The organism is Betaproteobacteria bacterium (genome assembly GCA_016720065.1).
GTDB lineage: Bacteria > Pseudomonadota > Gammaproteobacteria > Burkholderiales > Rhodocyclaceae > SSSZ01.
In genome coordinates, this window is the sequence record JADJXY010000002.1 from 1,386,211 (window position 1) to 1,498,480 (window position 112,270).

112 protein-coding genes and 5 pseudogenes (1 of these 117 cut by a window edge) are annotated in these 112,270 nt (G+C 61.9%); 50 read left to right on the forward strand and 67 right to left on the reverse strand.

Features of this window, described 5'->3' with window-relative positions; translation table 11 throughout:
- Positions 1-1,015: the 5' portion of a class I poly(R)-hydroxyalkanoic acid synthase gene (gene phaC / locus IPM73_09590; protein ID MBK8918282.1), read on the reverse strand. It extends 722 nt beyond the left edge of the window; 1,015 of the gene's 1,737 nt are visible here — the first part of the coding sequence; its start codon is at positions 1,013-1,015; its stop codon lies beyond the left edge, outside the window.
- Between the two features lie 119 nt (positions 1,016-1,134).
- Here phaC and IPM73_09595 point away from each other — a divergent pair, with 119 nt between their 5' ends.
- Complete coding sequence (locus IPM73_09595; protein MBK8918283.1) at positions 1,135-1,353, forward strand: hypothetical protein; 219 nt, start codon at positions 1,135-1,137, stop codon at positions 1,351-1,353.
- Here the strand turns inward: IPM73_09595 and IPM73_09600 are convergent.
- From IPM73_09600 to rluD, 3 genes are read right to left on the reverse strand one after another with little or no spacing between them, the layout of a single operon-like run.
- Positions 1,294-2,064, reverse strand: a complete 771-nt coding sequence (locus IPM73_09600; protein MBK8918284.1) for a ZIP family metal transporter — start codon at positions 2,062-2,064, stop codon at positions 1,294-1,296. The genes IPM73_09595 and IPM73_09600 overlap by 60 nt on opposite strands.
- A 29-nt stretch (positions 2,065-2,093) precedes the next feature.
- Positions 2,094-2,834: a peptidoglycan editing factor PgeF gene (gene pgeF, locus IPM73_09605; protein MBK8918285.1), complete on the reverse strand. Its 741-nt coding sequence runs from the start codon at positions 2,832-2,834 to the stop codon at positions 2,094-2,096.
- Positions 2,824-3,780 carry a 23S rRNA pseudouridine(1911/1915/1917) synthase RluD gene (rluD, locus tag IPM73_09610; GenBank protein ID MBK8918286.1) on the reverse strand — a complete coding sequence of 319 codons (957 nt, stop codon included), beginning with the start codon at positions 3,778-3,780 and terminating at the stop codon, positions 2,824-2,826. Before rluD ends, pgeF begins: the two co-directional genes overlap by 11 nt.
- Before the next feature lies 1 nt (position 3,781).
- Here rluD and IPM73_09615 point away from each other — a divergent pair, with 1 nt between their 5' ends.
- Complete coding sequence (locus IPM73_09615; protein ID MBK8918287.1) at positions 3,782-4,633, forward strand: outer membrane protein assembly factor BamD; 852 nt, start codon at positions 3,782-3,784, stop codon at positions 4,631-4,633.
- A 167-nt stretch (positions 4,634-4,800) separates the two neighbouring features.
- Here the strand turns inward: IPM73_09615 and IPM73_09620 are convergent, their stop codons facing one another.
- Genes IPM73_09620 through rmuC form a run of 3 tightly spaced genes read right to left on the reverse strand, consistent with a single transcriptional unit; the run spans position 4,801 to position 8,940 of the window.
- Positions 4,801-7,170: an HDOD domain-containing protein gene (locus tag IPM73_09620; protein MBK8918288.1), complete on the reverse strand. Its 2,370-nt coding sequence runs from the start codon at positions 7,168-7,170 to the stop codon at positions 4,801-4,803.
- Positions 7,167-7,619: a DUF3293 domain-containing protein gene (locus IPM73_09625; GenBank protein MBK8918289.1), complete on the reverse strand. Its 453-nt coding sequence runs from the start codon at positions 7,617-7,619 to the stop codon at positions 7,167-7,169. Before IPM73_09625 ends, IPM73_09620 begins: the two co-directional genes overlap by 4 nt.
- Positions 7,603-8,940: a DNA recombination protein RmuC gene (rmuC, locus tag IPM73_09630; protein MBK8918290.1), complete on the reverse strand. Its 1,338-nt coding sequence runs from the start codon at positions 8,938-8,940 to the stop codon at positions 7,603-7,605. The genes IPM73_09625 and rmuC overlap by 17 nt, the downstream gene beginning before the upstream one ends.
- Positions 8,941-9,451: 511 nt before the next feature.
- Here rmuC and IPM73_09635 point away from each other — a divergent pair.
- A complete protein-coding gene (locus IPM73_09635; GenBank protein ID MBK8918291.1) occupies positions 9,452-11,248 on the forward strand; it encodes a PAS domain S-box protein in 1,797 nt (598 codons plus the stop codon).
- Positions 11,245-11,889: a response regulator transcription factor gene (locus IPM73_09640; GenBank protein ID MBK8918292.1), complete on the forward strand. Its 645-nt coding sequence runs from the start codon at positions 11,245-11,247 to the stop codon at positions 11,887-11,889. The genes IPM73_09635 and IPM73_09640 overlap by 4 nt, the downstream gene beginning before the upstream one ends.
- 33 nt (positions 11,890-11,922) lie before the next feature.
- Here the strand turns inward: IPM73_09640 and IPM73_09645 are convergent, their stop codons facing one another.
- Positions 11,923-15,054 carry a PAS domain S-box protein gene (locus IPM73_09645; protein ID MBK8918293.1) on the reverse strand — a complete coding sequence of 1,044 codons (3,132 nt, stop codon included), beginning with the start codon at positions 15,052-15,054 and terminating at the stop codon, positions 11,923-11,925.
- A gap of 217 nt (positions 15,055-15,271) precedes the next feature.
- Between IPM73_09645 and IPM73_09650 the strand changes: the two genes are divergently transcribed.
- Genes IPM73_09650 through IPM73_09660 form a run of 3 tightly spaced genes read left to right on the forward strand, consistent with a single transcriptional unit; the run spans position 15,272 to position 17,063 of the window.
- Positions 15,272-15,673 (forward strand): hypothetical protein, encoded by a 402-nt coding sequence (locus tag IPM73_09650; GenBank protein MBK8918294.1) that lies wholly within the window; start codon positions 15,272-15,274, stop codon positions 15,671-15,673.
- Between the two features lie 6 nt (positions 15,674-15,679).
- The gene (locus IPM73_09655; protein MBK8918295.1) at positions 15,680-16,636 is read left to right on the forward strand and encodes a diguanylate cyclase; all 957 of its coding nucleotides are present in this window, start codon (positions 15,680-15,682) and stop codon (positions 16,634-16,636) included.
- A gap of 19 nt (positions 16,637-16,655) precedes the next feature.
- On the forward strand, positions 16,656-17,063 hold the full coding sequence (locus IPM73_09660) for a response regulator (protein MBK8918296.1): 408 nt from the start codon (positions 16,656-16,658) through the stop codon (positions 17,061-17,063).
- On the opposite strand, the gene gloB is transcribed toward IPM73_09660, so the two are convergent.
- On the reverse strand, positions 17,060-17,815 hold the full coding sequence (gene gloB / locus IPM73_09665) for a hydroxyacylglutathione hydrolase (protein MBK8918297.1): 756 nt from the start codon (positions 17,813-17,815) through the stop codon (positions 17,060-17,062). The two genes, IPM73_09660 and gloB, sit on opposite strands and share 4 nt — an antisense overlap.
- A gap of 28 nt (positions 17,816-17,843) precedes the next feature.
- Between gloB and IPM73_09670 the strand changes: the two genes are divergently transcribed.
- From IPM73_09670 to IPM73_09690, 5 genes are all read left to right on the forward strand, one after another.
- Positions 17,844-18,563, forward strand: coding sequence for a methyltransferase domain-containing protein (locus IPM73_09670; protein MBK8918298.1), 720 nt, complete (start codon positions 17,844-17,846; stop codon positions 18,561-18,563).
- A complete protein-coding gene (gene rnhA, locus IPM73_09675) occupies positions 18,469-19,008 on the forward strand; it encodes a ribonuclease HI (protein MBK8918299.1) in 540 nt (179 codons plus the stop codon). The genes IPM73_09670 and rnhA overlap by 95 nt, the downstream gene beginning before the upstream one ends.
- Positions 19,005-19,736 (forward strand): DNA polymerase III subunit epsilon, encoded by a 732-nt coding sequence (gene dnaQ, locus IPM73_09680; GenBank protein MBK8918300.1) that lies wholly within the window; start codon positions 19,005-19,007, stop codon positions 19,734-19,736. Before rnhA ends, dnaQ begins: the two co-directional genes overlap by 4 nt.
- Positions 19,737-19,883: 147 nt before the next feature.
- A complete protein-coding gene (locus tag IPM73_09685) occupies positions 19,884-21,308 on the forward strand; it encodes a coniferyl aldehyde dehydrogenase (GenBank protein ID MBK8918301.1) in 1,425 nt (474 codons plus the stop codon).
- A gap of 15 nt (positions 21,309-21,323) precedes the next feature.
- Positions 21,324-21,980: an RluA family pseudouridine synthase gene (locus IPM73_09690; protein MBK8918302.1), complete on the forward strand. Its 657-nt coding sequence runs from the start codon at positions 21,324-21,326 to the stop codon at positions 21,978-21,980.
- A gap of 638 nt (positions 21,981-22,618) precedes the next feature.
- Here the strand turns inward: IPM73_09690 and IPM73_09695 are convergent.
- From IPM73_09695 to IPM73_09725, 7 genes are all read right to left on the reverse strand, one after another.
- Positions 22,619-23,653 (reverse strand): IS630 family transposase, encoded by a 1,035-nt coding sequence (locus IPM73_09695; protein ID MBK8918303.1) that lies wholly within the window; start codon positions 23,651-23,653, stop codon positions 22,619-22,621.
- 122 nt (positions 23,654-23,775) lie between these two features.
- Entirely contained in the window at positions 23,776-24,459 is a 684-nt protein-coding gene (locus IPM73_09700) for a PEP-CTERM sorting domain-containing protein (GenBank protein MBK8918304.1), read from the reverse strand.
- Between the two features lie 268 nt (positions 24,460-24,727).
- Positions 24,728-25,654 carry an RNA polymerase sigma factor RpoS gene (rpoS, locus tag IPM73_09705; protein MBK8918305.1) on the reverse strand — a complete coding sequence of 309 codons (927 nt, stop codon included), beginning with the start codon at positions 25,652-25,654 and terminating at the stop codon, positions 24,728-24,730.
- Positions 25,651-26,598: a peptidoglycan DD-metalloendopeptidase family protein gene (locus IPM73_09710; GenBank protein ID MBK8918306.1), complete on the reverse strand. Its 948-nt coding sequence runs from the start codon at positions 26,596-26,598 to the stop codon at positions 25,651-25,653. Before IPM73_09710 ends, rpoS begins: the two co-directional genes overlap by 4 nt.
- Positions 26,595-27,254, reverse strand: a complete 660-nt coding sequence (locus tag IPM73_09715) for a protein-L-isoaspartate(D-aspartate) O-methyltransferase (protein ID MBK8918307.1) — start codon at positions 27,252-27,254, stop codon at positions 26,595-26,597. Before IPM73_09715 ends, IPM73_09710 begins: the two co-directional genes overlap by 4 nt.
- On the reverse strand, positions 27,251-27,991 hold the full coding sequence (surE, locus tag IPM73_09720) for a 5'/3'-nucleotidase SurE (protein MBK8918308.1): 741 nt from the start codon (positions 27,989-27,991) through the stop codon (positions 27,251-27,253). Before surE ends, IPM73_09715 begins: the two co-directional genes overlap by 4 nt.
- Before the next feature lie 10 nt (positions 27,992-28,001).
- Entirely contained in the window at positions 28,002-28,316 is a 315-nt protein-coding gene (locus tag IPM73_09725) for an H-NS histone family protein (protein MBK8918309.1), read from the reverse strand.
- Positions 28,317-28,582: 266 nt separating this feature from the next.
- Between IPM73_09725 and IPM73_09730 the strand changes: the two genes are divergently transcribed.
- Together IPM73_09730 and IPM73_09735 are read left to right on the forward strand one after the other, a co-directional pair.
- The gene (locus tag IPM73_09730) at positions 28,583-28,900 is read left to right on the forward strand and encodes a hypothetical protein (GenBank protein ID MBK8918310.1); all 318 of its coding nucleotides are present in this window, start codon (positions 28,583-28,585) and stop codon (positions 28,898-28,900) included.
- 2 nt (positions 28,901-28,902) lie between these two features.
- Positions 28,903-29,451 carry a hypothetical protein gene (locus tag IPM73_09735; protein ID MBK8918311.1) on the forward strand — a complete coding sequence of 183 codons (549 nt, stop codon included), beginning with the start codon at positions 28,903-28,905 and terminating at the stop codon, positions 29,449-29,451.
- Here IPM73_09735 and IPM73_09740 read toward each other — a convergent pair.
- Positions 29,448-29,789, reverse strand: a complete 342-nt coding sequence (locus tag IPM73_09740) for a hypothetical protein (GenBank protein ID MBK8918312.1) — start codon at positions 29,787-29,789, stop codon at positions 29,448-29,450. The genes IPM73_09735 and IPM73_09740 overlap by 4 nt on opposite strands.
- A 304-nt stretch (positions 29,790-30,093) precedes the next feature.
- Between IPM73_09740 and IPM73_09745 the strand changes: the two are divergent.
- Positions 30,094-31,467 (forward strand): annotated as a pseudogene (locus tag IPM73_09745) (tyrosine-type recombinase/integrase).
- On the opposite strand, the gene IPM73_09750 reads toward IPM73_09745, so the two are convergent.
- The 4 genes from IPM73_09750 to IPM73_09765 all read right to left on the reverse strand — a co-directional run bounded on the left by IPM73_09750 (position 31,465) and on the right by IPM73_09765 (position 34,307).
- Positions 31,465-31,989: a hypothetical protein gene (locus tag IPM73_09750; GenBank protein ID MBK8918313.1), complete on the reverse strand. Its 525-nt coding sequence runs from the start codon at positions 31,987-31,989 to the stop codon at positions 31,465-31,467. The pseudogene IPM73_09745 and the gene IPM73_09750 overlap by 3 nt on opposite strands.
- Positions 31,990-32,448: 459 nt before the next feature.
- Positions 32,449-32,943 (reverse strand): hypothetical protein, encoded by a 495-nt coding sequence (locus IPM73_09755; protein MBK8918314.1) that lies wholly within the window; start codon positions 32,941-32,943, stop codon positions 32,449-32,451.
- Between the two features lie 27 nt (positions 32,944-32,970).
- Positions 32,971-33,276, reverse strand: a complete 306-nt coding sequence (locus tag IPM73_09760; GenBank protein ID MBK8918315.1) for a hypothetical protein — start codon at positions 33,274-33,276, stop codon at positions 32,971-32,973.
- Entirely contained in the window at positions 33,276-34,307 is a 1,032-nt protein-coding gene (locus IPM73_09765; GenBank protein ID MBK8918316.1) for a PRTRC system protein D, read from the reverse strand. The genes IPM73_09760 and IPM73_09765 overlap by 1 nt, the downstream gene beginning before the upstream one ends.
- Before the next feature lie 1,175 nt (positions 34,308-35,482).
- Between IPM73_09765 and IPM73_09770 the strand changes: the two genes are divergently transcribed.
- Positions 35,483-36,682 (forward strand): integrase domain-containing protein, encoded by a 1,200-nt coding sequence (locus IPM73_09770; GenBank protein MBK8918317.1) that lies wholly within the window; start codon positions 35,483-35,485, stop codon positions 36,680-36,682.
- Positions 36,683-36,750: 68 nt separating this feature from the next.
- Here the strand turns inward: IPM73_09770 and IPM73_09775 are convergent, their stop codons facing one another.
- The 12 genes from IPM73_09775 to IPM73_09830 all read right to left on the reverse strand — a co-directional run bounded on the left by IPM73_09775 (position 36,751) and on the right by IPM73_09830 (position 45,841).
- A complete protein-coding gene (locus IPM73_09775) occupies positions 36,751-36,963 on the reverse strand; it encodes a hypothetical protein (protein MBK8918318.1) in 213 nt (70 codons plus the stop codon).
- Between the two features lie 101 nt (positions 36,964-37,064).
- Positions 37,065-37,274, reverse strand: coding sequence for a hypothetical protein (locus IPM73_09780; protein MBK8918319.1), 210 nt, complete (start codon positions 37,272-37,274; stop codon positions 37,065-37,067).
- 13 nt (positions 37,275-37,287) lie between these two features.
- A complete protein-coding gene (locus IPM73_09785) occupies positions 37,288-38,115 on the reverse strand; it encodes a PRTRC system ThiF family protein (GenBank protein MBK8918320.1) in 828 nt (275 codons plus the stop codon).
- Entirely contained in the window at positions 38,103-38,804 is a 702-nt protein-coding gene (locus tag IPM73_09790) for a PRTRC system protein A (protein ID MBK8918321.1), read from the reverse strand. Before IPM73_09790 ends, IPM73_09785 begins: the two co-directional genes overlap by 13 nt.
- Positions 38,804-39,544, reverse strand: a complete 741-nt coding sequence (locus IPM73_09795; GenBank protein MBK8918322.1) for a PRTRC system protein B — start codon at positions 39,542-39,544, stop codon at positions 38,804-38,806. The genes IPM73_09790 and IPM73_09795 overlap by 1 nt, the downstream gene beginning before the upstream one ends.
- 17 nt (positions 39,545-39,561) lie before the next feature.
- A complete protein-coding gene (locus tag IPM73_09800) occupies positions 39,562-40,581 on the reverse strand; it encodes a PRTRC system protein F (protein MBK8918323.1) in 1,020 nt (339 codons plus the stop codon).
- On the reverse strand, positions 40,578-41,012 hold the full coding sequence (locus tag IPM73_09805) for a PRTRC system protein C (GenBank protein ID MBK8918324.1): 435 nt from the start codon (positions 41,010-41,012) through the stop codon (positions 40,578-40,580). Before IPM73_09805 ends, IPM73_09800 begins: the two co-directional genes overlap by 4 nt.
- A gap of 89 nt (positions 41,013-41,101) precedes the next feature.
- Positions 41,102-41,581: a PRTRC system protein E gene (locus IPM73_09810; GenBank protein ID MBK8918325.1), complete on the reverse strand. Its 480-nt coding sequence runs from the start codon at positions 41,579-41,581 to the stop codon at positions 41,102-41,104.
- Between the two features lie 77 nt (positions 41,582-41,658).
- Positions 41,659-43,410 carry a PRTRC system ParB family protein gene (locus tag IPM73_09815; GenBank protein ID MBK8918326.1) on the reverse strand — a complete coding sequence of 584 codons (1,752 nt, stop codon included), beginning with the start codon at positions 43,408-43,410 and terminating at the stop codon, positions 41,659-41,661.
- Positions 43,411-43,512: 102 nt separating this feature from the next.
- Positions 43,513-43,758 carry a hypothetical protein gene (locus IPM73_09820; protein ID MBK8918327.1) on the reverse strand — a complete coding sequence of 82 codons (246 nt, stop codon included), beginning with the start codon at positions 43,756-43,758 and terminating at the stop codon, positions 43,513-43,515.
- A gap of 1 nt (position 43,759) precedes the next feature.
- Positions 43,760-44,335, reverse strand: a complete 576-nt coding sequence (locus IPM73_09825; protein ID MBK8918328.1) for a hypothetical protein — start codon at positions 44,333-44,335, stop codon at positions 43,760-43,762.
- A 147-nt stretch (positions 44,336-44,482) separates the two neighbouring features.
- A complete protein-coding gene (locus IPM73_09830; GenBank protein MBK8918329.1) occupies positions 44,483-45,841 on the reverse strand; it encodes a hypothetical protein in 1,359 nt (452 codons plus the stop codon).
- A 526-nt stretch (positions 45,842-46,367) separates the two neighbouring features.
- Between IPM73_09830 and IPM73_09835 the strand changes: the two are divergent.
- The 4 genes and pseudogenes from IPM73_09835 to IPM73_09850 all read left to right on the forward strand — a co-directional run bounded on the left by IPM73_09835 (position 46,368) and on the right by IPM73_09850 (position 53,253).
- Positions 46,368-51,378: pseudogene (locus IPM73_09835) on the forward strand (N-6 DNA methylase).
- Between the two features lie 182 nt (positions 51,379-51,560).
- Positions 51,561-51,848: a hypothetical protein gene (locus IPM73_09840; GenBank protein ID MBK8918330.1), complete on the forward strand. Its 288-nt coding sequence runs from the start codon at positions 51,561-51,563 to the stop codon at positions 51,846-51,848.
- A complete protein-coding gene (locus IPM73_09845) occupies positions 51,845-52,255 on the forward strand; it encodes a hypothetical protein (protein ID MBK8918331.1) in 411 nt (136 codons plus the stop codon). Before IPM73_09840 ends, IPM73_09845 begins: the two co-directional genes overlap by 4 nt.
- 776 nt (positions 52,256-53,031) lie before the next feature.
- Positions 53,032-53,253, forward strand: coding sequence for a hypothetical protein (locus tag IPM73_09850; protein ID MBK8918332.1), 222 nt, complete (start codon positions 53,032-53,034; stop codon positions 53,251-53,253).
- On the opposite strand, the gene IPM73_09855 is transcribed toward IPM73_09850, so the two are convergent.
- On the reverse strand, positions 53,224-53,454 hold the full coding sequence (locus IPM73_09855) for a hypothetical protein (protein MBK8918333.1): 231 nt from the start codon (positions 53,452-53,454) through the stop codon (positions 53,224-53,226). The genes IPM73_09850 and IPM73_09855 overlap by 30 nt on opposite strands.
- A gap of 126 nt (positions 53,455-53,580) precedes the next feature.
- Between IPM73_09855 and IPM73_09860 the strand changes: the two genes are divergently transcribed.
- From IPM73_09860 to IPM73_09870, 3 genes are all read left to right on the forward strand, one after another.
- A complete protein-coding gene (locus tag IPM73_09860; protein MBK8918334.1) occupies positions 53,581-54,081 on the forward strand; it encodes a hypothetical protein in 501 nt (166 codons plus the stop codon).
- Positions 54,082-54,329: 248 nt separating this feature from the next.
- Positions 54,330-54,569, forward strand: coding sequence for a hypothetical protein (locus tag IPM73_09865; GenBank protein ID MBK8918335.1), 240 nt, complete (start codon positions 54,330-54,332; stop codon positions 54,567-54,569).
- Positions 54,570-54,682: 113 nt separating this feature from the next.
- Positions 54,683-55,354, forward strand: coding sequence for a hypothetical protein (locus IPM73_09870; GenBank protein ID MBK8918336.1), 672 nt, complete (start codon positions 54,683-54,685; stop codon positions 55,352-55,354).
- A gap of 205 nt (positions 55,355-55,559) precedes the next feature.
- Here IPM73_09870 and IPM73_09875 read toward each other — a convergent pair whose 3' ends face one another.
- Positions 55,560-56,606 carry an IS481 family transposase gene (locus IPM73_09875; protein MBK8918337.1) on the reverse strand — a complete coding sequence of 349 codons (1,047 nt, stop codon included), beginning with the start codon at positions 56,604-56,606 and terminating at the stop codon, positions 55,560-55,562.
- Positions 56,607-56,900: 294 nt separating this feature from the next.
- Here IPM73_09875 and radC point away from each other — a divergent pair, with 294 nt between their 5' ends.
- The 8 genes from radC to IPM73_09915 all read left to right on the forward strand — a co-directional run bounded on the left by radC (position 56,901) and on the right by IPM73_09915 (position 67,197).
- Entirely contained in the window at positions 56,901-57,482 is a 582-nt protein-coding gene (gene radC / locus IPM73_09880; GenBank protein ID MBK8918338.1) for a DNA repair protein RadC, read from the forward strand.
- 269 nt (positions 57,483-57,751) lie between these two features.
- Positions 57,752-58,060 carry a hypothetical protein gene (locus IPM73_09885; protein MBK8918339.1) on the forward strand — a complete coding sequence of 103 codons (309 nt, stop codon included), beginning with the start codon at positions 57,752-57,754 and terminating at the stop codon, positions 58,058-58,060.
- A 246-nt stretch (positions 58,061-58,306) separates the two neighbouring features.
- Positions 58,307-58,630 (forward strand): transcriptional regulator, encoded by a 324-nt coding sequence (locus IPM73_09890; GenBank protein ID MBK8918340.1) that lies wholly within the window; start codon positions 58,307-58,309, stop codon positions 58,628-58,630.
- 39 nt (positions 58,631-58,669) lie between these two features.
- Positions 58,670-61,054 carry a DEAD/DEAH box helicase family protein gene (locus tag IPM73_09895; protein ID MBK8918341.1) on the forward strand — a complete coding sequence of 795 codons (2,385 nt, stop codon included), beginning with the start codon at positions 58,670-58,672 and terminating at the stop codon, positions 61,052-61,054.
- Positions 61,055-61,069: 15 nt separating this feature from the next.
- Positions 61,070-62,905, forward strand: coding sequence for an SAM-dependent DNA methyltransferase (locus IPM73_09900; GenBank protein MBK8918342.1), 1,836 nt, complete (start codon positions 61,070-61,072; stop codon positions 62,903-62,905).
- Positions 62,902-64,083 (forward strand): DUF1016 family protein, encoded by a 1,182-nt coding sequence (locus tag IPM73_09905; protein MBK8918343.1) that lies wholly within the window; start codon positions 62,902-62,904, stop codon positions 64,081-64,083. Before IPM73_09900 ends, IPM73_09905 begins: the two co-directional genes overlap by 4 nt.
- A complete protein-coding gene (locus tag IPM73_09910; protein MBK8918344.1) occupies positions 64,080-65,273 on the forward strand; it encodes a restriction endonuclease subunit S in 1,194 nt (397 codons plus the stop codon). Before IPM73_09905 ends, IPM73_09910 begins: the two co-directional genes overlap by 4 nt.
- Positions 65,266-67,197: an ATP-binding protein gene (locus IPM73_09915; protein ID MBK8918345.1), complete on the forward strand. Its 1,932-nt coding sequence runs from the start codon at positions 65,266-65,268 to the stop codon at positions 67,195-67,197. Before IPM73_09910 ends, IPM73_09915 begins: the two co-directional genes overlap by 8 nt.
- Before the next feature lie 27 nt (positions 67,198-67,224).
- On the opposite strand, the gene IPM73_09920 is transcribed toward IPM73_09915, so the two are convergent.
- From IPM73_09920 to IPM73_09930, 3 genes are all read right to left on the reverse strand, one after another.
- Positions 67,225-69,681, reverse strand: coding sequence for a DNA repair protein (locus IPM73_09920; GenBank protein ID MBK8918346.1), 2,457 nt, complete (start codon positions 69,679-69,681; stop codon positions 67,225-67,227).
- Positions 69,682-69,747: 66 nt separating this feature from the next.
- A complete protein-coding gene (locus tag IPM73_09925; GenBank protein ID MBK8918347.1) occupies positions 69,748-71,043 on the reverse strand; it encodes a metallophosphatase family protein in 1,296 nt (431 codons plus the stop codon).
- Positions 71,040-72,362, reverse strand: a complete 1,323-nt coding sequence (locus tag IPM73_09930) for a hypothetical protein (GenBank protein ID MBK8918348.1) — start codon at positions 72,360-72,362, stop codon at positions 71,040-71,042. The genes IPM73_09925 and IPM73_09930 overlap by 4 nt, the downstream gene beginning before the upstream one ends.
- Before the next feature lie 138 nt (positions 72,363-72,500).
- Between IPM73_09930 and IPM73_09935 the strand changes: the two genes are divergently transcribed.
- Positions 72,501-72,881 carry an integration host factor subunit beta gene (locus IPM73_09935; GenBank protein ID MBK8918349.1) on the forward strand — a complete coding sequence of 127 codons (381 nt, stop codon included), beginning with the start codon at positions 72,501-72,503 and terminating at the stop codon, positions 72,879-72,881.
- On the opposite strand, the gene IPM73_09940 is transcribed toward IPM73_09935, so the two are convergent.
- From IPM73_09940 to IPM73_09960, 5 genes are all read right to left on the reverse strand, one after another.
- Positions 72,839-74,047, reverse strand: coding sequence for a DUF1173 domain-containing protein (locus IPM73_09940; protein MBK8918350.1), 1,209 nt, complete (start codon positions 74,045-74,047; stop codon positions 72,839-72,841). The genes IPM73_09935 and IPM73_09940 overlap by 43 nt on opposite strands.
- Positions 74,048-74,063: 16 nt before the next feature.
- Positions 74,064-75,017 (reverse strand): site-specific integrase, encoded by a 954-nt coding sequence (locus IPM73_09945; protein ID MBK8918351.1) that lies wholly within the window; start codon positions 75,015-75,017, stop codon positions 74,064-74,066.
- A 238-nt stretch (positions 75,018-75,255) separates the two neighbouring features.
- Positions 75,256-75,531: an AlpA family phage regulatory protein gene (locus tag IPM73_09950; GenBank protein MBK8918352.1), complete on the reverse strand. Its 276-nt coding sequence runs from the start codon at positions 75,529-75,531 to the stop codon at positions 75,256-75,258.
- A gap of 657 nt (positions 75,532-76,188) precedes the next feature.
- Positions 76,189-76,551, reverse strand: coding sequence for a helix-turn-helix transcriptional regulator (locus IPM73_09955; protein ID MBK8918353.1), 363 nt, complete (start codon positions 76,549-76,551; stop codon positions 76,189-76,191).
- A 90-nt stretch (positions 76,552-76,641) separates the two neighbouring features.
- Positions 76,642-77,415 (reverse strand): DUF1845 family protein, encoded by a 774-nt coding sequence (locus tag IPM73_09960; GenBank protein MBK8918354.1) that lies wholly within the window; start codon positions 77,413-77,415, stop codon positions 76,642-76,644.
- Between the two features lie 547 nt (positions 77,416-77,962).
- Here IPM73_09960 and IPM73_09965 point away from each other — a divergent pair.
- The 7 genes and pseudogenes from IPM73_09965 to IPM73_09995 all read left to right on the forward strand — a co-directional run bounded on the left by IPM73_09965 (position 77,963) and on the right by IPM73_09995 (position 84,183).
- The gene (locus IPM73_09965) at positions 77,963-78,541 is read left to right on the forward strand and encodes a hypothetical protein (protein ID MBK8918355.1); all 579 of its coding nucleotides are present in this window, start codon (positions 77,963-77,965) and stop codon (positions 78,539-78,541) included.
- A gap of 61 nt (positions 78,542-78,602) precedes the next feature.
- Entirely contained in the window at positions 78,603-78,860 is a 258-nt protein-coding gene (locus tag IPM73_09970; GenBank protein ID MBK8918356.1) for a hypothetical protein, read from the forward strand.
- 9 nt (positions 78,861-78,869) lie between these two features.
- On the forward strand, positions 78,870-79,187 hold the full coding sequence (locus IPM73_09975) for a hypothetical protein (GenBank protein MBK8918357.1): 318 nt from the start codon (positions 78,870-78,872) through the stop codon (positions 79,185-79,187).
- Positions 79,188-79,256: 69 nt separating this feature from the next.
- Positions 79,257-80,870 carry an ATP-binding protein gene (locus IPM73_09980; GenBank protein MBK8918358.1) on the forward strand — a complete coding sequence of 538 codons (1,614 nt, stop codon included), beginning with the start codon at positions 79,257-79,259 and terminating at the stop codon, positions 80,868-80,870.
- Positions 80,857-81,792 (forward strand): annotated as a pseudogene (locus tag IPM73_09985) (toprim domain-containing protein). Before IPM73_09980 ends, IPM73_09985 begins: the two are co-directional and overlap by 14 nt.
- Positions 81,793-81,906: 114 nt before the next feature.
- A pseudogene (locus tag IPM73_09990) lies at positions 81,907-83,417 on the forward strand (IS21 family transposase).
- The gene (locus tag IPM73_09995; GenBank protein ID MBK8918359.1) at positions 83,407-84,183 is read left to right on the forward strand and encodes an ATP-binding protein; all 777 of its coding nucleotides are present in this window, start codon (positions 83,407-83,409) and stop codon (positions 84,181-84,183) included. Before IPM73_09990 ends, IPM73_09995 begins: the two are co-directional and overlap by 11 nt.
- Before the next feature lie 50 nt (positions 84,184-84,233).
- On the opposite strand, the gene IPM73_10000 is transcribed toward IPM73_09995, so the two are convergent.
- The 18 genes from IPM73_10000 to IPM73_10085 all read right to left on the reverse strand — a co-directional run bounded on the left by IPM73_10000 (position 84,234) and on the right by IPM73_10085 (position 96,601).
- Positions 84,234-84,452, reverse strand: coding sequence for a hypothetical protein (locus IPM73_10000; protein ID MBK8918360.1), 219 nt, complete (start codon positions 84,450-84,452; stop codon positions 84,234-84,236).
- Positions 84,453-84,454: 2 nt separating this feature from the next.
- Complete coding sequence (locus IPM73_10005) at positions 84,455-84,823, reverse strand: cytochrome b5 domain-containing protein (protein MBK8918361.1); 369 nt, start codon at positions 84,821-84,823, stop codon at positions 84,455-84,457.
- Positions 84,820-86,073, reverse strand: a complete 1,254-nt coding sequence (locus IPM73_10010; GenBank protein ID MBK8918362.1) for a ferric reductase-like transmembrane domain-containing protein — start codon at positions 86,071-86,073, stop codon at positions 84,820-84,822. Before IPM73_10010 ends, IPM73_10005 begins: the two co-directional genes overlap by 4 nt.
- A 27-nt stretch (positions 86,074-86,100) precedes the next feature.
- A complete protein-coding gene (locus IPM73_10015) occupies positions 86,101-86,400 on the reverse strand; it encodes a hypothetical protein (GenBank protein ID MBK8918363.1) in 300 nt (99 codons plus the stop codon).
- Positions 86,401-86,433: 33 nt separating this feature from the next.
- Positions 86,434-86,829, reverse strand: coding sequence for a hypothetical protein (locus tag IPM73_10020; GenBank protein ID MBK8918364.1), 396 nt, complete (start codon positions 86,827-86,829; stop codon positions 86,434-86,436).
- A 42-nt stretch (positions 86,830-86,871) separates the two neighbouring features.
- Positions 86,872-87,468 (reverse strand): TraR/DksA C4-type zinc finger protein, encoded by a 597-nt coding sequence (locus tag IPM73_10025; protein ID MBK8918365.1) that lies wholly within the window; start codon positions 87,466-87,468, stop codon positions 86,872-86,874.
- Between the two features lie 151 nt (positions 87,469-87,619).
- The gene (locus IPM73_10030; GenBank protein MBK8918366.1) at positions 87,620-88,561 is read right to left on the reverse strand and encodes a cation transporter; all 942 of its coding nucleotides are present in this window, start codon (positions 88,559-88,561) and stop codon (positions 87,620-87,622) included.
- On the reverse strand, positions 88,561-89,304 hold the full coding sequence (locus IPM73_10035) for a sulfite exporter TauE/SafE family protein (protein ID MBK8918367.1): 744 nt from the start codon (positions 89,302-89,304) through the stop codon (positions 88,561-88,563). The genes IPM73_10030 and IPM73_10035 overlap by 1 nt, the downstream gene beginning before the upstream one ends.
- A 26-nt stretch (positions 89,305-89,330) precedes the next feature.
- Entirely contained in the window at positions 89,331-89,564 is a 234-nt protein-coding gene (locus IPM73_10040) for a DUF2789 domain-containing protein (GenBank protein MBK8918368.1), read from the reverse strand.
- A gap of 11 nt (positions 89,565-89,575) precedes the next feature.
- On the reverse strand, positions 89,576-90,760 hold the full coding sequence (locus IPM73_10045; protein MBK8918369.1) for an acetyl-CoA C-acyltransferase: 1,185 nt from the start codon (positions 90,758-90,760) through the stop codon (positions 89,576-89,578).
- 179 nt (positions 90,761-90,939) lie between these two features.
- On the reverse strand, positions 90,940-91,497 hold the full coding sequence (locus IPM73_10050; GenBank protein ID MBK8918370.1) for a sigma-70 family RNA polymerase sigma factor: 558 nt from the start codon (positions 91,495-91,497) through the stop codon (positions 90,940-90,942).
- A gap of 1 nt (position 91,498) precedes the next feature.
- Positions 91,499-91,909, reverse strand: a complete 411-nt coding sequence (locus tag IPM73_10055; GenBank protein MBK8918371.1) for an OsmC family protein — start codon at positions 91,907-91,909, stop codon at positions 91,499-91,501.
- A gap of 37 nt (positions 91,910-91,946) precedes the next feature.
- Entirely contained in the window at positions 91,947-92,999 is a 1,053-nt protein-coding gene (gene arsB / locus IPM73_10060) for an ACR3 family arsenite efflux transporter (GenBank protein ID MBK8918372.1), read from the reverse strand.
- A 12-nt stretch (positions 93,000-93,011) separates the two neighbouring features.
- Positions 93,012-94,784, reverse strand: coding sequence for an arsenical pump-driving ATPase (gene arsA / locus IPM73_10065; protein MBK8918373.1), 1,773 nt, complete (start codon positions 94,782-94,784; stop codon positions 93,012-93,014).
- A gap of 16 nt (positions 94,785-94,800) precedes the next feature.
- Entirely contained in the window at positions 94,801-95,166 is a 366-nt protein-coding gene (gene arsD, locus IPM73_10070) for an arsenite efflux transporter metallochaperone ArsD (protein ID MBK8918374.1), read from the reverse strand.
- Positions 95,167-95,237: 71 nt separating this feature from the next.
- On the reverse strand, positions 95,238-95,693 hold the full coding sequence (locus IPM73_10075) for an arsenate reductase ArsC (protein ID MBK8918375.1): 456 nt from the start codon (positions 95,691-95,693) through the stop codon (positions 95,238-95,240).
- A 42-nt stretch (positions 95,694-95,735) separates the two neighbouring features.
- Positions 95,736-96,242: an arsenate reductase ArsC gene (locus IPM73_10080; protein ID MBK8918376.1), complete on the reverse strand. Its 507-nt coding sequence runs from the start codon at positions 96,240-96,242 to the stop codon at positions 95,736-95,738.
- Positions 96,243-96,262: 20 nt separating this feature from the next.
- Positions 96,263-96,601, reverse strand: coding sequence for a helix-turn-helix transcriptional regulator (locus IPM73_10085; GenBank protein MBK8918377.1), 339 nt, complete (start codon positions 96,599-96,601; stop codon positions 96,263-96,265).
- A 176-nt stretch (positions 96,602-96,777) separates the two neighbouring features.
- Between IPM73_10085 and IPM73_10090 the strand changes: the two genes are divergently transcribed.
- On the forward strand, positions 96,778-97,011 hold the full coding sequence (locus IPM73_10090; protein MBK8918378.1) for a hypothetical protein: 234 nt from the start codon (positions 96,778-96,780) through the stop codon (positions 97,009-97,011).
- Positions 97,012-97,334: 323 nt separating this feature from the next.
- Here IPM73_10090 and IPM73_10095 read toward each other — a convergent pair whose 3' ends face one another.
- From IPM73_10095 to IPM73_10110, 4 genes are all read right to left on the reverse strand, one after another.
- A complete protein-coding gene (locus IPM73_10095; protein MBK8918379.1) occupies positions 97,335-98,888 on the reverse strand; it encodes a Fic family protein in 1,554 nt (517 codons plus the stop codon).
- A 354-nt stretch (positions 98,889-99,242) separates the two neighbouring features.
- On the reverse strand, positions 99,243-99,497 hold the full coding sequence (locus IPM73_10100) for a helix-turn-helix transcriptional regulator (GenBank protein MBK8918380.1): 255 nt from the start codon (positions 99,495-99,497) through the stop codon (positions 99,243-99,245).
- A gap of 150 nt (positions 99,498-99,647) precedes the next feature.
- On the reverse strand, positions 99,648-101,054 hold the full coding sequence (locus IPM73_10105; GenBank protein ID MBK8918381.1) for a heavy metal sensor histidine kinase: 1,407 nt from the start codon (positions 101,052-101,054) through the stop codon (positions 99,648-99,650).
- The gene (locus IPM73_10110) at positions 101,051-101,728 is read right to left on the reverse strand and encodes a heavy metal response regulator transcription factor (protein ID MBK8918382.1); all 678 of its coding nucleotides are present in this window, start codon (positions 101,726-101,728) and stop codon (positions 101,051-101,053) included. Before IPM73_10110 ends, IPM73_10105 begins: the two co-directional genes overlap by 4 nt.
- Before the next feature lie 177 nt (positions 101,729-101,905).
- Between IPM73_10110 and IPM73_10115 the strand changes: the two genes are divergently transcribed.
- From IPM73_10115 to IPM73_10130, 4 genes are read left to right on the forward strand one after another with little or no spacing between them, the layout of a single operon-like run.
- Positions 101,906-102,181: a hypothetical protein gene (locus IPM73_10115; protein MBK8918383.1), complete on the forward strand. Its 276-nt coding sequence runs from the start codon at positions 101,906-101,908 to the stop codon at positions 102,179-102,181.
- Between the two features lie 3 nt (positions 102,182-102,184).
- Positions 102,185-103,624: a TolC family protein gene (locus tag IPM73_10120; protein ID MBK8918384.1), complete on the forward strand. Its 1,440-nt coding sequence runs from the start codon at positions 102,185-102,187 to the stop codon at positions 103,622-103,624.
- A 16-nt stretch (positions 103,625-103,640) separates the two neighbouring features.
- Complete coding sequence (locus IPM73_10125; protein ID MBK8918385.1) at positions 103,641-105,050, forward strand: copper oxidase; 1,410 nt, start codon at positions 103,641-103,643, stop codon at positions 105,048-105,050.
- Between the two features lie 28 nt (positions 105,051-105,078).
- Positions 105,079-105,579, forward strand: a complete 501-nt coding sequence (locus tag IPM73_10130; protein MBK8918386.1) for a cupredoxin family protein — start codon at positions 105,079-105,081, stop codon at positions 105,577-105,579.
- A gap of 76 nt (positions 105,580-105,655) precedes the next feature.
- Here the strand turns inward: IPM73_10130 and cadR are convergent.
- Together cadR and IPM73_10140 are read right to left on the reverse strand one after the other, a co-directional pair.
- Positions 105,656-106,131 (reverse strand): annotated as a pseudogene (gene cadR / locus IPM73_10135) (Cd(II)/Pb(II)-responsive transcriptional regulator).
- Positions 106,132-106,147: 16 nt separating this feature from the next.
- A complete protein-coding gene (locus tag IPM73_10140; protein ID MBK8918387.1) occupies positions 106,148-106,486 on the reverse strand; it encodes a YnfA family protein in 339 nt (112 codons plus the stop codon).
- An 89-nt stretch (positions 106,487-106,575) separates the two neighbouring features.
- Between IPM73_10140 and IPM73_10145 the strand changes: the two genes are divergently transcribed.
- From IPM73_10145 to IPM73_10170, 6 genes are all read left to right on the forward strand, one after another.
- Positions 106,576-108,795 (forward strand): heavy metal translocating P-type ATPase, encoded by a 2,220-nt coding sequence (locus tag IPM73_10145; protein ID MBK8918388.1) that lies wholly within the window; start codon positions 106,576-106,578, stop codon positions 108,793-108,795.
- Complete coding sequence (locus IPM73_10150) at positions 108,792-109,292, forward strand: lipoprotein signal peptidase (protein ID MBK8918389.1); 501 nt, start codon at positions 108,792-108,794, stop codon at positions 109,290-109,292. The genes IPM73_10145 and IPM73_10150 overlap by 4 nt, the downstream gene beginning before the upstream one ends.
- Positions 109,293-109,312: 20 nt before the next feature.
- Complete coding sequence (locus IPM73_10155) at positions 109,313-109,804, forward strand: protein-disulfide reductase DsbD N-terminal domain-containing protein (GenBank protein MBK8918390.1); 492 nt, start codon at positions 109,313-109,315, stop codon at positions 109,802-109,804.
- A gap of 69 nt (positions 109,805-109,873) precedes the next feature.
- Positions 109,874-110,311: a DUF411 domain-containing protein gene (locus IPM73_10160; protein MBK8918391.1), complete on the forward strand. Its 438-nt coding sequence runs from the start codon at positions 109,874-109,876 to the stop codon at positions 110,309-110,311.
- Positions 110,312-110,469: 158 nt separating this feature from the next.
- The gene (locus tag IPM73_10165; GenBank protein ID MBK8918392.1) at positions 110,470-110,826 is read left to right on the forward strand and encodes a hypothetical protein; all 357 of its coding nucleotides are present in this window, start codon (positions 110,470-110,472) and stop codon (positions 110,824-110,826) included.
- Between the two features lie 134 nt (positions 110,827-110,960).
- Positions 110,961-112,259 (forward strand): TolC family protein, encoded by a 1,299-nt coding sequence (locus IPM73_10170; GenBank protein MBK8918393.1) that lies wholly within the window; start codon positions 110,961-110,963, stop codon positions 112,257-112,259.
- Positions 112,260-112,270 lie beyond the last annotated feature (11 nt).

Here is a 112,270-nt window from a genome sequence, read left to right on the forward strand (position 1 = left end):
GCAGGGTAAGCGAGGCGACGATGTCCTCATCGCGGGAGCGCAGGACGGCCAGGGCCGTGGTCAGGAGGGTACCGCCGACGCAGAAGCCCAGGGCGTTGACCTGGGCGGTACGGCAGATGTCCTTGGCCAGGTGCAGCGCCGTGATGGGACCGTTCTCGATGTAGTCGTCCCAGGTCAGATGGGCCTGCTCTTCCTTGGGATTGCGCCAGGAAACGAGGAAAACCGTGTTGCCCTGCTCGACCATGAAGCGCACCAGGGAATTCTCCGGCTGGAGATCCATGACGTAAAACTTGTTGATGCAGGGCGGCACCACCACCAGGGGGCGGCTGCCCACCTTGGGACTGAGCGGCGCGTACTGGATGAGCTGCATCACCTCGTTCTCGAAGACCACCGCACCGGCACTGGACGCGATGTTGCGGCCCACCTCGAAGACCGATTCATCGGTCATCGAAATGCGCCCCTTCTCCAGGTCGGCGATGAGGTTGTTGATGCCGTTGGTGATGCTCTGGCCCTTGGTCTCCAGGGCGTGCTTGATGAATTCCGGATTGGTGGCGGCGAAATTGGACGGCGCCAGGGCATCGGTAATCTGGCGAGCGAGGAAACGCATCTTGTCGCGGGAGCGGTCACTCTCGGCCGGCAGCACGTCGATCAGGTCGCGCAGATACTTGGTATTGAGGAGATAAGCCTGGTGCAGGTAATCGAAGACCGGGCTCTCCCGCCATTCGGGCGCCGCAAAGCGACGGTCGCCGGGCTCGGGTGCCACCTTGAAGCCTTCATCAGCCGCCGGCGCCGCACCCCGGGCCAGGATGGCCTGCCACAGGCGAGCGTGCTGATCCAGGTAGGCCTTCTGGAGATCAGACATGGCCTTGGGGTCGGCGGGAAGCTTCGCCGCTGTGGGAGCGTCGCCCGCCTGGGCAACGAAATTCATGAACTGCTGCGCTGCGTTCTGGCTCGCCTGCATGAACTGCATGGCCGCACCGAGGAAAGCGTCGTTTTTATTCGATCCCTGCGACATGGGGGCTCTCGCGTCTGAAGCTGAAGACATTTTGGGGGAGTTGAGCCCCGGGATTCTCCATTCCCGCCGGACCCCTGTCAATGCGTGGGTCCCGATATGAGGCGCCCTATAATCGGCCCATGTACATCGTCGCCATCGCCTGGCTCTACGTCACCCTCCTGGTCGCCGCCATGGAACACACCCTGCTGGCGGGGGTGATGGGTTTCTGCTTCTACGGCCTGCTGCCCGTCGCCCTGCTGCTCTGGCTGGGCGGTTTTTCCAGCCGCCGCCGTCGCCGCCTACTCGCCAACCAGGGCCCGAACCCCCGCGATGCTGAGAACACCAAGGGCGATCAGTGAAACCTGCTGCAGGGTGGCCTTCAACTCCGGGCGCCGGTGCAGGCCGGGAATGAGGTCGGCCACCGCGACGTAGAGCATGCTGGCGGCGGCGAGCCCCAGCAATTGCGGAATCCACTCCCGCACGGAGGACAGGGCGAAATAGGCCAGCAGCGCCCCCACCAGGGTGGCCAGACTGGACAGCAGGTTGAAGAGCAAGGCCCGCAGCCGGCTGTAACCCGAGTGGAGAAGAATCAGGTAGTCGCCGACTTCCTGGGGAATTTCGTGGGCGATGATGGCCAGGGCGGTGACGATGCCGAGTTGGGTGCTTTCCAGGAAGGCCGCCGCGATGAGGATGCCGTCCACGAAGTTGTGGAAGGTGTCCCCCACCAGGATGAGCAGGCCTGAACGTCCGTGGTCGTGGTTGGGCGGCCGGGCGTCGTGGGCCTCGCAGTGGTCGTGGTGACAGTGGCGCCAGAGCACCAGTTTTTCCAGGATGAAGAAAGCCAGAATGCCCAGCAGGATGGTCTTCGCCAGGGCATGGACGTCGCCGCCGTGCTCAATGGCGTGGGGCAGGATTTCCAGGAACACAGCCCCCAGGAGCGCCCCGATGGCGTAGGAGATGAGGACGCCGACACTGGCTCCACCAGCCGCCAGGGTCATGGCCGCGGCTGCGCAGACGCTCAGGGCGCCGCCGGCAAAGGTGGCGAGGATGATCCAGGCGAGGGTGCTCAAGGCAGGCGGTCCGGGACGAAAGGCGCGGATTATACGCCCGGCGCGGCGAGCCAGATGAAGCTTCCCTGGCGCCCGGAAACGCCATCACGGCGGTGGGAGAAAAAACGCTCCGGCTGGGCCGCCGTGCACTGTCCGCCGCCGTAGATCGCCTCGACTCCCGCCGCGGCGAGACGCCGCCTCGCCAGGCGCTCCAGATCGGCGAGCCACTTGCCGCCCGGAGCCGGGGCAAAGGCCTCCTGCGCTCCCGCATCGAGGGCCGCAAACGCCTGCCGCACCTCATCCCCCACTTCAAAATGCGCGGCGCCGATGGCGGGGCCGATCCAGGCCAGGCACTCCTCGCCGGGGCGGGCCAGCGCCGCGACACCAGCCTCGATCACTCCGGCGGCGAGACCCCGCCAGCCGGCGTGGACGGCGGCCACCGCGCTTCCGCCGCGCTCACAGAGCAGAATCGGCAGGCAATCGGCCGTCATCACGGCGCACACCAGGCCGGGGCGGAAGGCCACCGCACCGTCAGCCACCACGCCGGGCCGGGCGCTCGCCGCGTCCACCACCCCGGTCCCGTGCACCTGCTTGAGCCACAGGGCGGGCCCCGGCAAGCGGGCCTGGACGCGCTCCCGATTGCGGCGCACCGCCGCGGCATCATCCCCGACGTGGTCCCCCAGGTTGAGGCTGGCGTAAGGTCCGACGCTCACTCCGCCGTCCCGGGTGGTCTGCAAGGCTCGCACCGCGGGGGGCGCCGGCCAGTCCGGAACGATCCAGTCAGGCGCCACGCAGCGTCTCCAGAAGCGCGTTGAAATCCCCGGGCAGGGGACTCTGCCATTCCAGGCGCGCCCCACTGACCGGATGGACCAGTCCCAGGCGAGCCGCGTGCAGGGCCTGGCGCTGGAAGGCCGGCAGTTTCTGCTCCCCCCGGCCATAGACCGGATCCCCCACCAGGGGATGGCCGATGGACGCCATATGGACGCGGATCTGATGCGTGCGCCCGGTTTCCAGGGAACACTCGACCAGGGTGCAGCGGGCAAAGCGTTCCACAACCCGGTAGCGCGTCAGGGCCGGCTTTCCGCCCCGCCCCTCGCTCACCACCGCCATGCGGGTCCGCTGTACGGGATGGCGGCCGATGGGGACCTCGACCTGACCGTCCCGCTCCAGGCGTCCCGCCGCCACCGCCAGATACTGACGCTTGACGCTGCGGGCCTGAAGTTGCCGCACCAGATCGGTCTGGGCGTTGAGGCTGCGGGCCACCACCAGCAGGCCGCTGGTCTCCTTGTCCAGCCGGTGCACGATGCCCGCCCGGGGAACTTCGGCCAGTTCGGGACAGCGGTGCAGCAGGGCATTCATCAGGGTGCCGCTCCAGTTGCCGCTGCCGGGATGGACCACCAGGCCCGCGGGCTTGTCGATCACCAGCAAGGCCTCGTCCTCGAACACCACGGCGAGGGGGATGTCCTCGGGCATGCCGGCCGCCGCCTGGGCATCCACCCCGGGCAGGAGGACCAGAGCCTCGCCGCCTTTCAGACGGCGTTTGCCTTCCGCCTCGATAGCGCCATCCAGCGTCACCCGTCCCTCCCTGATCCAGGCCTGCAGACGGGCCCGGGAGTGTTCGGGCAGGAGTTCGGCCAGAACCTGGTCGAGGCGGCGGCCTGCGGCGGAATCCGGGGCGATCAGGCGGTGAACGGCGATTGGGCTATAATCGCCGCCGTTTTCCACGGAAATATTCATGATGCGCAGTGTAGCCGCATTCACCCCCCCGATCGCCCCCCTGCTCGCCTCCACCTTCGCCCCCCTCCTGCGCCGCCTGTCGGTCGTATTCCTGGCCTGTTTCATCGCCGGCTGCAGCCTTCTGCCCGAGGTCAAGGACGAAACCGCCGGCTGGTCCGCCTCCAAGCTCTACAACGAGGCGCGGGACGCTCAGGCCGATGGGGCCTGGGAAAAGGCCGCCAAGCTCCTGGAAAAACTGGAGGCCCGCTTTCCCTATGGCCGCTATGCGCAGCAGGCCCAGCTCGAACTGGGGTACGTCTACTGGAAGGGTGCCGAACCCCTGGCGGCCATCGCCGCCTGCGACCGCTTCATCAAGCTGCACCCCAATCACCCGGCGGTGGATTATGTGTATTACCTCAAGGGTCTGGTCGGATTCAACGAGGATCAGGGCCTCCTGGGCTATCTGAGCGATCAGGATCCCAGCGAACGGGATCCCAAGTCGGCCAAGGAGTCCTTCGAGGCCCTGAAGGAACTGGTGGCGCGTTTCCCCGACAGCAAATACACGCCGGATGCCATCCAGCGCATGAACTACCTGGTCAATGCCCTGGCCTCCCAGGAAGTCCACGTGGCCCGCTACTACTTCAAGCGCGGTGCCTACATCGCCGCCGCCAATCGTTCCCAGGTCGCCCTGAAATCCTATTCCGGCGCGCCGGCACTCGAAGAAGCCCTCTTCATCATGGTCATTTCCTACGACAAGCTGGGCATGACCGAACTGCGCGACGATGCCGACCGGGTCATGCGCAAGAACTTCCCCAACAGCCGCTATTACAAGGAAGGCCTGGAGCGCAAGACGCCCTGGTACAAGCTCTGGTAGGCCCTAGTAGTCAGTCAGATAGGTTCAGCTATGTTCGGCACGCCCCGCATCCCCGCTCGCGTTGTCGCTCATCCTCGCCATAGCATCGGCTATGGCTGCGGTTCGCTTCGCGCGATCGGGGCGCGGAGACGCGCCTCGGCATCGACGCAAACCTATCTGACTGACTACTAGCCCCCCTGCTTGATGGCCAGGACGGCCTGATTGCGCAGGGTGCGCAACAGAGAAAGCTCCCGGTCCGGCAGCACGATCTGGCCGGCGCGATCCTGATCGGCGTAGATGAGCGCCACCGGCGCCCCCTTGATATTGAGGGGAAAGAGCACGAAGCTCCGGGCGGGAACGGCCTTGCGGTACCACGCCGGGATGCGCGGGGCGATCTTGGGATCGTCGATGTCGCTGATCAGAAGATCCACCCCCTTGGATGTCGCAGCGTGGAAAATGTCCGGCGTGAAGGAGAGGGAAAAGCGGAAGGCCTTGGCCACCTCGTTGGCGTCCGGACCGAAGCCGAAGCGGCCCTGCATGGTGCCCGCGCGGGCATCCTTGATGCACAGGATCACGCGCTTGAAGCCCATGGCGCGGTACATGGTCTCCAGGATGATGCGCAGGATGTCGTTGAGCTTGTAGCCATCGACCAGGGTATTGCTGATGTCCTGGATGCCGGCGGCCAGAATGGCCTGGGCGTCCTCCCCGGCCGGCGCGTCGCCGCCGTTCGCGGCAGCTTCGGCACTGTACAGGCCGCGCTCCCCCAGGATGGTATCGTCGGCCGCCGTGTCGTCCGCTGCCGGCGCTTCGCCCCCGCGGTCGAGGAACTGCCGCATCTGGCGGCCGAAAGCGGTCTGCTGCACTCCCAGGTGCACGATGCGGGCAAACTCCCCCACCTGTTCGATGGAGCGACCCATCGCCTCCTCGACCTCCTTCTTTTCCAGGCCGACCGCAGGACCGAAGCGCCCCAGGGCCTTCTTCAGTTCCCGTTCCCGGGCCTCCGGTCCCGCCTGGGCGATGACCGCGCACAATTCGTTGGCCATGCCCGACAGCACCTGGAGGCGACCCTCCTGGTCGGCCGGCTTCTTCACCGGCCCGGCGGGCAGCTTGCGCATGGAATTGACGATGAGGGGCGGGAAGCCCCACTGCCGGGCGATGGCCAGTCCGAGATCCTCGAAGCCGATGCCGAGAACCCGCAGCGCCGCCTGCTCCTCGCTCAGTTCCCCCTGGCCGGCCAGCAGACGGATTTCGTCGCTTTCGTCGGGAAAGTAATACTGGGACAGCAGGCGCCCCAGGTTGTGGAACAGGGCACAGATGAAGGTCTGCTCCAGGTCCTTCATCTGGGCCGCAGTCCCCAGGTCCCGGGCCAGGATGCCGGCCAGATTGGCACGCAGGAATTCCTCCTTCAGGAGATTGGCGTTGCCCTTGTTCTGCAGATGCTCGAAGAGCAGGACGGTCACGGCGATATTGCGCACCGCCTCGAAGCCCAGGACGATGACCGCCCGGGACACCGTACTGATGTTGCCGCCGCCGGCCGGGCGGAAATAGGCGGAATTGACGAAGCGCAGCAGCTTGTTGGTCAGGGCGAAGTCCTTGAGGATGGAATTGGACAGTTTGCTGATGCTTTCCCGCTCGCTGTTGGCGATCTTGTTGATGGCGCTGACCGACTCCGACAGGGCCGGAAAATCGCTCTTGTGCCGCATGCGGCGCAGGAGGAAGTCCAGGGTGGCCTGCCGCCCCTCGCCCCGGGGCGCCACTTCTTCGCCCGGATCCAGGTAGGCATCCAGCGCCTCGCCGAACTGGGCAGCGCTCTGGTAGCGCAACTCCGCATCCCGGGACAGGGCCTTGTGCACGAGCGCGGCGAGGCGGCCATCGACGCCGCCTTGCGGCAGGCGCAGGTCGGTATCGACGATGCGCCGCAGGACGGCCGGTGTTTCCCCGGCCCCTGCCGCCCGTTCGCCCGTCAGCAGTTCGTACAGGATGAGGCCGGCGGCAAAGACATCGCCCCGCAGCGTGACCTTGTGCTCGGCAATGTACTCGGGCGCCATGTAGGCCGGCGTACCGCTGTACTGATCCTCCCCTTCTCCGTTGCCGGCAAGGCGCGCGGCAATGCCGAAATCCATGACCCGCGGGGTACTGTCCTCGTCCAGCAGGATGTTGGCGGGCTTGAGGTCGCGATGGACGATGCCCTGGCGATGGGCGTGCTCCAGGGCATCGAGCACCGGGCGCAGGAGGCCCACCGCCCGGGCTGGCGGCAGGGCTCCGCTGGCCTTGAGAAAGGCAGCCAGGGTCGTCCCAGGCACATATTCGAACACCAGGTAAGGATCGCCTCCCTGTTCCCCCGCCTCGAAAATGGGCACCAGATTGGGATGGCGCAAGCGCCCCACCGTGCGCGCTTCCTGCAGCAGCGCCGCCGCCTGTCCGGGCGCGGCCCCGGAGAGATGCAGCGTCTTGATGGCCACTTCGCGCTGCAGTTGGGGATCGAATCCCAGATAGACGACGCTCTGGGCCCCGCGTCCCAGTTCCCGCCGCAGCTCGAAACGCCCGATCTTGCTCATCGATCCTCGCTCTCATCGCCGTCCACCGCCGCCGTGATCCACACCAGCCGGGGCACGCCGTCGGCCGCGCCGCACACCAGGGCGTTCTGCCCGAAGCGCGCCGCCAGTCCACGGGCTGCGTCTGCCCGGAGGCCGGTCACGAAGCAGCTCTCCTCCGCCGGCCAGCCGGCATGGTCGGCCACGTTCTCGGCCGTGTAGGGTTCCAGGCCCATTTCCAGCAGGGCGACTTCCAGGGCCGCCTGACGCACCCGGTTTTCCGCCTCGGCCAGTCTTTTTGAGGCCGGGTTGCAGGCCGTCAGCACCGCCCAGTCCGCGGCGCCCTCGCCGGCCAGCCAGGCGGCCAGCGTTCCGTCCGGGGTGCCGATGCGCAGTTCCCGCACGCCGCCGGGCAGGAACACGCGATAGCGGGTCGCCCGGTAGGCGGCGTCGAGTTCACTCCGCGTCGGCATCGAAATCCGCCTCGCCGATGAGGCGTTCGCTTTCCGCCACCGGCAATGCCTCCACTTCCTTCAATTTCCTGGACAGCACGCGGGTGCGGGTTTCCGCCTTGCCGATGCTGCTGCTCGCTTCCTCCAGTTTCTTGCGCGTGTGGGCCAGGGCCTCGCCGAACTTGCCGAACTCGGTCTTCACGGCGCCGAGGATGGCCCAGACTTCCGCCGAACGCTGTTCGATGGCCAGGGTACGGAAACCCATCTGCAAGCTGTTGAGCAGGGCGGCCAGGGTGGTCGGCCCGGCCAGGCTCACCCGCCACTCGCGCTGCAGGGTCTCGCTGAGTCCCGGCCGGCGCAGGGCCTCGGCGTAGAGCCCTTCCACCGGCAGGTAGAGGATGGCGAAGTCGGTGGTATGGGGCGGCGCCACGTATTTTTCCCGGATGCTGCGGGCTTCGGCCTTGAGGCGCCCCTCGATGGCCCGGGCGGCGTCGTCCATGGCCGGGGCGTCGCCCCGCTCCTGCGCGTCCAGGAGGCGCTGCCAGTCCTCGATGGGGAATTTGGCGTCCAGGGGCAGCCAGACCTGGGCGCCATCGTCCTTGCCCGGCAGGCGGATGGCGAAATCGACCCGTTCCGCGCTGCCCGGCCGCGTCGCCACGTTGGCGGAGAACTGATCCGCGGTGAGCAACTGTTCCAGCAGGGCCGCCAGTTGAACCTCGCCCCAGGTACCGCGCGTTTTCACATTGGTCAGCACGCGCTTCAGATCGCCCACCCCCACCGCCAGGGTATGCATCTCCCCCAGGCCGCGATGGACCTGCTCCAGGCGGTCGCTGACCAGCTTGAAGGATTCCCCCAGACGCTGCTCCAGGGTGGCGTGCAGTTTCTCGTCCACCGTCTGGCGCATGGCTTCCAGCTTGGCGGCGTTGTCCGCCTGAAGGGCGGTGAGCCGGCCCTCCACCGCCGCCTTGAGGCGCTCGAAGCGCTCGTCCAGCCCCAGGGAAAAACGGTTGAGCTCCCGGGCAAAGCCTTCCAGACGCTCTCCTTGCAGGGCGCCCAGGCCGGTAAGCTGGGACGAGACGGTCTGGCTCAACTGGGTCGCCGAGCGGGCCTGCTCTTCGCGGTCGCGAAAGGCGGCGTCGGCGTCTTCTCGCCGGGCGCGAGCGAGTTCTTCCCGCAGTTCCCGTTCCAGGCGTTCGAGGGCGCGGGCCTGGGTTTCCAGCGTGGCGGAGAGGGTTTCGGCCAGTTGCGCATCGCGCGCCCCGGCCCGCCGCAGGGTCCAGACCTGGAGCGCAAGCACGCCCAGCACAGCCACCAAGATCGCCAGTTCCACACCCGTTGCCATGTCGCTTCCCCGAACGGGCATGGATCGAAACCATCCCCGGTGTTGCCACGCCCTGCCGCGCCGCCCTCCCCCCCGCCCTGTGCACCGTAGTGCCGCAGGGCGGGACGAACCACGCGCCGCGCCATCCAGGACGATGGGCGCGATTCTGACAGATCGCAACCCGTTGCTCCAGCCGCAAAGGCCCACAGGCCGGGCTTCGGGAATATCGAAGGACCGGCCCCGGGTTGTTCCGATTGGTGCATGCCCGCCGATGGCCGACAATCCGGGCTTCACGAATCAAGGGGGGCGCGTCCTCCAGTCCCGGCCACAGGGCGGGGGGGGCGTGGGTCCGGAACAGGAACCAGGGCCGACAAATGTTGTCTTCACAGTACAGACCCGATCGGATCGGGCGACAGGTTTCAAGATGCAGGAAGGGCATCGCCCAATGTGACCCCGGGTGTGTTTCGTCCTTGGCCCAGCGAGGGGTGAGCCAGGCAGCGCAGCATGGCCGTCGCCGCTCGGAAAGGCTCCTGTGATCGGCCCCCACGGTTTCCTCGACAGTTCTTCGACCCGCTTCGTCGGCGCCCTGGCGCTGCCGGGCCTCGCCATGGCAATCGAGCTCACCTTCTGGGACACGCTGCGCCCCTTTGCCTGGGTGCTCTTTTACCCGGCGGTCTTCGTCGCGGCGCTGATCGGTGGACTCTGGGGCGGTGTGGCGGCCACGCTGCTGGCCACCGCCCTGGCCGGTTTCTATCTGGTCCCCGCTCAGGTGGCGGAGGCGCCCCCCGAAGCGGCGCTGGGCGTCCAGATGGCGATCTTCGCGGCGACCGGCATCCTGTTCAGTGTTTTCTCCCACCGCCTGAGCCAGAAGGAAAGGCTTGCAGAACGCCTCGCCGGCAACCTTCGCCACCGCAGGCTGTTCGAGCAGTCCCGGGCCGGGATCGTCTATCTCGACGGCAAGGGCCGCTACCAGGACGCCAATCCGGCTTTCTGCGCACTGACCGGCTACACCCGGGACGAACTCCTGGGGCTGGATGCCTACCGCGTCGTCGATGGGGCCGATCACGCCCGTCTGCGCGACTACCTGGCCAGTGCCCGGGCGTCCGACGGGCTCACCACCCGCTGGCGCCTGCGCCGCCGGGACGGTCAGCCGGCGGAGGTGGAGGCCATCATCTCCCGCGAGGGCGATGGAAGCACCATGGCCGTGGTCCACGACGTCAGCCAGCGCCTGCATTACGAGCAGAATCTGCACGCGGCCCATACCCTCAGCCAGGCGGTGCTGGACTCGGTTCCCGCCCAGATGGCCGTGATCGACCGCGAGGGGGAGATCGTCGCCACCAACGAATCCTGGCGGGAATTCGCCCTGCACCACTGCGCCGACGCCGGCCAACTGGCGGGGATTTTGGTTGGGGCGAATCTCCTCGACGCCTGCCGGGCGGACCACGACGGCGACAACTGGGTGTATACGGGCATTCTCGAAGTGCTGCACGGGCGCACCGAGCAGTTCCGGGGCGAGTGCCGCTGCGAATCTCCCGCGGGGGACGTCCTGTGGTTCGCCATGACCGTGACGCCCGTCGCCTTCCCGGCCGGCGGCGCGGTGGTGGCCTACCACGATATCAGCGACATCCACCACGCGAAGGACGCCGAGCATCTGGCCCTGTGCCAGGTGAAGACCCTGGCCGCCCGGCAGCTCGTCTTTCAGGAAGAAGAGCGCCTCGCCCTTTCCCGCGAGCTGCACGACCACGTCGGCCAGGACCTGGCCGCCCTGGAACTGGCCCTGGACCAGTGCGCCCGCCACATGGGGTCGGCGCCCAAAGCCCAGGCTGCGCTCTGGGAGGCGCGCCTCACGGTCAAGTCCATCCTGGAAGCGACGCGCGACATCTCCCGCCGCCTGCGTCCGCCCCTGCTGGATGACCTGGGACTGGCCGCGGCCCTGCGCTGGCACATCGACAAGCTGCCGCGCGCCGACGTCGTGGGCATACGCCTGGACGACGGGATCGGCGCCGCCCGCTTCCGTCCGGACGTCGAACTGGCCGCTTTCCGCATCGCCCAGGAGGCCCTGTCCAACGCCCTGCGTCACGCCCGCGCCCAGGAAATCCATGTCTGCCTGGAGTTCGACGCGACCGGCCTCGGCCTGCGCGTCCGCGATGACGGCGTCGGCTTCGTGGCGGAAGAGGCCCTGGAACGCTCCCGCCGCCTCAATTCCCTCGGCCTCCTGGGCATGCGGGAACGGGTCGCCACCGTCGGCGGCCGTTTCCGCATAGAATCCAGACCAGGAGCCGGAACCGAAGTCGCCACCCTTTTTTACGCTCCCCCTACCCTGCAATGACGCCCATCCGCATCCTGGTCGCCGACGACCACAACCTTGTCCGAGCCGGAATCCTGCGCCTTCTGAACGAAGTCGCCGATTTCGAGGTGGTCGCTGATACCGCCGACGGCGCCGAGGCCATCGACCTGGCCTGCCGCCTGCAGCCCGACGTCGCCCTGCTCGACATCGCCATGCCGGGCATCACCGGTTTGCAGGCCCTGGAAAAGATCGTCAGCACCAACCCGGCCATCCGGGTCATCATCCTGACCATGTACGACACCGAGGAGCACGTCATTTCGGCCATGCGCCTGGGGGCCTCCGGTTTCGTGCTGAAAAACGCCGCCCCCCAGGAAATGGAACTGGCCATCCGCGCCGTGCTGGCGGGCGGAACCTGGCTTCCGGCGGCCATTTCCCGTCCGGTGGTGGACGCCTACCTGGAACGGGTGCAGACCTCGGATACCCGGGATGGCCTCACCCCCCGCCAGCGGGAAGTGCTCAAGATGATCGCCGAGGGCATGCGCACCAAGGAAATCGCCTTCAGCCTGGGCGTCAGCGTCAAGACCATCGAGACCTACCGCGCCCAGATCATGAACCGCCTGGGTATAGGCGACATTCCCGGACTGGTGCGTTACGCCATCCGGCGCGGACTTTCGGAACTCTGAGCCTTACGCCGGCTTCAGCCCGGCCAGCAAGCTTCAGTGACTGGGTTCCCGCCGCGCGCTGCGGCGCGATCCGTCCAGCCAGCCCAGCAGGGTCACGAATAGATCCTCCGGTTCCACCGGCTTGGCCAGGTGGTCGTCCATGCCGGCGGCCAGGCAGCGTTCGCGATCCTCGGCAAAGGCATTGGCCGTCAGGGCGACGATGGGCACGCGGCCGCCGGAGGGAAGCTCCCGGATACGCCGCGTCGCTTCAAGGCCGTCCATCTCCGGCATGTACATGTCCATGAGGATCAGGTCGTAGGCAAAACTCTGCGCCATCCTGAGCGCTTCAGCCCCGTTGGGTGCCACGTCGATGCTGAAATCGAGATCCCCCAGGAGGTCCACCAGGACTTCCTGATTGATCTCGTTGTCTTCAGCCAGGAGCACACGGGCGCCGGCGTGCTCCCGGCGCAGGCGGGCCGCTGCAACTTCTCCCGGCGCATCGTCGCCCACCAGGCGCAGCTCAGGCGTCTGCCCGGCGAGGGCGCTGCCGCGCTCGAAGGTGGCGACGAACCAGAAGGTACTCCCCTCCCCCGGGGCGCTGTCGACGCCAAGCTCACCCTCCATCAGCCGTGCCAGCCGCTGGCAGATGGCCAGCCCCAAACCCGTGCCGCCGTAGCGGCGGGTGGTGCTGGAATCCGCTTGCTCGAAGGCCTCGAACAGGCGCACCCGGTCGTCCGGCGCGATGCCGATACCCGTGTCGTTGACGGCGAAGCGCAGGCGCACCCGGTCGCCCCGGTCCTCGACCATGTCGGCCCGGAGCCGGATGCCGCCGGAGGCGGTGAATTTGATGGCGTTGCTGATGAAGTTGCTCAGGATCTGGTTGAGCCGCAGGGCGTCCCCTTGCAGGTTGAAGGGGATGCGCGGATCGATTTCGCGGCTGAAGGTGAGTCCCTTCTCCTCGATGCGCTGTCCGGCGATGGAGTAGAGGCTGGCGAAGACAGCATGCACGCTGAATCCCGCGCGCTCCAGGGTGAGTTTGCCGGCTTCGATCTTGGACAGGTCCAGAATGTCGTTGATGATCGCCAGCAGGTGGGTGGCCGCCCCCTGGATCTTGCCCAGTTGTTCCAGGGCCTTGGGCGATTCGACATCACGCTGCAACAGGTGGGTCAAGCCGATGATGGCACTCATGGGGGTGCGGATTTCGTGGCTCATGTTGGCCACGAAGGCGCTCTTGCTGCGGCTCGCCGCCTCCGCCACCTCCTTGGCGGCCCGCAGTTCCCCGGCCTGGGCGGCGAGGGCGTCGTTGAGCGCCATGACCTGTCTTTCCCGCTCGCGCGATTCACTGATGTCGAAGACGGTCGCCAAGGAATGCCTGAATACGCCATCGGCGTCGAACACAGCCCGGGAATTGAGGATCACCGGCAGGCGGCTCCCGTCCTGCCGCAGGAGGTCATACTCCACGCCACGGACTTCACCCGTGCTTTGCAGCCGGGCGAAGTTCTCCCGCAAAATTTCCCGCTGCTCCGGCGCGACGAGGTCGGCGAAGGCCATGCGGCCCTCGACTTCTTGCCGGGCGTAGCCCAGCCAGGCCAGTTCGGTGTCGTTGATGCGGATGACCTGGCCCGCCGGGTCGAGGGAGTGGTAGCCGCAGGGAGCGTCGTGATAGAGGGCGACGATTTCTGCATTGCAGGCATCCACGGTACGACGGGCCTCGTGCCACTGGCGGGTGCGCTCCTCGACCAGAACTTCGAGATGATTGCGGTAGGCGTCGAGTTCGCTCCCCATGCGCTCCTTCTCGCTGATGTCTTCCTCGATGCCGACGTAGTGGGAAACGCTGCCGTCGGGCAGGCGCAGGGGAGAGATGTGGGCGAAGCAACTGCACAGCGATCCGTCCTGGCAGCGATTGACGAATTTGCCCGACCAGGACTCCCCCCGCAGCAGGGTGGCCCAGAGGTCAGCATGGAGCGCAGGCGGTGTCGACTCGGAGCGCAACAGGGAAACCTTGCGACCCACGGCCTCGGCAGGGGCGTAACCGAACAGTGCGCTGAAGGCCGGATTGACGTAGGTGATGATCCCATCGAGGTCGGTCACCACCACCGGATTGGGGTTCTGGGCCACGACGCGGGCCAGCTTCGCCGCCTGGCGCCCCTGCGCGGCCGCCAGGTTCTCGGCGACCTTCATGCGGCGCAGGACGACGATGCCGACGCCGGCCAACACCAGGAGCGCTAACAATATGCCCGCGGCCCGCTGTTGCCAATCGGCGAGGGCCTCGGCACGAGGGATCCCCGCCACCGCCACCCAGGGGTAGCCTGCCACACGATGGAAAACCTGTACCCGCTCGATGCCGTCGGCGGAGTCCGGCGCGACGACGGTGCCGCGATTCTCGCCGTTCAGCAGACGAAGCAGGACCGGATCGCTTCCTGCCTCTTCCCGCTTTTGCGCAAAGGGGTGGCGGATGACCGACTCGCCGCTGTCGGCGCGCCGCAGATGGACACTGGCCCCCCGGCCAAGCTCGGCCCGGGAGAAGATTCCCTGGACGAAATCCAGATCGAGGGTCAGGCCGACCGTGCCCAGAAAGCGCCCCGCCTCGTCCCGCACGGCCCGCGCCAGCATGACCGTGGGCCGCCCCGTGGTCCGGGCCACGATGACCCCGGAAATGTGCATGGACTGCCCAGGTTCGTCGCGGGAGCGCTGGAAGTAATCCCGGTCCGAGACATCGATATCGGCGACATCGGAGTCCGAGGCGTGACGCAGAACGCCTGCGGCATCGGTAAAGTAGTAGCCGCCCATTTCCTCGAACTTGCGATTGGTGGGAACAATGGCGGCAAGGCGTGCCTTCCATTCGCGGTCGTCGAAGCGTGCCTCGTAGATGGGGCGCGCCGCCGCGGCCAGGTCGTTCAATTCCCCCTCGGCCCGACGCAGGACGGCGTTGACCTGGGATTCCACCAGACCGGCCACGCCCCGCCCTCGCTGAGCGGCATGGTCCAGGGCATCGCGATGGTCTTGCGCCAGGAGAGAGGCCAAGAGCAGGGTGATTGCCCCCAGCAGCCCGGCAAAGACCAGGGCACGCCGACGGGGCGATGCGCCAAGCGTAGGCGCCGGGACAAAAAACCCTCCCTCGGCCGACGCTGCGGTCGTCGCGGAAGTCAGGCCTCCCGCCTGACGGGAGCTGCGGGTATTGGGCATCAATGTCCTCTGTGCCCTGCATATTGCGCCGCAGCAAATGGGAATGCATCGGGGATTTCCCCGAACCAATCCTCCAAATCCACTAGATTCCACAGTGGACACGACGTGAAGGCTTGGTTTGCCTCGATTTCTATCGACTACACCGGCCCAGGGCAGTGATAATCTATGCAAAAGGTCAGAGGTCGGGGTCAAGACCCCGCAATCGGAGAACGCCCACATGTTCAATTGGATAAGCGATGAATCGCGTCGCCTGGCAGAAGCGCTGCGGCACCGCGGAACCTGGTTCTTTATCGCCCTGCTCGCAGTTTTTTCCGGAATCGCCTACACGGTTTTCCGCTACGCCCTGCGCATGGACTTCCTGCTGCGCATCCACCATCTGGCCGGGGCCAGTTGTTCGGCCATGGACAACGGCACCATGCTGACCATCTTCTTTTCCTCCATCTTCTTCGGTCTGGCCCTCCTGGTGGCCTTCGGGGAACTAGCACGCCACTCGGATTTCTCCCGCCGTCACTCCCACGCCGAGGCCCGCTCGGCCGCCCTGCTCTGCGTGGGATGGATCGTCGTCGCCCTGGCCATAGGCGCGACCATGCTGGCCCTGCTGGTGCGTCACTGCGCCTGAGCCGGCATGAAAATCCTGGTCGTCGAAGATACCCGCAGCAATGCCGTCCTGCTGCGCGAAATCCTGCTGCGGCGCGGCGATAACGTCGTCCTGGCGGAAAGCGGCGCCCAGGCCCTCGCCGCTCATTCCAGCGCTGCCCCCGATCTGGTCCTGCTCGACGTCGTTCTACCGGACATGGACGGCTACGCCGTCGCGCGGCAGATTCGCCAGCGCGAGGCGGCCGGCCGCTGGACGCCCATCATTTTCCTTTCCGGCCTGACCTCGGACGCCGACCTGCAGCAGGGCATCGCCGCCGGGGGCGATGACTACCTCTTCAAGCCGGTGAGCGAAGTGGTCCTGGCCGCCAAGGTCGCCGCCATGCAGCGCATCGTGGGCATGCGCGACCAGCTCGTGGAGCTGGCTCGCCAACTGGATGCGGCCAACCGGGAACTGCATCTGCTGTCGACCCGAGACGGGCTCACCGGCATCGGCAACCGGCGCTTTTTCGACGAACTCCTGACTCGGGAGTGGGGCCGCGCCCTGCGCAACGGTGGCGAAGTCGGCCTCCTGCTGTGCGACGTCGATTACTTCAAGCGTTACAACGACACCTACGGCCATCAGGCGGGAGACCAATGCCTGCGCGCGGTGGCCGACGCCCTCGCCGGGGCCATCGGCCGCGCCTCGGACATCGTTGCCCGCTATGGAGGCGAGGAGTTCGTCGTCGTCCTGCCCGATACCAGCCTGGGCGGCGTGCTCTTCGTGGCCGAAAAGCTGCGCCATGGCGTCCATTGCCTGGCCATTCCGCACAGCGCGTCCGACAGGGGAACGGTCAGCATCAGCATCGGCATTGCCTCCACGGTTCCCGCCAAGGGCGATTCGCCCCGGGATCTGGTCGAACGGGCCGACCGGGCCCTCTACCGCGCCAAGCAGGGCGGCCGCGACCGGGTCTGCCGCTACGATCCCAATCTTGACCAGCCGGCCTGAAACGGCCAGACTTCTCCCCATGTCCCGAAAGCGCGCCACCGTCATGATCGTCGACGACAACGACATGATGCGCACCTTGTTGCGCGGCATCCTGCGCGCCGAGAATTACGAAGTCATCGCCGAAGCCCGCCACGGCGCTTCCGCCGTCGAACAGGCCCAGTTGCTCAAACCCCGCATCGTGTGCATGGACGTGGTCATGCCGGAGATGGACGGCCTGGAGGCCCTGCGGGAAATCAAGTCCGCCAATCCGGCCATCGACATCGTGATGATTACCGGCAACGCCTGCGGCGATACGGTGCAGGAAGCCATCCAGAACGGCGCCTCCGGCTTCATCGTCAAACCCTTCAACGCCGCCAAGGTCCTCGACACCCTGGAGCGCGTGCTGGCGGGAAAAACGCTCCGCCCCGCCGAACCCCCCGCCGCTTAAAACGTGTTTTTCCACTCCCGGATGGCGGCAAAGACGGCCACCGGGTCGCAGGCATCCGGCTGGCAGGCCTGGGCGGCGCGCACGACGTCCGGACAGGCACAGCGCAGGAAGGGGTTGGTTTCCCGTTCTTCGGCCAGATCCAGGGGTACGGTCGCGGCGCCCTGGGCCCGCAATACCGCCACCCGGGCCCGACGCCGGGCGATGGCGCCGTTGGCCGGCTCCACGGCGGCGGCAAACTCCAGGTTGGCGGCGGTGTATTCGTGGGCGCAATAAACACGGGTCGCTGCGGGCAATTCCGTGAGGTGTCGCAGCGAAGCCGCCATCTGCGCCGGCGTCCCTTCGAAGAGTCGGCCGCAGCCCGCACCAAACAGGGTGTCGCCCACGAAGGCGGCACCCGCCATGACGTAGGCGAGATGGCCCAGGGTATGACCGGGAACGGCCAACACGTCGAAGCCCTCGTCCAGCACGGTGATGCGCTCGCCCCCGCAAAGCGGCCGGTTGCACCCTGTGATAGACTCCGCCGCAGGGCCGAAGACGGTGGGATGCCAGCGTGCGGCGAGGGCTTCGACGCCCCCCTGGTGGTCCCCGTGGTGGTGGGTGACCAGGATGGCCTCCAGCACGAGTCCACGTCTTCTCAGGTGCTCGGCCACCGGTTCCGCATCGCCGGGATCGACGACCGCCGCCCGCTCGCCCCGCACCAGCAGCCAGATGTAATTGTCCCTGAAGGCGGGAATGAACGAAATTTCAAGCATGCCCGAACTATTGGCCGACACCCGCCGCCTGTCAATTCCGGGTCTCGCGGAATGGCTGGCCAGCCCCCAGGGCCGCTACGTGGCGGCCTGGGAGTCGGCGCGCATCGACGCCGTCGTGGCCGACGTGTTCGGCTTCAATGCCCTGCAGTTGGGCATGCCGGAGTGCGATTTCCTGCGGGCCAACCGCATTCCTCTGCGCCAGAAGGCCGGTGAGGCGGGGGCGGTGGATGTGCTGTGCGAACTCGATGCCCTACCCTTTTCTTCCCACAGCACCGATCTGGTCATCCTGCCCCATGTCCTCGAGTTCCACGCCGAGCCCCACGAAGTGCTGCGTGAGGTGGAGCGCATCCTCATCCCGGAGGGCCAAGTGGTGATCGTCGGATTCAATCCTCTCTCCCTGTGGGGCCTCAAGCGGCGCTATGCCGGGGAGCCGGACCGTTTTCCCTGGAACGGCACCTATCTGTCGCCCCTGCGGCTGCGGGACTGGCTGAAGCTCCTGGGCTTCGAAACCGACCGCGGCGCCTTTGGCTGTTACGTCCCCCCCTTCCGCCAGGCGACCTGGCTGCGGCGCTGGCGCTTCCTGGAACTCGCGGGGGACCGCTGGTGGGGCTTCGGCGGGGGCGTCTACCTGCTGCGGGCAGTGAAGCGCACCCATGGGCTGCGGCTCATCATGCCCAAGTGGAAGAAGACTCCGGCCGCAGCCCGCGCCCTGCGCCCGGTGGCCCAGCGGGAGATCCGCCTTGAGTGAATCCGTCGATATCTTCACCGACGGCGCCTGCCGCGGCAATCCCGGCCCCGGCGGCTGGGGGGCCATCCTGCGCCTGGGCGGGCGGGAAAAGGAACTCTGGGGCGGCGACCCGGCTACCACCAACAACCGCATGGAACTGACCGCGGTCATCCGCGCCCTGGAGGCGCTGAAACGCCCCGTGAGCGCCCGGGTGCATACCGATTCCCAGTACGTCATCAACGGCATCCGCACCTGGATTCACGGCTGGAAGCGCAACGGCTGGCGTACCACCGACAAGAAGCCGGTCAAGAACGCCGAATTGTGGCAGGCCCTGGAAGGCCTGACCGCGGGCCACACCCTGGAGTGGATCTGGGTGAAGGGCCACGCCGGCCATCCCGAAAACGAACGCGCCGACGCCCTGGCCAATCGGGGCATCGACGAACTCCCGAGGAAGGGGCAAACATGAGGCAAATCGTCCTCGATACCGAAACCACCGGCCTGGACCCTCGCCAGGGGCACCGCATCATTGAAATCGCCTGCCTGGAGATGGTCAATCGCCGCCTCACCGGCCGGCATCTGCACAAGTACGTGAACCCGGAACGAGATATCGACGCCGGGGCCGCGGCAGTCCATGGCATCACCCTCGACTTCCTGGCCGACAAGCCGCGCTTCGCCGACGTGGTGGACGAATTCCTGGAATTCATCACCGGCGCTGAGCTGGTGATCCACAACGCACCCTTCGACGTGGGCTTTCTCAACGCCGAACTCGACCTCCTGGGGCGGGTTCCGGTGGAAACCCTGTGCGCCGGGGTACGCGACACCCTGCGCCTGGCCAAGGACCTGCACCCAGGCAAGCGCAACAGTCTGGACGCCCTCTGCGAACGCTACGCCATCGACAATTCGGAGCGCACCCTGCACGGCGCCCTGCTCGATACGGAACTGCTGGCCGAAGTCTATCTGGCCATGACCCGCGGCCAGGACAGCCTCATCGTCGACAGCGATGACCCAGGCGAAGGCCGCGGTGCCGGGGCCGCCACCCGGCTGCGTCCCCGCGCGCCCCTGCTGGTGCGGCAGGCCAACGACGCAGAACTGGCGGACCACGCGCGCGTCCTGGCCACCATCGACAAGGAAACCAAGGGACAGTGCCTGTGGCTGAAGGCAGAGGCACCACAAGGCGCCGCGGACGCTACCTGAGCGCTCCGCTTCCCCTGCACCGCAAACGATGGGCATGACCGCCATGGCCCTTCCCCCCTCCCCCGCACCTGCCCCCGCCTTCCGGGCGCGGGCGGATTCTTGAGGCCCTGCGCCTCCCGCCACTTCCTCGACTCCAATCCGATCGCGATGCAGGACGACGCGCCGCTCACCACCCCCGCAGCCCTGACCGCGGCCTTCGCCCGCATCAAGGCTGGCGCCCGGGCCGAACCCAGTCCGTCCCGGGCCGTCCGCCACCGGCGGCTGGACGCCCTTTTCGCCCTGGTCCATGACCACCGCGAGGAATTCGCCAGCGCCATCACGCAAGACTTCGGCGCTCGACCGGCCCGGGAAACCCTTCTCCTGGAAGTCTTTCCCACCCTGGAAGCGCTGCGCCATGCCCGCCGCCATGTCGCCCGCTGGATGAAGCCGCGGCGGCGCCCCGTCTCCCCGTGGTTCCTGCCCGGCAGCGCCGAGACCCGGCCCCAGCCCCTGGGCTGCATCGGCGTCGTGGCCCCCTGGAACTACCCCCTCTATCTCACCGCGGCTCCACTGGCTTCCATCCTCGCCGCGGGAAATCGGGCCCTGCTCAAGTTTTCCGAAACCTCGCCGGCCACTGCCGCCCTGTTCGCCCGCCTGCTTCCCCGCTACTTCGAGTGCGACGAACTCGCCGTCGTGGGCGGAGAACTTGACCTCGCCCGCGCCTTCACCGCCCTGCCCTTCGACCACCTCCTGTTCACCGGTTCCGCTGCCGTCGGCAGACAGGTGATGGCCGCGGCGGCAGCCCATCTCACCCCGGTGACCCTGGAACTGGGCGGAAAGTCCCCCGCCCTCATCGCCCCGGGCTACCCCCTCGCCCACGCCGCCGCCCGCATCGTGATGGGCAAGTGCGTCAATGCGGGCCAGACCTGTATCGCACCGGACTACGTCCTGCTGCCCGCGGGGAGCGAAGAAGCGTTCCTGGCAGCCGCCCGCCGCGAGGTCCAGGCCGCCTACCCCAATTTCGCCACCAACCCGGACTATGGGGCCATTGTCAACGACCGCCATTTCCACCGCCTCGTTGGCGCCCTGGAAGAGGCCCGCGCCGCCGGCGCCCGGGTCGAACCCCTCATCCCGGGAGCGCAGCCCGATCCGGCGACCCGCCGCTTCCCCCCCACGGCGCTGCTGGGCGTTCCTGAGAATCTCTCGCTGATGCGGGAGGAAATCTTCGGCCCGCTGCTGCCCCTGGTTTCCTATCGCACCCTGGACGAGGCCGTCGCCTATATCGCCGCCCGGGACGCCCCCCTGGCCCTCTACCTGTTCGACCGGGACCGGCGTCGAGCCGACGCGGTCCTGGACGCCACCCGGGCCGGCGGCGTCACGGTCAACGACACCCTGCTGCATATCGCCCAGGACACCCTGCCCTTCGGCGGCGTCGGCGCCAGCGGCATGGGGCAGCTTCATGGTCAGGCGGGATTCCTGACCTTTTCCAAGGAGAAACCGGTTTTCCGCCAATCCCGCGTAAATGGCATGGCCCTGCTGAAGCCCCCCTACGGGCGCCGCTTCGACGCGCTGCTGCGCGTGCTCTTGCGCTGAGCCCCCGCACCCACCATGAATCCGGTTGCCGCCACCGTTTACCACCCTCCCCCGGACGATGGCGCCCCGCTCGTCTACCTTGACCACGACCTGGCGATTGCGGTAAAGCCCAGCGGCCTCCTGTCGGCCCCTGGCCGCGGCGCCGACAAGGCCGATTGCCTGATCGCGCGGCTGCACCGACTCCACCCCGAACTCCTGCTGGTCCACCGTCTGGACATGGACACCTCGGGGCTTCTCATCCTGGCCCGCCACCCCCAGGCCCAACGGGAACTCTCACGCCTCTTCCGGGAGAGGCAGGTGCACAAGCGCTACGAGGCGGTGGTCAGCGGGCGGGTGGCCGCGGACCAGGGCGAAATCGACCTCCCCCTGATCTGCGACTGGCCGCGGCGACCGCGGCAAAAAGTGGATATCGCAACGGGCAAGCCTTCACAGACACGCTTTCGCGTGCTCCGCCGCTACGCCGCCCCTCCCACCACGCGGCTCGAACTGGAGCCCGTCACCGGCCGTTCCCATCAACTCCGTGTGCATTGCCTCGCCCTCGGCCACCCCATCGTCGGCGACCCCCTCTACGGCACGGCCGCTGCGCGCCTGCTGCTGCATGCCAGTCGCCTGGCCTTCCCGCACCCCTGCAGCGGCGGCGCGCTGGACTTCGAGAGCACACCGCCGTTCTGATCACCTTGACCTTGAGCTAGACAGCGGGGCGATGGCCACGTCGGCCAAGCAAATCTCGTAGCGGGCGCGTAGCACCTCTTGCTGTAGACCAAGGGCAGCAGGCGATTGATGAGGTGCGTCGCTTCCAGAAGTTTGATGAATTTCTGCGCTGTCGGACGCTTGACCTTCAGATTGGCGCAGAGGTCGACCATGTCGAGCAGTTCATGCAGCACAGATGGGATGGCATCGTCCCCATCGTCTTTCCCCTGCCTTCGGCCCTGCGGGTCCATCGCCGCGTCGTGGCCGGCCTCAGGCCCGGCGGTGTCTTTCTGCGAGAAGCCTACCGGCCGGAGTAGGCGCACTACGGCAGGGGCGGGGCAAGGATACGACACCATGCGGACGCTGGATTCGCTACGTCAGGAACCGGCGGGGCTAACCTTACTGCACCCGGCGGCGGTCGAGCGGGATATTTTGGATGCCCCTACAGTACGGGCCTGGGCACCGTGGTGCGGGCGGTCGCGGCCAATCCGGACCAACCTGAGGCGCAACGCAATTGCCTCAATCAAAGAGAACTGGGACCAGAAGGGCCCAAGGAACACCTGACCATTCTGCTCGGAGCAATGCGAGAGGACCGGTTACTAACCTTTGCATAAACAATGTCATTCAGCGGCATATTGGCACTCGGGCTGGCGAAAGAAGGATTTCACCAACCCGGGCAACTTCTGGATTCGGCGCAGGGCCCCGAGGGCCAACCGCTTCATCTCGTCTTTGGACTGCACCAGTTGCCGGGCGACCTGGCGTTTCACGTGTGCCCAGACCTGCTCGTCAGGATTGATCTGGGGCGAGTACGGCGGCAGGTAGAACAGCTTGAGCCTGCCGTTCTGGGCCTCGACGAAGGTCTTGATCAGTTTCGCCTTGTGGATCGGATGACCATCTACGATCAGGAACACCGGCTTTTCAGCCCCGATCAGCAGGCGCTTGAGGAATTCCCGGAAGACTTCGGCATTGACCGTGCCGTCGTGCAGCATGAAGCGGAATTCGCCTTGCGGACTGACGGCCGAGATCATGTTCAGGGAGAAGCGGCGCCCGGTCACTTCCACCGCCGGGGTCTCGCCTACCGGCGCCCAGGTCGTCCCCGTGTGGTAGTCGGAACGGATGCCCGATTCATCGGCAAAGTAGATCGTCGCTCCGGCGGCCTTGGCTTCGGCACGGATCGCCGGGTAGATTTCCGCTTCCCAGGCCCGCACCAGGGTCGCATCCTGCTGCCATGCTTGGTAGAGCGGCTTCTGGGCCGAGAAGCCCAACAGCTTCATGATGCGGCTGACCGAGGCCAGCGAGAGCTTCTTGCCGAATTCGCGTTCGATCAGCGCGGCGATCAGCGACAGCGTCCACAGACCAAAGGCAAACTTGAATTGCAGCGGGGTATGGTCTTTCACCGCCTGGGCCAGCCAGCGCATTTCATCCGCGCTTACCTTCGGCGGGCGCCCCGGAATCGGCTTGGACAACAGCGCGTTCTGCCCACCGTTGGCAAAATCGGCCAGCCAGCGAAAGACACTGCGCACATTGACGCCGTAGGCGGCGGCAACGCTGTTCACGTCCTGCCCCTCACGGATGGCCTTGATCGCCTGTTGCCGCATCACCGGCAGGGCGGCTCGGCCGTGCTTACGACCGTCGGTAGTTCTTTTGCATTTCATTAGCATATTTTATCATGTTTGTGACAATGCTTTCTGAAAAGTTAGTAAGTCCAAAGAACGCCAAATAAAGAGCCGGCCACCCTGATGGTGGCCGACCCGATTCAACCAACCCGCCCAAGCGCTCAGCGGCGGCGCAAGGCTCCAAGCCCCAAGAGGGCGGCGCTCAGGAGAGCCAGGGTCGCGGGTTCGGGCACATGAGTAGGATCACCAAACCCCGCAATCCGGATCAGGTCGAGTTCCGGCGAACCGGTGACACTGATGGCATCAACACTTGCGCCCAGGGCAATGCCGAAGTCGGAAAGGTCTACGGAGGTGACGAAAAGCTCACAACTGAAGGGACCGCCGCCGCCATAGAAATAATTGCAAGCCACCCCACTATCCACCCCCAGGCCTGCGCCGTAGCCGACGGTGGCCGAGAAGGTGGCCCCACCATCCGAAGACACGGCAAGATTGATCACGTCGCTCAAGCTGAAGCGGGCAGTGACCACACCGAAATCAGCCCCGGCGCCATTGACGATTGCCGAGTTGTAACCGATGGTGTAGAGGGGGGTGGCGCCGAGGCCGATATTGGCAATGCCGGTATTGAAATTGGCACCTGTGAGGAAACCTGGGTTGCCGGGATTGACGTTGATCGTATTGAGCCAGTTGCTGGCGGAGAAACTGCCACCGTCGCTTTCGAGCAGGCTATTGCCGAATTGCGCACTATTGAAGTTGAAGCCCCCGAGGAGCATATCCGCTTGTGCCGCAGGGGAAGCGAGGGCAGCGAGGGTTGCCGCAAGGGCGAGCGTCTTGAACCGAGTCTCCATTACAAGCTCCTTTGGTTTTGAGGGCGGCGCACACGAACCACCCTCTTCTGTTGGAGCGTCAGCACCAGCAAAATACATGCAAGAAAAATATATTCCCGAAACATCATAGAATTAAGGGCAAGCGCCGCCCCGATGACAAGGCGCGATGTAAAAAATTCCGACACCCCTCCGAAGCACGCTGGCGCCGAAAAACGCGAAGGATACCTCGCCAACCCCGGCGCCGCGCGGGCGAAGCACCGAACCCGCAAACAGGCAGCCCGTGCAGGCGCTAGATCAGGCTGTCCTTTTCGATCCCGCCGCGCTTGATGATGCGGCGCAGGCGGTCGAGGCCTTCCATCTGGATTTGCCGTACCCTTTCCCGGGTCAATCCCAGGTCCGAGGCGATGACGTCCAGGGTTGCGGTTTCCACGCCCTTCAGCCCGTAGCGGCGTTCGATGACCGAGCGCTGCCTGTCGCTCAACTGGGCGAGCCAGAGATCGATGAGTTCGCCCAGTTCGCTGGACTGCAACAGGGATTCCGGGTCCGCGCTGGATTCGTCGGCGATGACGTCGGCAACGGTGTGGTTGGGGTCGATCTCCAGCGGGGCGTCCAGGGAGGCGATGTGCTCGTTGAGGGAAAGCACGCGGCGCACGTCGTCCACCGGCCGGTCGATGAGGGCGGCGATGCGGTCTATGGAGGTTTCCCGGGCTTCGGCCGCTTCCAGATGGCGGATGGCCCGCAGGACGACGTTGATTTCCTTGACCACGTGCACCGGCAGACGAATGGTGCGAGATTGGTTCATGATCGCCCGCTCGATGCTTTGCCGGATCCACCAGGTGGCGTAGGTGGAGAAGCGGAATCCACGCTCGGGATCGAACTTTTCCAGGGCGTGGATGAGTCCCAGGTTACCTTCTTCGATGAGGTCCAGCAGCGGTATGCCGCGGTTGAGGTAGTGCTTGGCAATGTTGACCACCAGCCGCAGGTTGTGCTCGATCATTTTCTGCCGGGCGGCGAAATCGCCCTGGCGCACCAGGCGGGTGGTGGCGAGCTCCTGCTCCGGGGTGAGGAGAGGCTTGGCGCCGATTTCGTTGAGGTAGAGCTGGGTGACGTCTTCGAGGAGCTCGATTTCGGGCGTCACGGGCTCGGGCTCGGGCAGCAGGGTCTCGGCCTCTTCCTCGGAAAACTCTTCTTCGAATTCTTCGTTTTCTTCGCTCATCGCTTGGGCAGCACCTGGGTCGGGTCCACCGGTTTCCCCTGCTTGCGGACCTCGAAATGCAGCTTGACCGTTTCGCTGTCGGTATTGCCCATTTCGGCAATCTTCTGGCCCTTGCTCACCTGCTGTTTTTCTTCAACCAGGAGCTTCCGGTTGTGGGCGTACACCGAGTTGAAGCCGTTCTTGTGCCCGATGATGACCAGCAGCCCATAGCCCTTGATGGCCGATCCGGCATAAAGCACCTTGCCATCGGCTGCCGCCAGGACCGCATCACCGGCCTTGCCGGAAAAATCGAGTCCCTTGGCGTTGGTTTCGCCGTATCCCGCCGCGACCTTGCCGGCCGTGGGCCAAGCCCAGACGACGTCGTCCGGTCCCGCAAGCACTTCGGGCTTGGGGTCTGGCTTGGCCTCGGGGCGGGATTCCGGCGTCGGCTTGGGGTCGGCCGGCTTCGCTTCCCCCTTGGCCGCGTCCCCGGCGCTCAGGCGGGCATGTGCCTCGTCCGAATAGGGTTCCTTGCCGACCTTGGGTTCCCGAACCACGCCATCCACCGGCGCCGCCGCCACGGGAGCAGTGGAGGGTTTGTCGAGGGGTCTGGCCTCGACGACGGCGCCGCCGCCGACGGGGCGAGCAACCACGGCCCCGCCATCGGGGGCGCTGGGGGGGGCCACCCGCAATACCTGACCTTCCTTGAGGGAAGCAGGGTTGGTGATGTTGTTCCAGGCGGCGACGTCACGATAATCCTGACCGTGTTCGAGGGCGATGCGGTAGAGCGTCTCTCCCCGTTTCACCGTGGTCCAGCCCGGCCCGCTGGGCACCGCCGCCGCAGCGGGGGGCGTCGCGGAGGCCCGGGATTGGGCGGTGGCCGAGCGATCGACGCTGGGCGCCGGCGCCTGGGTGAGGCAACCGGCAAGGGCAAGCGCCACAGGCAGAACGAGCAGGCGAGTCATTGGATTCCGCAAAGCAAGGGTACGAAGCGGACCGCATCCAGGCGCGTCTCGACGAAGCCCTGGGAGGTCCGCTCTATGAAGGAAAGATACTGTTCACCGGCGCCCACTGGCAAGATCATTCGTCCGCCGACGGCGAGTTGTTCCAGAAGGGGCTGCGGAATGCGCGGGCTGGCCGCGGCGACGATGATGCTGTCGAAGGGTGCCGCCTCCGGCAATCCGAGCTGGCCGTCGGCGTGTTTCAGGCGAACGTTGAATTGCTGGAGCTGCCGCATGTGGGCCTTGGCCTTTTCCAGGAGCGGCCCCAGGCGCTCCACGGCGTACACTTCCTTGGTCAGTGCTCCGAGCACCGCCGCCTGGTAACCGCAACCGGCACCCACCTCCAGCGTCTTTCCCAGGCTCGGGCGGCCATTGAGCAGAACCTCGATCATGCGGGCCACCACGTAAGGCTGCGAAATGGTCTGGCCCATGCCCAGCGGCAGCGCCGTATCTTCGTAGGCCCGCGAGGCAAGCGCCTCCTCGACGAAGATGTGGCGGGGCACCGCAGCCATCGCCGCGAGGACCGCTTCGTTGCGGATGCCCTGCTCCCGCAGACGTTCGATCATCCGCGACCGGGTACGCTGGGAGGTCATGCCGATGCCGGAGAGACCGCCGTTCATCGCATCCAGTCACGCACCAGCGGAAGCTGGCTCACATGGGTGAGGTCGATCTGCAAGGGCGTCACGGAAACCGAACCGGCCTCGACCGCATGGAAGTCGGTGCCCGGTCCCGCGTCCTGGGCCGCGCCTGCTGCCCCGACCCAATAGACCGTCTCCTGACGGGGTGACTGCATGCGAACCACGGGTTCGGCCTTGTGCCGCTTGCCCAGGCGGGTGACGGCAAACCCTGCGAGTTCTTCGTAGGGCAGATCGGGAACATTGACGTTGAGCAGCAGAGGGTCGCGTACGGGATTGCGCAGGTAGCGCTCGACGAGTTCCCGCGCCACCCGGCCGGCGGTTGCAAAATGAGCGCCCGAGAAGCTGGTCAGGGAGACCGCCACGGACGGAATACCGAGCAGAAAACCTTCGGTCGCCGCCGCTACGGTACCGGAGTAGAGGGTATCGTCGCCCATGTTGGCACCCTGGTTGATCCCCGACACGATCATGTCGGGCAGGGTAGCGAGAAGCCCGGTCACCGCCAGATGAACACAATCCGTCGGCGTTCCATTGACGTAATAAAAACCGTTCGACGCCTGCTTGAGCGTCAGGGGGCGATCCAGGGTCAGGGAATTACTGGCCCCACTGCGATTGCGCTCAGGCGCGACGACGATGACTTCCGCCACCGGCGCAAGAGCCTCGACAAGCGCCTCGATTCCGGGAGCGTAATAACCATCGTCGTTACTGACCAATATGCGCATTCAAATCCCGTCAAATCACCAAGGATTCAATTTTGCCGCCGCCATTCAACCAGGCTTCGACCCATTTCGGCTTCCGGCCACGGCCCGTCCAGGCCAGGCTGGAATCCTTGGGATGCCGATACTTGACCGGTACGACCCCCCGGCTGCGAGAGGGCTTGGATTCCCCTCCGACCAGTTCTTCCAGGGAGAAACCCCGGGATTTGGCAAAAGCTTTGGTTTCTTCCAGAGCCTTGGCTCTCTCGCGCCCTTCTCGCTTTTTCAATTCGGCGGGAATTTTTTGCAGCAGATCGCGCAATTGCTTGTCGGAAAATTTAGAGAATTCCATGATTACCTCCGTGGTTGAATCGGAGGCAATTTAAGTTTTCCGCCAATTCTTTTCAAGCCTCAATAATCCCGGGGTAAATCAAGTACACCCGGAAATCACGCGAAATGCCGATGCCACCATGGTTTCGGCCTTTTGTCCGCGGCCGTCATTCTAGCATTGTCATCCGCTGCCTCCCCGAAACGTTATCCTTTGGTACGCCCTCGTAACAACTTGCAACAGCGCGGCGGCGGCCTGTCTGCTATCGTAAATCGCCGTTCCATCCAGCCATGAACCCAACCCGTCCCGCCCTCGCCTTCCTTGCCTGCACCCTGCTGGCCGGTAGCGCCTGGGCGGACCGCCGTCACCACAGCCATTTCGGCTTCTATGTGGGGGTACCCTGGGTCTATCCGGCGCCTTACTACTACTACGAACCCGCACCCCGGGTCATCGTCCTGCCTCCCTCGCCGCCTCCGGTGTATATCGAACAGGTACCGGCACCCGCCGCCAGTTCCTGGTATTACTGCGATGCGGCCCGCGCCTATTACCCTTACGTCCGGGAATGTCCTGGCGGCTGGATTCCCGTCTCCCCTGCCCCTCCCCGTTGATCATGATGACCTCGCGTACCCTTGTCGCCACCCTGTGCGGCACCGCCCTTCTGGCAGCCTGTGCCAGTCTGCCCAGCGGCCCCAGCGTTCTCGTATTGCCGGGAACCGGCCGAACCTTCGAGCAATTCCGCGTCGATGAAGTGGAGTGCCGCGATTACGCCTTCAATCAGGTTGGGGGTAAAACGGCCGAGGAAGCCGCCAACGAGTCCACCGCCAAGAGTGCGGCTCTGGGAACGGCCATTGGCGCCCTGGCCGGTGCCGCTCTGGGGGGCCGCCACGGCGCGGCTTTCGGCGCAGGATCAGGCCTTCTGATCGGCGCCGCGGCGGGGTCGGGCGGCGGCTATCGTTCGTCCTACGCCACCCAGCGCCAGTACGACAACGCCTACGTCCAGTGCATGTACGCCCGCGGTCATCGGGTTCCCGTACCGGCAGGCATGGCACCGACAACGGCCGGCGGCACCACGGCAGCCGCCCCCACCACTGCTCCCTCGTCCAATCCTCCCCCGCCTCCCCCCGGCAGCCCGCCGCCGCCGCCCCCGGGCGTCCGCTAGCGCTTCCCCAGGGCGGTCGCCTCCGCCCACAGTGCCCGGCCAAAGGCCTTCCAGGCCGGTCCTCCATGACTGAGAAAGCCTTCCTGGGCGCTTTCCTGAAGAGTGCGCAGCATGATGGCCGCCAGGCCGAACAGGTCGACCTTGGCCCGCTGGAGTGGATCGGGGTGCTCACTCATTGCCATCTCCCGCGCCTCTTCGGCGGCGTGGAGGAGGGCTTCACGGGCCAGAAGCCGCACCTGTACGTCGTCCGTCCAATCGATGCCCAGGATGACCCCCTTGCGCTCGATCTCCAGTTCGATGGCCCGCGTGGCCTCGTCGTAATTCTCGAATCCGCTCACTTCAATTCCTGTTCCGGTATTCCAAAGGAAAAAGGGGATCAGCATCTCTGCTGATCCCCCTTGTTCTTTGGTCGGGGCGGCGGGATTCGAACTCGCGACCCCTTGCACCCCATCAGGGTAAAAGCGCATCCCAGAGCATCCAACGACATCCCAGAAACCATCTCAACACATTGTTTTGTATGTAGAAAAACACCTTTACCATTCCAGCATCGTCCCATACAATCCAACCACATCCGGCAAAGTTGTGGGGGGAAATGTGGGGGGAATTTTACCCCACTGACCTCCCCCCGGCAAGGAGGCAAGCATGGGTAAGCTGACCGTCAAGGAACTTGAGGCACTTGGCAACAAGGACCACGACAAAAAACTTCGTGAAGATGGCGGCCTGATTGGGTCGGTGCGTTGCGGCGCCAGCGGGGTGTCGGTCTACTTCGATTGGCGCTATCGCTTCGACGGCAAGGTGAAGCAAATCGCTGTCGGTGCTTGGCCCAAACTATCTCTCGCATCGATCCGCTCCGAACGAGACCGGCTGAAAGTAGAGGTTGACGGTGGATCCGATCCAACAGAACGCCGCAAAGCGGAACGACTCAAGGTCAAAGTCGACCAGTTAGAAGAAGTAGAAAAACAACAGAAGAGGCTTGACGAAATTGTCGCCCAGCAGGCTAGGCTCACCGTCCAAGGGCTATTCGAGCACTGGGCCGAGGTCGATCTGATACGTCGCAAAGATGGGGGTAAAGAAGTCCGGCGGATGTTCGAGAAAGATGTGCTACCGAAGCTGGGCACCCTCCTCGTCGCGGATGTCAAGAAAGGGCACATTACGCTGGTCACGGATCCTCTGTTAGCAAGAGGCGTGAACCGGATGGCCAAACTTGTATTTTCTTTAGTTCGGCAGATGTTCCGGTTTGCAGTTGATCGAGACTATATCGAAGCCGACCCAACCGCCAGTATCCGAAAGGTCAAGATTGGCGGCCCGGACACTGAACGTGAACGCGTTCTGAGCCGAGCCGAAATTCAAACACTGTTCCACCAATTGCCCACCGCAAGACTAATGCCGCAAACAGAGGCTGCAGTTTGGATCGTCCTTGCAACACTCTGCCGAATCGGGGAGTTATCGAGCGCGAAATGGTCTGACATTGACCTTGACAACCAACGCTGGCGAATTCCTGAAACCAAGAATGGCAAACCTCACGAAGTCTATTTGTCTGACTTTGCTGTTGCGCACTTCCGGAAAGTGAAAGCACTTAACAACACCGATATTGCTTGGGTTTATCCGGGTCGAAATGGTAAAAAGGCACTCTCCAGCAAGTCGATCACCAAGCAGCTAGGGGATAGGCAACGCAGTAGCGAGCCAATGAAACGGCGCAGCAAATCTACCTCTGCCTTGACACTACCAGGGGGAAAATGGGGACCTCATGACTTGAGGAGAACTGGCGCCACAATCATGACTCAGCTACATGTGCTACCCGATGTCGTCGAGCATTGTCTGAATCATATCGAAGAGAATCGTACGAAGCGCGTTTATCAACGGCATACTTACGATCGTGAAATGCAGGCTGCCTGGAAGATCCTTGGTAAGCATTTGACTCGACTGACGGCACTCAATATGACCAATGCTGCAGCCTCAGACGTCAAGAACACACCTCCCAAGAAAGCACCGGCAGCTCGCAAGAAAGCCGCCTCAAAGCCCGCTAATCAACGGCACCTCCACGCACCGTCGCCGGAAACCGCACCCACTGCACAAATGAACTGAGCGCGAACATCGGGGGGTTGCTTTTCCGATCAGAATCGCTTCCCTCCGTTGGATCAACGCTTTCACCTCGACAACATCGAGCAATCCGACTCGGTGAGCAACGCGGCGGCCCGATGGTCCTTGCACGATCACATAGGCATGCAAGGCCACCTGCCTTCCTGTCTCCGCCATAACAGCCACCCGCTGCGCCGAAAGTTCGATCACGTCGGCGAGGGATACACAGTCACGCTGCCGATTTTTCAGCTCGATAAGGATAATGATCCCAGCAGGATCACGGTATCCACGGTCGACCTTAGCCGTCAGGGTTATTGGACCACGAGCCCGGAATAGCTGCTCTGCATAGACAAGCGTCGCTCGTCGCAACTCCCGCGGTAACCAAGCTTGATCCCTTTGGCGTTTCAAGCGATGAAGCACCCAGATAAGCAAGAGGATCAACATGGCACCAGCAATCATCTGTTCAATCATTGCCTACCCTCCGCCGGTATAGCCTTGCCGCTATCTTGACCACGGGACGAAGCAAAGCGCGCATCAGCCGAATCAGCCACGGATGCGCCGCGAGCATCCGGCAAACGGCTGGTGCCGCGCGGTAGTAGGTAAGGATCATGCCTCGGCCAAGCATTGAGGGAGGCAGCACCAGCTCACGAAATGCTCGCAGCACCGAGAACCCATACCCTTCGTCATAGACCGGTTGGGCAATGAAGCACGGCCCCTTGCCTCCGGGCTGCGTCTGCCGTTCCAGATAGAAGCGCCGATGCTCTCGGCCCCCTCGAGCCATGTCCTTTCGTTGTTGGACTGAGTACCGCCGACCATAGCGATGCTCGAATAGCACTAGGCGCTCGCAGACCCCCATCTGGGCAAGCGACGAGGCGCTGACACGCTGGCACCGGCCGGATCGTGGCCGGCTATTGGCGCTCACGAAATGCTCCCCTGCCGGGTCCGCATTGCCTGCCAGAGGCAATACTCCCGGTCGATCATGTAATCAATCCGCGCCGCAGTGAAACGTCGGCTTGCCTCGGGAATTCTGTGCGTCACCAACCAGTAAAGCAGCACGAAGCACAGCGAGGCTGGCAGGGCCACCCATCCCAAGACGACCGCGGAGGACCCAATGGTCGCCGAGATTAGCAGCAGGTCACCTGTGCCAGGCCACCGGCGTCTCCCTTCGCCAACTAAATTCGCCCCCTCGCCCGTCGTGTGGTCGATGAGAGCCAACACGCGGCCCGGTCGCGGGCCTACGACCACCACGCTCACCTCGTCCTCAAGCCTCATTGAACCAAGCGGCTGATCCAATGCGAGATCGGCCACTTGCCCCCCATCCTGTCTGACTCGCAGCAGATAGCCGCTGCCTGCGTGATCGCGCAATATGTCGTCCACCCAGCCGTGGATAGCCAGGAAGTCTTTCTGATCCATAGATATATCCTTAGTCGCACGGCTCGCTCAACGATCGGCGATCGGTTCGCCGAACACCTCCGAGGCGAACGGCATGGCGATCGCTGGCACTGCCGGCAACTCTGCGGCGGGACCACTTACATCGGCCACCTGAACCAAGCGCGGCACCATGCCACCGCCGGCGAGGCTCAACTGACCAATCACCCCTTCGCGCGCCAGCAACCGCAACCGGTTGATCCGTTTCGTCCCCTTCTTGAAGCGGATCAGGTCGTCGTACAACTGCGGGTCATCCACTCGGTCCAACTCGAACAGCAAGCGGATCGTCTCGTGCTCTGGCGTCTTCTTCTCGCTCATCACGCAGCCCCCTGAACTGCGGTAGCGGCGGTAGTGCCGAAGAGTTTGTCCACGTGATTCATGCCGGCAATCTGGAAGCCACGGACGTTGGCGTGCAACGGATCCTTTACCTCCAGGATGCGGTGCTTCGGAAATGCCTCTTTCACCGCCTTTTTAAAGAGGTAGGCACCGCCTCCGACCAGGATGATGTTCTGGAAGCTGTAGCTCGCATCGATCCAGCGCATCATCGACGCCACGGCCTGCTGGGCGATCGAATGTGCCATGGGCATGGCTCGCGAGATGTCGTAGGGCTTCTGGTAGATCACCGGGTTTTTTCCGGTGCGTAATGCCAGGTCGATGGCCTCGATGTCGTTGTAGGGCGTACCGATGTCGTGCCCGATTTCTGCCGCAATGGCTTGCAGGATGTCGAAAACACCCCGGTTCACCGAGTGACTCTTGTTTTGCACCAGGCGCATACCCCGCGCTACAAGCCAGTCGAAAGTGCGTGACCCCGGATCGAGAATCAGGCTTTGCTCCCGCTCGATGGCGGCCATCTTCTCGTGCTGAACAGCGAAATCAACCAGGGCGCCTTGGGGCTGCGCGATCGCCAAGGCCTTGCGGACCACCACGGTCTTGCCGCTGCCAATATCGTGCGTCCCGGTCACCGCTTTCTCAAGGGCGGTCTTCTTGGTAGTCAGCGCGGCCACCGGTAGCCCCACGACCAGCAGATCAATCGCGGGTTGCTTCATCAGAGCCAGGGCGCCCCGCAATAGCGCCAAGTACTCCGGCGTCTCAGTATAACGGTCATGCATCTGGGTGGCGCGGAACGTATCGGCGGCCAGTTCAACCTCAGGGCCGACCTCGTAGAAGAGGCCATTGATCGGGATCGCAACCGTTTTGCGCCGCTCATAGCCAGGCTGTCCCGAAGGCTCGCGCATGGTCGGATAAGCGACCGAAGGAAAGCTGGCGCAGCGGATGTCGCTACCAGCCACGTTGCTGACGTATTTGGTGTTGCCGAAACCGACATCCACCGCTCTGACGACATAGTCCATATGAGGCTCCTGTATAGGTTTGCGAGCAGCCAGCATCAGCACCCCGATGCGGCCAGTCCACGCGAAATCCGCTCCGGTTGCCCCGGCTATCGCAATCAGCCTCGACCGTATTCGAAGTCCAGTCGACCTGAGTTGGGGTGAAAGTTGAGGTCATGCGCCCGGGTGCCAAAACAGCTCTCGCGTCGATTTACGGTCTCACTGGATCGGGGTACGTCAAGGGTACATTTCCAGCGGCTGTCCCATCGAAAACAGCAGTACAGGATCGAAACACTCACAGTGGAAACCAGAGGCCGAGTTGGCGCCCGTCAAGCCCTGATTCAGCCTCGCTCCGGTCATCTCCCGAAAAATAAACGCACCCTGAGTTTCAATTTCAAGTGCCACCCGCAAGCCCCGGCATTCAGGTTCCGTCAGCGGGTTCGCCCATTGACCTTCTCTCGCTCCAAGTGTGAACTACAGCCTCCCGAGGCCTCCTGGCCTGCTCCATCGCGGAGCAAAAGGCGTTGCGGTCGTTACCCGCCTCTTTAGCCCCCGACCTTGAGTCGGGTTGGCATGGTCCCCGAGACCGTGCCCGAAACTGTTTCACCCGTAGTGCAACGTTAGACCTTGCCGACAGTTCCCTGTCGGACGCTCCTTGAGTGCGTGTCTTGCGTTCGGTTCAACTGGCCGGCACCCGATGCCGCGCTATTGCTTCCCGTCATCGTTCGAGCACGCGCCTTGCGCAGCACACGTCGTGTTGGCCCTCATGGGCTCCGCGTGTGAAGCCGCTCGTACGCCTGTACTGCCCTGGACTTTCGGTCAGGGGCGGACCCATGCAGGTGGATGACGTTACGTATCGAGGACTGATCCCCCTATGGCGCAAGGCGAGACCTTCGCGCCGATGTTCTCCCCGCCTTCGAGGCGAGGTTGCATCACCAAGCCCGACGAACGCAGAAATGCGGAAGCGGACGGATCACTGTTTCATTTTTAAGACCGACCGAGTTGGAGGCCGCGCATAAGGCGCGACACCGGCAAACCCTGGGTAGGTACGGCGTGCTCGTGGTCGCACGCCGTGCCGAAGCACTCGACCACGCTTTGCGTACGCGACGGAATCCGCGCCCGCGACGAACCGATGGATTCCACCAATACATCTGCTTTGGGCTGACGGGACAGCGCACGGCTCGCTTCGGAGATTTGTCATGTCTGATTTCAACGCTCGCCATACCCGTCGGCGGTTCCAAGGCTCCATCGGCGCCGGCCGCGCCGCCAACCACCAAGCGCCGCGCCGTCAGGAGTGGGCATCGATGACGCCTGCCGAGATCCTGGAACGTTACCGTCCGGGCAAGGCCGACCCACTGCGGGTGCTCGACGTCCTGCTGGAACTGTTCAACTCACTGCACACCGCACTGGAAAAAACGGTCTCGCACAAGACGCGGCAGGAACGGGCCGACTTCCTGCGGCGCTTCTTCCGCGATCTCAAGGTGAAGGCCAGATTCGCCACCGTGCCTGACCCTCGGAACCTCGGCGACCGCCACATCCGGGCCATGATCAAGGTCTGGCAGCAGGAGCAACTCGCACCCGCCACCATCCAGACCTACCTCAGTTTCCTGCGCGGACTCGCGCTGTGGCTAGGCAAGCCGGGATTCATTCGCACGCCGGCTCATTACGGGCTGGCACCGGCCGAATACCAGCGCCATGAATATGCCCAGCGCGACAAGAGTTGGACGGCGGCGGGCATCGACATCGATGCGCTGATCGAGCGGATCAGCGCTTATGACCGCTACGTCGGCGCTTCGCTACGGCTCATCCGAGCGATGGGGCTGCGACGCAAAGAGTCGGTGATGTTCCGGCCCAACCAATGCGTGGTCACCTTCGAGGCAACGGGGCTAGCGCACGAACAGCGACAAGCGGATCGCTACGTGCGAATCAAGGAAGGCGCGAAGGGAGGAAGGCTGCGCTTCGTGCCACTGGATTCAGAGCAACGCATTGCAGCTTTGGCGTTCGCCCAGGCAGTCGTTCAGGAAGATGACGCGCACCTGGGCGATCCTCGCCACAGCCTGAAACACAACCTGCGACGTTTCGACTACGTGATGGCCCGCTTTGGCATCACGGCGGAGGGATTGGGGGCCACGGCGCACGGATTGCGCCACGAAGCGATGATCGACCACTACACCGACAAGGCCGGCGTCGCGCCGCCAGTGCGAGGCGGCGGTGATGTGCCTGCCGACGTGGACGCTACGGCAAGACTCTCTGCCGCCCGTCTCGCGGGGCATAACCGGACAAGAGCTTCCGGCGCCTACCTTGGCGGATTACTTGATCGACAAGCGGCGCTGAGGGCACAGCAGCAAGGCAATGCGTCGGGCGCATCCGGCGATGAAGGCTTACCCAAGGAGCGTTGAGCTGGGCCTGCATCCGGCCTACTCAAGAAAGGAACGGGGGCTTTGCAGCCCCCATTTTGCTCCGTCGATCATAGTCGTATTCCCGTGCGGCCTCGAAGTCCCTCGCGGTAGAGCACCGCGCCGATGTGGCAGAGAAGCGCTTGATCATCCTCGGAAAGTTCGAGGCCGTCCATCCAGGTGGCAAGTTGCACGATGGCCTCGTCGATGGCTTCAACGCTGCCGCTGATGTCCAGCAGTTCGGCATGGGCCTCGAACTGCTTGATGATGGGGTGATCCATGATCTGGCCTCCGCTTTCGGGGGAATGGGCATCATCATAGTACCCATCGCGCAGAATGCCGCACACCCGATTCACCTTTACACCGACCGCCTTGTCCCATGCCGTCAGCCGGCGGGCGTTACGTCGAAGTCCTCGTCCGGGTAGATGACGCAGGCGTCCGGTTTGCAAGGCGCTCCGGCAAGTTCCTCTTCCGTCACGCTGGAGCGCGATAGCGCCGCGCAACGGGCGAGCGATTCGCTCGATTCCGCGACTTGCCCCAGGCGCAACGCCCGACCCTCGCGCATCACGCGGACATTCCATGTTCTGTGTGCCATGTCTCCCTTCCGCTCAGGCTGCTTCCGCCAACGTTTCATCCTCGTCTTGGCGCTCATCGGCCATGACGCAACCGAAACGCGCCCAGGTCTTCGGATCAACCTCGATGGGGCCGGTCCGTTTCGAGTCGAGATTGACTACCACGCCATGCTGGTCGAGTCGCCCATTGGAGAAGAGTTCATAGAGCAACTGCGCCGCGAAACGCACCGCCACGTCGTTGATGAACAGGCCTTGGGAAGCCAGCGACACCCGGACCGAACACGAAGGCCGGTTGTCGTCTGGAGCACTGGTATCCAGCAATTCGGGGAAGAGTTCGGTGACGCAGGGCAGGCGCATACTCCTCTCACTCCTTGTCCGGTGCGGCCCCTGCCCCAATATAGCCTGAGCGCTTGCCTCGGTGTTGCCGAGATCCAGCCAGTACCGATAGCGTCCGCCGCCATCGAACACTGCCTCATGCAGCATTCGACGCGCGAAGCGGCTGTCCACGCAACTTACCAGGATATCGGCACTCAGCGGCGAGTAGCGGTTGGTCTCGAAGGCCTCGTAGCGAACGGGATGGGCGATCCAGTCCAGCCCGTAGAACTGGTTGAGGCGGTGGATGGTCACTATGGCCTTGTGTCGACCGATGTCGGCGGGGCTGTAGAGTTGCCGGCCCATGTTGGCCTCGCTCACCCGGTCTGCATCGAAGGCGGTGACGTGCAAGCCGTGGGGGTGGCCGAGCGCCTTCATGGCAATGTCGAGCCGGGCGAGGCAGGCGGCCATTTGCGCGCCGTTGCCGCCGACACCGACCAGATGGATGCTGACGCGACGGTCGAGCAGTGCGGGGTCGATCAGGTGTTCCACGGTCCGAACCTCCTTCCTTGGTAGAAACTCAGTATCCGGCGCAGCAGGCCCGGTTCAAGGTCGGGTTCCGGGTAGTGTGGCGCCGTGGTGTCAGCCTGCCACGGATGCGGCAAGGGGTGGAACCGGCCATTGACCGCCAGCCGGAACAGGGCGCTGGGCTTAGGCTGATGCAGGCAACCAAGCACCCCGGCCACCTTGATGCCCTGATCATCGCGGTCGTCCTTTGCCGACCAGAATGGCAAGCCGTGGCCGTGGGTATGCAGGTCCACGGCCAGTGTCTCGTCGGCATCCATCGCTGGCACCCGGTAATCGATCTGGTGCGGCGACACATCGAGGGGTTCGCACAGCGCGAGCCGCAAGCTCCGGCTACGCCGGGAGTAGATCAGCGCTCCGGCCACCTCGTTGGGCAAGCCTCGGCGACCGGCTTCGATGAACGCCTCGATCAGCCGGATGGGCAATACGCCGAAAGTGAAAGTCAGCCGCTCCTTGATGCCGCCGTAGGGCAGCGGGATCGGCAACGCGGGGGAGAGCCGCTGGATGCAGTCCAGCCAGTCGAGTTTGACCTGCACGAAAACGCCGTTGGCAGCGAGAATGATCCTTTGGCCGTTCACCATGTCGGGCAAGGGGCCAAAACGCGGCGCGGCGATGACCGGGCAAGCCGACTGTAGGGCAAGGTCGCGCACATCCATCATGTCCCCTCCGTGATGCCCAACAGACCACCCAGGGTCATCTTTACATCGACCAGCACCCGCTCGGGGAAACGCCGGAATCGTCCATCGAGCATCTCTCGCCAGAAGGCGTAAGCGCCGCCGCGATAGCGCACCAGTTTGCCGGGGCCGTTCGGATGGGTGAAGTAGGAGCGTAAGAAAGCATCGTTCCACGCGGCGATCTTCTCGACCGTGGTGCCCTCGGGCACGGGGACGTTGCCTTGGCAGATGTTGCCCCGCACATCGACGTTGAAGTACGGTACTTGGAATAGTGGCGTGGCCGGGGTTGGACGCCCTACTCCCTTCACTGCCCATACCCGCCAGACCCGGCCAGAAGCTGCAAAGACCAATCCCGGATGGGGCACGCTGTCGCCGCGTTCGCGCCCGCCGAAGGCCTCGGCGTGTTCCTCGTCGACACGGAAGGCGATGTGGCAGCGTGCCGGTGGAACCCACCAGACGATCAGGTCGCCATCCATGTAGAGCACCGTCTCCGGCAGAAATCCGCCGTGGGCAGTTCGCTTGAGCAGGGCGCGGGCGAGGTCCATCGCCGCCCGGGGCGTCATCGCCTGCCCGGCGCCGATGACGGCTTCGCCATCGACTTCCTCGATGTCATGCACGGTAGCCAGCGCACTACCCTGCTGGCCGTCGTAGATCAGGACCGCCCGGCGCAGATGCACGGTGCCCGCGCTCGGGGCCTGAATGGAAAACTCGGCTTGGTTCATGGTTGTTACCTCCACGATCAGTTTCCCGCCGAGAGGTGATGAATCAAGCGGTCGATCCGCCGGATGGCCTCGAAGCGGCTGGCCATCGCCCGCTGCCACGCGCCGAAGGCACCGGGGTCGTCCAGTGGCACCCGGACCTCGCCCATGTGCTCGCAGTATTCGCCTTGATGAGCGAGGTTGAGCAGGTCGTCGTAGATACGGGTGGTCACGTCCCCTTCCGTCCACGACAGCACGGCGCCGAAGCCGACGAACTCGCCGTCGATGTCGTGGCGGAAGCTATCGTCGATGTCCAGGCTGGCCAGCGCCAGCGCTTCCTCGGCCACTGCCTTGGCGCTCGGATCGGATTGGTGCTTGATCGCCCGGCGCAGGAAGCGGGCGCATTGCGCCAGTTCCAGCCCGCGCGGCCAGCGCCGGGTCCATGCCGGAAAGCACGCTTCCAGCGTGGCCTTGCTGACCATTTCCGTCCGCATCGCTTCGCGCTCTTCTTCATCCTCGCCGCAGTTCATGTCCAGTGCGGCTTCCTCGTCTTCTTCGCCGCACCAGTAAAGATAGGTCGCCACGTCGCAGGCGATGTCGGGCGTAAACAGCGGATAGACGAAGGCGCTCTGACGGCGCAGCACATGCAGGATGACGCTCCCCAAGCCGGGCACGCGGGCGCTCAGAGCCTCCAGCCCCGCCCCCACCGGCCATTCCTGCTCATGGCATTCACACCACGAGGCTTCCATCGCATCGAAGTCGAAGTCCTTGGGTGGCTGGCCGCCGTAGTAGCGGTAGTAATCGCCATCACTGGAGACCATATGCAGGGCAAAGCGCGGCTTCAGGCAATGCAGCGCGCCGATCTGGCGCTTGAGCCAGCCATCGAGCGCCTGCCGGCAGGCATCGAGGGAGTCGCTCCAAGTCGCAGGGATGTCGCTCTCGTCGAAGGCCTCGGCTTCAATCAAGAAGCGCGACACCGTGGCATTGGCCGCCAGCAGCGCCCCCGGTGCGATGGTGCGCGGCACCTGCGGAGCGATGCGCGGCAGGACCAATGCCATCATGGTAGCGGGGCCAACATGTCGCTGGTCGGCAGGACGCGGGCTGTATGGCGTTCCGTCGCATCGCGCCGGGTGCGCAACACGAAGGCACCCCAAGCGCTGCCGCATGCCTGCGTGCCGCGCCGGGTCAGTGCTTTGGCGAGCTTGCCGGTGATATCCGAGCGCCCCTCGGATTCAACCGCCACAGCAGCCATGAGGGTGGCCAGCCGCTCCCCTTCATCGTCACTCCCACCCTTGGTTCCCACCGCCTTGCGGAAGGTATATTCCTGCACGCCGTCCCGGACCTCACCTGCCTCGATCTCGGCGCTGATGAGTTCGGGGTATTGGGTGCTGTAGAGATCGCGGACCTCCTTCGGTTCCATACCCGGCACGTCGGGCAACTGCATGCCGTTGTAGCGGAAGACCCGCCGGATTTCGTTGATTGCAATGCTCATCGTTGGACTCCTGTCGTCTGGACGGCCTCCCGAAGGGAAGGCCCTTGCCATCAGTCTCTCGCCGCCCGACCCGCTTTCAAGGCCGGAACTCAGCCGAACAGGTCGTAGGAATCACCGCCGGCAGCGGTTGCTGCCGATGGTTGCGGCTCGTTGCCACCGTTCTCGTCGTCACCGTCGTCGAGGCCACCGTCTGGGCTGGTCTGTACCGTGCCCGGGGCCTTCGTCGTGGCATCAGCAGGGGCGTGCTTGACCGCCTTGGTCATCGCCTCCCCCGCCTTCTTTGCCGATGCCGCCTTGGCCGCTTGCAGCACTTCCTGCGTGGCTTCGGCCTGCTTGGCAAGGCTCTGGCGGACCTCGCGGTAACCCTTCAACACCTCTACGAAGCCCGCATCGAATTCAGCGGGTGTCGCCGTCAGACTCAAGGCCTTGGTCAGCGCCGGTTCGTCTACGTCCTTCTTCGGCTTAGGGATCACGTTGATCGTCATCCGCCCGGTCTTCTCGTCGGCACTGAGCAGCATCGTCAAGGTGGTGCTCGTCGCCAGCGCATAGAGTTCTTCGAACATTGTCATGTCACGCTCCTTCGAAAAAGAAATTCCTTCGAGACCATGCTACGAAGGCATTCGGGGTTTTCCAGTGGTTGCACCGCTCAGGCAACGAGGGCTTCTTCTTCCGCAGGTTCGACCGGCACAACGGTGAGTTCGTCGCTTGCCAGATTGATGGACGCTGCGGGAACGGGGCGGCGCGGGTATTGCATGACGGCGGGCACGGTGCCTTGGTAAGCAAACCCCGGCACGGCAAGTAGCGATTTGATGAAATCGCCCTTCTTCTTCGCCCGCGCCAGCTTGAAGGCCGCCCCCATCTTCGCTTTCAGGCCGACCTCGCCGGCCAGGGATTCCAACTCGCTCAGGGTGAAGAGTTCGAGGAACTCGGTGTTCCATTTGAAGTGGCGGCCCTCATCGACCTCCAGATAGTTCAGCAGGGCTTCGAGATCGCGCTGTCCGACACCGAAAGCGGCCGATGCGGTGACCGCCAACATCAACTGCTCCAGATGCTGCGCGTCGATGGCATCAGCCTCGGGCAGCGCCACCGCGAAATCGAGGCGCTCAAGCACGCACGGCCCCGCGATCCGCTTGGCCGCTGCTCCAAATTCGATGCTACGGACATCGCCGGTATGGCCGCAGCGGGCCAGCGCGATCATCACGCGTCGGTTGCGCTCGGGCTTGGCCATCAACTCCTTTGCCGCCCACTTACGCCACTCAGTCACCCGGAAGTCCTTCACCCGCTGCGGAGTCTGGTTCGAGGGCCGGGCAACGGTCACGTCGGGCTGGTCACGCTTGGCCAGGGTCTTGGCGGTTTTCGGGGGAAGCGGTGGCTCATTCTCGCGCTGCGCCTTGCGCCAAGCAGCAACCTTCTGAGTATTGCAGGCGGCGTCGAAGCATTGCGAGAGCGTCACATCGCCGTAGCTACCGGGCAGCGCCGACACCGCGCAACCAAACGAGGCGCAGCCTTGACAGGCGGCATACTGCGCGGCCCCAACGCCCAACTCACCTTCCGCCGCGATTGGAAGGTAGGCGCTGCCATCGCTCAATTTCACGATCTGCACCAACGGATACTGGTCGCGCAAGCCATGGGCCTTGGCCACGACGGCTTGCAGGGTCAATTCGTCGAAATGGGTAGGATGCTGGCAGTAGCCCTCGCCGAGGGATTCGTCGAATAGGCCCGCCTGCCGGGCGGAATTATGCGGGCAGGCCGAGCACTGCGCGGTGTCGAAGATGGCGGCGGCCAGTTGGCGGGCGAAGCGTCCCAACTGTTCTTTCAGCACACCTACCGGCACCTTGTGTGCAAGCACGCCGGTCAGCACGCTGCTCTGCTTGTCGGGAGGAATGCCGGCTAGCAGTTCGGCGTGACCGAGTTGAATCTGGCGGCGCGTGAGCGCGGCCAGGACGGCAGGCGTGCAGGACAGGAGCGCCAACCGCCGCTCCAAGAGTTCCGGCTTCCAGCCGAGGCTCGCCGCCGCCTCTTCCTTGTCGCCCTTGTGGCGCAGCAACTGGCGCTTGGCGGCCTGCGCTTCCTCGGCATGGGACATGGGGGCGCGGTGGTGGTTCTCGATGACGGCGATGGCCTCGGCCTCCTCGTCGTTCAAGGCTTCGATGACCACCGGCATGCCGTAGTCGTTGCCGAAGACGTTCTTCGCGGCTCGCCAGCGCCGCTCGCCGGCCACGATCTCGTAGAGGTCGGAGCCGGGGATGGGACGGACGAGGATGGGCTGGACGACGCGACCGGCGGCGCGCAGACCCGCCTCGAGGTCGGCCATTTCGACCGGATCGAAGTATTCGCGGGGGTTCTTGCCTTGTACGATGCGATTGATCGGCAAGGTGGGAGTGGCGGGTGTTTCCATAAAGGTCTCCTGCTGTTGGATACCTTCATGCTCTCGTAAGATGGACGGCCTTCAAGGGCATGCCCGGACCGGAAAACGCTCACTACCCGCTCGGGCCACCCGTCAAGTCTGGGCTGGGTTGCCTGTGCCCTTCGCCAGTTCGACCAGGTCTTCCGCAGCCTGCTTGCCCCACCGCAGGCAATGCGCCAGCGAGCTTTCTTCGTGGTGCACGCCGTTCAGTTCGCACTGCTTGCCGCTCTCGATCCGATTCCAAGCCTGTTGCGCCTTGTTGAGCAAGTGATGGACCTCGATCAGCGCCACGCGCTCCTCCAGGGTGATTCGGTCGATCAGGTGTTTTTCCAGAGGCATCTCAGGCCCTCGTCGAGTGAGTACAGCCAACAAAGCGCTTCAGGCGCGTCATCAACTGCTGGCGGTGATCGGGAAACCGGGAGAGGTTCGGATCGGTGGCATCCTGCTTCCACCAGAGGCTCGCGTAATCGGAGACAACACCGTTGTAGCCACACTGCGGCCCGTCCTCATCGAACTCGGCGCACAGGCGTCGGATCGCCTCGCGGTGGCTCAAGCGAGTGATGGACACCAGCGTGCCCGGGTTCCACACCACCCAGACGTTGCCGCCGAAGCCGCACACCGCATCCATGCCCGAGTCGGCAAAGAAAGCGTCCCAGACATCGCCCTGCGTGTTCCGCCCGTCGAGGCGATCCGTCCAACGAGCCGACGGTGCGAGTCGCGCTTCCAGCACGCAACCGCCCGTCTCATACATGCCGTATTCGTAGGCAAGGGTCAGCGACTCGCTCAGGCAGATGCCGGTGCCGGTGTAGTTGCGGGAACGTGAGCGCCGGAAGCCTTCGCGCAAGATGATGCGGGCGGCAGTATCGCGGGTGCCGTGGTAGAGCGGGCCGATCAAGCGAGTCGTCGAGGTATCCATCCCCCCAGCGTCTCATCCGATCATTCATTTACAAGGCCTGGTCTGGATCAGAACGACTCATCGGATATGGAAAAAGTGAGCAACGATAGGCTTTTTCCGGCGTACGTGACACGAAAACTGTATCAATCTGAAAATCACGGAGCCCGACTAATAGCAGCGGGAAGATTGCATAAGTTCATCGAAGGTGTCGCTGTGCCGTAGGTAAAGGCCCTTCGTCAAAGCGATGTTCTGGGCGGGCTTCCGCCCAACGGCGGCGCATGTTGCCACGATGTCCCGATAGACCTTCTCGGAAATTGTTTGTCTCCCCGTATAGTTCATGAAGTAGTCAGGCATCTGCATACTGACCCGGTCACCTCGCGGGACCATGATGACGCTCGGTTGGCTTCCATTGGAGGCAAAAGTCAGGTACTGCCAACTTGGGTCCGGTACACCTCGATCCGGCACGGCATCGATGGAAAACGCCAAGTCTCCACCGTGAGTTAAAGCGAGATAAGCTTCTCGTGCGTGCTTTCCCATCTCGGCGATCAGAATGCACGGCTTGCTTGGCTCGTAGTATTCATGCCTTACCTGAAAACCCAGAATATCCAGCAAGCGGTCGAATTTTTCCGGCGGCAGAGCCTGTTGCCCGGCGATCATCCAATTGATCTCCTTGGCGGTGACCTCGATCGAATCGGCGATTGCTTTTTTGCCACCTGGCCAGCATTGGATCATGCTGCTGACCTCGTTGCTTGCCGTGTTATCGAAATACTCCATAGGCTCCTTAGCAGGGATATCTCCGCTGCTCGGATCGGCCATCGCATCATCCGCATCACCTGAGAAGAGCCAGTTTTTCAGTTTTGGATCGTTTGATGCGTCCCAGTAGCGCGGGATATTCGTAGGAACGTTCATTTGCCAAGCAGATAACCAATCCCCCTGCGTCCAGTCCAGGTTATCGGGCACGTCGACCTTTGGCTCAACGAACGGAAGTTCTTTCCAATGCTCGGCGAGTTGGCGCTGGCCGACTCTGCTGAAATGCTGGCAACGAAAACTGAAAGCCTTGTCGGCAATTTTGTGGAGTTCATCTAGCGATTTCGGCAAGTAGAACTGGAGTTGCCTGGCATCCTTCTGCCCGTTTCGCAGTACCGCAGCATGAGACTTATCGTTTGATGCGGCGATGTCGACCGTGATGCCCGCACCTTGAAGCACCTCGATAAAGCCCTGGTCGGCGGCCGCGCAGTTGCGGCTGATCCGCAAGCGTTCAGGCTTACCTCGAAGCTCGGGCAGGCAATTCCAGAACTCAGTCAGAACATCAATGATCGGGCGCGGGACGTCGAGGCACACAAATCGGACGGCAGTAGCCGGCAATCCTGGCAAGGAAACGCCATACATGATCAACGGCAAGAATCCGACCTTTTCGGCCTCGGCCAGAGGTAAAGCATCGGCGGTAAAAATCACGCCACGAGACGAATGCAAAAAGACATGGCGCGCAGTGGCTAGCGTGAAATTGTGTTCCCTGACGATCGTCATCGTTGCTCCCGATTACCCTGGCGGATTGTCTTGTCGGGAATTATGACGGAAAAGCCTTCCGGCACATCGAAGGGTATTTGCCTTGCCCTCGTAACTAGCCCCGCCAATTCCAGGCGCTTGAGCTTGGCAAATTTCACTGCACTCTTGAGCCCTTACTTGCTCGCCGCCAAACTGTAAGGGCTATCCGCGGGCATGGTGTCCGCACAGCCTTCCTGGCAAAGTCATTCGTCCGGAAGCCCAGCACTGCTGGCGCCGCAGTCGTTACCTGCCTTCACCGCCGCCCTGTCCGGGGTCCACGCTTCATCCCGAACTGAGACCCATACCGGCCGACATCCGTCGACCGGTACCCTGAACCCAGGCACATCCACTTTGCCCACGCCGTCGACTTCACCCTGAAGTACGACGCGGCTTTTTCGCGCCTGTCCGTGACCGAAGCATTGGTCACCGTCATGCCTTTGCCATCCCACTGGGGAGCACGCCTCCCCCGGGGATCGGTGTGTTCCCCGTTTTTCTTTGGAGAACACCCATGGCCCGCCGTTCCACCGCGCCATCCCTATGGCTGCCCGGATTCGATCCGGACGAGCCCGTGTCCCCTATCCTGCCAGAACTGGCAACCCCCATCTACGTTTCCTCGGTGGCAACGCCCCTGGCGGAATGCATTGAAGCGTCTCAGATTGAGACACCCGAACCCGCCGTAGTCGCCCGCGCCAGTTGGCGCACGACCAGCCAGGTCGTCGAGGCCGCACCGCGCCTCCTGTGGCCGCGCCTCACCAGTGCCGGCCGGCTCTATCCGGTCGGTGCCGTTGCGAAGTTCGAGGCCAATCTGGTGGCCATCGACACCCTGCAACGGATCGAGAACGAAAACCGCGCCCCCGCTGCGGAAGAGCGCCAGGCCCTCCAGCGCTACACCGGCTGGGGCGGTCTGCCGGCGAGCTTCAACCTCGACACCGACGAGCCCGCCTGGGCCGAACGTGCCCGCCGCTTGCAGGACCTGCTGCTGACCGAGGATTATGCCTCCGCGCGTGCCTCCGTGAACAACAGCCACTACACCGAGATCCACGTGATCGAAGCCATGTGGCAGGCGATACGTGGTTTCGGCTTCAGCGGTGGCCGCGTGCTCGAACCCGCTGCCGGCATCGGCCATTTCATCGGCGCCATGCCGGCGGAGCTGGCCGATCGCAGCAGCGTCACCGCCATCGAGATCGACCGCCTTTCGGGTCGCATCCTGCAGGCGCTCTACGGCGCCGCCGGCGTGGACGCAAGGGTTGCCCCTTTCGAGAAAACGCCCCTGCCCGAGAACTGGTTCGACCTGGTGATCGGCAACGTCCCCTTCGGCAAGTATCAGGTGGCCGACCAGAGCAACCGGGCCTACGCCCACTACAGCATCCACAACTACTTCCTCGGCCGCGCCCTCGACCTGGTGCGGCCCGGCGGGCTGGTCTGCCTCATCACCAGCAGTCACACGCTGGAGTCCCGGCAGGAGACGGTACGCCGGTACCTGGCGAGCCAGGCCCACCTGCTGGGGGCCATCCGGCTCCCCAAAGGGGCCTTTGCCGGCATCGCCGCCACCGAGGTGCAGACCGACATCCTGTTCCTGCGCAAGCGGCAACGCTCGGAGACGGTCGAAGCCGAGTGGCTGGACATCACCGCGGTTCCGAACGAATTGAGGCATCCCCAGGCGCCGAGCAACCGCTACCTGCCGATCAACGAATGGTACATGCGGCACCCCGAGTTCTGCATCGGTCGCATCCGCAGCGAGAGCAACGGCTACGAGGAAGTCCCGACGGCAGTCTTCGAGGGCGACCTGGAAGCAGCCCTGCTTGAGCGCATCGCCTTGCTGCCCACCGGCGTCTTTGAGCCGGTGAAGCACGCAACGGCACCGCTGCGTGTTGTGGTGCCGGCCGAAGCCGGTGCCCGCCCCGGAAGCTTTCGCCTGCATCAAGGGCGAGTGCATCGGGTCGAAGGCGGCGAACTGGTCGATATCCATGATCAGCTCAATGCCACACAGCGGGCCAGGATCACCGGGATGTGCGCGATCCGCGACCATGCCCGGGCCCTGCTCGATGCCCAGTTGGCCGATGAGAACGATGGTCCGCTGGGATACCTGCGGGCGATGCTCAACGGCACCTACGACCGTTTCGTCGCCAAGTACGGCTGCCTTACGGCCCGGGCCAACGCGTTAGCGTTTCGGCGCGATCCGGACTATCCCCTGCTCTTGTCCCTGGAGCATTACGACGAAGAGTCGGGAACGGCGCGCAAGGCGGCGTTGTTCACCCAGCGCACCCTGAGCCGCGTGGTCGAACCCGACCGCGCGGGCGAGCCGAGCGAGGCGCTGGCCGCCTCCGTGCAGTGGCGAGGCCAGGTCGATCCGGTCTACATGGCCGGACTGCTGGAAGCACCGGAGGCGGAAGTATTGGAGGTGCTGGCCAACGCCGGTCACATCTTCCGGGACCCGATGGACGGAAGCTGGAAAACCGCCGACGACTACCTGTCGGGCAACGTGAAAACGAAGCTCAAGCAGGCGGTGCTGTCGGGCGCAGCGTATCGGCGCAACGTCGAGGCGCTGGAGAAGGTGCAACCGGAGGATCTGCCGCCGGCGGCCATTGAGCCGCGTCTGGGCGCGGTATGGGTTCCGGCCCATGACGTCGAGACCTTCGTCCAGGAAGTGCTGGAACTGAAGGACTGCCAAGTTGGCCTACTCGGCCGAGGCTGGCGCCTGGTCGGTAAAGTATGGCGAATGGGAAGCCCGGCAGAACGTCAAGGTGACCCAGGAATTCGGCACCTCGCGCATGAACGCCATCGAATTGGTGCAGTGCGCGCTGAACGTCCAGGTGCCGACGGTCCGCGACCGTGACCCGGAGACCGACAAGTACTACGTCAATGCCGCCGAGACCTTGGCCGCCCGGGAAAAGTTGGGCCTCTTCAAGGAACGCTTCGCGACCTGGGCTTTCTCGGAGACCGAGCGCCGCGAGCGCTTGTGCCGCATCTACAACGACTTGTTCAACGCGACGCGGCCGCGGCACTTCGACGGCTCGCACCTGAAACTGCCGGGTTTCTCCCGCTGCTTCGATCTGCACCCGCACCAGCCGGATGCCGTGTGGCGCATCGTGCAGTCGGGCAATACCGGCCTCTTCCACGTGGTCGGCGCCGGCAAGACGGCGGTCTGCGTCATTGCCAGCATGGAGCTGCGGCGCCTGGGCTTCGCCCACAAGCCCTGCCATGTGGTGCCCAACCACATGCTGGCCCAGTACACCGCGGAGTTCGTCCGGCTCTACCCCAACGCCTCGGTGTTGATGGCGACGAAGGAGGACCTGGAGGGCGATCACCGGCGCGAGCTGGTGTCGCGCATCGCCACGGGCGACTGGGACGCGGTGGTCATCACGCACTCGAGTTTCGAGCGCATCAAGCTCTCGCCGCAATTCACCGAGGGCTACATCAAGGAGATCATCCATGAAATAGAAATGGCGGTGCGCGCCGAGAAAAGCAACGACCGGTCGAACCGGATCGTCAAGCAACTCGAGGCGATGAAGAAAAGCTGGCAGGCCTGGCTGGAGAAGCTGTCCGCCGACAGCAAGAAGGACGACCTACTGACCTGGGAACAACTGGGCATCGACTGGCTGTTCGTCGATGAAGCCCATTTGCACAAGAACCTCTACCGGTTCACCAAGATGACCCGGGTGGCAGGTCTTCCGCTGACCAGTTCGGAACGCGCCTTCGATCTGTTCCTGAAGACGCGCTACACCATGCAGCGCCACGGCAATGCCCAGCGCGGCGTGGTATTCGCGACGGCGACGCCGGTGGCCAACACCATGGCCGAAGTCCACACCATGATGCGCTATCTGCAGCCCAAGCGGCTGGAGGAACTTGGGCTGCAGCAGTTCGATGCTTGGGCGGCGACCTTTGGGGAGAGCGTGACGGCGCTGGAAATCGCGCCGGACGGCAGCGGCTACCGCATGCACACGCGCTTCGCGCGCTTCATCAACGTGCCCGAGCTGATGGCGGTGTTCGGCGAAGTGGCCGACATCCGCACAGCGGAAATGCTGGATCTGGCGGTGCCGAAGCTGCGCGGCAGCAAGCCGCGCATCGTGGCCTGCCCGGCCAGCCCGTCGCTCAAGGCCTTCGTGCAAAGCCTGGTGCTGCGCGCCGAGGCGATCCGCAACGGCGAGGTCGATCCGAAGGACGACAACATGCTGGCGGTGACCACCGACGGCCGCAAGGCCGCGCTGGACTTCCGGCTGGTAGCGCCGACGGCGCGCTTCGACGAGAACGGCAAGGTGGCCGCCTGCGTGCGGGAAGTCCATGCCATCTGGCAGCGCACGATGGACTTCCGCGGTGCGCAGTTGGTGTTCTGCGACTTGTCGTCCCCCAAGGGCGGCAAGGCGTTCAGCGTCTACGACGACTTGCGAACGCGGCTCTTGGCGGCGGGCATTCCCGAGAAGGAAATCGCCTTCATCCATGACGCCGAGAGCGATGCCCAGAAGGCCGCGCTGTTCAAGGCGGTACGGGAAGGCCGGGTGCGGGTGCTACTGGGGTCCACCGCCAAGATGGGGGTGGGCACCAACGTACAGACCCGCCTCGTCGCCCTGCATCACCTTGACGCCCCATGGCGTCCCTGTGATGTGGAGCAGCGGGAGGGCCGTATCCTGCGCCAGGGCAACCTGAGCGAGGAGGTGGAGATTTTCCGCTACGTTACCCAGCAGAGTTTCGACAGCTACTCGTGGCAGACGCTGGAGACCAAGGCGCGTTTCATCGCTCAGGTCATGGCGGGCGACAAGGGCATCCGCTCGCTGGAGGATGTGGAACTGGCGGCACTGTCCTATGCCGAGGTGAAAGCTTTGGCGTCGGGCAATCCGCTGGTGATCGAGAAGGCCGGCGTGGATGCGGAGGTGGCCCGGCTCTCAACTTTGTTCTCGGTGTGGCGCAACCAGCGCTACGCCAACGAGAGCGAAGTTGGCCGGTTGCCGATAATGCTGGAGTCGCTGGAGAAGAAATTGGCACTGTACGCAGAGGACGCCACTCGCATTGAACCGCAGACCATGCAAAGCATCGCGGTGGAATTGGCGAGGCGCAAGATTGCAGGTCCCGATGCGGTGGGCGAAGCGCTACGCGGCTTGGTGAAGTCGGCCAAGGAAGAAGTGCGCACGGCTAGCCGGATGATCGAGCGGGTCGTCGGCCGCTTTGGCGGTTTCGACCTCGGCATCCTCGCCGCCCGCGGCGACGAGACGCCCAGTCTGTACCTGGCGGGACACTGCCTGTACAACGCCGAGCCCTATCAAACGGGTCCAGCCCTGGTGGCGGCCTTGTTGGGAGCGCTGGAATCGGTCGGCAAGCACCACGCCGATACCGTGGCGCAGTTGGCGACCCGCCGCAAGCGGCTGGAGGATCTGCGGCTGGAACTGGCCCGGCCCTTCGAGCACGAAGGCCGGCTCACCGATCTACTGGTCCGGCAACGAGAACTGCTCAAGCAACTCGACCTGGACAAGGATGAAGCGGGCAGTGCGAAGGCCGACGCCGAAGAAATTCGGCAAGCCGCATGAATCGATTCAACCCCCATGGCCGCAAGGCTGTGGGGGATTTTTTTGGCGACGTTGGATCGCACAGGCTGCACTCTTGTGCAGAGCAAATGAGAAATCGCCCAACATTTCGGCAACTATTTTCCTCCTTGACGAACAGGGTCACTATGGATATCTTTAAGATATCCAAATAGAGGAATATTGCCATGACTGCCCGCGCTGCCGCCAACCAGATCGCATTTCGCTATCGCACGGTCGATAGCCCCACCGGAATTACGCGTGATACCGCCAAACGCCTGGCGGAATACTTGGGTGTGGATGAAACCCAGGCGATACATCAAGCGCTGCATGAACTGGCCGTCAAGGTGCTGCCGCAATACGAAGCCGACGACGGCCCGCTGACTGCCGTTCAGGTCCGTCAGATCAGGAAACACGTCCCCCAAGGTAGCAAGCGCTCGGTACGTTCGAGTTTGTTCGAAGCGAAAACTGCATGACGCCCCAGTGGTGGGGAGAACCTACCGCTGGCGAAATCGTCTGGTGCCATTTCCCGGACAACATTACCCCCCGGCCAAAGCCCCGACCAGCCTTGATCCTGGCGGTCTTTGACGACGATGCACCGCACTTCGAGGTACGTGTTGCTTACGGTACCAGCCAGCGGACGACAACATTGCATCGGCGCGAGTTTTCGATCCTGCGCGATCGTAACCGTGCCGCCTACGAGGCGGCTGGATTGAGCTACGACACCAAATTCGACCTGAAACAGGCCATCGATTTACCTTTTACCACCGAGTGGTTTTCGGTGCCGCCAGCCGCACCCCATGGGCAAACACCCAAGTTGGGCACCCTCCACCCCTCGCTGGTACGCGCCGTACAGGCCGCATTTCAAGCAGCGAGCGAATGAGCAGTTGCACGACTGCCCTCACGGAACAAATAGTCCTGCCGTCGCACCTCCTGACCGTAAACTTCCTTTCATTCGAAAGGCAGGGTAATGAACGCATCCTGTTTCCCTATGGATGGACGGTCCGTAAGCAATGAATGTCTGGCGTAACGCACACCTAAATTCCAAGCGCTTGGGTATGGCAAAAGCAATCATGGCCTTGAACCCAGGCAACGCACAGCGCGATACTACAAGCGCTTTCTGTGGACATCGTGTCTGCACAGCCTTCATCGGCGACTCCGGTCGCCCTGAGGTCCAGCCTAGCTGGCGTCGCAGTCGTCACCTGCCTTCCGAATACCCGACCACCATCGGGTCTGGCCGTTCATTTGGCCGAGAGTACTGTTCAGCCATCAGGCTGAATGTTGTGTTTCGCCGCCGTTCGACCTTCGGGTTGATCGGCATTGAACGAAGGCCCTGTTCGCAAGAACCGTAGGCCGTCATCCTGCACATGCCGGCTGGCATGTCCTGAGCCGCTCTGCCGATCCGGGCGGAGCATCCCGAACGGGGAACCCCAAGTTCCCCGCCAGGGATCGGTGTTCCCTTTCATTCCCGAAGGAGAACACCATGTTCGCAACCTCTGTGACCAAAACGTCGCGTCCAGTTGCCGTGCTATTGGGTGGTTCCGGGTATGCCCGGCCTGCCACACGCACACCGGCCGTACCAGCGTTGTTGAAACCGCCGCCGATCATCCCCGGACAATCCGGCTGCGCTTCCGAGTCTCATGCGGTAGGAGCCTGATGATGCCGATCAGTCTCTACCGCCGGCGCATTGCCGCCACCGTGATTCAACTGGCCAAGGACGATCCATCCCTGGTCAAGGAGGTCATCGCCCGCTTGCGAGAGTCGGGCGAGATCGAAGTCGATGATCTGGTCTATCTGGACCGGATCGCCGACCGCTGGATCGGGATTGCCGAGGTGAACAGCAAGGTCGGATCAGCGTACCCGCGTCAAGCGTGCGGGTAGCGGGATGCCTTTGGCCTTAGCCAGTTCCACAGCGATCTTTTCCAGCAGATTCGGACGTTCGTCGTTCAGCGTATCGGCCCACTGGCTCAATACCTGTTCGATGTCGCCCGGCGTTCGCGCCCCGTCGAAGTCGAGTCCGAGTTTTCGGAAGTCCTCGATTTCGTCGGGCGTGAACCGTAGTGCGTTGCCTGCACGCAGCATGCTGTGGGCACCTTTCATGTGTGAGCGTTCAGTTTAGCAGCGCCACATGTCCGTACAACCCCGGGGAGTCTACCGCTTCCCCGACCGGGGACAGGTGTTCCCTCTGTTCACCGTGGAGATAACACCATGTCAATCGAGAAGTCTCGTCCTCGTCCGCGGCGCTCCAGCTTCGAATCTGAGGAAGAACGTGCTTGGGTTGGTTTTTACCAGCGCGTCGGCCGGGATCCGGCCATCGCTAGCGAAGTTCTGGCCCAGTTGGAGTCCGATCCTGAAATGAAGCGCAGCCATCTGGCACTCTACCTATGCTGCAGGGAATCCCTGCGCCAGCACAAGGCCCGCCAGGCACGGCACAAGCGGATCGGTCAGTTCATCCGCGGGCTTTGCATCGGGTTGTTCATCCAGCCACTGCGCAACCTGCAGACGATGTGGCGCCACGGCAGCGACCTTGCTTTTGAATGCCTGCCCGAAGCAGCCAAGGTACCGGCCGCCGTCCAGGTGCGTCGCCTGCCCCGGAAATCTGGGTTCGCGACGGCCCGCACGGCTTTCGAGCGCCAGGTCACCTTGGCCCCCGCAGCCACCGAAGACCAGGCCTCGTCCGCCGATAAAGCACCGCGCACGGCCGCCTGACCCTTCCGGTCCGGCCTGCGATGTAACGGCTACGGCTGTCGTATCCGGATCGCCGAACGCCCATGCCCGCGCTTCAGTTCGCGGTGCGTACGGCGCTCGCTTCGATCCCACCCATGCGTGCCGATGCTCCCCCCGAGGCAGCCTCGCACGATCAAATCCCGCATTGCCGACCCGCGTTCACCTTCCCCCGTCCGCCAGTGGGCATCGGCATGCCCATCCCCGTCTCAAGCCATGAAAGGAAGCCATCGATGATCACCGTTACCGCAATCCTGAATGCCATCGAAGCCCATGCCAACCGCGCCATCGTCCAAGAGCTTCGCCTCATCAAGAAAGAGGTCGAAAAACTGCGTTCGTCCCTGCGCCCGGATGACCAAGAGCACGCGGACGCCCTGCTGCTGAAACTGGACCGTCTGATATTCGACCAGATCGTCGTCGCCAATGACGTGGTCGTTGAGCAAGTGTTCCAGCCGGTAGCGCAAACGGCCTGAATTACCGCGCAACGACACGCCGGCCATACTCCGGACCGGCGAACCAACCAATACCCCGTGGGGCTCACACCCATGGGGTGTCGGGTTCCACGCCATGTCGAAAGGAACCCGAGATGAACAAGGTCAGCATCAATGCCGAACAACAACTCTATGTCATCGATTGCGGCGAGGGCTATACCTGCTTCGGCTTTGCCAACGCCCGCGACCACGCCAACCTGATTGCCCACAAACTGGACCGAGCCGACCTCGCCTTCACGGATGAGGACTATGCCACTCTCGCTGGTTACGAGAAGTATTGCCATGCCGTCCAGGCTTGGAGCCAATCGCCGCTCACGCGCACGACGTACTTCGATCCAGGTACCGATACCAGTGCCGCCAAGGTTCTGGAGTCCTGTCGGACCCACGAACGAAAGATTCGCCTGATTCTTGGCGACACGCTTACCGGCGAACCCTGGCTGGAAGAGCACGATGTCGTCGGCCGGATTGGCCGCTCGATCGGAACCCTGAAAGTCCCACTTCTGATCGAACCTGGCGAACATGGCGGCAGCGCCATTCTGTGCGCCTGCATCCTGGCCATCGTTGACTGGGCGTCCGGTAATTTCCTGTACCGCCATGACGCTTATCGGGAAGCCGAATTGAGTATCAAACCGTCGGCCGATGCCGAACGCCCCTGGGACGTACTCCAGCGCGAAGAAGTCGTCGCCAGTTTTCGGGATATCGGCCAGGCCGGCGCCTACCTCGCCTTCATGCGCGGGGCGACGATCGAGCCGCGCGTCTTCCGCTGACGCCGCCAAAGCAAGTCCATGGGGCATGGTTCTCGCACAACTCATCGATAACGCTATCCAAAATCGACCGGAATCAGACCGGCTTGAGCATGGCGTCGCTAACAGCCCATTGAAACCCGCTACTTGATGCGAGAAACTAACCAAGCCTAAATTGTAGAAGTCGCGACCCGATCTGACAGTTCCCCGTTTTGACGGTGCCTGATTGTCAGATCAAATTCAGGTTGGTGACTTTCTCGTTCCACGCCTCCTTTCCTGCGATCAGGGTTTGCAGAGGCGTGCGTCCGCAGCACATCTTACCCTGATGGGTTCGCTCGTTGTTGTAGTAGGCCAGCCAGGCATCGAGGTCAGTCTGTAGCTCCTCCAGCGACAGATAGAGCCTGCGGCGGAACGCCACCTGATAAAACTCCTGCAAGATGGTTTTGTGGAAACGTTCGCAGATGCCGTTCGTTTGTGGATGCCGCGCCTTGGTCTTGGTGTGCTCGATGTCGTTCAAGGCCAGGTAGAGCTGGTAGTCGTGGGTTTCCGGCTTGCCGCAATACTCGGTACCGCGATCCGTCAGCATGCGGATGACGCCCATGCCGTGTTCCTCAAAGAACGGCAACACCCGGTCGTTCAACAGATCAGCGGCGGTGATCGGCGTCTTGGTCGTGTAGAGCTTGGCCATGGCGACCTTGCTGTAGGTATCAACGAAGGTCTGCTGGTAGATCCGGCCAACGCCCTTGATAGTGCCGACGTAAAACGTGTCCTGCGATCCCAGATAGCCGGGATGGGCGGTTTCGATCTCGCCATGAGCCAGGTCGTCGTCCTGCTTTCTCTCCAGCGCCGCTACCTGAGCATCGGTCAGCAGGATGCCTTGCTCGGCCACCTGCTTCTCCAGGGCTGATAACCGCTGTTTGAAGGAGGCCAAGTCGTTTCGCAGCCAGATGGAGCGAACGCCGGACGGCGAAACAAAAATACCGCGCTGGCGCAGTTCGTTACTGGTTCGCACTTGCCCATGCGCGGGTTGCTCGGTGGCGTAGGCCAGCACCGCCGTTTCCGTGGCTTCTTCCACCCGGTTCTTCGGGTTCGGTTTGCGCCGGTTGCCATCGAACAAGGCTTCGACGCCACCTTCGGCGACGGCATTCTGGTAGCGATAGAAGGTGTCGCGGGACAGGCCCATTACCTTGCACGCTTTCGAGACGTTGCCCAACTCGGTGGCCAGATTCAGCAGGCCGATCTTGTGACGAATGACATTCTGGTTAAGACTACTCATGGGGTTACTCCTTGGCGCTCGCGCGCCGTTTAGATAAAGATTCGCACCTCTATCAAAACGGGTAACCCCACCCCTTGGCAAGGCCCTGCTGTCAGATCAAGTCTGAACTTCTACACCTAAATGCATTCCGTAGTGGAATGTCACCCGGTTTCTGGCCGGCGTCGCAGTCGATACCTGCCTCACTCGTCTTGCCGACTGTTACTTGTACATTCGTCCGTACCTTCATCCCAAACGGGGACCTCGTCCCCGTCGGGATCGGCGTTCCCGCTTTTCCAATTTATTGAGGAGAACGCCATGAATATGTCCGTCCTGTCCCGCGCCGACCTCGTCCGCGAATTACTCGCGCCCGCAGTTTGCGCATCGAGTGCCATCCCCTTGCATGTCAGCGATGCCGTTGCACCCATCGCCATGAACGACATGGCCGATAGCGTACTGGCCCACCGCCTGGGTGTGGCGCGTGAACTGCTGTTGCGTGACTTGTGCGAGCAGATGAGTAACAGCCCGGTAATGTCCTCACCGCAAGTTCTGCGCGACTGGCTACGCCTGCACTGCGCAGGCCTTCAACATGAGGTGTTCCTAGTGCTTTACCTGGATGCCCACCATCGCCTGATCGAGGCTGAAGAACTGTTCCGCGGAACCCTGACCCAGACCTCAGTCTATCCCCGGGAAGTGGTCAAGGGAGCCCTGACTCGAAATGCTGCGGCGCTGGCCTTGGCCCACAATCACCCCTCGGGCGAAGCCGAGCCCTCGCGGGCCGATGAACTGCTGACGCAAACCCTGAAGTCGGCACTGGGCCTGGTGGACGTACGGATCATCGACCATTTCATCGTGGCCGGTGACAAAGTCGTTTCGTTTGCCGAACTTGGGTTGATCTAGCGTCATGAGTCGCCCGCTTTCCATGCTGAGTCCGATCCGGAGGCGCTTCTCCAAGGCTCCCGGTCGGACTTCAACAATTGCTTTGTGAATGGAAAATAGCAATGACTTCCACTTCACGTTGCCCTTCTACGCAGGTAATGGCGTCCCTCTGGGGATGCTCGGATGCCTGCGCTGGTTCCGTTGCCGCAACTGCGGCATGACTTACCACCGTCAAACTGGCAGATACTCGACAACCAGGTCGACGCTCTCTCAAAAAGAAGGAGACACGCATGGACAACATTTCCGTGACACACTTGAGAACACTGGCTGAACCCTTGGCCGCAATCTCGCTCTCGCATCTGAGCTCGAATACTCGCCTGAAATTGGCCAACGACGACCTATCAGTCAACGCCTATCCGACCGACTACGGCGGCATCCTCTACGTCGGGGCGCCGCGCCACCGGATCCCGACTGAAAGTGACTTGGCAGCGATTTTCGAGATCGCCGAGTTGGCCGGCATTGTCTGGCTGAAATTCGACAGCGAAGCGGCCGTAATCGACGGACTGCCGACTTTCGAAACGCCGGAACTGGCATCATGAGTCGGCATAACATCCGGCTCATGTACGCGGGCCGGCCCGTTTTGGTGGTGGCCGGCTATGACCGGCCCCTACGCGAACTATTCCTTCAGATATTTCGCTGCCAAGAGAACGTGCGCCCTGGCAAGGACGAGATCATCTACGACAGACTCGATGAGCAGGCGACCATTTCTATAATCGGAGAGCTGGCTGCACTTGTGTCACATTGATACAATTAAACTTTTATGCCAATCCAATCAGGCATCCAATATGAAGCGCTGTGTTGTCGGTATCCGTCGTTCTGGTGATGCAATAAACGCAAGTAGCGGCACGGAAATTCCCACGGTATGGTTCCCATCGATGGCGACAATGGCTGCCGTGCTTTCCGAGGATAACCAGGCACTGCTTCGCGTCATTCGGGATGCCAAGCCAAAGACGCTGACCGAGTTGGCTACGTTGAGCGGGCGGCAGGTGCCGAATCTGTCGCGCACGCTGCGCATGATGGCGGGCTACGGGCTGGTTGAACTTAAACGTAATGTACGTGAGGTGGAACCGGTTGCCCTGGCCACCAGTTTCAAAATTCTGATTGATTGAGGGACAGAGATGACCGGAGCGGCAATGCGAGAAGGCGTGATGACTGAAGCTGACACCTGCCGCGAATTCGTCACGCCCCGACTCGTCGAGTCCGGATGGTCAGTTGCCCCACACGCCATTGGCGAACAGCGCACGTTCACCAATGGCCGCATCATCGTCGCTGGCGGCAAGGTGCGTCGCGGCAAGCAGAAACGCGCCGATTTCCTGCTTTACTACCTCCGCGATTTCCCGTTGGCGGTTGTCGAAGCCAAGGAAATCGGTCTGCCGGCTGAATCTGGTGTGCAACAGGCGCGGGAATATGCAGAGATTCTTGGCCTCAAGTTTGCATACGCCACCAACGGTCATCGCATCATCGAGATCGACTACACCACCGGCACCGAGCGCGAGGTGGATCGGTACGCCACACCCACCGAACTGTTTGCCCGCCTGACGGCGGAAACACATTTGTCTCAGGACGCCGCCACGCATTTGCTGGAACCGTTCAACATCGTTTCCGGCAAGGTCCCACGCTACTACCAGCAAATAGCCATTCATCGCGTGATCGAAGCCATCCTGCTCGGCCAGAAGCGCATCCTCGCCACCCTGGCCACTGGCACCGGCAAGACCTGTGTGGCTTTCCAGATCTGCTGGAAGCTATGGAACAGCCGTTGGAATCGAACGGGTGAATATCGCCGTCCGAAGATACTGTTCCTGGCCGACCGCAATATTTTGGTTGATGACCCGATGGCCAAGATGTTCGCGCCGTTCGGTGATGCCCGCCACAAGATTGCCGGCGGCGACGTGAGCCAGAGCCGGGACATGTACTTTGGCATCTACCAGGCCCTGAGCACGGCCAGCGAAGACGTGTTCCGCCAGTACCGCCCAGACTTCTTCGATCTGATCATCATCGACGAATGTCATCGGGGCTCCAGTCGTGACGAGAGCAGTTGGCGCGCCGTGCTGGACTACTTCGAGCCTGCCGTGCAATTCGGCATGACAGCCACTCCGCTGCGGGAGGAATCCCGCGACAGCTACGAGTATTTCGGCAATCCTGTCTACACCTACAGCTTGCGCCAAGGCATCGAAGACGGATTCCTGGCACCGTATCGGGTTCACCGGGTCATCACCACGGTGGATGCCGCCGGCTGGCGGCCCAGCAAGGATGAGTTGGACCGCTATGGCCGCGAAGTGCCCGACGAGGAATACCAGACCAAGGATTTCGAACGTGTCGTCGCACTGCGTTCGCGCACGCGGGCAATGGCCCGCCATCTCACCGACTTGCTGAAAGGCACCGACCGCTTCGCCAAGACCCTGGTGTTCTGTGTCGATCAGGAGCACGCGGCCGAACTACGGCAGGAGCTACTCAACCTGAATAGTGATCTGGTCAAGCAGTACCCGGACTATGTCTGCCGCGTTACCGCTGACGAGGGCTCCATCGGCCTGACGCATCTGGCGCATTTCCAGGACGTGGACAAGCCGACGCCGGTCGTTCTGACCACTTCCCAATTGTTGACCACCGGCGTTGACGCCGAGATGGTCAAAAATGTCGTGCTAGCGCGCGTCGTCGGATCACGTTCGGAATTCAAGCAGATCATCGGGCGAGGCACGCGGCTGAAGGTCGACTACGGCAAGGAATATTTCAACATCATCGACTTCACCGGCACAGCCACGCGGCACTTCGCCGACCCGGATTTCGATGGCGACCCGGCCCGCATCGAGGAAATCACTGTCGATGAGACAGGCGAACAAATCGAAGTGACCGAGATCGAGATAGAAACGCCGCCGGATGTGCCTGCGATTGAGTACGAACACCCGGAGGAGCAAATCGGACCGGATACCGGCATCCTGATCAATGATCCACCGGTGGAACCGCGCAAGTTCTACATCGATGGCGGCGAGGTTGAAGTCATTGGTCACCTGGTCTACGACCTCGATACCGATGGCAAGAAACTGCAGGTCGTGCGCTACACCGAGTATTCAGGTCGTGCCGTACGCACCCTGTACCCGACGCGCGATGCCTTGCAATCCGCTTGGGCCAACCCGGATACGCGCGCCGAAGTGCTGCGCGAGCTGACCGAGCGCGGCATCAGTTTCGAGGAGCTTGCGGCCAGCAGCGAACAGCCCGATGCCGATCCGTTCGATATGCTCTGCCATCTGGCGTGGAATGCGCCGCTGCTGACCCGCCGCCAGCGCGCAGAACGGGCCAGGCGCCAGACGCAGGATCTGTTCGCTCAATACGGTAACACCGCCCGTGAAGTCCTGGCGCTACTGCTCGACAAGTACATCGAGCGCGGCATTATCCAATTCAATGTGCTGTCCGACCTGATGAAGGTGCAGCCTTTCGACCGATTTGGTTCCCCTTCCGAAATTGCCACGCGCCATTTCGGCGGCGTGAAAGGCCTGAAAGAGGCCGTATCGCGGCTGCAGGCCGCCATTTACCAATAAAGAAAACTCGTTCCTATGGCCAAAACCGCCAAACCCGTCGCGCCCGAAAAGAAACCGCGCGTATCCCGCAAAATTAAAGCACCGCTGACCACCCGCGAGAACTTGTCCGCGCTGATCGGCACGGCGCGCAAGATTCTGCGCAAGGACAAGGGCCTCAATGGCGACGTGGATCGCCTGCCATTGCTCACCTGGGTGATGTTCCTCAAGTTCCTCGACGACCTCGAAGCCGTCCATGAAGAGGAATCCGAACTCGACGGCAAGCCCTACCAGCCCATCATCGAAGCACCGTACCGCTGGCGCGACTGGGCCGCCCGCGAGGACGGCATTTCCGGCGACGAACTGCTGGCCTTCATCGGTCAGGAACAGACAGTGCGTGCCGATGGCAGTAGCGGCCAGGGTTTGTTCGTTTATCTGCGCAGCCTGGCCGGCGAAAGCGAAAAAGGCAGCCAGCGCGAGGTGGTGGCCAACGTCTTCAAGGGCATCCAAAACCGCATGGTCAGCGGCTACCTGCTGCGCGACATCGTCAACAAGATTCACGGCATCCATTTCAGCGCCAGCGAAGAAATCCACACCCTCTCGCACCTCTACGAATCGATGCTGCGCGAAATGCGTGACGCGGCGGGCGATTCCGGCGAGTTCTATACGCCGCGTCCGGTGGTCCGCTTCATGGTTCAGGTCAGCGACCCGCAGTTGGGTGAAACCGTGCTCGACCCGGCTTGCGGCACCGGTGGCTTTCTCGTCGAAGCCTACGACCACATCGCGCCGCAGGTGTCCACGCCGGAGCAGCGCCTGACCTTGCAGCGCGACACCCTGTATGGCCAGGAAGCCAAACCGCTCCCCTACATGCTGGTGCAGATGAACCTGCTGCTGCATGGCCTGGAAGCGCCGCAGATTGCCTATGGCAACACGCTGGATCGGCGAATCAACGAAATCGGCCACAGCGAACGCGTCGACGTCATCCTCACCAACCCGCCCTTTGGCGGTGAAGAGGAAGTCGGCATCAAGGCCAATTTCCCGCCCAATATGCAAACGGCGGAAACCGCGCTGCTGTTCCTGCAATACATCATGCGCAAGCTGCGCGTCGCCGGTGCGCCGGTGCCGGGAGGCAAACCCGCCACCCGGGGTGGTCGTGCTGCCGTGGTCGTCCCCAATGGCACCCTGTTTGGCGATGGCATCAGCGCCGTCATCAAGGAGGAAATGCTCAAGGAATTCCGCCTGCACACCATCGTGCGCCTGCCGCAAGGGGTGTTCGCACCCTACACCGACATTCCGGCCAACCTGCTGTTTTTCGAGCGCGGCGGCCCCACCGACACCATCTGGTATTACGAACTCCCTCTGCCCGAGGGGCGTAAGAAGTACAGCAAGACCGCGCCCCTGCAGTTCGAGGAATTCGCCTCGGCCATAGCCTGGTGGAATACCCGCGAAGAAGGTCCGCAGGCATGGAAGGTGGATTTCGCCGCCAAGCGCGCCGCCGTAGTCGAAGCAGCTACACCGCACTGGCAAAACGCCGAGGCCGAACGTGCGTCGGCACTGGCGTTGGGCAAAGATATCCGTGAGGCCGAACAGGCCATTGCTGCGGTCAACGGCGAAAAAAAGGGAAAATTACAAGAGCGCCTGCGCATGCTCAAAGCCCAACAGCAGGTCCATGAACTGGCAGCCAAGACGGCGCAAGCTCAAGGCGATGCTCTCTACTGGCCAATCTACAATCTCGACCAGAAAAATCCTCACGCCAAGGTCGGCCTCGAACACGCTGACCCGAAAGACCTGATCGCCCGCATGCGCGGCCACGAGACCGAAGTGATGCGCTTGTTGGGCGAGATCGAAGCACTGGTGAATGAGGTGCAGGCATGAGTGATCTTGCGCCTGCCAGCGCCGACTACAGTGGTATGCAAGGCGACATCATCGCCTTGCTCGAAGCCGCTCGCCGCACTGCTGCCCGCAGCGTTAATGCGCTGATGACGGCCAGCTATTGGGAGATCGGCCGGCGTATTCTCGAATTTGAACAGGGTGGCCAGGATCGGGCGACTTATGGCGAGGCCTTGATCCAGCGCCTGTCGGCCGACCTGACCCGCTGCTTTGGGCGTGGTTTCTCGCCCCGCAACATCGAGCAAATGCGCCAGTTCTACCAATGTTGGCCGGCTGAGCAGATTCGTCAGACGCTGTCTGGCAAATTGGCCACTGGCAAGATTCCGCAGACAGTGTCTGCGGAATTGACCTCGTCGCTGATTTCGCAGACACCGTCTGCGCTTTCCGCCGACCTGCCGGCGCTTGCTCAAGCCTTTCCCCTGCCGTGGTCGGCCTACGTCCGTCTGCTCTCGGTCAAAAACGAGATGGCCCGCGCCTTTTACGAAACCGAGGCCCTGCGCGGCGGCTGGTCGGTACGCCAGCTCGACCGGCAGATCGGCAGCCAGTTCTACGAGCGCACCGCGCTGTCGCACAACAAGGTGGCGATGCTGCAAAAAGGCGAAGACAGCGAATCCGGCGATGTGCTCACCCCCGAGCAGGCCATTAAAGACCCCTTCGTACTTGAATTCCTTAACCTCAAGGACGAATACTCCGAATCGGATCTGGAAGACGCACTGATCCAGCATCTGGCCGACTTCCTGCTTGAACTGGGCGACGACTTCACCTTCGTCGGCCGCCAGCGCCGCCTGCGCATCGACGACAACTGGTTCCGTATCGATCTGCTGTTCTTCCACCGCCAGCTCAAGTGTCTGGTGGTCATCGACCTCAAGGTCGGCAAATTCAGCTATGCCGATGCCGGGCAAATGCACCTGTACTTGAACTACGCCCGCGAGCACTGGATGAAGCCTGGCGAAAACCCGCCCGTAGGCCTGATCCTCTGCGCTGAAAAGGGGGCAGCCGAAGCGCATTACGCACTGGAGGGGCTGTCCAACAAGGTGCTGGCCGCCGAATACCAGATGATGCTGCCCGATGAAAAGCTGCTGGCCGATGAACTGGACAAGACGCGACGGGCACTGGATGCACGGCGAGTGGGGCAGTCTGGCGAAGACGAGGCTGTGGAATGATACGCAGCCTGAAAGTTCAACTGGGGCACAACAGTGAGACAACATACCGCCCGCTTGTTGAAGTGGCCCCCTTGGCTCGACGCGAAGTAACCATCGACCCAGAGGCCAGCTATACCGAACTCGGTGTCCGCAGTTTTCACAAAGGCACGTTTCATCGCCGCACGCTGAAGGGCGCCGAATTTACCTGGCAAGGCTTGTACCGCATTAACCAAAACGATCTGGTTTTTAGCAACATCATGGCTTGGGAGGGGGCCGTGGCTATGGCAAAGCCAGAAGATGATGGGTGCATTGGGAACCATCGCATGCTTACCTGCGCCTGCGATCCCGAGCGCATTAACCCAGCGTTTCTGGCGCACTACTTCAAAACCCCAGAAGGAATGGTCAAGCTGGTTGGCGCATCCACCGGAACCGTAGCTCGCAATCGCACACTGACCGCCACGTCGCTGGCAAAAATCACGGTACCGGTACCGGCCTTAAGCATTCAGGATCGCATCGTTCTGCACCTCGAAATGCTGGCCGAGAAAGCCCGACAACTCGAAGCGCATCTGGATGCCGCTGACAATGCTTCTGCCGCCTTGCTATTGAGCCTGCATCACAAGTTGGGCTCGGGCCGAACGGTTCGCTTGGGCGACATCATCGAGTTGCATGAGCTAGCGGAGCCTATCAGGCTTGAAGGCCAATATCCGCAGGTTGGCGTCCGTGGCTTCGGTGGTGGCCTGTTTGCCAAAGCGGCAATCACCGGTTCGGATACTGCGTACAAGTCCTTCAATCGCCTTTACACCGACGCCATCGTACTAAGTCAGGTCAAAGGCTGGGAAGGCGCCATCGCGCTTTGTCCTACCGAGCTGGACGGGATGTTCGTTTCGCCGGAATACCGCACTTTCCGATGCAAACCGATGGAGGCCAGCGCCGCCTATCTCGGCGAACTATTCAGAACCGAGTGGTTCTGGTCTCAACTTCAAGAAGCAACCCGAGGAGTCGGTGCGCGGAGGGAGCGCACTCGGCCAGAGCAGTTTCTGAATATTCAGTTGCCCATGCCAGCGCTGGTGGATCAATTAAAGATTGCCGAGATATTGGCCAAACAAATTCCGCTAAAAGCCAAACACACCGCCATCCGCGCCGCCAATGCCGCGCTACTGCCAGCAACGCTGGAGCGCGTATTCCAATCCGGAGTTGCCGCCCATGTCTGACGCGCCCCTGCAGTCCTCGCTGTTCGAGGAAGACTACCTGTTGCGCGAGCTCGGTCAGGTGGCTCACGTGCCGCAGGTGGCGCTGACCGAACTGGTGGCCAATGCCTGGGATGCCGGTGCGACGCGGGTGGACGTGGTGTTGCCTGGCGAGATCGAAGGCACGCTGACCGTCACCGACGACGGCCACGGCATGAACCCACAGCAGTTTCGGCGGCGCTGGATGACCTTACGCTACGACCGTTTGATGCATCAGAGCGCGAATGTCGAATTTCCTGCCGGCCGCCCCGCACGGCCGCGCAAGGCTTACGGGCGCAACGGCGTAGGCCGGCACGGATTGCTGTGCTTTGCCAATGAATATCAAGTCGAGACCTGGCGCGATGGCGTGCTGGCAACATTCGTAGTCGGCACTGAGTCCGGCCAGAGCCCGTTTGTGCTGCGGAGTGAAACGATAGGCACACGCACAGGCAATGGCACGCGCCTTTCCGTGCGGGTAGTACGCAAACTGCCGGATGCCGACGAAATCCTCACCGTACTGGCGGCGCGCTTCATTCACGACCCGGAGTTTGAAATCCGCGTCAATGGCGTGCTGCGCCCGTTTAGCGAGATCGACGGCAGGGTCAGCGAATCGACGCTCGATCTTGGTTCGGGACGCAGCGCGACCGTAATCGTCATCGACTCCACCCGACTCAATCACTCCTCCGTGCATCAAGGCATCGCTTTCTGGGTGCAGCGCCGGCTGGTGGGCACGCCGTCATGGGCCATCGGCCAAGTGGCCAATTTCGATGGGCGCACCCGTTTCGCGCGGCGCTACAAGGTGATTGTCGATACCCAAGGCTTCGAGCCCGATGTCGAGCCCGACTGGACCGGGTTCCGCAGCACGGATGCGGTGCGCGAGTTGTACCGGGTGACCGCCGAACATATCGGCAAGGTCGCCAAGGAGTTGGCCAGCGAGATTGTGGAAGAAGCCTCGGCCGATGCCCTGACGCAAAACCGTAGCGAGTTGTCGGCACTGGGCCAAGGCGCGCGTCTCGAGGTGGCCGAGTTCACCAAGGCCATCGCCCAGGCGCACCCGACCATTTCACCGGATTTTCTGGCAACCGCCGTCAAGGCCGTCATCAACCTCGAAAAATCCAAGAGCGGCGCGGCCTTGTTGCACAAGTTGTCGACCCTGCCGCCGGACGATGTGGACGGGCTGGATCAACTATTGACCGAATGGTCGATCAAGGACGCGCTGCGCGTGCTGGATGAGATCGATAGCCGGATCAGCGTCATCGAGACCATTCGCCGGCTGGCTGACGATCCGCATACCGATGAACTGCACACACTGCACCCGCTGATTCTGCGCGCACGCTGGTTGTTCGGCCCCGAGTTCGAGTCGCAGGAATACTGCTCGAATGCCACGCTGCAGACCGTGGCGCGCGAACTGTTCGATAGCCGGGAGGCACAATTCATCAATGAAAGGAATCGCCCCGACATTGTGGTGCTGCCGGACAAGACATCTTGCCAGCTAACCGGCATCGAGGCATTCGATCCGGCGGACCCCACGCTCACGCAGATGCAGAACATTCTGTTGATCGAACTGAAGAAAGGAGGCTTTGAACTGACCCGCAAGGAGGTCAATCAGGCCGATGGTTACGTTCAGGACATCGCCGCGTCGGGTGCCGTATCCGGCACCCCGTATATCTGCGCCTGGGTGGTCGGACAGAAAGTGGCCGCCGGTGTGGCGAAAGACAAAACGCTGCGCAATGAAAGCCGCGACTACGGCCGCGTGCGGGCCACAACATTCGGGACGCTGGTTGATACCGCCAACCGCCGACTTCTCAAACTGCGCGATGTGTTGGCGACCCGGTACGGCAGCGTTTCAACGGATGCGCTGTTGAACCGTGTCTTTGCCCAGCCAGATCAGGGGAACATCGGGATTTGAACGCGGAGGGCGAACAGAGCGGATAGTTCATGCTTGCATCTGTGCGCAGATATCCAAATCGATCACTGCATCAGCCATGGCGGTCAGTTCCAGTGTCTGGGAAACATAGAACTCCCGCTGATAACCACCCAGACAAAGAACTGCCCGTTTCATCGCCATGAACATGCGCTTGCGCTCGGGGTCCAGCGGCCCATCGGCTTCGTCCGAGAACAAGGCACCATAACGGCGTCCCGTGCTCTGAGCTAGGTACAGCGCCACCGCCCGGATCAGGCACTCGTTGATCCATACCCGTTCGCCACCGCTCATCAGGCCGACGCTCTTGCTTTCGCCCGAGTCGCCATCGTGCACCTGGATGTCGAAACCTTCCTTCTGTTCGCCCTTGACGGTCTCGACCTGCGTCAGGATGGAGACCGTGAAACGGGAACCATAGGAAGCAAGCAGCAGATCGTTGGCCAGTCCCGCCAAGGCTGGTCCTGCATCGTCAATGGCCAGGGCAATTAAGCCATCATTGCTCATGCACTTGGCGAATAGGGTCCAGTTGCCCAACTCGGACTGGACATTGGTGATACGGCTCGCCACCTGTGCCTGGCGAGCTGCCAAGGCTGCTGCCTGCTGTGTCAGGAGAGCGAAGTTTTCGGCATCCCGCACGGTGCTCAGGTAATTCTGTTCGGCTGTAGCGACTGACTGCGCAGCATCTTCCATCTTCCTGCGCGACTCGCTCAGACGCTGCTCGTCATAGCATGGAGGCAAGGCCGCCAACACCTGCTTGAGCCTGTCCAGTGTGGCGCGGTAGTGCTTGGCCTGTTGCTCGTGCTGGGCTGCAATCGCTTGCCGCGCAGTGCCGATTTGTTGGCGCTCTGCCAACTCATCCGGTGTTCCCGCCCCTTGCTGGCAGGACGACGTTTCGTCACCCAACGCCGCCAGCTCCGCCTCAATCTCGGCGAACGCGTTCTTGGCTCGTGCCTGTTCTCCCGCCTTGGCTGCCAGTAGCGCATACCGCGAGCTTCTCGGGCCTGCCACCTCGGCACGATGTTCGGCCCACGCCAGTTTCTGGGGCGCCGCAGCAATCCCTTCGTACTGCCTGCCAAGAACCACCAACTCCTCTTGTGCCGCTGCCTTTTGGTCTGCCAGGCGCTTGATGGCAGCCTGGGCACCAGGAACCAGTGCCTGGGCTTCCCGCGCATCCCCCAAAAGTTGGCACAGCCCCTGCAGGTCGGTACCGGCACAGGGCACCATGCCAGTAAGGCCGAAGCGCCGTGCCAATTCTTCGGCTTTGAGCGCCGCCTGCCCGGCCTCGCGCTCGATCCCCGACAATCTTTGCCGGACCAAGTGCTCGGAAGCTTTGCACTGGGTCAGGCGCTGAGCCTGCTGGCGCCAGTGGCCGACCCGAGCCAGACGCAGCGACAGGACCTGTTCAGCCATGGGTAGACGGGCCTCGGCTTGCCGTACGGTCGGAGCACTGGCCAACACCTTGAGGCATTGTTGACGCTGATTGTGCAAAGCCAGCCGACGGTTGCGCTGCTGGGTCAGGCGTTGGGCGATACGCTGCTCCAGTCGTTCCAGGCGCTGAGACTCGCCATGCTCCTGGGCCTTCAAGGCTTCGATGGCCTCGGTGCCAGCCTGGATCACCGCGCTGCATTCGCCCTGAAGCTGCGTCCGACGCAGTTCAACACTCTGCGACTGCTCCCGTTCGGCCGCCAATTGCGCATGCTGGCTTCGGGCTGCGTCCAGGTTGGCCTGAGCCGCTTGGCGTGCCGCCAGACTCTGGGCGATGCGGCCCGCAGCGCCCTCAAGCCGTTGCAGTTCCCCGCCGATGCGTTGCGCATCATTATCTAATCCGGACTGCTCCTGCCATATCGCCGCCAGACCAAGTTTGAGTAGCCGCGCCGTTTCGGCTGCCTTCTGGCCTAGTGCCCGGATTTCCTCCTGCCCCAACAGATCAGCCAGCAGCGTCTTGATCTCGGCATTGCGATAGGCGCTCAACTGCCGTTTGCCCTGAGCGGAAAACACCGAGGTGAAGAAGGTGTCGGCATTGCCGCAGATCGCCTCAACGCAGCGGGTATAGGTCTCCACCTTGCCATCCGCAACGGTGCCATCTTCCAATACCATGGGTTTCCACGCACCATCATCAGAAAGAGCAAACAGGAATGCTTCAGTCTTGCGCCGGCCGGTGAGACGGATCACCACCTGCGAACGGTAGGTTCGGCCAGCGTGCGACCACACTAGGTCCTTCTCGTTTTCCGGAAGGCAGACGTGATCATAATAGGAAAAGCCGCCCGGACCCGCCGTCGCCGCCCGCGATGGCATGGTGAGATAGGGGTGCATATTTTCCATCACGGTGGTCTTGCCGCGCCCGTTGGTGCCGGCAATGGCGACCAACTCGGCACCGTCGGCCAGTTGCTCGAAATCCAGGGTGAGGACATCGCGTCCCAGACCGGCGCGGATACCGCGAAAGCCTTTGAGCGTTAGTGAAAGCGGTTGCATGAATGGACTCCAACTAAGTCACCAGAACAGTCTGCGATACAGACAAAGATCGGCAAGCTGCTCAGGTCAGAACAGCGACACGGGCTCAATATCGGTCATTGGCTCGACCATGGCGCTGCTCTCGCCACAGGGAATCTCCTGGCCCCGTAACACATGCTCGACTATGGCTTCGGGCTCCTGACCGGAAAGAGTCTGGAGGCAGGCGAGCAACGGTTCCACCCTGGCCTCGGTTACCTGCGCCCAGACCCGCACCTTGTCGGCCAGATGTGCCAACTGCGAAATTCCTGCCGCCCTGGTTCGCACCACCGGCACGATGCGTCCCTCCAACTTGGTTTCCGCGGCGCTCTCCAGCAAGCGCTCAATTGCGCTACGGTCGACTTCATGACGGTCTTCATCGGCAACCGTCCAGCGCACGCGCACGAAGGCACCGGCGATGTCCTGTTGGGCGACGGCAGCGCGGAGCGCGTCGAGGTCTGGTTTGCCGTCGAACACAACGTCGACCGTTCGGCGTGCCGGCGTCGCCTCCAGTGCAAAGCGCGCCTGATCGGCATCGACTTCCCACACCAGAAACCCCTTTTCGCCTTCCTCGCCGTAGTGAAATCGGCCAATGGAACCGGGATAGGCAATGCACTGCCGACCAGCCCTACCCTCCTGTTCCCAGAACTGATGCCGATGGATATGGCCGAGCATGAAGGCCTGCGCCTCGGCGGCGAACAGCGCCCCGGTGGTGAATTCATGATCGAAACCCGCCATTGGCACGTCGTGCTCGCTCAGGCAGCCGAATACGGTACCGTGCGAGACGCCGATGCTGGGCAGGCCTTGCAACCGCGCCGCCCGATTGATCGGCACAAAACCACGCAACAGGATGGCCAGATGCTCGCCAACCGCCTGTGCCGCATCCGCCGCACCGACCGCTGCGGCAACCGCCGCCTTGTTCACCGTCGGCACGCAGGAGAACAAGGCACGGGCACCGGCCGGCAGTTGATCGAAGCACCAGCCCGTCGAAACCAGCCATTGCCCCTGGGCGGTGAGTGCCACTTGTTCAATACGCTCGGCCACATGCACCGGATAGCGGCCGCCCAGCAGCTTGAAAATAGCCAGGGTGCCGGGCGGCTCATGCGAAAACGTGCCCTGCAGCATCAGCACCGGGCAATGGTCGGCCAGTCGCCGCACCTGGGCGAACAGTCGTTCGGCGGCCGGCGCATGTAAATCCAGCGCATGGTCGGTCGCATCCCCCGACAGCACCGCTGCTTCTACCCCCAGGGCAATGGCCCGGTCGATGGCGGCGCCGAAGCAGCGATCCGCCTCCATCCGATTTTTGGTGCCGTAGTGCAAATCAGAGAAATGCGCGATGCGGATCATGCCGTTCTCCCCCGGGACACCAACTGCATTTCGCTCTCGATCTTGTCACGGTAGCCCTGCGGATCGTTGCCGTAGCGCTCCAGTTCATTCCAGGCCTGGGCACGGCCATGTGGGTTGATCTTCCAGCCCGCTCCCCAGCGCCGGTCGGCGTAGGCCCGGTACTGCTCAGGCAGGATGTCATAAGCCAGCACCCGCGCCATCAGTTGCTCGAAACTGGGATGCCCGCTCTGGAGCAACGGCTCGTCGACAGACGAGACATCGACCATTGGGGATGACCGGACCTCGCCCGCATCAGATTGCACTGGTTCGATCGAGGCCTCGCCCATACTGCCTTGCAGCACCTGCGTCGCCAGTTGTGCCTGCAGCAGGGCCGTCTCGGTGTCCTCGTTCTCGCGCAGCAAGGCGGTGACATCCACCGGCGCCTCGAGATCGATGATCCACTGCGGTACGCGCACAGCCCTGCCCTGTTCGTCGATATGAGCCACCTCCATGAGTCTTTTGGTCAGGTAGAAAGGCGTGCGTTGCCGATCCAGGAAGCCAGAGATACGTCCGCCGCGCAAAAAGCCCACCGTCTCGAACTTCTGGATCGCCGCATTCATCGCGTAAAAACTGTTGGTGTGCAGTTCAAAGGCGCTGATCGAGCGGATGCCGGGTATGAAAAACAGAAAACGCCCGGTCAGGTTGCACTGACGCGCTTGGTATTCGCGGCAGGCCTCCGGTTCGCACAGGCCATTGTTCTCCTCGCGGACCATTGTCTTGCGCCCACCGAAGAGACGAATCGTGCGCCGCCCCGTATCGTCCACCGGCACCGGCGCATGGCACATGCAGTGGCGCACCCGACCATCAGCCGAGTATTGCGACCAGTAGTGCTTGTCGTGCATTCCCCAGGCCGCCAACTCGTGCGGCATCACGGTCTGCCAGTAGTCGGAAGGAAATACCACGGGAAAGCGGTACAGGTGCCGCCCCTCACCCCGGTCTTCGCTGTAGGCCGCCAGAATTTGCGCAGCGATTTCAGGATTGGGGAAATCCTGGCCCCGCACCGAAAACCACGGCACATTACGCGGTATCAATGGCGTTTTGAGGGCGGGTAGCACCTCGGTAATAGCGCGTTCGATCTGCTCGAAGGACTGGCCAGCGGCTACGCCCTGATCGTAGATGGCCTTGGCCTTGGGCTGCTCGGCGGCTTTCTTCGTCAGCACCTTGATACCGGCGCGGATTTTGCCGCCGGTCGGAATACGGGCGGGGCTTTGCCCGAGCAGGGTTGGTGTGATGCCGCCACCCGGTACGGCAACCGCTGGATGTGGGTTGAGATGGACCATGACGGCGCTCCTCCATGAAAGTCGGGATATTTCGACAATTCATGCTCTCGCGACTTCCCTTCGTTTCAACCCCAACGGAAACACTCCCGGCAAAAGCATCCCCTTGGCCGACGGTCATCTCAGTCTTAAAATATCGCCATGACCCGCTCCGAACTCATCGCCCAACTCGCCGAACGCTTTCCTCAACTGGTGCAGAAGGATGCTGAAATGGCGGTAACAGAGATTCTCGGGGCCATCCATGCGGCGCTGGTTCACGGTGACCGGATTGAGATTCGCGGGTTCGGCGTTTTCGACCTGAACCACCGCACGCCCCGCCAGGCACGTAATCCAAAAACAGGTGAACCTGTAGCGGTACCGGCAAAATGGGTTCCTGCCTTCAAGGCCGGGAAGGAATTGCGTGAACGAGTGATGGCAACAACCTCTCCTCAACGCTTGCTAATCGACCTGCCCGGCCATGGCGCAATCACCGACACCCGTCAGCGTGAATCAGAAATGCTTTTCAAGGATGGCATCGCCTGATCTGTCGACCATACCCAGGCCACCTCTCCCACCTTCGCAATGGCTTTCTCCTTCACCGCCCGCTCCTTGGGGTTCATGAACATGCTCAGCACATGCAGCGGCATGGGCGATGGCCCGGTATCCAGCAGTAGCGCATTCGGAAATGGCGCGGCACTGCGGGCATCGTAGCGTAGCGGCTTGACGAAGCGACGCTGCTGAGCGACCAGGGCATCAATCAGTGGAAGTTCATGCACACCCTCGATCGGTATCCACTGCTCGCTGGTCAACATCAGGCTTACCGAATCAATTTCGTAGGTGTGTTCACGGCGGGCACAGATCAGTGCGGCCATGACCAGCCTCACCGAGTGGTTGATGTCGGCATCGCGGGCCTCGAACAGTGGTGCGAAGACCCGTTCAATACGTTCCCAAGTACGGCCGGCGATCAGCAAGGGCGCATCCGGCATGTGACGAATCCAGACCCGGTGCCCCTGGGGTGTTGCCTCGCTGGTCTTGTATTCGCCGATGACGATGGCCAGCGGCGTCTGGCCGTCGCGCGGACGTAACACCGCCAGTTTCTCGCGTCGGCGCTGGGCGGCTTCGACCTTGCTGTTTTCACTGAAAGGTTCGGGGATATACAGGCGCTCGGCCAGCGGTACGCCCTTGACCGTGATTTCCTCGGCCGCCTCCAGCAGATATTTACGCAGCACTCCCTGGTTGCGCTTGCCGGCCATGGCCGGGCTCCAGCGGTTGAAGCCGGCGCGCTCGAACAGGAAGTGCATCAAGGCACGTAGCGACATGCGCCGTCGTGGCACACCGACCTCTGCCACGTCCTGTGCTTCGCCGCGCGGCACACTTTGCCCGATCACCCGCGTCCACGGAAAATCCACGCGGAGTTCGACCCGCCCCGGCTCGGACTCAAGCACCGCTTCACCCATCAGTTCGCCCAGGCCCGATTGCCGGGCTTCCGGCTCGTAGGAAGGACAGCCGGGATGGTGGGTGCTGCCGCTGTCCGGCATGCGCTTAACCACAAACAGGCTGTGGCGCGCTACGTACATTTCTACCCCGCCCGGCATGCACAGACAGCGTGGCCGTTCGAGGCTGTCATGAACCTGGGCCAAAGCCTCCTGTAACTGCGGATCATCGGCGCCAATTACGCGGCCTTTGATGGCAAAGTGCTGGGGGTCCATAGTGGCCGCGCCAGACTTAAACCAGTTCGTCGAGCAGTTCAGCCAGTGTCGGCTTCGGCCGGGGTAGCAGTTCCCGCACCGCGCTGCGTTCGCCGATACCCAGGATGGCACCAACCTGATCCTCGTCGGCACCTCGCTCATACATCCGCGACATCACTGTAAGACGTGCCGACTGGGCGCTCAGTCCCTTGAGTTCGGCGTAGCGGAACAACTTGCGATAGACCTCCAGGAGTGCCCGGCAAACAAAGCGATTCTGCCCTGGCTCACCGTTATTTGAAGCGATTCGGTAGGGTTCGCCACAAAGCGACAGAAACAAGCGGCTATCCGCACGTAATCCTCGGTAGTAGTCTGGCGCCCCGACGCCGTGCCCGCAATCGCAGCGCTCCCGGAAATAGGCCGTTAGCGCGTCATCGAGCCGGCGACTACTGAAATAGAGTGGCCTCAATTTGCCATTGATCGCCACCTCGGCACGTAATTCCGATTCACGGCACACACTGCCGTCGGCATGCAGGTAGTCGCGGACCTGGAGCCGAGCGATTTCCAGAGGGCGCAGGCCAGTGGCAAACAGCATGTAGTAGAGGGCGAGGTCGTGCCAGGTGCGACTGGTGCGGCCCTTGATGCGCACCGCGCCCTGGGCCACTTCCGCCGCGGACAATACGCGCGCCGGGCGGGTACCAACCGGCAGCAGCGGCACGAATCCGGCCAGCGCGACCAGGATGGCCTCGCGATGCAGGCGCAGTCGGCGCACAAATGCGGCGCCTTCTTCCTTGAGACCGTCCACGCCGACTACCTGGGTGAGTTGGACGGCGACTGACTTGATGCGCCGCTCAACTGCCGTACGCGAGATACCGAAGCGCACGGCTACCGTCTCGTAGGTATCACCGCCGATGACGGCACGCAGCATCTCAACCGATTGCAATGCATTTTCGTGGTGCTTGCTGACCTCCTGGCTGTCTTGCATGACCTGCATCTCCCATCCTATGTCGACCGACATCTTTCCGAATACTCAAGCGTCGACGCACCCATTGCCAGGCGAAATCGCCGGGAAAGGTGCGGGATTTCGTCATCAGATCAAGAGCACCATGATGCTCGGTAGAGCCCCCCCTGATCGAAGACGGTATGCACGCATTGCGCAGTGGATCGGTAGCGGCCCGGTTGCGGCGCAAACGACGCCGCTACGAGCCAATCTCCCATACTTGATTCGGAAATCAGACCGGTTCCCCTTGCTGCCCGATCCAGCGGCGGATATCTTCGGCACGCCAGACGGTCACGCGCTCCGAGAGTTTGACCGGATCCGGAAAAGTACGCGCCTGTATGCGCCGCCAGAGGGTCGATTTGGAAATAGGAACGAAAGCCAGCACTTGGGGCTGACGCAGGAACCCGGTCTCGGGGAGCGTCAGGATCGCAGTCGACATGACTGGTGGAGTAGAAAGAGGGTTGGAAGTCGCCGCCGTAGCGGAGACCCTGGAACGGATTTTTGGCACGATCGAACCTCGTTGCAGCTGACGCTGTTAAAGGATATGACCTGCTCTGTAGTGGCCGCGCTAGGTCAGGATGGCGCGAGCCGATAGGGAACGCTGAACTCGACGACATGCTGCGGGCGCCCCGGTCGCATAGCATGGAAAGATGAGCAAAAAATTGAATTTCGCCCCTTGATGGCCAAGGGCGTCCGGGTCGGGAAAAAACAGCCGATCCGGCACTGAACCGCGCTGCACATGCGGCAGCGGATCGTCGGGCAACAGGCAGGTATCGACTGCGACGCCGCCACGAAAGCGGTAAAGGTGCCCGGTGCACCTGGTCGGGCTGACGGAGAACCTGACTACACAATATGGGTGCCCGTTGGCAGGCGCAAGACGCTCCAGAACCCGCCCGCCTCAAGAGTCCGTGCCGGCCAGCGATTGGAGATGGCACAGGTAGAGAACCCATTCTGGCTCGCCGAGATCAAGCTTGCGGCCGGAAAACCGGATCGCGGGCAAATCTGGCCAGAATCAAGCTTGCCTTGGCGGAAAGGGCCATGGTTTGTGCTGGCGGCATCTCACAGAATCCCTTGAGGTGACTCAGGAAGCTTCCGTGGAGGTGTTTGAAGGGCTTCCCGCACACCATTGAGTTCCCTGTATTCCTCCCGTCGGCAGGAACATCTGCTACTTCGAGCGTTTACCCAAGTGTTCACAACAATTCCGCACTACCGACATAACGAATGCCCGATCATCGGGTCCAAGTTCGGAGATCCATGCGCCAAAGGTCGCAGCTTCGCTGGCCTCGACGGGTCCTTCTTTCGACAACAGATCGCCAGCAGAACAGCACAGCACAACCGCGAGCCTGTCTAGCGTAGGCAGCGATGGCAGATGTGCTCCGCGCTCAATGCGGGATACGGTTTCGACATCCACGCCGACCCGCTCCGCAACTGTTTCCTGTGTCCATCCCAACTGTTTGCGCCGCTTGCATAGGTTGCCCCCAAGGTGCCTCGCCAGAGCAACGGAGTCTTTCTTCTTTACCGCCATCATGTTGTCCTTTTAATCGACAAGAATGACGGTCTCCGAAGGGTTGAAACAGGGTGTCTTATATTGCTATATGAACCTACATACTTGTTGATTTCAGCTCAGAGGAAATGGCAAAGGGGACGGCGGGTCACTTTCCAAGACTTCGAATAATTGCGTGTCGAAGGTCATCACTGCCGGTTCGACCTCTCCATCACCTTCCGCCCTGGGTTCGTCCGCCCTATCTACCACGGCAGTCTCCTGCTGGCCGTCCGCGCTTCGGCCTTCGCCATCACGCGCGCCCATGGCGTTCATTCGCCGCCGCAGCCCCATGGCGAAATTGCGCGCGCCATTGGCGATATCGCGCACTTGCCGTTTGAGGCTCGCACGTTGAATATCCACTGCCTGCGTGGTGATCACTTCATGGATTTCCAGGGTCTGCAACAGTGGCATCAACTGGTCGAGTTTACCCAGCACCTCGAGAAAGCGGCGGCCACTGGATGACAGCACATGAACTTCGACATCCAGCGGCACAGTGTCATAGGTCGCCGTACTGGTGATGGCGTAGGCCTTGAAGAGCGCTTCAGCGCCATCGATGGCCTTGTTCAAACTCTCGCTCACCGTGTCCATCTGGGCGCGGATTGTGTCCTCGATCTTCGCCACGTCGTCATGGTCCAGCCTGGTACGAGCAATCACCGAGATGAAGTGCGCGTTGAGTTGCAGGGTATTGAACAGCCGCGCGAAGAAACGCTTGCCCTCGGCGCTAGTGAAACGCGTGGGCATTTTCAGGCTGGCGGCTTCTACTCGCCGAAAATCAGCCTTGGCCTCCTTGGCGAGGATGCGTGCGTTAACGCCACCCTCATCTATCTTGACGATCTGGATCTCTGACATGCCGTGCTCCTCGAAATACCGCTTTCGCAGCAATCTTCCGCAGAGGGCAGTTCATTCGCCACCGGAAATGGCCGACGCTTGAGGGGCCTTTCGGCATCGGGGCCAATCGAGGCGGATTTTCGGGATTGACCGCGGCAATGCCGGCCGCTACCTTTACGTCATGCAGTAGCTGGCCCTGCATTCAAACTAGGCAAGCCTTGGAGTAATCCGTTTGTCGCGCACCATTGAGTTTCGCAGGTGCGGCACTCGTCAGTCCTGCCGGTGGTGATTCCGCTGCCGATCGCACCCATGCCATCGCGGGAAGTTTTCGAGGCAGGGGCGCGGCGTCTCTGTTTCCGCTTCCCGGACGCCCTTCCCCCGAAAGCCTTTCTCGATCGGTCGCTGGTATACCGATCACGGCGGTTCGTACCGCCCGTTCAAGCCAGCCCTGGAGTTTCTTCTTTCCATAGCGCCGTACCGCCTCTAGCGGCTCGGCAGTTCGTCACCCCACGGGGGCATCTGCCCCCTGCCGTGGTGCGCGTTGCCTCCATTTTTCCTGGAGCCAACGATGCTGAATCAGAGCTTATCCCCCAAAGCTTCCCATCCCACGCCCGTGGACCCCGTATTCCCGCCCATCTTTTCCTCTTGGCCGGCTACCTCATATCACCGGCCGGCGGCGATTCCTGATCGCGCCGCGCTGGAGCAGATGCTCGACGATGCGGACGCACCGATCGAATGGAGCGAGGAAGACATCGTCTTCCTGCATTGGCGCCTGCTTGAAGAAGTCAGTCACCTGGCTGATCCCGCGACGCCCCTTGAAGAGAAGTTCGACACGCTGCGCTGGGTGTTCAGCGAACACGAAAAGGACGGCCTGCCGTTCTCCTTCGTCAGTTGCCTGCGCGTGGTCGGTTGCAGCCCCCTGTCGCCCATCGCCTATTGCGGCTTGGTCGACGCCGAAGAAATCCGCGGCCACATCCGCCACAGCCTCAAAGCCTGGTTTAGCGCCTCGCTGGAGCGTTACCCCGACTGGGTACGCGATGCCGTCGTCCACAACCCCGCCTGGATAGAAGCACGACTTTCCAAGAACCCCCAGTGGATCAACGAACAGATCAAGCGGATGTCCGTGCAAGGCGATTTGTTCGTTTAATCCCGTCCAACTTTTCAGGCTTGCTGCTAACGCGCAAGCCCCCCTATTCGAAGGAATCGTCATGAGCACTTTCAAGGATGTCCTTTGCCTGCTGGCGATCTTCGTCCTCTACGGCATCGCCGGACGTCTGGACTATGAAGACGCAGTCGGGCTGGAACAGATTCGCCAGGAACGGCTACGGGCATCTTGCCTGACGGATCTGCCGGCAGGCCACGACCCCTTGGCACGGATCAACGATCAAGACCTTGATCCGCCGAGCAATCATATGGATGCCGGACTGACTGCCGATGGCCTGCCCTGCTCCCCGTCCATGCTTTAAGGAAAGCGTATGTATACCGCAACGCATCTCGCCGGACGCGCAACGGCCCTGCTGACGGTCCAGGCCCCCGAAGACATCGAGTTCCTCATCAAGGAATGCGAAGTCCTCACCGGCCAGTCTGGTCGTACCTTCATCATCGCCGGCGCCGACTGGCTGGCCTACCGGGTGCACTGGCACCCGATTGGGCTGAAGGTCGAGCGTTTTGATGCCGCCGGTCAGGTCCTGAGCACCCGACACCTGCTGCCTAGAGAATTCCTCCGGCACAGCCTGATGGAAGCCCTGGCTGTCGGCCAGTTGTTTACACCGCCGGTCCGCCGTCTCGGCTGACTGGTCAACTTCCCCCTTGGCGGGCCAGTCCCGCCGGGACCGGTGCCGCCTGCATTCATGGAGCACATCATGCAGATACAGGTTCGAATCAACGAAGAAGGAGCTTTGCGCAACCAGCGCTATGCCTTCACCGACCGCTTCACGCTCATCTCCGAGTTGTTGCAAAATGCCCGCCGTGCCGGGGCGACGCACATCGAAGTCGACTACGATGCCGGCACGCAGATCCTGGTGGTCCAGGATAATGGCGGTGGTCTCGACGATTTCCAGAAACTTCTGAGTTTCCACGAATCGGGCTGGGATGATGCCACCAGTGCCGAGGAGCGCCCTTTCGGGGTCGGCTTCTCGAAGTGCCTCTATGCCGCCACGCGCTGTATCGTCGCCTCCCGCCATCAGCGAGTCGATATCGACACTACGGCGGCACTGGCCAAGGCGGCCATCGACGTCGAGTCCATGGCCGAGGCAGTAACCGGCACCCGGATAGAACTGCACGGGGTCGATCTGCCCGATTTGGGCAGCCGTATCGAGACCTTGTGCCTGGGTTTTCCGGTTGATGTGCTGTTCAACGGCCAGACGCTGGCGCGGCCATTTGCAGTTGCGAATATGACGACGATGACCAGCCCGATGGGCACGGTCCATCTCACCGGGACGCGGGACGGCAAGTTCAGCTACAACACATTTGTCTTCTTGCAGGGCTTCTGCGTCATGAAGCCCAACTACGGCTCGTTCGACGAGGTCAATGTCGTGCACCTGGATTCGCGCCAATTCATGGCGCGCCTGCCGGATCGCGACAAACTGATCGACGAGGACGTCCAGAAAAAGCGCATTGATGCCGAGTTGGCCGCCTGCTGGCGGCAGACGCTGGAGGTCGCCAAAAGCCAGCTTCCGCCTGAGCGCTTTGTTGCGATCTATTATGAGGCGATGCGCGCTTGGGGACACTGGGATCTACTCAACGATCTCGATGTGCTACCGGTCGAATTGTTCGACGAAATCGTCGACTATCCAATCCAAGACGATGACCGCAGCTATGTCCGGCAAGTTGCCGTAGCACCCACCCGGCAAGCCGTCGAGAGCGGCGAAGTGACGCTGGTTTCCCTCGACTGGTTGGACGACGACAACGCGGCGCGCTGGATGCTCGCCCGGGCCAAAGGCTATCTGATCTTCGACTGGATCGGCCTGAGTTCCGAGCACTGGGCATGGCGCTACGTGCGTTTCCTTGATCAGGAAACGGTGCGGGTCGAAGCGGTGTCTGAGCAGATCCGCGTGCAGTTGGAAGGACGCTGGGTATGGCCCACCGTGATCCTTTGCGACTCGGTGATCCTGCGTAGCACCAAGGACGTGGCCGAAATCACCGACGCTGGCGTCTGTCACGAGGATGTCCTGTACATCCCGGCCGGCGAGACCTCCGGTGAGTCGGTGCGTCAAGCGTCCTCCTTCATCGACGAGAACGAGCAGTTCCTCGCTTCGGACCTGGATGCGGACCGCGACGCACTAACAGATTTGATCCGTCGCCTGCGCTCTGTCGATCCGGTGCAGACATTGGATTCGTTATTGCAGGAGTTGCGGCTGGGCCGCTATCCCTTGCTCCATGGCAAGGCCTTCCAAGTCACCGTCGGCGTGGGCATCGCCCCCAACTATTCGGTAGCCCTGATCACTGAAGAAGGAGCATGCCATGCAGAATCATGAGTACGAAGCGCGTATCGAAGCGGTCAAGCAGCGAGCTCATGGCCGGTGGACGGAGATACTGGCGAGCCTGGGAGTCGATGAACGCATCCTCAAGCGGCGCAATCTGCCGTGCCCATTGTGTGGCGGCACGGATCGTTTCCAGTACACCGACAAGTTCGGTGAAGGGAACTATCACTGCCGCCAATGCGGTCCAGGTGGCGGGTTCAAGTTGCTGCAGGCACTCCAGGGCATAGATTTCAACACCGCATTGCGTGGCGTCGAGCGTTGTCTGGGGATGATGCCGGTGACGGCGCCAGTAAAGGCCAACGAGCCTTCGGCCGAGCACATGAAGAAACTGGCCCAGCGTATCTGGCACGAGGCCAAACCTGTGACGGCGGGCGATGAAGTCGATCGCTACCTGACCAGCCGGAGCGTGGCGTTGCCGGTCTATCCGAAGGTGCTGCGCTTCCATCCGGCGCTGGGCTACTACCAGAAGGATGCCGACGGCAAGTCGCACAAGGTCGCCGAGTATCCGGCCATGCTGGCGTGCATCCAGGGCGAGGACGGCCATGCGGTCACCTTGCACCGGACCTATCTCCAGGACGGCGCCAAGCTGGCCGTACCGGATGCGAAGAAGGTGCTGTCGTCCGGCATCAACGGGGCCGCAGTTCGTCTCTTCGAGGCGACCGAGGACCTGGGAATCAGCGAAGGCATTGAGAAGAGCATCGCGCTGTATCTCGCGACGGGACGGCCGTTCTGGGCCGGCTTGAACGCCGGGAATCTGGAGAAGTTGTGGATTCCCGACTCGGTTCGCCGAGTGTGGATCTACGCCGACAACGATGCCGACGGCGACTTTGCCGGCCAGGCCGGCGCCTTCGTACTGGCCCGGCGTCTGAAGCGCGAAGCGCATCGCACAGGCAGCCGCGAGGTGCAGGTGTTCGTGTGTTGAGTTGCACGCAAAACTGACCCACTAGCCCCATAGATTTGCATCGAATTTTGACCCACGTATAGACACTGACCTGCTCGGGAACGAGCGGGGGAATCAGGAGTGATCGACGTGGCGTTATTAAGCGTAATCAGGCGCTGGCACCTGCGGGATGGCATGGCCATCCGTGAAATTGCCAGGAGAACGGGCTTGTCCCGAAACACGATCCGGAAGTATCTGAGCACCGGCATCGTCGAGCCGAAATATCCTGATCGACATAGCCCGAGCAAGCTTGATCTGTTTGCGCCGAAGTTGGCCGCATGGCTCAAGACGGAAGCGAAGAAGAATCGCAAGCAGCGGCGAAATCTGCGGCAGATCTATGCCGACCTTACCTCTCTGGGTTATGAAGGCTCCTATGACCGGGTCGCTGCCTTCGCCAGGAATTGGCGACAAGCGCAGCAGGAAGCGGCCGGAACGACCGGTCGTGGCACTTTCATTCCGCTGACCTTTGCTCCAGGCGAAGCCTTCCAGTTCGACTGGAGCGAAGACTGGGCGGTCATTGCCGGCGTGAAGACCAAACTACAGGTGGCCCAACTCAAACTCTCGTACAGCCGGGCCTTCTTCCTGCGGGCCTATCCGTTGCAGACCCATGAGATGCTGTTCGATGCCCACAACCATGCTTTCCGGGTCGTGGGTGGCGTTCCCCGGCGCGGCATCTACGACAATATGAAGACAGCGGTGGATCGAATCCGGAAAGGCAAAGCCCGAGACATCAACACCCGTTTCAAGGCCATGGTCAGCCACTTCCTGTTTGAAGCCGAGTTCTGCAATCCGGCCTCCGGCTGGGAGAAGGGGCAGATCGAGAAGAACGTCCAGGACTCCCGGCATCGCATCTGGCAAGGTGCACCCGCCTTCGAGAATCTGGATGCCCTCAATGCCTGGCTGGAACAGCGCTGCCTGACGCTGTGGCAAGAACTGCGTCACCCTGAATTGCCCGGCACTGTCGCTGAAGCCTGGATCGATGAGCAGGCCCAATTGATGGCCGTGCCAGCCCCCTTCGATGGTTTCGTCGAACATACCAAACGCGTCTCGCCGACCTGTCTGATCAACTTCGAACGTAACCGTTATAGCGTTCCTGCTTCATTTGCCAACCGGCCGGTCAGCCTGCGGGTCTATGCCGATCATCTCGTGGTGGCGGCCGAAGGCAACGTGATCGCCGAGCACCCGCGCATCATCGATCGGCGACATGACTTCAGTCGCACAATCTACGACTGGCGGCACTACCTCTCTGTCTTGCAACGCAAGCCCGGTGCATTAAGAAATGGCGCACCCTTTGCCGAATTCCCCGACGGCTTCAAGCGCCTCCAGTCAGCCCTCCTGAAACGGCCAGGGGTGATCGGGAAATGGTCGATATACTTGCCCTGGTGCTCCATCACGATGAGCAAGCCGTACTGACAGCGGTCGAGATGGCCCTTGATGCGGGGGCTGCCTCGAAACAGCATGTACTCAATCTGCTCGGACGATTGGTGGAGTTGCCGCCACCGGCGCCAATCGATGCGCCGCAGGCGCTGGTGCTAAGGATCGAGCCACAGGCCAACGTCACGCGTTACGACAGTCTGAGGGAGGTACGTCATGTTGCCTGAGGCCATGATCACCACGCTGAAGTCGTTGAAGCTCTTCGGCATGGCACAAGCCATTGAGGAACTGGCGGCCCAGAGTTCGCCAGCCTATCTGAATGCGCAATCAATCCTGGATAGTCTGCTCAAAGCCGAACTGGCGGAACGGGAAGTTCGATCGGTCAATTACCAGATGAAGATTGCCCGCTTCCCGGCTTACCGTGATCTGTCGGGATTCGATTTTACGCAAAGCGTCGTCAATGAAGCTTTGGTTCGTCATCTGCATCGAGGAGAGTTCATGGACTCTGCCCACAATGTCGTACTGATCGGCGGGCCTGGCACCGGCAAGACCCATCTGGCCACCGCCATCAGTGTGCAGGCCATCATGCATGCCCATCAGCGGGTCCGCTTCTTCTCGACAGTCGATCTGGTCAATGCGCTGGAACAGGAGAAACTGGCCGGCAAACAAGGACAGATTGCCCATCGACTGGTGCATGCTGATCTGGTGATTCTTGATGAGTTGGGCTACCTGCCTTTCAGTCAGAACGGCGGCGCCCTGCTATTCCATCTGATGAGCAAACTCTACGAGAAGACCAGCCTGATCATCACGACAAACCTGAGTTTCTCAGAATGGGCCAACATATTCGGCGACCCGAAGATGACCACTGCGCTACTCGATCGGCTGACCCATCACTGCCATATCGTCGAAACCGGCAACGAAAGTTACCGCTTCAAGAACAGTTCAACCAAGGCTAGCAAGGAGGTGAAGACTAGAAATCCAGCAATGACCTGAGCCATACTTCGGCTCATTCGGGTGGGTCAGATTTCAGTGCAAATCCCGGGTCAGTTTTGCGTGCAACTCAACAGGCGATGCACCTCGAAGGTGAAACGCTCCCCGTTCAGGCAGACGTAAATCGCCCGGTGCAAGGGTGGCAGGCGGGAACAGCGAACATCGACGACAGGCCCCTGCACCTCCTCGATAACCCCCAGAGGCGGGCCATCCGGCGCCGGGCAACCCGGCACCAGTTCCTGATAGCAAGTCGATGGTCCACATGCATTCATGGTCAGGGCGCTTTCGCCAATGTCCCGATACGGTATTTTGCCAGCAGTTCGTCAGCATAAGGCGCGTGCGGACGACCTTTGGTTTTCGTGTTGTAGGCTTCCGTCGCCTCCTTCCCGCACCAGGGCAAGACGATGTCCGGCGGCGAGGGATGGGCCGGCAGGTAGGCACTGAGGTCATAGACCGATCCGCGAATCGCCATCCAGCAATTTCCCGGCGCGGCATGTTTGGCCAGTTCTGCCAGCGTGATGGTTTTTCCCTGAGCCTGTGCATCGCCCTGTTCGACAGGATTCCAAAGTGCGGAAGTCATGCCCAGCCCGAAAACGACCAGCCAGAAGGCTGTCGTCGAAACGATATAGAGTTTGCGTGTCATCGGAAGTCGAAATGCTCAAAATGGATTCGTTCAATGGGGACACTACGGTCAAGCAGAATCCGGGAAACAGCGTCGATCAAGCCCGGTGGACCGCAGACGTAGCACTCGTGGTTGACCAGTGCTTCAGCTCCTGGCAATAACCGGTTCAGATTCGGCACTCCCGTTCCCGTAGCCTCCGCCTGCAGGGCAAGTCCGGGGCTGTTTGCCGATAATTTGCTCAGTTCATCGAGATAGGCGGCATCCTGCTCGTCGCGATACAAATAGATCAGGGTCGTTGGCGTCTCGACCGGTTGCTGCCGCAGAAAGCCGATAAACGGCGTAATCCCGATACCCCCCGCCACCCACAACAGCGGGCGAGATGGCAAAGCCTTCAGGAATTCGCCAAAGGGGCCATGTACCCGGGCGGAAACGCCGGGTTCCAGGCGCTGCATGCGTCGAGTACAGTCGCCCAGAGCCTTCACCCCGATACGCAGCTCGTGCTCAAGCCCAATGCCACTGATGGTAAATGGATGAAATTCGCCACAGCCTTGATAGCTTGGCCCCCGAAAGAATGCCGTCAGGATGAATTGCCCCGGCACGGCATCGACCGGCATGGCCAATGGTTTCAGCGAAACCTCAACCATCGACTGCGCCACCGAGCGCACTGAAGTCACGATATAGGGCTTTGCAGCAGTTCCGAGGTCGACACGCAGCAGACGCCAGAACAGGAGCAGGACGGCGGCAGCCAGGGCAAGCAAGCCCCCGGCGCTAATCCCGAGTTGCAGGACATGGATAAAGCCGATCAAGACGCCCAGCCCAAGCAAGCCGTGCAGCCATCGCCAGGTACTGTAGGCAAGGCGGCTCATGAAGGTCGTGGCCAGACCCAGCATCAGGAAGATCAATCCAGCCCAGCCCAGCCAGACCGGCCAGTTTTCCGAAAACGGCGAGATGACTTGCCATGCCAGTTCAGGCGACTCGGCCCAACCGGCGGCGGCCAAGGCCAGTGGGTGCAACAGCAGCAACAGGTAAGCCGCCATGCCGGTTTGGTGATGCCAGGCGGTAATTCGCTCCAGTCCGCCCAGACTACTGGCCAGGCGAACCTCGCGCACCATCAGCAGCAAATTGAATAAAAGCAGACCTGCCCCCGCCCAGCCCAGGACGATCCCGACCGCACGCCAGAAAGGCAGCCCTTCGGGGAATGCCCAAAAGACAGGCGCCCCCACGAAGAGCCAAAGCAGGGTCGGCAGCGACAGGGTACGCAGGCGAGACATTGAGGATTCCGCCATGGTTTCGTTGCTTTAGCTCGCCGGCTTCAGATGCTCGCAGATATCGCGCCCACCGGTTGGCATTGCCGAGCCCTTCTCCTTGGCCCGTTGCTCCATCAGGCGGTGATGTTCTTGCTGGTAGGCCCGGCATTCATCAAGCGTCTTGAAGCCACGGACGCGCGCCTGGTGTTCGACGCGCTCCTCCGGGGTCATGAATTGCCAACCCCGGGTATTGTCTTCACTGGCCCGCCAAGGGCCGCGAGCCTCGGCGGTAAATGCTGAGACCAGCAGCAACGCGCCGGATAATGTCATCAACAATCTATGCGATCTCATGGGCAGCCTCCCTGCGCCAGCGTTATCGGTATTTCAGGCCGGGTCCTTGCCCTGCTCCTGCTCGGCCTCGAAGAGCATGGTCGCCAAGGCGTTCAGCCCTTCCTTTTCAGCCGCCTCCGATATTTCTTCCAGACGGGCACCCGCATCGATCAGACGTGCCGTTTCACAGGCCGGCGGCAGCCCTTGACGGAACTCCTTGAGGCGCTCGGCCAGTGCGCCGGTGACTCGTGCCGAGTTGTCGAGGTGGCCGTCTTCAGCCCCTTCCTCACAGGCCTCGAACAAGGCCCCAGCCAAGGCATGCAAGCCTTCATCGGTGGCACAGGCTGCAATCTCTTCCGCTGACGCTCCTCTGGCGATGGCGGCGGCGGTCTTGCTGTCATTGGGCAGCGTTCCTTCGAAGGACGCCAGAATCTGTTTGATCAGTTCCATTTCAGTCTCCTCTTGTGATTGGCCAGCACCATCATGATGCGCTCAATAACCGGAACAAGGAATGCAAACGGGCTGACCATCCCTGGTTCGCACATAGCGCTCGAACACATACTCGCCACAGGCACTGCATTTGGTTTTATTGAAGGAGCCTTTCACCGGCGTAAATTTGAAATCGGGCTTGTCTTCGACCTTGAAAACGAAGTCATCCGCCTGCTCATAGACCCAGTTGATGATCTCGTCGCGCGCCTCGGCGGGAATCAGCGAGGGCTCCATGCCCTGCTTGCGGAACGCGAAGAACGGGAATTTGCCCATGGCATCGATGAATTCCGGTTTCAGCGAGAAACGGACCGCACCTTTGGCCGGGTGATAGAAAACGGCGGCCAACTTGCCATAGAAGGTTTTGGCGATCATCACCTTGCCATAAGTCGCCCCGGTCGCGACCTGGAGACCGTCCATCAGGCAGGTTTGCGGGTGACCTTCGCCGAGTTCCGGGAAGACAAAGAAGCCGTGGTCCTTTTCGCGCTCGACGCCGAGTTTTTCCATAGCCAGCCGTGCCATCCGGTAGCCGAGTGGCATGAATGGACATTGGTGACCGTGAAATTCAAAAGCCCATTCGGGGGGAATGAAGGGGGTTGTCATGATCGTCTCCTGGAAAAGGTGCTCTTGCTTGTGAAGACGACACTACCCAGGAAAAGATGCAGGCTGATTCAGCTTTCGTAAGCCGGCTGCAGCACGATATTCACTTTACGGCAGACCAAAGTGGGCATAATCACTGCATCGAAACAACCGATCACCGCAGATCACATCGGCCGCTGCGAGAGAAGTGGATACCTTGCGGCTCGTCGCTATGCAATTCAGCCTGAAAGGTGACATGTTGAATCCCTTCATGCTCGGCGATTTCAGTTAAGCCGAGCAGTATCCCGGGCCAGTCGAACAGATTGGCGATACGGACATGCGCGGTAAGCGCCATCTTTTCCGAGGCAATTGGCCAGACATGCAGATCGTGGATTTCCTTTACGCCCTGGACCCCTGCCAACTCCCGCCCCAATTCGTCGAGATCGATATGGAAGGGCACGCCGTCCAGCGTCCCGTGCAAGGCTTCCTTCAGCAGCCGCACGCTCGATGAAAGGATGAGGCCGCCGATCAGCAGCGAAAGCAGCGGATCGATCGGCGTCCAGTTCGTGAAGTAGATGACTGCCCCGGCCACAATCGCCGCCACCGAACCCAGCACATCGCCCATGACGTGCAGCAGCGCACCACGGACATTGAGATTCTGCTCACCCCGGGAAAGAATCCAGGCAACCCCCAGATTCACCAGCAAGCCGATGATCGCCACGATCCCGACCGTAGCGCCATCGATACTGGCCGGTGATTGCAGGCGCTGCCACGCTTCGACGCCAATGCCGAAAACCACGGCCAGCATGGAGAGCGCATTGACCAGCGCAGCCAGCAGTTCGGCCTTGCCCAGCCCATAGCTATGGCGCCGGCTCGGCGGCAACGAAGCCAGCCAGGCAGCCAGCGCCGACAAACCGAGCGCCGCACCATCGGTCACCATGTGACCGGCATCGGCCAGCAGGGCCAGCGAACCGGCCCGCCATCCCGACAGCATCTCGACCACGGCATAGCCCAGCGTCAGTATCAGTGCGATCACCAAGCTTCGACCAGCGGCGCGATGGGTATGGGCGTGTTCATGTTCATGATCGTGGTCGTGCTCAACCGGGCTTGTGGCCATTACAGGAGACTCCAGGCAGTTTTGATGGCCACGGCGACCAGAACGAGGGCAATGACGCGTTTGAGTTGCTCGGCCCGTAGTTTCTCGCTCGCCAGCCAGGCACCCAGCCCGGCCCCGATGGCGGTGGCGACGACGGTGGTGGCCAATAGGTCAGGACTAATTTCGGCGACTTGCACGTGCGCCAGAAAACCGGAGAGCGAGGCAAAGATCACCACGAAGGAGGCGCTGGCCGAGGCTCGCTTTGGCTCCAGGCCGGAGGCGACCAAGGCCGGCACGATGATGTTCCCGCCGCCCACCCCGAGCAGCCCGCCAACAAAGCCGGCGACGGCACCGACGGGAGTACCGAGAAGCAGGCCGGAATGCGCGGAATGCGGCACCGACCGGGGCTTTGGACGGTAGAACCACATCATGCTGCTGGCAAACAACAGGAAGCCGACAAACAGCCACAAGAGCATGGCGCGATCCATCCCCTGCCCGACGCGAACCCCGAGCGGCGACGCCAGCACCGCAACCAGCAGCATCGGCACGACCAGTTTCCAAGCGACCAAGCCCTTGCGCACGAAGGTGAACGAGGCAATGCTCATGCCTATCGTATTGAGGAGCAAGGCCGTGGCCATGGCTGAATGCAGTTCCACGCCAAGGGCAAGAAAGACCGGGATCAGCACGAATGCGGCGCCCACCCCGGCCATCGACAGGACCGTCGTCAAAACCAGCGTGACCACAGCAGCAATCAGCAACGTCACGACGCGCCCCTCAATGCCTGCTCATCTCAGGCACGCAGACGGTTATCCAACGTATCGACCAGTTCCGCCCAGTCGGCATCATCGGCAATTTCTTCGCGCAGAAATTGCGCCTGCGCCGTATTCCAGAAAGAGGCATCTGCCAATCGAATCGCGCCATCCAGCGGGCGATGGCTGGCAATGAACTGCTCGATGGCAGGGGCTTCATCCGGCAATCCCAGTTGGCGAAAAAGTTCGCTCAATTGATGTACGGGTGCTTCCATGATTGGACTCCTCAAAGCATTTCCAGCGCCAGGGCGATGCCTTGGCCGCCACCGATGCATAGCGTCACGATGCCACGCTTCAGGCCATCGCGTTGCATCGAGTGCAGCAGCCGCGTCGTCAGCACGGCGCCCGAAGCGCCGTTGGGATGACCGTGGGCGATGGCGCCACCCTCGACGTTGACCACCTCCGGCGCCAGCCCGAGTTCGCGGGTACAGGCAATGGCAATCGCGGCAAAGGCTTCGTTGATTTCGGCGCGATCGACGTCGCTGACTTGCCAACCGGCCCGCGCCAGCGCCTGACGCACCGCCGGCACCGGACCGATACCGAAAAATCCCGGCTCAACGGCGGCCACGCCGTAGGCGACCAATCTCGCCATCGGCTGCAAACCGTTGGCCTCGGCAAAACCACGCTCGGCAACGATCATCGCCGCCGCCCCGCTATTCAGCCCCGGCGCATTGCCGGCCGTTATGCTGCCCTCCTTGCGAAAGGCCGGCTTGAGCTTGGCCAGGGAATCCGCTGTGGTTTCCGGTCGGTTGTGCTCGTCCTTGCCGAACTGTTCCGGCCCTTTGCGCCCCTTGATTTCTACCGAGATAATTTCCGCCGCGAACTTCCCGGCAGCCTGCGCCGCCGAAAAACTCAATTGCGAACGCAGCGCCCAAGCATCCTGATCCGCGCGGCTGATACCGTACTTACTAACCAGATCTTCGGTATGCCAACCCGAGTGCTGTCCGGAGAAGGCATCGTTCAGGCCATCCAGCAACATGCTGTCGAGCAGCGGCACATCGCCCATGCGGGCGCCCCAGCGGCCCTGCGGCAGCAGGTAGGGGGCCATGTCCATATTTTCCATGCCGCCGGCGATGGCGCACTTGAGAAAGCCCGCCCAGACCTCCTGGGCCGCACTGACAATCCCCTGGGCGCCGGAGCCGCAGACCCGATTGACGGCCAGGGCCGGAACCTCGACCGGCAACCCGGCCTGAATGCCGGCCTGCCGGGCAGGGTTCATCTTGCTGCCGGCCTGGATCACCTGGCCCATGACCAGCGTTTCAATTTTTTCCGCAGCCAGTCCGGAACGCTTCAGGGTTTCGCGGATGACCGTCGCACCGAGTTCAGTCGCTGGCGTCGATTTCAGACTGCCAGCATAGGTGCCGATAGGGGTACGAACGAGATTACACAGGACAACGTCGATTGCGCTCATGATGAGAACCTCCACAAGGATGAATCATTCGTCTGGTCAGCCGGCCCAAGCCGGACTGCCGCTCACTTGTGAAGACGAACGCCGCATGAAAAAGATGCAGCAAAATCGGTTTTTCTGCCGGAGATGATGATTGCTACGGTCAACCCGAATTTTGGGCAAAAAATAGAATTTCGCCAGCGTTACTTGTCCGGCGAGTCCGTCAGAGGGGGCCGCGGAACGAAGCAGCAAACATCGCCCTTGTCGTCGAACGTGACCTGGCAAGCGCAGACCAACTGCTCGCGCAGTCGCTGCCGGGCCCTCTGGATTCTGGATTTTGCCCCCGGCAGGGAAATGCCGAGATGTTCAGCCAGGGCCTGCTGCGAATTTCCTTCAATGTCGCAGAAAGTGATTGCCAGCCGGTCATCGGCCGACAGTTCGGAGAGCACCCTCGGCAGGCATTGGCTCAAAGCGTCGACCGTGGGCGCTTCATCGAGCAACACCTCGGGAACATCGCCGGGCAGCGGCACATGCTCGTGGGTATGCCGAAAACGGTCGGCCACGATATTCCGGGCGACCTGGAAGAGCCATGCCCTGGGATTTTCGATGATGCAAAACTGCGTATCCTGTCGTAACGCCCGGATGAAGACTTCCTGCAACAGGTCGTCAGCTTCGTCGACCAAGCCGGAACGGTGGCGCAAAAAACCGTGCAATTCAGCCTCATGGGCCTCCCAGGCGGTGAGCAGGCAGGGCACGCCCATACTAGTCCGGCAGCCCACGGCGCAGGGTCCCGGTCAGCTCGCAGCCGGCCGAAACCGTATTGAAAACCGTCCCGTATTTCTTGAGATTTTCATGCAGCAACTCAAGCCGCCGATCAGGTTCATCACTGTCGACCCAGACGGTGTATTCAATACGCGCCATCTTCGGCGGCGCATCCTGCCGCCAGCCATGAATGCGCACCGCCACACCCCGGAATTCGAACTTGAGCATCGGCGTAACGCGCTCGATACCCTTCAGCATGCAGGCCGATAGCGCAGCGAGCAGCAATTCGGCCGGATTGAACGCATCCTCCCGACCGTCGAGATTGGTATCGAGCGCCACCTCGGCGCACTTGGTGGTCGCCACGCTGCCCTGTGCTGATAGCCGCTGGGCGAAGACTTCGTACTCAAGCATGATCAAACCCCGGTCGATTGGAAGGACGCGTCGATTATCAAGCAGTTTCGGTCGGGAAAAACCGTTTCTTGAACCACAGCGAAAGGCTGACCAGCGCAATCATGACCGGTACTTCGACCAACGGGCCAATCACTGCTGCGAAAGCGGCACCGGAATTGATGCCGTAGACAGCGATCGCCACCGCAATGGCCAGCTCGAAGTTATTGCTGGCAGCGGTGAAGGACAGCGTGGTGCACTTTTTGTAGTTCGCCCCAACCCGCTTGCTCATGTAGAACGAGAACAGGAACATGATCACGAAGTAAATCAGCAACGGGATGGCGATGCGCACGACGTCGAGGGGAATGCTGACAATCAGTTGGCCCTTGAGGCTGAACATGACGACGATGGTGAATAGCAATGCGACCAGGGTAATCGGACCGATTTTCGGTACGAAGTGCGTGTGATACCACTCCTTGGTCACGTAGCGCAGCATGATGACGCGGGTCAGGACGCCGGCAACGCAAGGAATGCCAAGGTAGATGAAGACGCTTTCGGCGATCTGGCCGATCGAGACATCGACCACCATGCCGCTCAGCCCGAACATCGGCGGCAACACGGTGACGAAGAACCAGGCATAGATACTGAAAAACAGTACCTGGAAGATCGAGTTGAAGGCAACCAGACCAGCCGCGTACTCGGTCGAACCCTTGGCTATTTCGTTCCAGACAATGACCATGGCGATGCAGCGGGCCAGCCCGATCAGGATCAGGCCGACCATGTATTCCGGCTTGTCCGGCAGGAAGATGATGGCCAGCGCGAACATCAAGATCGGCCCGAGGATCCAGTTCTGCACCAGCGACAGGCCGAGTACCTTCTTGTCTTTGAAGACGTCGGGCAATTCCTCATAACGCACCTTGGCGAAGGGCGGGTACATCATCAGGATCAGGCCCAGCGCAATCGGGATATTGGTCGTCCCGACCTGGAAGCGGTTGATGAAGGCCTCGGTACCCGGCACCAAATAGCCCAGGCCGATGCCCAGCGCCATCGCGGCGAAGATCCAGACCGTCAGGTAGCGGTCGAGAAAGGATAGTTTTTTGGTAACTTCACTCATGATTTATCTCGATCAGGCTGTCACAGGGTGGCAATTGGCCAGGGCACGCAAACGCTCGACGCCAACCGGTTCGTCCTGGATTAACGGTACAACTGCGTAACGGACGGCATGGGTATGGGCCACTAGGTCAATCTGGGCCAGTTCATTGACGGCGCGTTGGCGCAGCAACGGCGAAGACGACTGCACCGCCGCCACGCTGTTGTTGATGACCCAGGCCCAGGGCTCGATGCCGGCACGACGCAAATCCGACTGCAGGTTGGCTGCTTCGAGCACTGGCGTCGTTTCGGCCAGCGTCGCAATCAGCACCTTGGTCTGCTTGGCATCCTGCAACTGCATCATCGGCGTCGTGTAGTGCATGTCCTTGCCGCTCATCTGGCGGGCGATTTCGCGGTGATAGGCACCGGTCGCATCGAGCAGCAACAAGGTGTGGCCGGTTGGCGCCGTATCCATGACGACGAATTTCTTGCCGGCTTCGCGGATGACACGGGAGAAAGCCTGGAAGACGGCAATTTCCTCGGTGCAGGGCGAGCGCAGATCCTCCTCCAGCAGCGCCCGGCCCTGAGCATCCAGCGTCGCCCCTTTGCTCTCCAGAACATGCTGGCGATATCGCTCGGTTTCGGCCTGCGGATCGATACGGCTGACCGTCAGATGTTCAAGACTGCCGGCCAGGGTTTCCGACAAATGCGCAGCCGGATCCGAGGTCGTCAGATGAACCGGCAAGCCCCGGCTGGCCAGTTCGACAGCAACCGCAGCCGCCAGCGTCGTTTTGCCAACCCCGCCCTTGCCCATCAGCATGACCAGTCCATGGCCATCGGCGGCAATGCCATCGACCAGCACGGCCAGGCTAGGAACCTCAGGGAGCACCGCCGCTGCGGGAATATCCGATGCCGCATCAAAGGCACTGGCAACCAGCAACTTCCGGAGTGCATCCAGACCAACCAGATTGAACGGTTTCAAGCCGACCTGATCGATGGGCAAGGCTTTCAGAACTGCCGGGATCTCAAGCAAGGCAGCCTGCTCACGGTTGTAGATGGCTTTGGCCAGGAGATCGCTACTCACGGCGGATTCGGGCAGTACGCCATTGATCACCAGGTACTGCTGCTTGAGGCCGATACCAGCCAGTTCTTCATGCGTCCGCGCGACCTCGCGCAAGGTCGCTGCCTGGGCGCGGGCAACCAGGATCAGCCGCGTCCGCACTGGATCGGCCAACGCTTCAACCGCAGATTTGTATTGGGTGCGTTGCTTTTCCAGTCCAGCCAGAGGCCCCAGACAGGAAGCGTCGCCTTTGCCCTCTTCAAGGAAGCCAGTCCATGCCCCGGGCAATTGCAGCAGGCGGATGGTGTGGCCAGTCGGCGCGGTATCGAAAATGATGTGATCGTAACCGGCCACCAGCGCCGAATCGGTCAGCAACGCGGTGAACTCGTCGAATGCGGCAATTTCTGTCGTACATGCGCCCGACAACTGCTCTTCGATGCCCTTCACCACGGCCTCCGGCAATACGCCACGCACCGGACCGACAATCCGGTCCCGATAGGCTTGGGCCGCCGCCTGCGGATCGATTTCCAGCGCAAACAAACCCGGAACAGCCTCGATGCCGACAATGCGGTTACCGATTTCCACGCCAAATACCTGGCCGACATTGGAAGCCGGATCGGTACTGACCAGCAGAACGCGATGTCCGGCTTCAGCCAACTGGATTGAGGTGGCACAAGCAATCGAGGTTTTACCTACCCCGCCTTTGCCGGTGAAAAACAGATAGCGCGGCGGCTGTTCAAGGAATTTCATGGCGACCCTTATTTGATTAGCAGCACTTGGAACCGCTGCAACAGCTTTTGGCCGGCGCCTCTGCGTCGACCGCAGCAGCGTCAGTTTTTGCCCAGCGCGCCAACTCGGCACGGTTCGGATAACGACCAGCCAGGGCAAATTCGCCATCGACCAGGATCAGCGGCAACGCCTCTTGACCCGAACGCTCAAGGAAGCCTTTGACCACGGCATTTTCAGCGAAGGCCATGGGCTGCTGGGCAAGGTTGAAGCGTTCAACTTGCGCCCCTTGCTGCTTTGCCCAATCGACATCGGCAGAAAAGCTGACCAGTTGCTGGTCGACATCAACGCCACAAACGCCTGTGCTGCAGCACAAGGCGGGATCGAAAACTTGAATCACTGACATGAGATTGCTCCTTGAAAAGGTATGCCTAATTCACCGGCACTATTGAATGCACCAGCCCTAAAAATTCCGTTTCACCTGGCTGTTTGAGATTCCGACCTCAAACTGTCGATCAACTCTCCAATCGCAAGCTCCAACTGGCGGAAGGACTTCAAAAATGCGCGATCCAGTTCGTCATGTGTGCCCGTTGCCTCCTCCGGGTCTGAAATTGGCCAGCACACGGCATCTTGCCCACTGATCGATCGGACACTACTGAGCAGTGCTGAATCTTCGCAAATCGTTATGACTTTTTGCGGTTTGATAAATACGTGTTCAATCGGCTTGGGTTTGAGCAGATGTGTCGGAATTGCATACCGGCTCAGCAATGAAACCACCCGTAGATGAACGTCTTTTGCCGGCTGGTATCCGGCACTGGCGGCAAGCCAACCATGCGGCGCCAAATGATTGAATATCGCCTCCGCCATAATGGACCGACAGGAATTGCCCCCATCAACGAACAACACGCTCACAGCGATGGGCTCACTGGTCACCCGTCACACCCTTCGAGGCAATGGAGTCCACGCCACAGGCCCTTATTCCTGAGCAGCCGCTTCCTCGTGAATCCGCTTGGCAGCAGCCTTGATGTCTGCCGCAGACATTGTCTCAAGCGGCAACGCAAGGAAGGCCTTGATGCGGCGTTCCAACTGCTGATAGGCAACTTCAAAGGCTTCAACACGAGCCGACATCGGCTCGACATGCGCAGGATCGGGAATACCCCAGTGCGCGGTAGTCGGATGACCGATCCAGACAGGACAGGTTTCGCCAGCGGCACTCGCACAGACCGTAAAAATGTAGTCAATCTCGGGAGCCCCCGGGGCAGCAAATTCGTCCCACGACTTGCTTCGCGCTTCTGGCAAGGGAACGCCGTGCTTTTCAAGCGTTTCCAGGGCGACCGGATTCACTTTCCCCGACGGTTGGCTACCCGCCGAGTAAGCACGAATCCGACCTTGCCCAAGGTGGTTGAACAAAGCTTCACCAAGAATGGACCGTGCTGAATTCCCGGTACAGAGGACAAGTACGTTGCAGGTTGTTTTGGACATGGGATTGATCACTATTCGAGTTACTTAGGAAGATTTTCAGGATCACAGGGAACAACTTCGATCCCGCAGGCGGTACCGCTGCAGCAGTGCTCTGTCAGGTAGGCCAGAAGGTCATTCATCGCTGGATAATTCGCCGAGTAGTAGACAAAGCGCCCGGACTGGCTGGAGCGAACCAAACCGGCGATGGCCAACTCCTTCAAATGAAACGAAAGGCGTCCGTTAGCTTCTGTGCCAAGGCGCTCAGCAATAGCGCCCACGGAAAGCCCCTCAGCCCCCGCTTGAACGAGCAAGCGGAATATCTGCAAACGAGTTTCTTGCGCCAGCGCACCTAGCGCGGCAACGGCTTCTTTGATAGTCATATTTCTATAATAATAGAATTGTATAAATCGCTCAACGACAGTTTTGTTACAAGAGTTAAGTGCTGTCGTGAGCGACCCCGGCTCAATTTCAGGGAGTGTTATGTTGACGCGCGTTGAAAACTGACCAGGTGGTCAAATTTAAACGCGCGCCGACAAGTGTTAATCAAGGAGTAGCTATGCGCATTCTATTTATTCTTCTGGCTGCAATTTCCATAAACGCATTTGCCGCCGATGCCACGCCATCAACCACGCAGGATCGGGCAACTCAGGCCCCCCAGTGTTACAACGGGGATGATGGGAAGTTCTACAAAGTCGGCGAGAAGGCAACGATTTCCGGAGTACCTCTGGTTTGCGAAGCGACTGCCGATAAGAAGAACGCCCAGTGGTTAGGTGTGAAGCACACAAAATAAGCCTAAACAGATATGCCAAACGGGCTTGGCCGAAGGAGCATCCAAGCCCGTAGCGAGAATTGAGTCGTGTTGAGTCGACTCCGCTCCACGGAAATGCCTAATCAATATGCATTTAGCGCTCTGGCAACCTATTTGCCGGTAGCCCCCTGCATATGCCCCCACTCCCGGGAGACGCCACAGCCTCGACGGCCTACTCTCTGCTCATGCATTCACATAGAGGTACCTCTACCTGCCGATTATCGCCATCTGGGGTCTAGCCTATATCCGCATCTTCTTCGATGCGACACCCCGAGTGCCGCCTGAACACCAAGCCTTGTCCTGTCCTAATCCTGAAACGCTTGGGTGACAGCTTCGACGATTTCTGCCCACACACCGGGCTGCCGCAACACCGGCATTTCCTTGGCAAGCACATTGCTGAGTTCGCCACGGTTCTGCTCAAGCGAGCGCAGCACCCTGTCCGCCTGTTGGTCCGGCATCTCGACCACTTCCTTAAGTGCAGCGCGCGCCCGTGCATGGCTGCGCAGGTAACGAGACTCTTCGCGCATCTGTTCGGTCAGGGTCCGCCCGATGACGTTGGACAGGAACACCACGTGAGGCCCCAGATCGGGATAACGCCACAGCGACCTGGCCTGTTCGGCTCCGTGGAAGGCGAAATTTGACACCACGCCATCCTGGTAGGTGGTCTGCACTGGCTCGAACACGATCTGCTCCCGCACGGCCTGTATCAGGGGCTTGGATACCTCATCCAGCACCCGGTCATAGCCGCGCCGCTCCCCGGCGTCGTCCGTGATGACGGCGGATAGGGGCAGAATCACAGGCTCTGGGATCACGCCATCGCGACGCAAGACGTCGTTGACCAGGAATCGATGTACACGGCCATTACCGTCGGCCAGTGGGTGGATGTAAACAAAGCCGAAAGCCGCCACTGCGCTACGCATCGTGGGCGACTGACCTTGCGTTCTTTCCAGGAATGTCTGCAGCCCGTCCAGCATCGCGGCGATCTCGTCAACCGGTGGCGCCACGTAGTGCACGACCTCCTGGTAGCGCACCATCTCGCCGACGAACACGGGAGACTGGCGCACCCCGAAATGGGTAATCGTTGTCCGATCGCCCAGGATTTCCCGCTGCAACTCGGCCAGCGCGGCATCGCAAAACGGTAAATCCCCCTGACCGGTGCGCCGCGCCATCACATCCGCAAAACGCTGCACCCGCCCTGCCCGATCGGCTTCTCCTTCGATGGCAAAGCTTGCTTTGCTCTCTCGCAGCGTCATCCAGACTGCTGCCCGCATCAGCAGGTCTTCGCCAAACTCGGCGGTCAGTTCCCCGAACAGGCGTGGCACGTCCAGACTGGCAGCCCGATTCACCGCATCGGTCTTGACCACCATTGGGCAAAAACTCCGAGCACCCGGCAGGTTGTCATTCACCCGCCAGCGCTGCACTTTGACGACCCGGTCGGGCGATGCCGCCACCAGTTTGGCGTCGTCAATGGCATCAATGTAATTACCCCCCAGGCGCTCCGGCACCGCCAGCGTCTCTCCTGTCAGCCACTCGTACAGGAAGGCGGCCCGACGGGCATACTGCCCGGTCGGTTCGGCCATGACCCAGGCTTGAACGAAATCCGGACCGCTTCGCCCGAAGAGGCGAGCGAGGAATTCCAGATGGGGTACCTCGTGACGAAGGTGAAACTGTAGGTGCGCTGCCGACTCTGCAACTGGCCGCATGACCTCCGTATAGACCTCCGAACGGAAGCCGTTGTCGACTTGGGTCGCTCGCCGCCCCCCAATCTGACTGACCACAGGCGATCTCCCCAGCGGCATCACTCCGTAGGTCTGCGCCAGCCAGGCAGCGCCAATCAGTTCTGTCGGTAGTCCAGTCATGCGGCGTCTCCAGAGAATACGGTTTTCGTTTGCACAAAAACGATGATGCAAGCAAGGAGTCGACATCCACTTGGTTAAGGCTGCGTCAAATCAATTATATTCAATGCTTGTTGCTCAAAAACGATTATGCAGCAAATTAACCCGCCCTCCAACCCTCTTCAAAGGGCGGGAAGAAATGACCTGAATATACACAGCAGGGTCTTCGACAACAGAAATTCGTACCCAACACTGAGCCCCCGAAAAATTCCTATAGGAACAAGATTTTTGTATTTTCAGAACGTGATCAAGGTATTTATACACCCTAGCTGCCTGGAGGCTTAGTGACGTTCTTGCCACCGGCAAGGATGTCGAGCTTTATGGAAAATCACCTTGGCGCTGCTCTGCCAAGATGTCCTCGAGCGTGCGCACATGCCCAAGCTTTGCCAGTTTCAAGTCATAGCCAGCAGTTTCGAGCAGGCGTACCAGCGCAGACACGCTCATATCGCCCTTGGCCAGAGTTTCCATGCGCGTCACGGTTGTGCGCGAAACACCGGCCCGCTGTGCGAGTCCATCCTGACTCAGCCGCGCTTCACGGCGAGCATCGGCTTCGTGCTGCAGGTGATGCTGCATCTGCTGTTGCTGCCTTGCGTCTCATTGGTGGTCGGGGTGCTGGCCGGGCGGGCACTGGGGTGTTTTCACCGACGTGGATGAGGCATTAGCCGCGTCAGGTGTCGGCCCACTTGGCTGCATTTATAAAAATCGACCCGACTCATCGCCTTTTTACAGTTGCCCACCAACTGGCAAGGACAGTGTGAATCGCGTGATGCCTTCTGCCGACCTCACGCTGACATCACCACCATGAGCGATCAAGATGGAGCGCGTGATGGCTAATCCTAGGCCTGAGCCTTCGGTTGTTCGTTGGCGGGCACTGTCGGTCCGGTAGAAACGATCAAACAGGCGAGGCAGATGCTCGGCCGCGATACATGACCCCGTGTTTTCCACTGTCAATTTAACCTCCTCATCGCCCTGCGTTTCGATCCGGACCGTTACCGTTCCACCAACCGGGGTGTAGCGCAGCGCATTGGAAAGCAGGTTACTGATCGCCCGACGTAGCATCAGACGGTCGCCGGATACGGTGCCATGACCAATGACAGACAGATGGATTTCCTTTTCCTCGGCCAGCACCCCATAGAACTCCAGCAATTCGGCAACTTCGTCGGCCAGTTCGAGTGGCTCCGGGTGCGGGATGAGTTGGTTATTCTCTGCCTTAGCCAGGAAAAGCATGTCGGCGATCATCCGGGACAGGCGCTCGAACTCTTCCGCATTGGATGCCAGAATGTCCCGATATTCGTCGGCCGATCTGGCGCGCGACAGCGTGACCTGAGTTTGGGTCAGCAAGTTGCTGACTGGTGTTCTCAGTTCATGGGCAAGGTCGGACGAAAAATCCGACAGCCGCTGGAAGGACTCTTCCAGCCGAGACAGCATGTCGTTCAAGGTGTTCGCCAAGTCGCCCAGTTCAAGGGGAATAGCATCGACCGGCAGACGGGTGTGCAGTCGGTTGGCGGTGATCGCGGCAGCTTGACGCTTTATCGTCTGCAGCGGCGCCAGTCCGCGCCGGACGACAAACCAGCCGAGCAGCCCCATGGCCAGCGTGGCGAGTAGCATGAAAACCCACAAGGTTTGCCGGAACGCGCCCATGAAATGCTCGTGATGCGATATTTCGGTGGCTACCACGACTGTGTACGAGGACCCCGCCTGGCCTCGGGTGGTCAGTGTGGCCGAAATGCCTCGCCATGGGAGACCATCGTCGGCGACCCATTTGATCGGGCGTCCACCACCGGTCGCCAGTCGATCGCTGAGCAATTCAGTGGGCAGAACAAGCCCCACATGGGCATCCAAGCGTTGCCGATTAGGTCCGACCACGGCAATAACCAAACCGTGATGCCCAGTCAAAGCCTCATCCAACTGTTTTGCCAGCGTCTCGCCACTTGGCGTGGCCAGCGCTTTCTCAAGAACATGCTTGGCCAACTCCATTTTGCCGGCCAGCACCTCGATGTCCTGCTCTTCGAAGTGTTGTTCCACCGAGCGCCCGATCAACAAGCCGAGCAGGAACAGCACGAATACCGACGCCAATGCAAACCACAAGGTCAAGTGAAGCGTCAGCGATCGACTCCGTGTTTGACTCAATCGGTAATCTCCAAAACGTAGCCCATCCCTCTGACCGTGCGCACCAGCTTCGGTTCGAAGCCTTCGTCAATCTTGACCCGCAGGCGTTTGATGGCGACTTCAATGACATTCGTGTCACTATCGAAATTCATGTCCCAAACCTGGGAGGCGATCAAGGAACGGGGCAACACCTCACCCTGGCGGCGCAGCAATAGTTCGAGCAAGGCAAACTCCTTGGCGGTCAGGTCGATACGTTTCCCCGCACGGGTCACCCGACGCCGCAGGAGATCAAGTTCAAGGTCGGCCGCCCGCAGAAACTCCGACTCTTTTGCCTTGCCCCCCCGCCGCAACAAGGTTCTGACGCGGGCCAGCAATTCCGAAAAAGCAAACGGTTTGACCAGATAATCGTCAGCCCCCAACTCCAGGCCTTTGACCCGGTCTTCCACCTGATCCCGGGCGGTCAGGAACAGTACGGGTATATCCTTCCCGGCCCGCCGAATTCCCTGCAACACCTGCCAGCCATCGATACCCGGCAGCATGACATCAAGGATGGCCAGATCATGCGCCTCGGTCAGCGCCAGATGCAAGCCATCCAGGCCGTTAGCCACCAGATCGACTACGAAACCTGCCTCAACGAGGCCTTGTTTCAGGTATATCCCGGTCTTTGGTTCATCTTCTACGACCAATATTTTCATGACGCTCTCCACCAACCGTTGGCTATCGTTGGTGCATTTTCCGTCGGATTCAGCAGCGATCGCCCTAGATTACGCAAATGTAATCCGTAAGTCAGCCGATTGTTGGTTTCGCGAAAGCATGATGTCCACCATGGGAGCGATAGATTCCCAAGACTCCTCTTTCCCCGTGGAGACATCATGAAACATAGGGTATTGATCCTGGTCGTTGCCATCAGTCCGGTATGGGCCGATGACCACGCGTCCCTATCGACGCCACCTGCAGGCTACCGGTCGGTATTTGTCGACTACAAACCCATGGCGGACGAAACGGTTCAGGATTGGCGGCAAGCCAATGAGCAGATGGGGCGCTTGCGGGGCCATATGGGGCATCTCGACGCAGAAATTCTTGCGCCTTCGAAAGCACAGCAACCTTCGGGAACAGCAACCGAAGCCGCCCCGCTTGAGAAGAAATAAGCCATGTCTTCCCATCTCTCCAAAGGGCTGTACAGCAGCGGCAAGCGCGCCTGGTACGTGGTCGTCCTGACGAGTTTGGCGGGATGCGCCACTTTCTCCAATGACGGCGGCTTCGGCAGCGTTGAACAGACTGTCCACGAGCGGCTCGGCAAGGAAGTGAAGTGGGCGCGCAGCGACAAGGAGCGCGCAACCCTGCAAACTCGCGTCGATGAACTGCTGGCGAAACCGCTGACGGTGGACGACGCCATCCAGTTGGCGCTCTTCAACAACCGGGGGCTGCAGGCCCGCTTTTTTGATCTGGGGATCAGCGAGGCCGACCTGGTGCAGGTCGGTAGGCTGCCCAATCCGCACTTCTCGATGCTGCGGGCCAGCAAACCGGAAAACGGCAGTCGCGAATACAAGATCGAACAAGCGCTGACCTTCAATATCTTCGCCTTGATCACCATGCCACTAGCCGTCGAGGTCGAGCGGCGCAATTTTGCACAAACCCAGCGCCTGGCGATCATCGAGGTGGCCCGTCTGGCCGCCGACACCCGGCAGGCCTATTTCACCGCCGTCGCGGCCGAAGAGTCCGTGCGCTACCTAGGTAAAGTTAAAAAGGGTGCGGAGGCCAGCGCCGAACTGGCCCGCCGGATGGCGCAGGTGGGCAACTTCAGCAAACTGCGTCAGGCTCGGGAACAGGCGTTCTACGCCGATGCGGCGCTGAACCTGGCGCGGGCGGAACAGGCGGCCACCTCCTCCCGGGAGCGCCTGGCCAGAGTTCTTGGACTAGCCGACCGATCGGTTTTCCAGCTTCCCGAGCGGCTGCCGGACTTGCCGACGGCCGTCAATGAACTCCCCGTCCTGGAACAGGTGGCCCTCGATCAGCGCCTCGACCTGCAAGCCACTCGTCTCGAAACCGAAGCCCTGGCCAGTAACTTGGGATTGAGCAAGGCGACCCGCTTGATCAACGTTCTGGAGGTGGGGCCGGCCCGCGTCCTGGAAGGCGCCCGGGACAGCGGCTACAAGAAAGGCTACGAAATCAGCTTTGAGTTGCCGATCTTCGATTGGGGTGGCGCCAAGGTGGCCAAGGCCGAGGCCATCTATATGCAGGCGGTCGAACGGGCTGCCGAGGCCGCGACGACTGCGCGCTCGGAGGTTCGCGAAAGTTATCACGCCTATCGGACCCACTACGATATTGCCCGCCATTATCGCGACGAGATCGTGCCGCTCCACAAGCGGATTTCCGAAGAAAACGTGCTGCGCTACAACGGCATGCTGATTGGCGTGTTCGAGTTGCTTGCCGAGGCGCGAACGCAGATCGCGACGGTTAACAGCTATATCGAGACGTTGCGGGATTTCTGGATTGCCGAGGGCGATCTGCAGATGTCGATGATCGGCAAACCCTCGCTGAACACGGCGGCCCGCGCCACCGTCACGGCGACGGGTCGAGCCGACCACTGAGCGCAAAGGATTCGACATGACTTCTCGTCGCGAATTTTTCAAGAACCTGGGGATAGCTGGTGGTGCCGTCGCCGCCGCTTCGGTCAGTTCCGTCGCCATGGCGGCGCTGCCCGAACTGGTAACGATGGACAAGCCGGATACCATGCCGCCGCTCCAGCCGCCCAACGGGCGCTCTTACAATCCAGTGGCGACCCTCAACGGCTGGACCTTGCCGTGGCGGATGAACAAGGGCGTCAAGGAATTCCATCTCGTCGCCGAACCGGTTGTTCGCGAAATCGCTCCGGGCATGAAAGCCCATTTGTGGGGCTACAACGGACAAAGCCCCGGCCCGACCATCGAGGTCGTCGAAGGCGACCGGGTGCGCATCTTCGTGACCAATCGGCTGCCGGAGCACACCACCATTCACTGGCACGGGCAGCGCCTGCCGAACGGTATGGATGGGGTGGGCGGCCTCAATCAGAAGCAAATTCCGGTCGGCAAGACCTTCGTCTATGAGTTCGTTGCACGACGCCCGGGTACCTTCATGTATCACCCGCATGCCGACGAGATGACCCAGATGGCCATGGGCATGATGGGTTTCTGGGTAACCCACCCGAAGAGCAAGCATCCGCTGATCGAGGAAGTCGACCGCGACTTCTGTTTCCTGCTCAACGCTTATGACATCGACCCGGGCAGCTATACACCGCAGGTCAATACGATGCTCGAGTTCAATCTGTGGACCTGGAACAGCCGGGCATTCCCAGGCATCGATTCGCTGAATGTCCGCAAGGGCGACAAAGTACGCATCCGCATGGGCAACCTGACGATGACCAATCACCCAATGCATTTGCACGGGCACGAGTTTGTCGTCAGTGGCACCGATGGCGGCCCGACGCCAATCGGTTCCCGCTGGCCGGAGGTGACGACCGATGTCGCGGTCGGCCAGATGCGACAGATCGAATTCCTGGCCGATGAGGAAGGCGATTGGGCTTTCCATTGCCACAAGAGCCATCACACGATGAATGCCATGGGACACGACGTGCCGACGATGATTGGCGTGGATCACCGGGGTGTCGTCAAGCAGATCACCGATTTGATTCCCGACTATATGGTGATGGGCGAACGCGGCATGGCGGACATGGGGGAGATGGAAATGCCGATTCCCGACAACACGCTCCCCATGATGACCGGCCAAGGACCCTATGGTGCGGTTGAAATGGGCGGCATGTTCTCGATGCTGAAAGTGCGTCGCGATCAGAAGCCGGGGAATTATCGCGACCCCGGCTGGTACAAGCAGCCCACCGGTACTCAGGCCCACGAATGGATGGGGCCGGTCGCCGAGGCCCCACGAGCGACCACTCACGGTGGAGTGTCGATGCCAGCGAACGGTAACCCGGTGAACCAGGAACTAACCGTTCGCAAACCCGGCAAACATGCCGGCCACTAAGCCGAATTTACTTGAAGAGGTGCTCATCATGCGCAATCGTTGTGATCTTGCCTTGCTCGTCATGCTGTCCATGCCCGGTTTTGCCGCCTACGGCGATGAAAACCACACCGCTCCGACCAAACAGCCGGCGGGCAAACCATCCGGTCAACATGCCGCCGACCTCGGCAGACCGGCGTCGATCAGCGCGGCCACCCGGACGGTCGAAGTGGCTATGGGCGACAGCATGCGTTTCAAACCCGAGCGCATCGAAACCAGACGAGGAGAAACGATTCGCTTTGTTGTGCGCAACCAGGGGCAAGTCAAACACGAATTTGTGCTGGGCACGCCGGCGGAATTGAAGAAACACGCCGCACTGATGGCGAAGTTCCCGCAGATGGAACACGACGACCCGAATGCGGTGTCGGTGGAACCCGGAAAGACCGCGGAATTCGCCTGGACGTTCGCGAAAAAAGGGAGTTTCGATTTCGCCTGCCTCGTTCCGGGACACTTCGAAGCGGGGATGAGAGGCAAGATCATTGTGCACCGCTAGGTCGCAAGATTACATAAATCGGATTCCATTCCGCTTTGGCTTCCCGGTCGGAAAGTCGCACGCCAAGTCGATATCGTCAGCCATGTTTGCCTCGATCATCCTGTGCCAGGATATGTTGATGCGTTCCCTGTACATGGCTTGCCGACTTTTCGCCGGGCATGATCGCTTGAGACAACCCGTCAAGAATGCCGCAGTGGGCAGCATCCCGCGCCTCACCGCAGCGCTCGCGTAGGTCTTTCAGTTGCCTTCCAGTTCCTGGAGTTCTTGCATCCGTTGGGTGACGTGCCCAATGTGTCGGTCAAGGAGGCGATTCACATCCGCGCAGTTCTCCTGGGGTGACTCCTTGAAGTGTAGCAAGACCCGGATCTCATCCAACGTCATGTCCAGACTGCGACAACGCCGAATAAAGGACAGTCGCTGGACATGGGTTTCCCGATAGATGCGGTAGTTGCCTTCGCTGCGTGCCGGTACGGGTAGCAGCCCATCACGCTCGTAATAGCGGATCGTTTCCACATTCGTCCCGGCAAGGCGGGCCAGTTCGCCGATTTTCATCTTCGCCTCCTGACGATCAAACGGACCGAGCCGGTTGGAGCATAATGATCGCCATACCGGCCAACGTGACCGCACTGCCGACAAGATCCCATCGGGTCGGCACAACGCCATCGATCCGCCATAGCCAGATCAGGGCAATCGCCACGTAGACACCGCCGTAGGCGGCGTAGATTCGTCCGGCGGCACCTGGATGCAGGGTCAGCAGCCAGGCAAACAGCCCCAAGGAAACGGCGGCGGGGATCAACAGCCAAACTGAACGCTGCTGGGTCAGCACCAGCCACGGCAGATAGCAGCCGAGAATCTCGGCCAGCGCGGTTATGGCGAACAATCCCAGAACTTTGACGAACTCAAGCATAGTTTCGGCTCCGACTATTTTCCATTATTGTAATCACTTGACTCTGTAGTCACTCAAGGGTTTCTAATGCGGGAAACAAGGAGAACGCCATGAGTCTTGATCCCAACCCGAAGCCCCTTCAGGAAACCGCTCATTGCGGATGTGCCGGTGGCTGTTCAGTAGCAGCGCCCGCAGTCGCTGAAACCCCGGCAGCCGCCGATCTCGCTCAAAGCGATGGCGTGCCCGTTTTCGTGATTCCAACCATGGACTGCCCGAACGAGGAGAATGACATCCGTCGGGCGGTGGCCGGTATCGACGGCATCCGTTCCCTGCGTTTCCAACTGTCGGCACGCACCGTTTCGATAGATGCGACGACGGATGCCCTCGATGCCGCCTTGGCCGCTATCCGCCAGGCGGGGTTCAGCCCCAAAGCGGTGTCGGCAGATCAAGCGGCAACGGAAAACGTCGGCATCAGTGAGTTATGGCGAAGTGTTCTGGCGCTGGGGCTGGCCGTCGGTGCGGAAGCGCTGGATTTCTTCGCGCCCGACACACTGCCTTTCAAGGGCTTCGGAATGACATTGGCCGTCGTCGCCATCTGGCTATCCGGCATTTCAACCTATAGCAAAGGCGTGGCGGCATTGCGGCGCGGGCAGCTAAACATGAACGCTCTGATGGGCGTGGCGGTGACCGGCGCCTTCCTCATTGGCCAGTGGCCCGAGGCGGCGATGGTCATGGCCTTGTATGCGATTGCCGAACTGATCGAAGCCCGCTCCGTGGATCGGGCGCGTAACGCCATCAAAGGCCTGCTCGACCTGACGCCGGAGACGGCGGAAGTTCGGCAGGCTGATGGCACGTGGCTGGAAGTACCAGCCGCAGAGGTAAAGCTGGAGGCCTGCGTTCGGGTCAAACCCGGCGCCAGGATACCGCTCGATGGTCAGGTGACGGCAGGAACCAGTGCAGTCAATCAGGCGCCGGTCACCGGCGAAAGCATCCCGATTGACAAGGTGGTGGGCGACCCGGTATTCGCCGGCACGATCAACGAAACCGGCATCCTGGAGTTCCGTGTCACGGCCGCTGCCGACAACACCACACTGGCCCGCATCATCCACGCGGTCGAACAGGCGCAGGGGACGCAAGCGCCAACCCAACGCTTCGTGGATCGGTTTGCCGCAATCTACACCCCGGCCGTGTTCGGTATCGCGGTTGCCGTGGCCATTTTAACCCCCTGGCTCCTCGGCTGGACCTGGACGCAGGCGCTCTACAAAGCCCTAGTGCTGTTGGTCATCGCTTGCCCCTGCGCGCTGGTGCTTGCCACGCCGGTAACGGTGGTTAGCGGCCTGGCGGCAGCAGCCCGACGAGGCATCCTGATCAAGGGCGGCGTTTATCTTGAAGAGGCCCGCAAACTGCGCGTCATTGCCCTCGACAAAACCGGCACCATCACTGAAGGCAAACCCCGTCTGGTCGCCACGGAACTGCTTCACTCGGCGGTCCCCGAATCCCAGGTGCTTTCCTGGGCGGCCAGCCTGGCAGGGCACTCGGACCATCCGGTCTCAAAAGCGATTGCGACCGGTCTAAAGCTTCCGGAAAATGGCTTGACCGATTTTGTCGCACTCGCCGGACGAGGTATTGAAGCGCGCACGGATGGCCAACTCCTCGTCCTCGGCAATCATCGCCTGATTGAGGAACGCGCTCTGTGTAGTGCCGAGATCGAGGCTCGCCTTCAGGTGCACGAGACGCAAGGCCGGACCGTCACCATGCTGGCATCGGTAAAGCAGGTGCTGGCAATTTTTGCAGTGGCGGACACCATCAAGGAAAGCTCACGGGAGGCGGTGGCCGATCTGCACCGTCTCGGTGTCGTCTCGGTCATGCTGACCGGCGACAATGTGGCGACGGCCGCGAGCATCGCCAAGGAAGCCGGCATCGACGACGCCCGGGGCAATCTTCTGCCAGAGGACAAACTGGCGGCCATCGAAGATTTGCAAAGTCGCTATGGCCCGACCGCGATGACCGGCGACGGCATCAACGACGCGCCAGCGCTGGCCCGGGCCGACATCGGCGTGGCCATGGGCGCGGCGGGCACGGACACGGCGATGGAAGCGGCCGACGTGGTAATCATGAACGACGACCTGCGGCGTATTCCAGAGACCATTCGCCTGTCCCGGCGCACCCATGCGGTCCTCTGGCAAAACATCGGGCTGGCCCTGGGGATCAAGGCGATCTTTCTCGGACTCGCCGTTTTCGGTAATGCGACCATGTGGATGGCGGTCTTCGCCGACATGGGCGCGAGTCTGCTGGTGGTGGGTAACGGCGTGCGACTACTGCGCAAATGATCCCGGATAAGCCCATGATGGACCGGTACCGCTGGCTGGGGTTGGCCATCGGTGTGGCCTTGGCGGACCAAGGGGCCAAGCATTGGATCGCGGGGACCTTCCCCTTGGGCGCAGGCGAAACGGTGTTACCGTTTTTCAATCTCGTCCACATCCTGAATAGCGGCGCAGCCTTCAGTTTTCTCGCGAATGCCGGCGGTTGGCAACGCTATGTCTTCATTGCCCTCGCCTTGGTCGTCTCGGTGGGGCTGACCGTCATGTTGCTCAAAGGCGTGGCGAACCGGTGGGAAGGGTGGGGGTATAGCCTGTTCCTCGGCGGTGCCGTCGGCAACCTGGTAGATCGCTTGGGCCGGGGAGCGGTCGTGGATTATCTGGACTTCCATGCCGGCGGCTGGCACTGGCCAGCCTTCAATCTCGCCGATACGGCGCTTTGTCTGAGCGCCTTTATTCTTCTTTTGGGAACCTTGCTGTCGTCAGCTCAAAGCAAGGCGCCCACTTAGCACGTGCACAGGAAATCTCGATGCAAATCCTGGCTATAAACCAAAACGAGGAACACAAATTGGCTCAACGATCCTTCTCCCTATTTGACCGTCGCACGTTGTCTGCCTTGATGCTCATGGGCCTGGTCCATTGCACTTCGGCAGCCGAGGAACCCTTGCCTCCTGATCAGGCGTTTCGGCTCAAGGCATCCCTGAAGGGTAGCGATACGGTGGTGGCTGAAATCATTCCTGCCAAGAAGCACTACCTCTACAAGAACAAGGTCCGCTTCGCCTTGAAGAACGCCAGCGGCGTCATGATTAAGGAGGTGAAGCTACCTTCCGGCGAGATGAAGAACGACCCCTATTTTGGGCTGATTGAAGTCTATAAATCGCCCGTCGTCGCGGAAATCGTTCTGGAACGCGCTCCCAAGTCTAAAGTCTTCACCCTTTATGCGTCTTATCAGGGGTGCAATGAGAAACTCGGCATCTGTTATCCGCCGATTGAGAAAACCGTTGACATGAAGTTCGATTGACGCCGGGTATCACATTTTTCCATTGCTAGCGTTTAGCCCATCTGCCATTTATTGAAAGGTTTTATTGTCATGTTGAAAAAGCTCATTGCCTGCCTGTTAGCGACCACCGCACTACAGGGTGCCCTTGCGGCACAACTGCCCGAAGTAACCGTCTATAAGGATCCTGATTGCGGCTGCTGCACCGAGTGGGTCAAGCACATGCAAGAGTCCGGTTTTCAGGTGAAGCAGGTCAATACCCGAGCCATGGACGTGGAACGGCAACGGTTTGGGGTACCCCCACATTTGGCTAGTTGCCATACCGCGAAAGTTGGCGGCTACACCGTGGAAGGTCATGTGCCCGCCTCCGCCGTCAAGAAAATGCTGGCCGAAAAGCCGTCGGTAGGAGGCCTGACCATTCCGGGCATGCCGGCCAATGCCCCAGGCATGGGGCCGCACATCGTGGGAACGCTCAAGGTATATACCTTGCCCAAAGCGGGTGAGTCGTCGCGCCTCTACTCGGTCGAATAGCGCCGATTCCCGAAAGTGCGGATGGGGGAATTTTGGCAATGCACCCATGTGAATGGCCGTATTCGCCGACATGGGTGCCAGTCTGCTGGTGGTGGGTAACGGCGTGCGCATCCTGCGGTGGACTTCCGGTAAAGACTTTCGCTGATACAATCCCGCCCATGCGCCGCTGGCTCTCTATCCTTCTTCTCGTATTTCTGCCGTTCCAGTTCTCCTGGGCGGCGGTGGCCGGCTATTGCCAGCACGAGACCGGAGCGGCAGCACAGCACTTCGGTCATCATGACCACCAGCATCAGGCCGCTGCCGATCAGGATGGCACGCCGGATGCCAAAACCTTGGGTGGCGGCATCGACGGCGATTGCGTCGCCTGTCATGCGAGTTGTGCCGCGGCGATTTTCAGCACGGCCTCCTTGCCGGCTTCAAGCAGCGCGTCCTTTGCGATTCCCTGGCTACCGGGAAATCTGACCGCGCCGCCTCTCGCTCACCCCGAACGCCCCAACTGGTCCGTCCTCGCCTAATCGGCGGGGTGGATAGCACTTTTCTGCGCTTCTCCCTTGCGGCTGTGGTGGACTGATCCGCCCTGACGCATTGCGACGCTTCCCGGTCGCACCTCGCCGATTCCCCGTGTGTCTTTTTATCACTGGAGAATTGGATGTCTCGAAGCAAATCGGTTTCACGAACTACCTTTTTACCGGCCCGCCTACTCGTGGCCGGGCTGTGCTCGCTCGCTGCGCTAGCGACCGGCGACTTATGGGCGCAATCGACGCCAGCCCCCGCTGGTGCCTTGATTACCCTGTCGCAAGCCTTTGAGGCTGCTTGGGCACGGCAACCCGAAGCGCAATCCCTCGATCTGCGGCGCGATGCTGCCGAAGCGCATCGGCAGGTTGCCGGCAGTTGGACGGCCCAACCACCTTCGCTGGATTTGTCTGGCAAGACCGACCAACTGAGCAAGAATCAAGGCAGCCGCGAATACGCGGTGGGCGTCGCCTTGCCGCTGTGGCTACCCGGCGAACGCTCTCGTCAGGGCGCCTTGGCCGACGCCGAATCCAAAGCCGTGGATAGCCGGGTGACGGCCGCGCAACTGCGCACTGCCGCCGCCGTGCGTGATGCCTGGTGGAACTGGCAGCGGGCACGTGGCGAACAGTCGCTGGCCCGCGAACGCATGGTCAGCGCGCAAAAACTGGCAGAAGATGTCCGTCGCCGAACCAAGGCCGGCGACCTGGCCCGCTCGGACCAGCATCAGGCCGATGGCGCGGCGGCAAGCGCCGAGGTTGCGCTGGCGGAAAGTGGCAGCCTGCTGGCTGCCAGCATTCAACATCTGCGCGCCTTGATCGGCAAGCTGCCGGATGAGACAGCAGCCGACGGACCGGAAACCCCGCCGGCGGTGCCTGCCGACTTCACCGCCCTGGATGCGACCCACCCGGCGGTCGTCGAACTGTTCGACCGGGCCGAAGTCGCTCGCCGCAGTGCCGATCTGGCCAGCGTGCAGACCAGGAACAATCCCGAACTGTTGTTGGCCACTACCCGCGAGCGGGGCGCTTTCGGCGACGACTATCAGCAGACCGTCACGCTCGGCGTACGCATCCCGTTTGGTTCGGATAGCCGCAATCGCGCCAAGCTCGGGCTGGCCCGTGCCGAAGCCCTCGAAACCGAGGGGCTGCTTCGCCTCGAACGCGAGCGCCTGGCAGCCGACCTGGAAGCGGCGCGGGTGCGCGTCGAATCGGGTCGCACGCAACTGGCGGCCGCCGAGAAACGCGCCCAACTGGCGCGCGAGTCGCGGGGCTTTTTCGACAAGTCCTTCCGCCTGGGCGAAAGCGATCTGCCGACCCGCTTGCGTATCGAACTCGAAGCCGTCGAAGCCGAACGGCAAAACGCCCGCGCCCGGATTGAGCTGGCCGCTGCGATCTCCGCCCTGCGCCAGGCGCTGGGCCTGCTCCCCGAACAAAAATGAGGAACCCGAAC

Excerpts from the sequence above, each read along its gene's own strand:
- IPM73_09595 (MBK8918283.1), top strand. The coding sequence starts at position 1,135 with ATGTACATCGTCGCCATCGCCTGGCTCTACGTCACCCTCCTGGTCGCC.
- rluD (MBK8918286.1), bottom strand. The coding sequence starts at position 3,780 with ATGAATATTTCCGTGGAAAACGGCGGCGATTATAGCCCAATCGCCGTT.
- IPM73_09615 (MBK8918287.1), top strand. The coding sequence starts at position 3,782 with ATGCGCAGTGTAGCCGCATTCACCCCCCCGATCGCCCCCCTGCTCGCC.
- IPM73_09620 (MBK8918288.1), bottom strand. The coding sequence starts at position 7,170 with ATGAGCAAGATCGGGCGTTTCGAGCTGCGGCGGGAACTGGGACGCGGG.
- IPM73_09625 (MBK8918289.1), bottom strand. The coding sequence starts at position 7,619 with ATGCCGACGCGGAGTGAACTCGACGCCGCCTACCGGGCGACCCGCTAT.
- rmuC (MBK8918290.1), bottom strand. The coding sequence starts at position 8,940 with ATGGCAACGGGTGTGGAACTGGCGATCTTGGTGGCTGTGCTGGGCGTG.
- IPM73_09640 (MBK8918292.1), top strand. The coding sequence starts at position 11,245 with ATGACGCCCATCCGCATCCTGGTCGCCGACGACCACAACCTTGTCCGA.
- IPM73_09645 (MBK8918293.1), bottom strand. The coding sequence starts at position 15,054 with ATGCCCAATACCCGCAGCTCCCGTCAGGCGGGAGGCCTGACTTCCGCG.
- IPM73_09650 (MBK8918294.1), top strand. The coding sequence starts at position 15,272 with ATGTTCAATTGGATAAGCGATGAATCGCGTCGCCTGGCAGAAGCGCTG.
- IPM73_09655 (MBK8918295.1), top strand. The coding sequence starts at position 15,680 with ATGAAAATCCTGGTCGTCGAAGATACCCGCAGCAATGCCGTCCTGCTG.
- IPM73_09660 (MBK8918296.1), top strand. The coding sequence starts at position 16,656 with ATGTCCCGAAAGCGCGCCACCGTCATGATCGTCGACGACAACGACATG.
- gloB (MBK8918297.1), bottom strand. The coding sequence starts at position 17,815 with ATGCTTGAAATTTCGTTCATTCCCGCCTTCAGGGACAATTACATCTGG.
- rnhA (MBK8918299.1), top strand. The coding sequence starts at position 18,469 with ATGGGCTGCGGCTCATCATGCCCAAGTGGAAGAAGACTCCGGCCGCAG.
- dnaQ (MBK8918300.1), top strand. The coding sequence starts at position 19,005 with ATGAGGCAAATCGTCCTCGATACCGAAACCACCGGCCTGGACCCTCGC.
- IPM73_09685 (MBK8918301.1), top strand. The coding sequence starts at position 19,884 with ATGCAGGACGACGCGCCGCTCACCACCCCCGCAGCCCTGACCGCGGCC.
- IPM73_09690 (MBK8918302.1), top strand. The coding sequence starts at position 21,324 with ATGAATCCGGTTGCCGCCACCGTTTACCACCCTCCCCCGGACGATGGC.
- IPM73_09695 (MBK8918303.1), bottom strand. The coding sequence starts at position 23,653 with ATGAAATGCAAAAGAACTACCGACGGTCGTAAGCACGGCCGAGCCGCC.
- IPM73_09700 (MBK8918304.1), bottom strand. The coding sequence starts at position 24,459 with ATGGAGACTCGGTTCAAGACGCTCGCCCTTGCGGCAACCCTCGCTGCC.
- rpoS (MBK8918305.1), bottom strand. The coding sequence starts at position 25,654 with ATGAGCGAAGAAAACGAAGAATTCGAAGAAGAGTTTTCCGAGGAAGAG.
- IPM73_09710 (MBK8918306.1), bottom strand. The coding sequence starts at position 26,598 with ATGACTCGCCTGCTCGTTCTGCCTGTGGCGCTTGCCCTTGCCGGTTGC.
- IPM73_09715 (MBK8918307.1), bottom strand. The coding sequence starts at position 27,254 with ATGAACGGCGGTCTCTCCGGCATCGGCATGACCTCCCAGCGTACCCGG.
- surE (MBK8918308.1), bottom strand. The coding sequence starts at position 27,991 with ATGCGCATATTGGTCAGTAACGACGATGGTTATTACGCTCCCGGAATC.
- IPM73_09725 (MBK8918309.1), bottom strand. The coding sequence starts at position 28,316 with ATGGAATTCTCTAAATTTTCCGACAAGCAATTGCGCGATCTGCTGCAA.
- IPM73_09730 (MBK8918310.1), top strand. The coding sequence starts at position 28,583 with ATGAACCCAACCCGTCCCGCCCTCGCCTTCCTTGCCTGCACCCTGCTG.
- IPM73_09735 (MBK8918311.1), top strand. The coding sequence starts at position 28,903 with ATGATGACCTCGCGTACCCTTGTCGCCACCCTGTGCGGCACCGCCCTT.
- IPM73_09750 (MBK8918313.1), bottom strand. The coding sequence starts at position 31,989 with ATGATTGCTGGTGCCATGTTGATCCTCTTGCTTATCTGGGTGCTTCAT.
- IPM73_09755 (MBK8918314.1), bottom strand. The coding sequence starts at position 32,943 with ATGGATCAGAAAGACTTCCTGGCTATCCACGGCTGGGTGGACGACATA.
- IPM73_09760 (MBK8918315.1), bottom strand. The coding sequence starts at position 33,276 with ATGAGCGAGAAGAAGACGCCAGAGCACGAGACGATCCGCTTGCTGTTC.
- IPM73_09765 (MBK8918316.1), bottom strand. The coding sequence starts at position 34,307 with ATGGACTATGTCGTCAGAGCGGTGGATGTCGGTTTCGGCAACACCAAA.
- IPM73_09770 (MBK8918317.1), top strand. The coding sequence starts at position 35,483 with ATGTCTGATTTCAACGCTCGCCATACCCGTCGGCGGTTCCAAGGCTCC.
- IPM73_09780 (MBK8918319.1), bottom strand. The coding sequence starts at position 37,274 with ATGGCACACAGAACATGGAATGTCCGCGTGATGCGCGAGGGTCGGGCG.
- IPM73_09790 (MBK8918321.1), bottom strand. The coding sequence starts at position 38,804 with ATGGATGTGCGCGACCTTGCCCTACAGTCGGCTTGCCCGGTCATCGCC.
- IPM73_09795 (MBK8918322.1), bottom strand. The coding sequence starts at position 39,544 with ATGAACCAAGCCGAGTTTTCCATTCAGGCCCCGAGCGCGGGCACCGTG.
- IPM73_09800 (MBK8918323.1), bottom strand. The coding sequence starts at position 40,581 with ATGATGGCATTGGTCCTGCCGCGCATCGCTCCGCAGGTGCCGCGCACC.
- IPM73_09805 (MBK8918324.1), bottom strand. The coding sequence starts at position 41,012 with ATGAGCATTGCAATCAACGAAATCCGGCGGGTCTTCCGCTACAACGGC.
- IPM73_09810 (MBK8918325.1), bottom strand. The coding sequence starts at position 41,581 with ATGACAATGTTCGAAGAACTCTATGCGCTGGCGACGAGCACCACCTTG.
- IPM73_09815 (MBK8918326.1), bottom strand. The coding sequence starts at position 43,410 with ATGGAAACACCCGCCACTCCCACCTTGCCGATCAATCGCATCGTACAA.
- IPM73_09820 (MBK8918327.1), bottom strand. The coding sequence starts at position 43,758 with ATGCCTCTGGAAAAACACCTGATCGACCGAATCACCCTGGAGGAGCGC.
- IPM73_09825 (MBK8918328.1), bottom strand. The coding sequence starts at position 44,335 with ATGGATACCTCGACGACTCGCTTGATCGGCCCGCTCTACCACGGCACC.
- IPM73_09830 (MBK8918329.1), bottom strand. The coding sequence starts at position 45,841 with ATGACGATCGTCAGGGAACACAATTTCACGCTAGCCACTGCGCGCCAT.
- IPM73_09840 (MBK8918330.1), top strand. The coding sequence starts at position 51,561 with ATGACTGCCCGCGCTGCCGCCAACCAGATCGCATTTCGCTATCGCACG.
- IPM73_09845 (MBK8918331.1), top strand. The coding sequence starts at position 51,845 with ATGACGCCCCAGTGGTGGGGAGAACCTACCGCTGGCGAAATCGTCTGG.
- IPM73_09850 (MBK8918332.1), top strand. The coding sequence starts at position 53,032 with ATGCCGATCAGTCTCTACCGCCGGCGCATTGCCGCCACCGTGATTCAA.
- IPM73_09855 (MBK8918333.1), bottom strand. The coding sequence starts at position 53,454 with ATGCTGCGTGCAGGCAACGCACTACGGTTCACGCCCGACGAAATCGAG.
- IPM73_09860 (MBK8918334.1), top strand. The coding sequence starts at position 53,581 with ATGTCAATCGAGAAGTCTCGTCCTCGTCCGCGGCGCTCCAGCTTCGAA.
- IPM73_09865 (MBK8918335.1), top strand. The coding sequence starts at position 54,330 with ATGATCACCGTTACCGCAATCCTGAATGCCATCGAAGCCCATGCCAAC.
- IPM73_09870 (MBK8918336.1), top strand. The coding sequence starts at position 54,683 with ATGAACAAGGTCAGCATCAATGCCGAACAACAACTCTATGTCATCGAT.
- IPM73_09875 (MBK8918337.1), bottom strand. The coding sequence starts at position 56,606 with ATGAGTAGTCTTAACCAGAATGTCATTCGTCACAAGATCGGCCTGCTG.
- radC (MBK8918338.1), top strand. The coding sequence starts at position 56,901 with ATGAATATGTCCGTCCTGTCCCGCGCCGACCTCGTCCGCGAATTACTC.
- IPM73_09885 (MBK8918339.1), top strand. The coding sequence starts at position 57,752 with ATGGACAACATTTCCGTGACACACTTGAGAACACTGGCTGAACCCTTG.
- IPM73_09890 (MBK8918340.1), top strand. The coding sequence starts at position 58,307 with ATGAAGCGCTGTGTTGTCGGTATCCGTCGTTCTGGTGATGCAATAAAC.
- IPM73_09895 (MBK8918341.1), top strand. The coding sequence starts at position 58,670 with ATGACTGAAGCTGACACCTGCCGCGAATTCGTCACGCCCCGACTCGTC.
- IPM73_09900 (MBK8918342.1), top strand. The coding sequence starts at position 61,070 with ATGGCCAAAACCGCCAAACCCGTCGCGCCCGAAAAGAAACCGCGCGTA.
- IPM73_09905 (MBK8918343.1), top strand. The coding sequence starts at position 62,902 with ATGAGTGATCTTGCGCCTGCCAGCGCCGACTACAGTGGTATGCAAGGC.
- IPM73_09910 (MBK8918344.1), top strand. The coding sequence starts at position 64,080 with ATGATACGCAGCCTGAAAGTTCAACTGGGGCACAACAGTGAGACAACA.
- IPM73_09915 (MBK8918345.1), top strand. The coding sequence starts at position 65,266 with ATGTCTGACGCGCCCCTGCAGTCCTCGCTGTTCGAGGAAGACTACCTG.
- IPM73_09920 (MBK8918346.1), bottom strand. The coding sequence starts at position 69,681 with ATGCAACCGCTTTCACTAACGCTCAAAGGCTTTCGCGGTATCCGCGCC.
- IPM73_09925 (MBK8918347.1), bottom strand. The coding sequence starts at position 71,043 with ATGATCCGCATCGCGCATTTCTCTGATTTGCACTACGGCACCAAAAAT.
- IPM73_09930 (MBK8918348.1), bottom strand. The coding sequence starts at position 72,362 with ATGGTCCATCTCAACCCACATCCAGCGGTTGCCGTACCGGGTGGCGGC.
- IPM73_09935 (MBK8918349.1), top strand. The coding sequence starts at position 72,501 with ATGACCCGCTCCGAACTCATCGCCCAACTCGCCGAACGCTTTCCTCAA.
- IPM73_09940 (MBK8918350.1), bottom strand. The coding sequence starts at position 74,047 with ATGGACCCCCAGCACTTTGCCATCAAAGGCCGCGTAATTGGCGCCGAT.
- IPM73_09945 (MBK8918351.1), bottom strand. The coding sequence starts at position 75,017 with ATGCAGGTCATGCAAGACAGCCAGGAGGTCAGCAAGCACCACGAAAAT.
- IPM73_09955 (MBK8918353.1), bottom strand. The coding sequence starts at position 76,551 with ATGATGGCGGTAAAGAAGAAAGACTCCGTTGCTCTGGCGAGGCACCTT.
- IPM73_09960 (MBK8918354.1), bottom strand. The coding sequence starts at position 77,415 with ATGTCAGAGATCCAGATCGTCAAGATAGATGAGGGTGGCGTTAACGCA.
- IPM73_09965 (MBK8918355.1), top strand. The coding sequence starts at position 77,963 with ATGCTGAATCAGAGCTTATCCCCCAAAGCTTCCCATCCCACGCCCGTG.
- IPM73_09970 (MBK8918356.1), top strand. The coding sequence starts at position 78,603 with ATGAGCACTTTCAAGGATGTCCTTTGCCTGCTGGCGATCTTCGTCCTC.
- IPM73_09975 (MBK8918357.1), top strand. The coding sequence starts at position 78,870 with ATGTATACCGCAACGCATCTCGCCGGACGCGCAACGGCCCTGCTGACG.
- IPM73_09980 (MBK8918358.1), top strand. The coding sequence starts at position 79,257 with ATGCAGATACAGGTTCGAATCAACGAAGAAGGAGCTTTGCGCAACCAG.
- IPM73_09995 (MBK8918359.1), top strand. The coding sequence starts at position 83,407 with ATGTTGCCTGAGGCCATGATCACCACGCTGAAGTCGTTGAAGCTCTTC.
- IPM73_10000 (MBK8918360.1), bottom strand. The coding sequence starts at position 84,452 with ATGAATGCATGTGGACCATCGACTTGCTATCAGGAACTGGTGCCGGGT.
- IPM73_10005 (MBK8918361.1), bottom strand. The coding sequence starts at position 84,823 with ATGACACGCAAACTCTATATCGTTTCGACGACAGCCTTCTGGCTGGTC.
- IPM73_10010 (MBK8918362.1), bottom strand. The coding sequence starts at position 86,073 with ATGTCTCGCCTGCGTACCCTGTCGCTGCCGACCCTGCTTTGGCTCTTC.
- IPM73_10015 (MBK8918363.1), bottom strand. The coding sequence starts at position 86,400 with ATGAGATCGCATAGATTGTTGATGACATTATCCGGCGCGTTGCTGCTG.
- IPM73_10020 (MBK8918364.1), bottom strand. The coding sequence starts at position 86,829 with ATGGAACTGATCAAACAGATTCTGGCGTCCTTCGAAGGAACGCTGCCC.
- IPM73_10025 (MBK8918365.1), bottom strand. The coding sequence starts at position 87,468 with ATGACAACCCCCTTCATTCCCCCCGAATGGGCTTTTGAATTTCACGGT.
- IPM73_10030 (MBK8918366.1), bottom strand. The coding sequence starts at position 88,561 with ATGGCCACAAGCCCGGTTGAGCACGACCACGATCATGAACATGAACAC.
- IPM73_10040 (MBK8918368.1), bottom strand. The coding sequence starts at position 89,564 with ATGGAAGCACCCGTACATCAATTGAGCGAACTTTTTCGCCAACTGGGA.
- IPM73_10045 (MBK8918369.1), bottom strand. The coding sequence starts at position 90,760 with ATGAGCGCAATCGACGTTGTCCTGTGTAATCTCGTTCGTACCCCTATC.
- IPM73_10050 (MBK8918370.1), bottom strand. The coding sequence starts at position 91,497 with ATGGGCGTGCCCTGCCTGCTCACCGCCTGGGAGGCCCATGAGGCTGAA.
- IPM73_10055 (MBK8918371.1), bottom strand. The coding sequence starts at position 91,909 with ATGCTTGAGTACGAAGTCTTCGCCCAGCGGCTATCAGCACAGGGCAGC.
- arsB (MBK8918372.1), bottom strand. The coding sequence starts at position 92,999 with ATGAGTGAAGTTACCAAAAAACTATCCTTTCTCGACCGCTACCTGACG.
- arsA (MBK8918373.1), bottom strand. The coding sequence starts at position 94,784 with ATGAAATTCCTTGAACAGCCGCCGCGCTATCTGTTTTTCACCGGCAAA.
- arsD (MBK8918374.1), bottom strand. The coding sequence starts at position 95,166 with ATGTCAGTGATTCAAGTTTTCGATCCCGCCTTGTGCTGCAGCACAGGC.
- IPM73_10080 (MBK8918376.1), bottom strand. The coding sequence starts at position 96,242 with ATGTCCAAAACAACCTGCAACGTACTTGTCCTCTGTACCGGGAATTCA.
- IPM73_10085 (MBK8918377.1), bottom strand. The coding sequence starts at position 96,601 with ATGACTATCAAAGAAGCCGTTGCCGCGCTAGGTGCGCTGGCGCAAGAA.
- IPM73_10090 (MBK8918378.1), top strand. The coding sequence starts at position 96,778 with ATGCGCATTCTATTTATTCTTCTGGCTGCAATTTCCATAAACGCATTT.
- IPM73_10095 (MBK8918379.1), bottom strand. The coding sequence starts at position 98,888 with ATGACTGGACTACCGACAGAACTGATTGGCGCTGCCTGGCTGGCGCAG.
- IPM73_10100 (MBK8918380.1), bottom strand. The coding sequence starts at position 99,497 with ATGCAGCATCACCTGCAGCACGAAGCCGATGCTCGCCGTGAAGCGCGG.
- IPM73_10110 (MBK8918382.1), bottom strand. The coding sequence starts at position 101,728 with ATGAAAATATTGGTCGTAGAAGATGAACCAAAGACCGGGATATACCTG.
- IPM73_10115 (MBK8918383.1), top strand. The coding sequence starts at position 101,906 with ATGAAACATAGGGTATTGATCCTGGTCGTTGCCATCAGTCCGGTATGG.
- IPM73_10120 (MBK8918384.1), top strand. The coding sequence starts at position 102,185 with ATGTCTTCCCATCTCTCCAAAGGGCTGTACAGCAGCGGCAAGCGCGCC.
- IPM73_10125 (MBK8918385.1), top strand. The coding sequence starts at position 103,641 with ATGACTTCTCGTCGCGAATTTTTCAAGAACCTGGGGATAGCTGGTGGT.
- IPM73_10130 (MBK8918386.1), top strand. The coding sequence starts at position 105,079 with ATGCGCAATCGTTGTGATCTTGCCTTGCTCGTCATGCTGTCCATGCCC.
- IPM73_10140 (MBK8918387.1), bottom strand. The coding sequence starts at position 106,486 with ATGCTTGAGTTCGTCAAAGTTCTGGGATTGTTCGCCATAACCGCGCTG.
- IPM73_10145 (MBK8918388.1), top strand. The coding sequence starts at position 106,576 with ATGAGTCTTGATCCCAACCCGAAGCCCCTTCAGGAAACCGCTCATTGC.
- IPM73_10150 (MBK8918389.1), top strand. The coding sequence starts at position 108,792 with ATGATCCCGGATAAGCCCATGATGGACCGGTACCGCTGGCTGGGGTTG.
- IPM73_10155 (MBK8918390.1), top strand. The coding sequence starts at position 109,313 with ATGCAAATCCTGGCTATAAACCAAAACGAGGAACACAAATTGGCTCAA.
- IPM73_10160 (MBK8918391.1), top strand. The coding sequence starts at position 109,874 with ATGTTGAAAAAGCTCATTGCCTGCCTGTTAGCGACCACCGCACTACAG.
- IPM73_10165 (MBK8918392.1), top strand. The coding sequence starts at position 110,470 with ATGCGCCGCTGGCTCTCTATCCTTCTTCTCGTATTTCTGCCGTTCCAG.
- IPM73_10170 (MBK8918393.1), top strand. The coding sequence starts at position 110,961 with ATGTCTCGAAGCAAATCGGTTTCACGAACTACCTTTTTACCGGCCCGC.